This is a genomic window from Micromonospora sp. NPDC049049 (assembly GCF_040649115.1).
In the GTDB taxonomy this organism is placed as follows: Bacteria; Actinomycetota; Actinomycetes; order Mycobacteriales; family Micromonosporaceae; genus Micromonospora.
Window position 1 is genome coordinate 1 of record NZ_JBEZEX010000018.1, and the last position, 114877, is coordinate 114877.

A 114877-nucleotide genomic window follows, 5' to 3' on the forward strand; every position below is an offset into this window, starting at 1 on the left:
GCGCGGGGTGGTCCGGGAATCGGACGGGTCCCTGCTGGTGCCCGGTGACATCCCGCTGCACGACCTGCCCGACCTGGCCCGATCGATCGGGCCGCCCACCGCTGTCACCACTGCGCCGGAGGCGGGGGCGGCGACACGGGCGGCCGGTCGTCGCAGGTGATGGTGTTGGGCAGCAGCCACGGCGCGAGCCACCCGCCGTCGTTACCGCCGAGGTCGGTCAGTGTGAACTCCGAACCGGCCGGGGTGAAGTGGAACGATCCGCAGTTGTTGACGCCGACCGCGCCCACGTTGCGAGCGTCCACGTTGGCGAACGAGGCGGACCCGGCAGCGCGGGCGCTGAGCACCGAGGTGCCGGTGCCGTCGACCCGGACGTCCCGGAACCGGGCGTCGGAGATCGAGTAGAGGTCCTTCACCGGCCAGTCGCTGACCAGCATGATCGCGTTGTACGTGTTGTCCAGGTACGCGTCGCCGGTCACCTCGATGGGCGCCTCGATGCTGCGATCCAGGGCGAAGACCCAGATCGCGCCCAGCCCGATGTTCCAGTTCAGCTCGTACGTGCCGGCGCGGGCCGTGGTGTTGTTCGTGAAGCGCAGGTGCCCGGTGAACGGCTCCGCGCCGAAGCGGGCCCCGGCGTGCAGGCCGCTGCCCTCGCGTACCGGGTCGGCGACCAGGTTGTGCGAGACGGTGGTGTCGGTGCCGCCGTAGATGGCGATGCCGTTGGCAAGGGTCGGTGACTGCACGGTGTTGTGGTCGAACGTGTTCCGTGCGTTGGCCGTCTTCTCCGACCACATCGCCAGGCCGTCGTCGCCGGTGTTGCGGACGAAGTTGTGCGACACGAGGGAGTCGGTCACGCCGGTGTGGAAGTTGAGCGCGTCGGCGATCTGGTCGACGATGATGTTGTTGGTGACGCGGACGTTGCGCATCGGGCCGTCGAACCACAGACCTGCCTTGGTGTGGTGCAGGTAGAGCCCGTCGATCGTGGAGTCGCTCATCGCACCACCGATCGCGTTGACCTGGTCGGTGTCGATGCGTTCCCGCACGTCGCCCTCGATGGCGAAGCCGGAGAGGTGCACGTTGCGGCTGCCGCCGTCGGCGGCGTCCCGCCCATAGAACCCGACCCCGGTGTGCACGGAGCCGTCCGGCGCGGGAGTCGGCAGGGCGACCTCGCGGCCCTTGATCGTGGTGTACCAGTTGCCGGCGCCCTCGATGGTCACGTCGTCGACGATGATGTGCCGGTTGACCTGGTAGGTGCCCGGCGGGATGTAGACCTTGAGGTGGGCGCGCCGAGCGAAGGCGATGGCCCGGTCCAGCGCGTCGGCGGAGTCCCGCCGGCCGGTGGGGTCGGCGCCGAAGGCGAGCACGTTCGCCGCGAGCAGTCGGACGTGCGGCGGTGCCACCAACTCGGAGTCGAGCAGGTCGATGACCGTCCAGGCGGCGGCGCTGCCGGGCGGCGCGGTGAGCCGGACCTTGTCGCCGGCCCGGTAGGTACGCCCGAGCAGCAGCCGTTGCTCGTCGTAGAAGTGGGTGGGCCGGAACGGCTTGGTGATGCTCGGGTACGGCGTGGTGGCCGACGGCACGCACTGGCACTCGGTGATCCACCAGTCCGGGTGCAGCAGCCCGGCCTGCGGGTCGTTGGTGAACGGGTACTGGTTGTAGAGCCACGAGTACTGCGATGTGAGCGTCATGGTGCGCAGGTGCTTGCCGTTGACGGCGACCCGCAGCGGCGCGGTGATCCCGCCACCCTGCGGCGCGTCCGGGATGCTGTACCGCACGGTGATCCCGTTCGCCGCGCTGGGCAGGACGAATTCCACGTACTCCCCGGGGGTGAGCCGGACCGCCCGGCGGCCGGAAGCCTCCGCGGGCAGCGTGTAGGCGGTGCGGTCGGGCCCGATGATCTCGCCGTTGGTGCGGGCGTTCTCCGCTTCCTGCTCAAGGAAGTCGACGTCCGCGCCGCGTCCGGCGACCAGTGCCGGATCGAGGGCGGCCCGGGTGACCACCGGCTGCGCGCCGGCGGACGCGGGTGGACTGGCGACGGCCGCGGTGGGTCCGGCGACCAGCACGGCGAGACCGGCCGCGAGCGCGACGGCGGTGCCGCTGGGCCGGCCGGGGCGTCCCCGCGCCGGCGTGAGGCTGCGAAACATCGGTGACCCTCCTGGGTGGGTGGTGGTGGAGGTCCGCCCGGCGTCCCCCCGACGCCCGACATTGATCGTCATGATGCAGCACCAGACAGGGCGCTGCAAGACAACTATCGAACAACGAAAATAAACGACTATCAGGCCGCAAGAAATGGACGGTTGACGAGTTGAGGTGCCGCGCGTCGCCTGCCCCCACCAGCTCACGCCCGGCGTAGGCTGATCCGCGTGGATCAAGAAGACCGGATTGCCCTCTTCCTCGACTACGAGAACCTCGCGTTGGGCGCGCGCGACCATCGTGGCGGCGCGGCCTTCGACTTCCGGCCCATCGCCGACGCGCTGGCCGAACGAGGTCGGGTGGTCGTCCGACGGGCGTACGCCGACTGGTCCTACTTCGACGAGGACCGCCGGATGCTCACCCGGTCCCACGTCGAGCTGATCGAGATCCCGCAGCGGATGGGCGCGTCCCGTAAGAACGCCGCGGACATCAAGATGGCCGTCGACGCGATCGAGTTGGCGTTCGAACGCGACTACATCTCCACCTTCGTGATCTGCAGTGGTGACAGCGACTTCACCCCGCTGGTGCACAAGCTGCGCGAGCTGAACAAGCGGGTCATCGGCGTCGGGGTTGAGGGGTCCACCTCGGGGCTGCTTCCCCCGGCGTGCGACGAGTTCCTGTACTACGACCGCTTGGAGGGCGTGGACATCCCGCCGGCCCGTGGTCGGCGCGCTCGTCCCGCCACCCGGCAGGCCGGCGCGGACCAGCGCCCACCCGAGCCGGAGCAGGAGCAGGAGCGTCGTACACAGGACGCGGAGCCCGATCGGGATGTGGACGCCCTCGCGGTGCTCGTCGCCCAGTCGGTCGCCGGGTTGCAGGGCAGCGCCAACGGTGAGGTCACCGCCTCCCGGCTCAAGCGGACCCTGTTGCGCAAGGACCCCACCTTCAGCGAGTCCGACTACGGCTTCCGCACCTTCGGCGAACTGCTGCGCCACCTCGCCGAGCGCAACGTGATCGAGCTGGCCGAGGGGCCGGCGAAGGGTGACCCCGAGGTCTCACTGCCCGAGCACGGCGACCGGGAGGTGGCGTTCGGTCTGCTCCGGGGCGTCGTGGCGGACCTCGGTAGTGGCGGCAACCCGGTGGCGTTGTCCGGGTTGAAGAACCAGGTGCGCCGGGCCCGCCCCGACTTCAGCGAGAAGAAGCTCGGCTACCGCAGCTTCCTACAGTTCTGCAAGGCCGCCGCCACCGCCGGCGTACTGGACCTGCGCTGGAGCCCCGAAGCCGACGACTACCTCCTGACAACCCAAACCTGACCGCCCCGCCGACCCGCGCCCCGCCGACCCGCGCCCCGCCGACCCGCGCCCCGCCGCGCCCCGCCCGCCTGAGCTGATCAAGAGGTTTCCGTCAGTGGGAACGCGATCCCTGACGCGAACTTCTTGATCAACAGGGTTGGGGATTGCCGGCGGGCTGCACGGTAGAGCTTCCTGATTCGCAACTCAGGAGCGGGAGAACCGCCCGTTATGGTTTCGAACCGCCAACGGTTGGCCCGAAATGCGCCTGGATTGTCGCCCTTGCCCCGGTCCGGGCATACCTGCGCCGTACCCTCCGCGCGGGAATTGCTATACGGTCGGCGAATGAAGGTGGAGGAGCACTGGTGGAACGGAGACACGACCCCGCGCGGGCGCCGGGACGTGTACATCCGTACTGACGGGCAGGGTTGGGAGGTCCGCGCCCAGATCGGTGGGGCGTCGGGTCGTGAGCGGGTGCAGCAGTGCCCAAGCCGGGCCTCGGCGGCCATCCTCGCCGACGCCTGGCGCGGCACCCACCCATCCTGGCGCGAGCTAAAGCAGCGCTGATCCGGCACCGGGCCGGGTCGGCAACGCTCCTGGGCTACAGCCCGGCGCGCCCGCCGACCGGGCCCGGCGCTCGGTTACCACTCCACAACTCGGCTGGCCGGCTCAACTACTCCTCATCACGTGATGAAAAGTAGGTCCCGGGGCGCGGATTGAGCTACCTGATCAAGGGATGGCGGCGGATCTCCGTGTCCCCGCCCTCAGGTCGGGTACCCGGAGGGCTGCCGGTCGCGCCCGATGGAGGTCGCCCATGTCGCAGGGTCCCGATGAGGAGAACGCCAGGATCGACGAGGAGGTCCGAGAGGCCGAGCGTCGGCTCGCCAACCTCGGCGCCTCGTCGGACGACGCGCTGACCGACGACGACGCCCGCGCGCCGGACGGTGCTCCCACCGAGGAGAACGCCGATTAGGGCCTGCCCGGCGTCCTGCCGGACAGGCCCCATGATCGGCTCAGCGCTTCAGCGTGAAGGTGAAGTCGCCGGAGAGCTTGCCGCTCAACCGGAACGCCGAAACGACCTTGCCCTCCATGATCAGTCGGTCGATCTCGCCGCGCGACAGACGGCAACCCTCAGCGATCAGTCGGGTCGGCCGGACCGGGACCCGTGCCGCGTTGCGGACCGCGACGTCGATCACGTCGAGGTCCAGATGCTCCGATCCGCCGGTGTCGAGACGCCAGGCGTCGGTCCAGTCCAGGGCGAATCGATTCCGGTGCTGGACGGCCGGATCCTGGAGCAGCTCGGCGACCAGGCCGCCATTGTTGGCATGGAGCCGGTCCAGCAGTTCGGGTGGGATGGTGCGCACTGTCATCCGTTCCAGGACGGTGAGTTTCGCCGTCTCCCCACACTCGGTGCAGAGCACGAGAAGCCAGACGTCGAGGAGCTTGTGGTTGGCGTTGACACGGAACTTGCCGCTCGCCCGAAGGCGTTGGGACGGGCACGCGTGGCAACGGCGGTTGACGATCGGCAGGCAGGTGGGCACGACGGCCCAGTGAATGAGCACAGAGGTACACCGGTTTCAGTGAGAAGTCCGCAGCAAAAAGGAGCGCGGCGCACAGGCGCGACGCGCGACAGATCAGCTCTCGGGAGGTCTCACAGGGTGTACAACGGCACGTCCTTACCTAGACGACCTGGTTGCGCAGCACGGTAACGGCGCACGGCGGCGCCGCTCCACTGGTTTTACGCGTCAGGAGCCCGGGTGGCGGGACGAACGAACCGGTCAGGCCTTCGGGACCGGCAGGACCACGCCCTCGGCCGCCGACCGGTGGGCCAGCTCGATCAACTCGACAGTGTGGACGGAGTCCCGTGGGTCCACCGGCATCGGCGTGCCATCGCGCAGCGCAGCCGCCACCTGGGCGTAGAAGCTCTGGTACGCGCCGGGTTCGGTCGGCACCGGCCGCAGGTCACCGTCGACGCCGAGCAGGCCGTAGCGGTCCGGCGGAACCTCACCCCAGCCCGGCTGGTCCGGGCGGCCACCGTCGTGCAGCGCCGCCTCCTGCACGTCCAGCCCGTAGCTGGTGTAGCCGGCCCGGTCGCCCAGCACCCGCAGGCGCGGCCCGAGCTGAGCGGTCACCGCACCCATCCACAGGTGCGAGTGGACCCCGTTGGCGTGGGTCAACGCCACGAAGGCGTCGTCGTCGACGGCCGCGCCCGCGCGGCGACGGTCCACCTCCGCGTACACCCGCTCGACCTGGCCGAACAGCTGCACCGCCTGGTCGACGAGGTGGGCGCCGAGGTCGAAGAGTGCGCCGCCGGCTTCCTCCGGACCGGCAAGCTCCCGCCAGCCCGGCTTGATCGTCGGACGGAACCGCTCGAACCGGGACTCGAAGCGCAGCACCTGCCCCAACTCGCCCTGCTCGACCAGGCGGCGGACGGTCAGGAAGTCGCCGTCCCAGCGCCGGTTCTGGAAGACCGTCAGCGGCACCCCACGCTCGGTCGCCTCGTCGATCAGCGCGCGGCCCTCCGCGGCGGTCGGGGAGAGGGGCTTGTCGACGACGACCGGCAGGCCGGCGGCGAGCGCCGCGCGCGCCATCGGCACGTGCTGCCGGTTCGGCGTCGCCACCACGACCAGGTCCAGGGCGTCCGGGGTACGCCACACCTCGTCGGCGTCGTCGACCAGGCGGGCGTCCGGGAAGTGCTGCCGCGCCTGTTCGCGTCGCTGCGGATCACGGGTCACGATGGCGTCGAGCCGCAGCCCGGGGGTCGCGGCGATCAGCGGCGCGTGGAACACCCGGCCCGCCAGCCCGTACCCCAGCAGACCAACCCGCAGCGCCTTCGCCATGCCGTGCCCCCGTCTCCCTGGTCCGCGCCCTGACCTGGCGCCGGTACCGCTGAGAAGAATCTACGCCGGGCCCGATCTCGGCCCGGTGCCGGTCAGGTAACCGGGTCGGCGCGCAGGTAGGTGAGGACCGCGAGCACCCGCCGGTTGGTGTCGTCGCTGGGGGGCAGGTCGAGCTTCAGCAGGATGTTGCCGACGTGCTTGCCGACCGCCGCCTCGCTGACGTGCAACCGGCCGGCGATGGAGGCGTTGGACCGCCCTTCGGCGAGCAGCGCCAACACCTCGCGTTCCCGGGCGGACAGCGCGGCGAGCGGGTCGCGGGGGCGGTGCAGCAGTTGCCGGACCACGTCCGGGTCGATGGCGGTGCCGCCGTCGGCGACCCGGCGCAGCGTGTCGACGAACTCGGTGACCTCGGCGACCCGGTCCTTGAGCAGGTAGCCGACGCGTTGGCCGTCGCCGCTGTCCAGCAGCGCCGCCGCGTACCCGGTCTGCACGTACTGGCTGAGCACCACGACCGGGAGGTCAGGTCGCTCGGTGCGCAGCGTGACGGCCGCGCGCAGCCCGTCGTCGCGGCGGCCCGGCGGCATCCGGATATCGGTCAGCACCAGGTCCGGTTGGTGGTCGCGGGCCGCCGCCAGCAGGTCCGGTGCGGAGCCGACGGCCGCGCACACGGTGAAGTCGAAGCGGGTCAGCAGCGCGACCAGACCCTCCCGCAGCAGCACCTCGTCCTCGGCGAGCACCACCCGGGTCACCGACGACATGGCAGCTCCACCCGGACCACTGTAGGGCCGCCGGGCGGGCTGGACAGGAGCAGCCGGCCGTCCACCGCGGCGACCCGGTCGGCGAGCCCGGTCAGGCCGGTGCCCTGGGCCGGGTCGGCGCCGCCGTGGCCGTCGTCGGTCACCTCGACGACGAGGTCACCGCCGATCCGGGTGAGGCGTACGTCGGCGCGGGTCGCCTGCGCGTGCCGGGCCACGTTGCCCAGCGCCTCGGAGACCACGAAGTAGGCGGTGGTGTCCACGATCTCCGGCAGTTCGTCGTGCAGGTCGGCGTGCACGGCGACCGGGATGGTGGCGGCGTCGGCCAGCTCGCGCACGGCGCCGGCCAGGCCGAGGTCGGTGAGGCTCTGCGGGCGGATGCCGTGCACCAACTGCCGCAGCATCACCATCAGTCCCCGGGCCTGGTCGTGCGCCACGGCGAGGGGGCGGGACGCGGGGGAGTCCTCGGGTACGTCCAGCCGGGCCAGCCCGAGCTGAAGGGTGAGGCTGGTCAGCCGGGGCTGGGCGCCGTCGTGCAGGTCGCGCTCGATCCGACGGCGTTCGGCCTCGTACGCGCCGACCAGTCGGGTGCGGGAGCGGGTGACCTCGCGCAACGCCGCCGCGTCCACCGGGTGGGCCAGTAACCACCGGGCCACGGCTGCCTGGGCGGAGGCGAGCAGACCGACGGCGTACCAGAGAACCGGGACCAGCAGCACCCCCACGATGGCGTACGGAATGGCTTCGCCGGTGCTGTCGATCGGCTGCCAGATCACCACCGGCTGGTTGGCGTCTCCGGCCAGCCAGGGGCTGGAGATCATTCCGAGGTCGAGCAGCACCAGCACCAGGAACACCCAGTAGGCGACCGGAGTGAACCCGCCCAGCCAGAACAGGTAGGCCACCTCCCGCCAGGTCGCGGCGTTGCGGTAGCGGGCGACCAGGCCCGGCCACGGCGACGAGGGCAGCGGGCGACCGTCGACGAGCCCGACCCGCCACCGCTCGACGACGGCCACCGGGAAGCTCACGAGCGGGGCCAACGCCAAAAGGGTGAGGCTGCCGGTCGCCAGGAACAGCATCAGCGCGATGCTCGGTGGTCGGCCGTGCAGGCGGAGCCCGTTGGCGGCGGCCAGCAGGGGCGCGCCGATGACGAGCAGCCCGACGCCGAGCACGCCGGCGATCGGCACCGTGGTCACCAGGTAGGCCAGCGCGCGCCAAGGCCACGCGGAGATCAGCCAGCGGCGGCGGCGCAGCGCCTCGGCCAGGTGCGAAGGGTGTTCCGTGGTCATGCAGCAGACGCTAATCGGGGGCGACCGGGTGCCCCAGCCGTCCAGATCCCCTCTTCGGGGTATGCCCAGCACTACCAGCGAACGGGTGTGCGGAGCCCGGAAACGGGAAGAACGCGAGGTCACGCGACCCGCGTGACCTTTGCTGGCGGCGGCTGGAGAGACATGGGTGCCAGAACCTTCGTGGTGGTCGGCGGGACCAGCGGTCTCGGCCTCGCGGTGGCCCGACTGCTCGTCGACGAGCATCAGGTGGTGGTGTTCGGCAACGTGCCGGCCGAGGTCGCCGCCGCTACCGACGAGCTGGGTTGCGACGGCGCCGTCTGCGACATCTCCTCCTACGAGCAGGTCCGTGACGGGTTCGCCGAGGTGGTCGAGCGCTACGGCACGATCGACGGGGTGGCGGCCTGCGCCTCCATGTGGGCGGGCGGCGACCTGGGGGACCTGTCGGTGGAGCACATCCGCCGGGCCGTGGAGATCAACGTTCTGGGCATCACGTACCTGCTGCGGGAGGCGGTGCAGCACCTGCACCGGCAGGGCCACGGCAACGTCGTCTACATCGGCGCGCTGGCGCTGTCGGCCCCCCGGCCCGGCATCCCCGTCTACAGGGCCACCAAGAGCTACGGCAACAGCCTTGTCGATTCGCTGGCCGAGGCCCAGCACAGCAACCGGGTCAAGGTGATGCAGCTGCACCCCGGGCCGATGCCGACCCGGCTACAGGAACGGGTGGGTGCCGAGTTCCTGGACGAGGTGTACGCCATGCCCGAACAGGTCGCCACCGAGGTCGTCCGGTTGCTGTTGCTCGAACCCGACGACCTCTACGTCTCCGGTGAGCGCGTGCTGCGCGCGGACGGGCGGTGGTGACGGCAGCAGCCGGACCCGCCGACCGTCCGGTCTCGGCCTGGGCGCCGCTGCGGACGGCGGTCTATCGCAACCTGTGGCTGGCCCTGCTCGCCGCCAACATCGGTACCTGGATGCAGACCGTCGGCGCGCAGTGGCTGCTGATCAACCACTCCAACGCCTCCACCCTCGTCGCGTTGGTGCAGACCGCCAGCCTGCTGCCGGTGCTGCTGCTGGCGTTGCCCGCCGGGGTGCTGGCCGACAGCTTCGACCGCCGGCACCTGCTGATCGCCGTGCAGCTGTTCCTGGTGGCGGTGGCGGTCGTGTTGACGCTGCTCACCCTGACCGACCGGATGCCGCCCGCGCTGCTGCTCACCCTCACCTTCGCGTTCGGTGTCGGGCAGGCGCTGACCCTGCCGGCCTGGGCGGCGGTGATCCCGGAGCTGGTGCCGCAGGAACAACTCCGGTCGGCGTCCGCGCTCGGGTCGATAAGCGTGAACGTGGCGAGGGCGGTCGGACCCGCGGTGGCCGGCGTGCTGATCGCCCGTACCGGCGTCGCCCCGGTCTTCGGCATCAACGCGGTCGCCTTCGCGATCTTCGCGTACGCGCTGTGGCGCTGGCGGCCCGGCAACGCCCGCGCGGTCGAGGTGCCGGAGCGGTTCACCGCCGCGTTGCGCGCCGGCAGCCGCTACGTACGCCACTCGCCGATCGTCCGCCGGCTGTTGCGCCGTGCGTTGGTCTTCGTGGTCCCGGCCAGCGCGCTGTGGGCGTTGCTGCCGTTGGTGGCGAGTCGGCGGCTGGGGCTGGGCTCCGGCGGGTACGGGGTGCTGTTGGCGGCCCTCGGCGTGGGCGCCATCGCGGGTGGCGTGCTGCTGGCCGTGATCCGCACCCGGCTGACGGCCAACCAGCTCCTGCTGATCGCCGGGGCGCTGTTCACAGTGGCGCTGACCGTCGTCGGCACCGTCCGGGCGGTGCCGCTGGTGCTGCTCGCCCTGCTGCCCGCCGGGATGGCCTGGGTGACGGTGCTGGCCAACGTCAACGCGGAGATGCAGCTCTTCCTGCCCAGTTGGGTACGGGCCCGGGGCCTGGCCGTCTACCAGGTGTGCTTCGCCGGTGGGCAGGCCGCCGGCGCGCTGCTGTGGGGTCTGGTGGCCGAGATGGCCGGGCTGCTCCCCGCGTACCTGGCGGCGGCGTCCCTGATGCTTCTCGGCACCCTGACGAGTCGGATCTGGCCGTTGCCGGACCTGCGCTCGGTCAACCGGGAACCGGCTGCCTACTGGCCGCAACTGCACCTGGCGCGGGAGCCGGACCCGGGGGTGGGGCCGGTGCTGGTGACGGTGCAGTACACGGTCCGGCCGGAGCGGACCCAACAATTCCTGGCGGCGATGGACCTGGTGCGTGGCGCGCGGCAGCGGACCGGCGCGATGCGGTGGGGGCTGTTCCGCCCGGCCGAGACGGTGGACCGGTTCGTCGAGGTGTACCTGGTGCCGTCCTGGGACGAGCACCTGCGCCAGCACGGCGGCCGGTTGACAGGTGAGGACCGCGCGGCCGAGCAGCGGGCCCGGGAGTTGACCGACGGCGAACCGGAGGTCCGACACCTGGTGCCCGCCGCGGCCGGCCCGACGCTCTCCGACGACCGCGAGGCGCTCTGACACCGCGCGGCACCCCTGAGCAGGGGCCGGCGCGGCCGCGTACGACGTACGGTCTCGTTGTTAGGATGGCCGCACCATGGCGAGTGAGCGCAAGGCGACCGCGGACCCGGCCCGCAGCCTGGCCCTTCTCTGGCGCACCCGGGAGCCGACCAGCCGCAGCGCCGGTCCGGCGCTCAGCGTCGATCGGATCGTCCGGGTCGCGATCGACATCGCCGACGCCGAGGGTCTCGACGCGCTGACCATGCGCCGGGTCGGTGAGGCGCTGGGGGTCGGCACGATGTCGGTCTACACCTACGTGCCGGGCAAGGCCGAACTCGTCGCCGTCATGATCGACACCGCGTACGGCGAGATGCCACGCCCCGCCGTCGAGGGCGACTGGCGTACGCGGTTGGAGCGGATCGCCCGTGACAATCTTGCGCTCTACCAGCGGCATCCCTGGATGCTGCGGGCCGAGACGACCCGACCGGTGCTCGGTCCGCACCTGATGGCCAAGTACGACTACGAGCTGAGCGCCATCGTCGACATCGGGCTCACCGACGTCGAGGTCGACGCCGTGCTCACCCTCGTGCTGGGCCACGTGAAGAGCGCCGCCCGGGCCGCCTCCGAAGTGGTCGACCTGGAGCGCGAGACCGGCATGACCGATGGCCAATGGTGGCAGTCGCACGCGCCCTGGCTGGAGACATTCCTGAAGCCCGACGCCTACCCGACCGCGTCCCGGGTCGGCACCGCGGCCGGCCAGCAGCACGGTGCCGCGTACGGCCCGGAGTACGCGTTCGAGTTCGGTCTGCAACGCGTCCTCGACGGGATCTCGGTGGTGGTCACCGAGCGGGCGGCCAACCGGTAGCCGCTAGCGCGGTGCTGCCCGTCGAGCCAGCCGGGCCAGCGAGCGCGCCGACGGGCTGCCCGGCTCGGCGTGATAGACCACCAGCGACTGGGTGGTGCCGCTGATCGTGAACTTCTCGTAGCGCAGCGCCAACTCGCCCACCTCCGGGTGCTGGAACACCCGCACCCCACCGCCGGCGCGGGCCGTGACGTCGTGCCGGGCCCACAACCGCCGAAACCGCTCGCTGCCGGCCGTCAGCTCCCGCACCAGCTCGACGAGGTGGGGGTCGTCCACCTCGGGGCCGACCTGTGCGCGCAGGCCGGCCACCGCGTTGGCCGCGACAGCCGTCAGACCCGGGTAGAGCGCCGGCACGCTCGGGTCCAGGAAGACCGCGCGCAGGAGATTCACCCCGGCGGTGAAGATCGGCGCCAGCGCGGTCGCGGCGGGGTTGGCGAAGAGCACGTCCAGGTGTCGACCGTGCACGAAGGCCGGCGTCTCGGCCCACGAACCGACCAACTGCCGGATGCCCACCGGCACCCGCTCCGAGGGTCGCGCCGCCCGGCGGGCCGGCACCGGCCGGGCCAGGGCGTGCAGGTGTGCCGCCGCGTCCGCGTCCAGCCTCAACGCGCGGGCCAGCGCCTCGACCACCTGCGTCGACGGGTGCCTGTCACGCCCCTGCTCCAACCGCAGGTAGTAGTCGGCGCTGATGCCGGCGAGCAGGGCGGCCTCCTCGCGCCGCAGGCCGGGGACCCGCCGACGGCCGTGCGCGGGCAAGCCGACGTCACCCGGCCCGATCAGCTCACGCCGGGCACGCAGGTATTCGCCCAGCGGGCCGGCCACGCTCACCCGCCCATCGTAGGAGCCGCCACCGACCGCCCATCCTGGTCCTGCCACTACCAGGAAAAACAGGGAACCGGCTAACGCCTGCCGCCCGGGTGACAGTGTCGGAGTAAGCGTGATCGAGAGACGGGACAGCAATGACAGAGCGCATCACGACCCCCTTCGGTTTCGCCTCCACCGCCGACGAGGTCATCGCCGGGGTGGACCTCAGCGGCAAGCGGGCCATCATCACCGGCGGTGCCGCCGGCATCGGCATCGAGACGGCCCGTTCGCTCGCCGCTGCCGGCGCCGAGGTCGTGCTCGGGGTCCGCCGGGTCGCGGCGGGTGAGCAGGCCGCCGCGGACATCGCGGCCAGCATCGGCGCGGAGCGGGTCACCGTCCGCGCGCTGGACCTGGCCGACCAGGATTCGGTACGCCAGTTCGTCGCCGGCTGGGACCAGCCGCTGCACATCCTGGTCAACAACGCCGGGATCATGGCGCTGCCCGAGTTGGAGCGCACCGCCGAGGGCTGGGAGATGCAGTTCGCCACCAACTTCATGGGGCACTTCGCGTTGACCGTCGGCCTGCACGACGCCCTCGCCGCGGCCGGCGGCGCCCGAGTCGTGTCGGTCAGCTCCAGCGGCAACCTCTTCTCCCCGGTGATCTTCGACGACCTGCACTTCGCGTTCCGGCCGTACGACCCGCTGCTGGCCTACGGGCAGTCCAAGAGCGCCGAGGCCCTGCTCGTCGTGGAAGCCACCCGCCGCTGGTCCGGCGAGGGCATTTACGCCAACGCGCTGAACCCGGGCGCCATCGCCACCGGTTTGCAGAAGCACACCGGTGGGCTGAAGTCGCCCAGGGAGATGCACAAGACCCCGCAGCAGGGCGCGGCGACCTCCGTGCTGCTCGCGGCGTCCCCCCTGCTGGACGGTGTCGGCGGTCGCTACTTCGAGGACTGCGCAGAGGCCCCGGTCGTCACCGAGCGGCCCGCCGACTACAGCGGCGTGGCCGCGTACGCGGTCGACCCGGGCAACGCCGCTCGGCTCTGGGACGTGGCGTCGGACCTGATGTCGTAGCGCGGCGTCGCCGCTGGCCGGCCCGGCTCGGCGGAACCACGCCGGGCCTGGCAGTCCGGGTGGTACGACTGGGGCGGCGGTGGCAGCTGCGGGCCGGGGAAGGATGGCGATGGCGGGCGGGCTTCCGGGACGGCTGCTGCTCCGGCGGGAGAACCCGGGCAGGGCGTCGTTCCTGGCCCTGGGCGTCATCGGCCCCGCGCTGTTCCTGACCGCCCAGCTGCTGCTCATCGTCCTGGTCGACGGGATGCCCGGCCTGCGGGGATACGCGCGACAGATCAGCGGACGGGACGGGTCCGACCAGCGGCGGCACGGGGAGCGGCCCGATGCCTGAGAGAGAGCCGGACCACGGCGACCAACCGCGCAGACCCGACGTGGTGGAGTTGCGGGTGCACGGCGTGTCCGGGGGCGACCCCACTGTCATCCTCGACCGCCCGGGAGTCCGGCAGGTCGCCGGCGACGACCGCGGCGGCTTCCACCGCCCCGACCGGTCGGAGGGCACCGACCCGGGCGGGGTGACGCTGGAGGCGTACCGCTGGGGGGACCTGCCCGCGGGCACCGTGGCCCGGACCCTCTCCATGGTCTTCCTGCTGCCGTTCATGTTCAGCAACGTGGCCGTGTGGATGCGACCCACCGGCCGCCGCCGTGCCGTCGGGGTCACCATGCTGTGCCGGCTCCTCGCGCTCAACCTCACGGTGCTGTACGTGGTGTCCATCGCCGGGGTCGCGCTCGACCTGTTCGCCTGGCGGTGTCTCGGTGCGGTCCGCTGCCGTGGGCCCTTCGACACGATGGCCGGGCTCGACGGCCGGCACGTCGGGCAGCGGTTGGCCGTGCTGGCGCTCCTGCCGATCGCCGCCATCGCGTTCCTCATGCTCATCGGCACACGTCGGTCCCCTCCGGTCGGCAACGGGGTGTGGGCCGTGGAACCGCTGGTGCAGCGGCTGCGAGCGATCCACGTCGCCGCCGCGCTCGCCGTACTCGATCTCATGTTGCTGGTGGCCCGTCACACCGGTGGCGCGACGCTCGGGACGACGTTGCTGCTGACGCTCAGCGTGGTGGTGCTGCTGGTCTGCGTCGGTCTGCTCGCCGCCCCCGGGCTGGCCGACCGGGCCGCGATGGCGCGAACCGCGGAATGGACCGCCCGCACCACAGGCGTCCTGGCCGTCGGTCTGAGCGTGGCGACCCTCGTCCTCGTCGTGCGCGACGACCATGGCTGGCCGTCGTCGACCGGGATGCCCGGCTACGGCGGGATCGCGGCCGGGGCCCTGTTCGGTCAGATGACCCTGCTGGTGGTGCTCAGCGGGCTGGTGCTGTGGCACCGTGGCCGTGCGGGCGGACGGTCCACGCTGCGGCGTGGCCTGGGCGCGGCGGTCGTCGCCGCCTTCGCGGTCGGCCTGGCCGGCGGGCTCTCCGCCGGCCTCGTCTACCAGATCGGGCAGTTGCTCGGCGGTTACTCCGGCGACGGCGGGCCGCCGTTGCCGTACCGCTGGACGCTCCTGGCCTTCTTCCTGCACGTGGTCGCGGCGGTGCTGGTGTGCGGCGCCCTGACCGTCCTGTCGCGGCGACGACGACGCGTTGCGGCAACGGCGATCACCCGTCTCGACTTCCCGGTGGTTCCGCCGGAGGCGGCGGGGCGGCTGCGGCTGACGATGACGACCATCGCCCGGGCGAGGTTCACCGAGTGGCTGGGTCTGATCGCGACCACGTACGCGGTGCTCGCGCTGATCGGACTGATCACGAGCCTGCTGGGGCGTACCGGGCGTGAGCCGGAGGAGTTGGCGCGACAGGCGTTCGGGCTGCCGCCACGAGTCGTCGAGATGGGGCTCACCGGAAGCACCTACCTCCTCGCGGGACTGCTCCTCACACTGTTGGCCGGGGGTGTGTTCGCCTATCGGACCGCGTGGTTCCGCCGGCACGTCGGCATTCTGTGGGACCTGGGCACCTTCTGGCCCCGGGCCGCGCACCCGTTCGCCCCGCCGAGCTACGCCGACCGGGCCGTGCCGGAGCTGGCCGACCGGATCAGCCAACTGGCCGAGCGGCACGCCGGGGTGTTGCTCTGCGGGCACAGCCACGGGTCCGCGCTGCTGGCGCTGGCGGTGCTGCGGCTGCCTCCGCGCGTACGCCGACGGGTCGCGCTGCTCACCTACGGTTCACCGCTGGACCGCCTGTACGCCCGGCTCTTTCCGGCCTACCTCAACGAGCAGGTGCTGCGGGAGGTGGGGGAGCGGGTCGAGTGGCGGTGGCTCAACCTCTGGCGGGAGACCGACCCGGTCGGCGGCTGGGTGTTCGCCGCACACCGACCCGGTGATCCAGCTCCGGACCCGGCCGATCCGGCGGGCCAGGTCGACAGGCGGTTGCGGGACCCTGCACACCTGCTGCCGGCACCGGGAGAGCGGTCCGCGCCGCCGCTGCGGGGGCATCATCCGGGCGAGACCGACCCCGAGTTCCGGGCTGCGGTGCGCGAACTCACCGAGCGCCTTCGCGACGCCAATTGAGGGTTACCGGCCACAGGGGGCAGCGACGCCGGTCAACGATCCATCTCAGGAATCCGGTCGGACTCCGCCACCGTCGCGCGGACCTTGCGCAGGGTGGCGTCGGGGGCCCGGATCGCGGCCCGCCAACGGTCCAACGTCCGGGTGAGCACCCGGACGACGAACTGCAACTGGTTGACCTGCTCGCGGAGCGTGCCCAGCTCGGACCGGGCGCTGAACGCCTCGACCTCCAACTGGGTGATCCGTGTCTGCAACGGCTGAACCAGCGTGAGGGCGGCCTCGGTGAGCGTGTCGGCGGCATCGGCCTTGAACTTGCCCCGCTGCACCACGACTGTGGCGATCGCGGCAAGGCCGGTGCCCCCGCCGAGGATGCCGAGCACGCTGAGCGCCACCTGCACCCAGTGCGGTGCAGCTGGCGCGGGTGCGGTAATCACGTGACACCTGCCTGCAACTGTTCGTAGGTCACAAATTCGCATGCTCGCGCCAGGCGACGTAGGTCGATCGCTATCTGCGCGGCCCGCCAGAGCGACCCCACCGTCACCGCCATCACGAACGACGTCGCGACGATGGAGTTTCGGCCCGACATGACCAACAGGGCCACCGCGTACATGCCGGTGATCGTGCCGAGTACCAGCACCGAGGCGAGTTCGAGACCGAGCCCTGTGGAGAGTCGGCCGGGCCACAGGATGCCCAGTAGTCCGCCCACGCCCACCGCGACCAGACCCAGCTCCCAGGCGACCTGGATGGGCTCCGGCATCGACGTCTGAACGGACGTCGGCCGGACGTTGAGGGTCATCATCAGAACGCCGCAGAGAGGTGCTGCGGCCAGGACAGCGATCTCGTACGGCTGGTGGCGGGATCGGATACGAAGGTTTCCCACGGCAACTCCTTGGTCGAGGACCGGCGTCCGGCAGCGCCCGGCGGGTCGGTGCCGTTCGGTGGGTCGCGGCCGTGGAGCCGCGAACCGTGCGGCGGAGCCCGGTGGTGCGTTGCCTGTGGACGGTCGGTGAGCGAGAAGATGGAGCGACTCGACGTCGTTGGCTGCCGGTATCTGCCTGTGTATCACCGATGACCGGTTGGCGTCCACCTGTGTAACGTCGCATTCCCGCAGGTCAAGGGGCATTGCATGATGGTTTTTGGGCGGTGGGAAGGGTGAAGCGCGGCGACCCGGCCGCACTGTCACCCGGTGACAGGGAGTGTCAGATATCTTCCCCAGGGTGACGATCGTGGGCCGGGTCGCCTGTCGATCAACGAGCGAGCAGGGCGCGCAGCGCCCGGAGCACCTCGGCCGGGGCCTCCTCCGCCATGAAGTGCCCGCAGCTGACCGTCTGGTGGTCCAGATCCGGCGCCCAGGCCCGCCACACCGCCGCCGCGTCGTAGCCCAGTGCCGCACCCCAGTCCTGCTGGAGCACCGCCACCGGCATCCGCAACTGGTTGCCGGCCGTCCGGTCGACGGCGTCGTGGGCCACGTCGATCCCGGCCGACGCCCGGTAGTCGGCGACGATCGAGGGGACGGCGTCGCGGGACGCGCGCAGGTACGCGGCACGCACCTCAGTCGGCAGAGCCTCCGGATCACGGGTCCAGACGTCCAGGAAGTGACCGAAGAAGGCGTCCGGGCTGCCGGCGATCAGCTCTTCGGGCAGGCCGGGCGGCTGCGCCATCAGATAGAGGTGAAACGCCACAGCCGCGCTGGCGCCGTGCAACACGTCCCACATGTCCAGCGTGGGTAGCACGTCGAGCAGGGCCAGGTGACTGATCGCCGCCGGATGGTCGAGGCCGGCCCGGAACGCGACCAGGGCGCCCCGGTCGTGCCCGGCCAAGGCGAACCGCTCGTGACCGAGCGCGCCGGCCAGCGCCACGATGTCGGCGGCCATGGTGCGCTTGGCGTACCTGGTGCCATCGGTGTCGAGGGGCTTGTCGCTGTCGCCGTAGCCGCGCAGGTCCGGACAGATGACCGTGTGGTCGGCGGCCAGGTCGGCGGCGACGTGCCGCCACATGAGGTGAGTCTGCGGAAAGCCGTGCAGCAGCACGATCGCCGGCCCGGAACCGCCCACGGCGGCGTTGAGCGTCACACCGTCGGCGACGGTGACGCGTCGGTAGTCGAATCCGTTGATCTTCGGGTCCACGGGGAACCTTCCTGGTGAGCAGTCCCGGCGGGGGCGGTGGCCCGTCGCCGTCGTACCTCACCGAGCCTGCCCGGCGGTGATCAGCAGCCGGTCAGCGTCGGATCAGTGCCGGCCGGGCCACGGGCCTAGATTGGTGCCATGACCAGGCAGCTGACGGCGCCCGTCGCGGTGACCTTCGGTGTACTCGGGCCGGTGATCGCCGCGACCGAGCGCGGCCCGGTCGCCCTGCGGGGACACCGGCAGCGCCTGGTGCTGGGCCGGCTGTTGATCGCCCACGGTCGGGTGGTGCCGGTGGATCGTCTCGTCGACGACCTGTGGGAGGTCGCACCGGACGGCGCTGTGGGCGCGATCCGGACCTTCGTCGCCGACCTGCGCCGGGCCCTGGAGCCCGATCGGCCACCCCGGCAGCCGCCCCGGATCCTGGTCACCGAGCCACCCGGGTACGCGCTGAAGGCCGCCCCGGACGCGGTGGACGCCGGACAGTTCGAGGCGGCCGTGGGTGAGGCGGCCCGGCTGCTGGCGGCCGGGCGTCCCGCGCCGGCCCTGGCCGCGCTGGAGTCGGCGCTCGGGCTCTGGCGCGGGCCCGCGTACGCCGACTGCGCCAACGAGTCCTGGGCGGTCGCGGAGATCAACCGGCTGGACGAGCTGCGGATGCTCGCCGTCGAGCGGCGGGCTGAGGCGCTCCTGGCGCTGGGCCGACCGGACGAGGCCGCCGCTGACCTGCCGGCACACCTGGCCAGCCATCCGCTGCGCGAGGACGCGTGGCGGCTGCTCGCGACGGCCCGGTACCGCGCCGGCCGGCAGGGCGACGCGCTGGCCGCACTGCGGGAGGCCCGCCACGTCCTGGTGACCGAGCTGGGGGTGGACCCGGGGCCCGAGCTGCGACGGCTGGAAACCGACATCCTCGCCCAGGCGCCGCACCTCGCCCCGCCGCTCGACCGGGCCGCCACCCCCGGCCCCGGGGAACCCGCGCGACCCGTCGAGACGGAGCAGCGCCCGTTCGTCGGCCGCGACGCGGAGCTGGAGCGGCTGCGGCACGCCGCCGAGGCCGCGTCCCGCCGCCGCCAGCCCACGCTCGCCCTGCTCAGCGGCGACCCGGGTGCCGGCAAGACAGCGCTCGCCGAGGCCCTGACCCGGCAACTCGCCGCCGAGGGCTGGACCACGGCGTGGGGACGCAGCCCGGAGTACGAGGGTGCCCCACCGGCGTGGCCGTGGACCCAGATCACCGACACGCTCGCCGGGACCGCCACCGGGCCGGCCGCCGTCGCTGCCGACCCGGAAGGTGGCTCGGCTGACGGTTCGGCCGACCCCGCCACCGTGCGGTTCCGTCGACACCGCGCGGTGGCCTCGTTGATCGCGGCGGCCGCCGACCGGGAGCCGGTCCTGCTGGTCCTCGACGACCTGCACCGCGCCGACGGCGACACCCTGGACCTGCTGACCGCACTGCTCACCGGCCCGCAGCCGGCCAGCGGGCCGGTGCTGATCCTCGGCACCTACCGGGCCACCGAGATCAGCACGGCGCTGACCGCCACGCTGGCCCGCGCCGCGGGGCTGGAGCCGGTCCGGGAGTACCTTGCCGGCCTGCCCGCGTCGGCGACCGGCGAGCTGGCCGGCGCCATCGTCGGGGCGGAACTTGACCAGGCCACCGCCCGGTCGATCCACCGGCGCAGTGGCGGTAACCCGTTCTTCGTCCGCGAGCTGGCCCAGCTGTACGCGAGCACGGGGCAGGCAGGGCTGGCAGCCGTGCCGCCCGGGGTACGTGACGTGATCCGGCACCGGTTGGCGCAGCTACCCGCCTCGACCCGTACCGTGCTGCGGCAGGCGGCCGTGCTCGGTCGGGACCTCGACCCGGACGTGCTGGGCGCGTTGGCCGGTGACCCCACGGCAGCGCTGGACGCCGTGGACCGCGCCCTGGCGGCCGGGTTCCTCAGCGAGCGGGAGTCCGACGGGCGGCTGCGCTTCACCCACATCCTGGTCCGCGACACGCTCTACGCCGACCTGTCAGCGCCGCGCCGCGCCGCCTGGCACGCGGCCGTCGCCGAGGTGCTGCGACAGCGGGAACCCGCCGAGCCGGCGGCCCTCGCATACCACCTGCTGCGCGCCGGCGGGCCGGTCCACGCCGCCGAGGCGTCGACGTACGCCCAGGTGGCGGCCGAGCGGGCCGAGCGGGGCGGCAACCCGCACGAGGCGGCCCGCCTGTGGGGCCAGGCGATCGACGCGTACGACAGTGCCGGCGGGGCCGAGCCGCGTGGGCGGGTGACCGCGCTGCTCGGCCTGGGGCGGGCGCTGGCCGTGACGGGCCGGCTGGCCGAGGCGCGGCTACGGCGTGCCGAGGCGATCACCGTCGCCGAGTCCACCGGCGACCCCCTGCTGATCCAGGAGGCGCTGGCGGGCTTCGACGTGCCCGCCAGTTGGACGCGCAACGACGACGACCTGCTCTCCGGGCACATCGTCCGGGCAGCCGAACACGCCCTGACCGCGCTCGGCCCGATCGGCTCGGCGCAGCGCAGCCGGCTGCTGAGCACCCTCGCGCTGGAGCTGCGCGGCACCACCACCGATCGTGGCCGCCGCGCCGCCGCCGAGGCCGAGACGATCGCCCGCGACATCGGCGATCCCGCTCTGGTGGCGTTCGCGCTCAACGCCCGCTTCATGCACGCCTTCCACAGCGTTGGCCTGGCTGACGCACGGGCGCGGATCGGCGTGGAACTGGTCGAGCTGGCCGCCCGGCACCATCTGGTGACCTTCGAGGTGCTCGGCCACCTCGTCCTGGTCCAGGCCAACTGCGCGCTGGCCGACCGGCCCGCCGCCGACGCGCACGCCCGCGCCGCCGACCGCCTCGCCGAGGCGTACGAGCTGCCGTTGGTCGGTGTCTTCACCCGCTGGTACGCCGCGCTGCGGCTGGCGTTGGGCGGCGATCGGGACGCCGCGGCAACCGCGTACCGTGCCGCCGCCGAACAGCTGCCCGCCGACGGTATGCCGGGCCTGGCCCAGGGGTTGCTGCCGCTCGCCCTGCTCGGCCTGCGTCTGGCCGACGCCGTCAGCGACGCCCCGCCGGCAGGTGACCCTCGGCTGGCCGCTGTACTGCGGCCGATTCCCGGGCCGGACGACGAGGACTGGGAGCGGCTGGACTGGGGCCCGCATGAGCAGTGGGTGCGTCCCCTGCTGCTCGCCGCCGCCGACGACCCCGGTGCTGCCACAGCGGCGTTGCGGGCCCTGCCGGACGGGCCGCACGACCTGCTTCGGGAGGTGCGGCTGTGCCTCACCGCGCGGGCGGCGCTGGCCGTCGGCGATCGTCCCACGATGGAACGCGTCGCCCGCGCGCTCCGCCCGGCCGCCACCGAACTGGCTGCCGGCAGCGGGGTGGTCACCGTCGGCCCGGTGGCCGCGCACCTCGCCGATCTGGCCGCTGCGCTGGGCCGCGACGAGGAAGCCGCCGAGCATCGCCGTACCGCCCGGGTGCTCCTGGCGCGCGTCCGCGCCGACGACCCATCCTGAGCGCCGAGGCGGGTGTGCCTGGCCAACGCGTTCTGGCTCCCCGGTGACTTGCCGGTTTCGGCCGGAACCAGCCGTGGGGTGCGGTCAGATGGAACCACCGGCGCGTCCACCGTCGGCCATGATCGGAGGGGGTACGCGTGGAGGCGCTCATCCTGATCGTGGCACTCGGCGCCACCGTCCTCGTCGGCACCACCCTCGGCGGCCGGTACCGGGTCGCCCCGCCGGTCCTGCTCATCGCGTTGGGTGTGCTGCTCGGGCTCACGCCGCCGCTGTCCGAGGTCACCCTGGAACCCGACCTGGTCCTGCTGATCTTCCTGCCGGCGATCCTGTACCGGGAGAGCCTCACCATCAGCCTTCGGGAGATCCGGGCCAACCTGCCGGTGATCGGGCTGCTCGCCGTGGTGCTGGTGGTGCTCACCATGGTCACCGTGTCGTTCGCCGCGCAGGCGTTCGGGGTGAACCCCGCAGCCGCCTGGGTGCTCGGCGCGGTCCTCGCGCCGACCGACGCGGCTGCGGTCACCGGCCTGGCCAAGCGGCTGCCCCGGAAGCTGCTCACCACACTGCACGCGGAGAGCCTGATCAACGACGGCACGGCGCTGGTGATCTTCGCTGTGGCCGTGGGGCTGCTCAGCCACAGCGCCGAACCCGGTGTGCTGGGCATAGGCGAGGAGTTCGTCGGCGCCAGCGTCGGCGGTGTGGTCGCCGGCCTGCTGGTGGGGGCCGCAGTGGTGCTGATCCGCAAACGGCTCGACGATCCGTTGCGGGAGGGCGCGCTCAGCGTGCTGACCCCGTTCGGTGCCTTCCTGCTCGCCGACTCGGTGCACGCCAGCGGTGTGCTGGCGGTGGTGGTCGCCGGCCTGGTGCTTGCCTACGCCGGCCCACGGGTGATCCGCGCCCGGTCCCGGGTCCTGGCGTACGCGTTCTGGGACCTGTCCACCTTCCTGATCAACGGCGGGTTGTTCGTCCTGCTCGGCACGCAGATTCCCCGCGCGGTCCGGGGGATCACCAGCACCTCGCCCCAACGGGCTCTGGTGATCGTGCTGGTGGTCACCCTGGTCGTGATCGGCACCCGGCTGCTCTTCGTCTACCTCACCGCACAGATCGCGAGGCTGCGGCGTCGCCGCATCATGGACCCGAGCCAGGGGCCGTCGAGCTGGCTGGTCGGAACCGTCGCGGGCTGGTCCGGCTTCCGGGGCGCGGTGTCGCTCGCCGCAGCCCTGGCCGTCCCGACGGTGATGGTCGACGGTCGACCGGTGGTCGAACGCGACCTGATCATCTTCGTCACCGCGCTGGTGATCGTGCTGATCATGCTGCTTCAGGGCACCACCCTGCCGTTGGTGGTGCGCTGGGCCGGGCTCACCAGCGACCCGGAACGCGTCGACGAGGCCCGCAACGCCCGGCGGCGGGCCACCGAGGTGGGCCTGGCCGCCCTACCGCAGGTCGCCGCGGAGGTCGGTGCCCAGGACGACTCGGTGCGCCGGCTGGAGGCCGAGTACCGGCGGCATCTGGAGGACCTCAACGAGAGCGGCGGGAGCACCGCCGAGGAGCGCCGGTTGGAACACCGACTGCGCCTCGGCGTCCTCGCCCACAAGAGGCGGGAGGTCACCCGACTGCGCGACAGCCGGGAGATCGACGACCTGGTGCTCCAGGAACTCCAGTCCGCGCTGGACAACGAGGAGATCCGGCTGTTGGGCCGCGGACCCACCGAGTGACCGAGTGCTCAGAGCACCTGGTCGAGGAACCGGCGCAGCCGCGGGTGCTCGGCCCGTTCGAAGATCGCCTCGGGTGGGCCGGCCTCCAGCACCACGCCCCGGTCCATGAAGGCGACGGTGTCGGCGACCTGCCGGGCGAAGCCCATCTCGTGGGTCACGACCACCATGGTCATGCCGGCGGCGGACAGGTCGGCCATCACCCCGAGGACGCCCTTGACCAGCTCCGGGTCGAGCGCCGACGTCGCCTCGTCGAAGAGCATCACCTCGGGGCGCAGTGCCAGCGCGCGGGCGATCGCCACCCGCTGCTGTTGACCACCGGAGAGCTGCGCCGGCCGGGAATCCGCCTTGCCGGCCAGCCCCACCAGCTCCAACTGGGCCCGGGCCACGGCCTCCGCCTCGTCAGTGTCGAGCTTGCGCAGCCGGCGCAGCGCCAGCGTGACGTTGCGCAGCACGCTCATGTGCGGGAAGAGGTTGAACTGCTGGAACACCATGCCGACCCGCTGCCGCAGCGCGTCCGGGTCGTCGCCCAGCACGCTGCGCCCGTCCAGCAGCACGTCGCCCCGGTCCGGTTCGATCAGCCGGTTGATGGTGCGCAGCAGCGTGGACTTGCCCGACCCGGACGGGCCGATGACGCAGGCCGTCGCGCCCCGCGGCACCGAGAGGTCGACGCCGCGCAGCACCCGGTTCGGCCCGAAGGCGAGGTGCACGTCGCGTACGTCGAGGCTGACCGAGGTGGTCGTTTCGGTGGTGGTCATCGCCGGTCTCCCTGGGTGGCGGTGGGCAACAGGGGCTCGTCGTCCTCGTCGTCAGGTGCGGTGGCCGGCCGGCCGTTGCGCAGCCGCCGGTCGATCCAGTTGACGACGTGTGTCAGCGGGACTGTCAACGCCAGGTAGAAGAGCCCCGCCAGCAGCAGCGCCGACTCGTTGCCGGTGGTGGCCGCGTAGTCCTGCCCGATCCGGAACAGCTCCCGCTGGCTGGCCACCAGGCCGAGGAAGTAGACCAGGCTGGAGTCCTTGATCAGCGCGATGAGCTGGTTGACCCAGGCCGGCAGCACCCGCCGGATGCCCTGCGGAATGATCACCAGCCGCATCGCGTCGGCCCAGGAGAAGCCGAGCGCCCGGGCGCCCTCCAACTGGGCGGCCTCCACCGACTGGATGCCCGAGCGGAAGATCTCCCCGATGTACGCGGCGGCGATGAGCGACAGCGCCAGAATGCCCAACGGGTAGGGATCCGGCCCCCAGACCTGCATGCCCAGCGGGGCCAGCCCGACCCCGATCAGCAGGATCGTCGCCGCGGCCGGAAGCCCCCGGAACACGTCGGTGTAGACCCGCGCCGGCCAGCGCAGCCAGCGGCTGCGGGAAATCCCGGCGACGGCCAGCAACAGGCCCAGCACCGAGCCGAGCAGGGCGGCGGAGACCGCCAGGATCAGCGTGTTGGGCAACCCGACGGTCAGCATCTCGGGCAGCGCCTCGCGCATCGCGTCCCAGTCGAAGAAGGTCTCCCACAGGGTGCTCAACGGATCCATCGGTTGCTCCTCCTACCGCCCCGCTCGCTCGTCACCGGCTCAGGACGCGGCCGACGCGGACGCCGACGGCGCGACCTTGACCGCGCCGCTGCCCGGGGCGAAGTCCGCCGGGATCGGACGGCCCGGGTAGTACTGGGCCTGCAACCGGGTCCAGGTGCCGTCGGCGATGACCTCGTCGAGGGCCTTGTTCAGCGCCTCGCGCAGGTTGTCGTTCCCCTTGGCCACCGCGTACGCGGTTGGTGCCGGGCTGAGCTGCTTGGCCGCCACGGTGATCTTGCCCTTGCTGTCGGCGGCCGACTTCTCACCGATCTCCGCCGGGGCGATCCAGGCGTCGGCGGTGCCCGCCTTGAGCTGGTTGATCGCGCCGTTGTAGTCCGGCACCCGCACCGGGTTGAGCTGCTTGCCGGTGGCGTAGTCGTCCTGGACGGTGCCCTGCACCACCACGACCCGCTTGCCAGCGAGCTGGTCGAAGCTGGTGATCGGCGAGCCGGTCGGGACGTCCAGGCCGAAGTAGCCGAAGTCGTAGCCGTTGCCGAAGTCCACAGTCTTCTTGCGGGCCTCGGTGATGGTGATCGAGGAGCTGCCGACGTCGAACTTGCGGTTGTTGACCTGGCTGAGCAGCGCGGAGAAGTCGGTGCCGACGAACTCGACAGTGAGGGAGAGCTTGCCGGCCACGGCGGTCAGCAGGTCGTTGTCGAAGCCGGTGAACTTGCCGTCCTCGAGGTACACGTTCGGCGGGGCGTCGGTCAGCGTTCCGGCGCGCAGCACTCCCGACTTGGCCAGGCCGTACGGGTTGGCGTCGGCGTCGGAGGAGCTGTCGTCTCCGCAGGCGGTGAGGGCGGTGGCGGCAAGGATCGTGACAGCGCCCAGGGCGGCGGCGCGGGTCAGGGCAGGAAGGAATCGCACTGGTGTCTCCGAAGGGTGGTGTCTCGGCGCGCACGGACGTGCGCCACCGACGGCGCGCCCGATGGGCGTACCGGTGGGAAAGGAGCTCGGGAAGGGGGTGCTAGAGCGCGGTGCCGCGACGACAGGCGGCGCTGCACATTCGCATCATGTCCACGTGCCGTCGCCGGATCAGTGCGGGCGAGGGTCGACCGGTGCGGGAGTCCGCGACGTCGGTCGGTGGGGTGGTGCTGAGGATGATGCGCATGGTTCTCCCGGGTCTGTGCTGACCTGGGTGCCAGGCCACGCTTGCACCGACGTCCTGCCGGTGCCTGGTCTTCACCCGGGGCACCCCACCGCGGAGGAGGGTTGCCGGCCAGCGAGCCGGGGCTTCGCGCTGGCGCTCATGACCTGCGCCGAGGCTAGCAGCAGGAAGGGGTGGATCGTCCAGTCGGTATGACCACGCTCACTGTGCGCGACGGACTGCCGGCTCGCAGGTCAGCCGGCATGCACGTGCGGTCGACGGTGTGGGTCGGGCTCCTGGCGGCGCAGGATCTCCCGGGTCACCGAGGCGATGGCACCCTGTCCGAACGCCAGGTAGCGCAGGAAGTTGCGGGTCGGGCCACCCTCGGACCACTCGAAGTAGATGTGAGGGCGTCGACGGCTGCGGTCGCGGATTTCCAGCAACAGGGCGGCGAGCGCGGTGGGCACCGACGAGCTGGCCAGGCTGAGCACCGGGAAGCGGCCGTCGACCACCCCGCCGCTGACCAGCAGCTCGGTCTCGAAGTCGGACGGGTCGGTGACAGTGACCTCGACGAAGATGACGTCGCTGTCGTCGGGAAATTCGTTGTCCGCCATGGTCTGCGCCAGCTTGGCGCGGTACTCCGCCTCGTCGCGCCGGTCGGGTTCGTGCGCGATGAGGCGGATCCGTCGTCCGGCGCGTTCGTCGATCATCCGAGCGGCGGTGTCGTCCAGCTCGATGTGGTCGACGCGCAGCTCGTAGGCCCGCATCAGCCGGGACAGCACCGACACCAGGATGATCCCGCCGATGAAACAGCCCGCGATCTTGACGCCGTCCGGGCGTTCCACCACGTTCGCCGACGTGGTGTAGACGAAGATCACCGCGATGACGCCGAACGCGATGGTACGGCCGCGTTGACGCTGCCGGCGCGCCGCGAGCGTCACCGCCGTCGCGGCCGAGGTGATCAACACCAGGACCCCGGTGGCGTACGCGCCGCCCTGCGCGTCCACGCTGGCCTCGAAGACGATCGTGATCAGAAACGCCACGGCGGTGAAGACCAGCACCAGCGGCCGGACGGCTCGCGCCCAGGTCGGCGCCATGCCGTAACGGGGCAGGTAGCGCGGCACGAGGTTGAGCAGACCAGCCATCGCCGATGCACCGGCGAACCAGAGGATTCCGATCGTGGACAGGTCGTAGATGGTGCCGAACACCTCGCCGAGGTGGGCGTGCGCCAGGTAGGCCAACGCGCGCCCGTTCGCCGGTCCACCCGGCCGGAAGGCCTCCGGTGGGATGAGCACCGTGGTCGTCACGCTGCTGGTGATCAGGAAGACGCTCATGATCACCGCTGCGGTGGTGAGCAGCCGGCGCGCGCCACGGATCCGGCCCAGCGGTCGTGCCTCCGAGTCCTGCGGGTCACCCCGTACGCTCGGCATGACCGCCACCCCGGTCTCGAAGCCGGACAGACCCAACGCCAGCTTCGGAAAGACCAACAGCGACAGCCCGACCACCAGCCACGGGTCGCCGTGCCCGGTGGTCAGCATCGTGGTCCAGTCGCCGACCGCGCTCGGATGCGTCGCCACCCGCCACAGCGCGTCGGCCACCACCACCGCGTTCAACGTCAGGTAGACCGCGACCAGGACGACGGCGATCCCGATGGCCTCGGTGAATCCCTTGAGGAACACCGCGCCCAACAGCGACACCAGCAGCAGCGTGACCAGTACCTCGTGACCCTTGAGCCCGCTCGGCCAGAACGGGTTCTCGTCGATGTGCGCCGTCGCGTCGGCGGCCGAGAGGGTGATGGTGATGATGAAGTCGGTGGCCACGAAACCAAGCAGCACCAGCACCAGCAACTTGCCCGGCCAGTAGCTCAGCAGGCGTACCAGCATCGCGATCGAGCCCTCACCGTGTGGGCTCTCCACCGCCACCCGCCGGTAGACCGGCAGCGCCCCCAGCAGGGTCACCAGCACCAGCACCAGGGTCGCCACCGGTGAGAGCGCCCCGGCGGCCAGCGCCGCGATGCCCGGCTGGTAACCCAGCGTGGAGAAGTAGTCGACCCCGGTCAGGCACATCACCTTCCACCACGGGTGGTGCCGGCGCTCCGGCGGGCGCCCGTGCGGCCCCGGGTGCTGCACGGCCTGGTCCGAGCCGGCTTTGAGCAGCCACCCCCGCAACCGGCCGGTGCGTCTGTCGACCTTCACCGGCGCGTCCCCCGTCATCCCGCCCACGGTCACCGTGAGTATCCGCCCGGCGGGCCGGCCCCGTCCGCTGGTGCGCGGAACCCAACCGACGCCACTGCGGGTTTCAGAGCCCAGGACAGAGGGGAAGCAGCGCCCCGGGCTGGTCGGGACGGCACCGGGGGAGGGGACAGGGCATGGTCGGCGGCCGTCGCTTCCGCCCGGGTGAGGGCTTCGGCCGCCAACTCGACGAGTACGAGACGAGGGTCGGTGTGCCGCCGCCCACGGAGTCACCCGCCGCCGCGTCCCACGGCGGCCTGGTGGACAGCGCGGTCTACATCCGGGGGCACCGGTTCGCCTCGCCGTCCGGCCTCGCCGAGACGTACCGCTGCCTCCAGGAGCAGGACGGCGCAATGGCCTGGATCGGGTTGTACCGCCCCGACATCGAGCAGATCACCTCGCTGGCCCGGGAGTTTCGGCTGCACGACCTGGCGGTCGAGGACGCGATCAACGCCCACCAGCGGCCCAAGCTGGAGCGCTACGGGCACACCCTGTTCGTGGTGCTGCGTGCCGCCCGCTACGACGACCTCCGGGAGGAGGTCGAGTTCTCCGAGCTGCACCTGTTCATCGGCCCGGGGTTCGTCGTCACCGTCCGACACGGTGAGGCGCCCGACCTGGCCGCGGTGCGGCGGCGGCTGGAGACCGAGGCGCAGATGCTCGCCCGGGGGCCGGAGGCGGTCCTGTACGCGATCCTCGACCAGGTCGTCGACGGGTACGCGCCGGTGGTGGCCGGACTGGAGAACGACATCGACGAGATCGAGACCCAGGTGTTCGGTGGCGACCCGAACGCCAGCCGCCGCATCTACGGGCTCAGCCGCGAGGTCATCCAGTTCCAGCGGGCTGCCCGCCCGCTGCTGAGCGTGCTCGACGCGTTGGCCGACGGCGCCGGCAGCGCCAGCGCCGACGAGGAGCTGCGCCGCTACCTGCGCGACGTGACCGACCACCTGACCCAGGTGGTGGAGCGGGTGGACGGTTTCCGGCACCTGTTGCAGAACATCCTCACCGTCAACGCCACCCTCGTCTCGCAGCAGCAGAACGAGGAGATGCGCAGCCTCACCGCGGCCAGCTACAGCCAGAACGAGGAGCTGAAGAAGGTCTCCTCCTGGGCGGCGATCCTCTTTGCTCCCACGCTCATCGGCACCGTGTACGGCATGAACTTCGTCCACATGCCAGAGCTGAACTGGCGCTTCGGTTACCTCTTCGCGCTGCTGTTGATGCTGCTGGTCTGCGGCACCCTCTATGTGATCTTCAAGCGGCGCGGCTGGCTCTGACCCGCGCGGGCGGGTTCACTCGATGCCGCGCAGGATGTGCCGTTCGTCCTCGACGTCGTCGTCGCCGGCACTGATCCGGCCGAGCAGTACGGCGGCTGCCCAGATCGTCAGTGGCGTGGCCGCTCCGGTCATTCCCCCGCCGGTCCGGTCTTCCCGGGTCTGGCTCCGCTCCGTGCGCGGTGGCCTGCGCTGAGCCTGCATGGGCCCTGCCTCTCCTCGTCGAGCCGCCGTGGGTGGCGCGGGGTGACCCCGCGCCACACCGGCCGGGCGGACCACCTGTGAGCAGCCCACCACCGGTACGACAGCCACTCGAACCTTCCCACGCCCGGCCGCATCCGCACCGCTTGTTTTCGGGTTTCCGACTGCCGCCCGCCAAACCGGACATTACGCCTCGATGGTCGAGGTGCGGTCACGGCAGCGGGTGGGCGATTCCTCGCGCGTGGTCGGTGAGCGCCGCGCCGACCACTGTCGCGCTCAGCGGCAACACCTCCAGACAGCGGCGCACCGCGGCGGCCATCAGCGTGTTCGGCACCCGCATGGAGAGCGTGCAGTGCGGCACCCACCGCCCCGGCCGGTAGTGCTCGGCGAGGGCGATGCCGGCGGCGGCGAGCCGGTCGTGCACCAGCCGGTGATGAGCGAGCAACTCCGGGGTGGGCGCCGGCCCGAGCCAGAGCACCCGACCGACGAACTGGCCGGCATGCTGGAAGTCGAGCCGCAGCGGGGCGGCCACCACAGTCCCCTGTAGCGCCTCGGCGACCTGCTCCCTGTCGAAACGGGGCGCCACCATGAGCGAGACGTGCGGACGGTGGCGCTGCTCCAGCAGCGAGCGCATGCTCTGCACCCCCTCGGCCTCCAGCGCGTCCCAGAGCACCCGGATCCGGCGGGTGGCGTCCGGGTCCAGGTACAACTCCACCGCGGCGACCATTCGATCACCGTAGCGGCCGAGGTTTGCGCGCCATGGGTTGGCGGTACCTGTTCGGAAACCGACCTGGAAGGCGTACCCGTGAACGTGAGTGACCTGCTGACCGAGGCGTACGACAGGCTGCCCGACCTCGTCCGCGCGGCGGTCGACGGCCTCAGCCCCGAGCAACTGCGCCACCAGCCCGGGCCGGGCGCCAACTCGGTCGGCTGGCTGGTCTGGCACCTCACCCGGGTGCAGGACCACCACGTCGCCGACCTGCTCGACGCCGAGCAGATCTGGGTGAGCGGCGACTGGGCGGGTCGGTTCGGGCTCGCCGCCGACCCCGACAACACCGGCTACGGGCACTCGCCCGCTCAGGTCGCCGCCGTGCGGCCGGAGAGCGCGCAGGCGCTGATCGACTACTACGAGGCGGTCGCGGCGCGTACCGGAAGCCTGCTGGCCGGCCTGGGCCCGGCGGACCTGGACCGCGTGGTCGACGAGGCGTGGGACCCGCCGGTCACCCTCGGCGTCCGGTTGGTCAGCATCGTCGACGACGACCTGCAACACGTGGGCCAGGCCGCCTACGTGCGCGGCCTCATCCAGGCCGACTGACCACCGGGCTCACGGCACGATCACCGCCCGGCCCTCAAGGGTCCCGTCGCGCAACTGGCGGTACGCGTCCAGCGCGTCGTCCAGCGCGAAGGTGGTGGTCTTCGGACGGACCAGGCCCCGGGCACCCAGGTCGAGCACCTCCACCAGCTCGGGGCGGCTGCCCCAGTACGTGGTCGCGATACTCACCTCGTAGGGCACGGAGAAGAACGACACCCCCACGGTGCCGCCGCCGATCCCCACGATGGTCAGGTCGCCCACGGTGCGGGCCGCCGCCACGCCGAGCGCCAGGGTGGTGTCCGTGCCGACGAAGTCCAGCACCACGTCGGCGCCCCGCCCGCCGGTGGCGTCCCGGATCTCCTCGGCGGCGGTCGGGCCGGAGGTCACGGTGCGCTCGGCGCCGCACTCCTCGGCCAGCCGCAGCGCCTCGGCCCGGGTGTCCACGGCGATCACTCGGGCGGCTGTGGTGGCTTTGAGGATCTGCACACCCACATGCCCCAGCCCGCCGACCCCGATCACCACGGCCGTGCTGCCCGGTGGCAGCTTCGGCCAGGAGCGCCGGACGGCGTGGTACGGGGTGAGCCCTGCGTCGGTGAGCGGTGCGGCCTGTGCCGGGTCCAGACCCTCCGGAAGAGGCACGACGTGCCGCGCGTCCGGGACCAGCTCGAACTCGGCCATGCCGCCGTCCAGTCCAAGGCCGCCGCCCCCGCTCGGTACGGGCGCAGCGGACTGGTTCTCGCAGTACGGGTCGATCCCGACCCGGCATCGGGCGCAGGTGCCGCAGCCCCACGCGCCGAAGACGGCGACCGGTTGGCCGACCGACAGCCCGGTCACCCCGGCACCGAGGGCGTGCACCCAGCCGGCGTTCTCGTGCCCGAGAGTGAAAGGTGGGTTCCAGGGCATCGTGCCGGGCTCGAACTCGTCCATCAGGTGCAGGTCGGAATGGCAGGCGCCGGCACCGCCGATCCGGACCACCACCTGACCCGGCCCCGGCGTCGGATCGGGAACCTCGACCAACTCCGGTTCCGACTTCCACTCCCGCAATCGCAGCGCGCGCATAACCGGTGCTCCCGTCCGCTCGGCTGAACCACTGGGCTGCCCACCTCGTCCCGGAGCAAACGGGCCGACGCCGCAGCAGATCTGGCACCTCACCTGTTTCGGGTGAACCGGGCTCACCCCGACGCGGGTGATCCTGCGGGGAACCGTGGGGAGGGGAGCCGATGGGCGCGACGGCGGAGCAGTACCTGCGACAGCTGGACACCGGTCGGCGGCCCGACCTGCCGGAGACCACAGCGGGAACGCTGCGGCTGGACGTGCGCGACGACGGCAGCACCGATCACTGGTACCTCACAGTCGCCGACCAGCAGGTTCAGGTGGCACGGTCGGCCGACGACGCCGACCTGGTCGTCAGCGCGGACCGTCGGGTGTTCGACCGGATGGTCAACGGGCAGCTGCACCCCGGCGCGGCTCTGCTGCGCAACGACCTCGCCCTTCACGGCGACATGCGACTGCTGATGCTGCTGCGGCGGATCTTCGCGGGGCCGAGCGGCGCCCGGCATCCCCGGGAGCTCGGCCGCGCTGCCCTTGCCGCTCGGCCCTCGGACCGGAGCGCGGCGGGTGCCCAGGCCTCAGACCGTCGCCCGGTGCACGCTTGGGAGGGACGGTCGTGAGGCAGGAACTGCTCCACGTGATCGCCGGTAACGTGTTCGCGATCTCCGACGCTCAGGGCGACATCGAGGCCGACCCGCGGTCACCCGTCGGGCTCTTCGCGTACGACACCCGTTTCCTGTCCCACTGGGTGCTCAGGATCGACGGCGAACGGATCAACGCGCTCTCCCGCGACGACCTGACGTACTTCGAGACGCGGTTCGTCCTGGTCCCCGGCGCGGCCAGCCACTACGTCGACGCCGACGTGTCGATCATCCGCCACCGCTCGATCCACGACTGTCTGCACGAGAGCATCACGGTGCTCAACCACTCGTCGGAGCCGGCCGACTTCACGATACGAGTGGAGATGGGCAGCGACTTCACCGACATCGCCGAGATCGGGCACCTCCGCCAGCGGGCCGTCGAGGTCGCTGCGGACTCGACGAACCAGCAGCTCGTGCTGCGGTACCAACGGCAGCGCTTCGTCCGCCAGACCACAGTGCGGAGCACCGAACCGGTCGAGGTGGACGAGGGAGGAATGACGTTCCGGGTCCGGATCGCCCCGGAGGGGCAGTGGGAGACCGACCTGCACATCTCCATGACCATGGGCGGTGCGGAGGGGCAGGACGTCCGCGACTCCCTGGAGTCCCACCAGCGGGCCGTGCGTACCGGGATGCGCGAGAGCCTGGCGAACTGGATGGACCAGGCGCCGCAACTGGTGGCCGAACGCGCCGGACTGGAGGAGATGTACCGGGGCAGCCTGGCCGACCTGGCGGCACTGCGGTACCAGCCGCTGTCGTACGACGCCCGTGTGCCGATCGCCGGTCTGCCGTGGGCGATGTGGTTGTGCGGACGGCACAGCATCATCACGTGCCTGGAGACGCTGGCGTTCACCCCGCAACTGACCCCCGCGACGCTGCGGATGCTGGCCTTCATGCAGGGCGGCCATCTCGACGACGAACTGGACGAGGAACCAGGCAAGATCCTGGCCCACCTCCGGTACGGCGAGTCCGGCGCGTTCGGCGACCGGGCTAACGCGCTGTACTACGGATCGGCGGACACCAGCCCGCTCTTCGTCGTCCTGCTCGACGAGTACGAGCGGTGGTCCGGTGACGGGGACCTGGTACGCGAGTTGCGCCACCCGGCCCGGATGGCGCTGGACTGGATCGACGAGTACGGCGACATGACCGGAGACGGCTATGTGCGCTACCAGCGTCGAAACGAGCGCCACGGCGCCGTCAACCAGTGCTGGAAGGACTCCCCGGACGCAATCACCAGCGCCGACGACAGGCAACCCGCATTCCCCCGCGCCACCTGCGAGTTGCAGGGCTACGCGTACGACGCGAAGAGGCGGGGCGCCCGGCTGGCCCGGGAGTTCTGGGACGACCCCGCGTACGCCGACCGGCTGGAGCGGGAAGCCGCGGCGCTGAAGGACCGCTTCAACCGGGATTGGTGGCTGCCCCACCGGGACTACTACGCGTTGGCACTCGACCCGTACGGTGAGCCGGTCGACGCGTTGGCCTCCAACATGGGGCATCTGCTCTGGAGCGGGATAGTCCCGGACGACCGCGCGGAGACGGTCGCCGAGCACCTGGTCGGACCGCGCTTGTTCAGTGGTTGGGGGGTGCGCACCTTCGCCACCGGGCAGCGCCCGTACAACCCGGTGGGCGCCCACCTGGGGGCGGTGTGGCCGGGCGACAACGCTCTGATCGCCGCTGGTCTGCGCCGTTACGGCTGCGACACGCACGCGGCCACGATCGCGGGCGGCATCTTCGACCTGGCGCAGACTCTCGGCGGCGCGGTGCCGGAGGCGATCGCCGGGCACGAGCGCAGCCTGACGAAGTATCCGGTGCAGTTGCCAGGGGCCGCGCGCCCGCAGTCGTGGTCGTCCGGGGCACTGCTGATGCTGTTGAGCACCACCCTGGGGTTGCGACCCACCGGCGACAACCTGCTGGTGAACCCGGCCGTGCCCGAGGGGTTCGGTCGGCTGGAGCTGCTGGACATCCCGGGCCGCTGGGGCCACTCCGACGCCTACGCCAGGGACCGCACCACCGAGGTTCGGGCACGCACCCGACTCCGCTGAGGCTTGTCGGCGACCACCGCGCGACCCGCCCGCGCGGTGGTCGGGTCAGCCCATCGTCTTGGCGCCGTCGATCGACTCCCGCAGGATGTCGGCGTGCCCGGCGTGCTGGGCCGTCTCGGCGATCAGGTGCAGCAGCACCCGCCGGACCGTCCAACTCGCTCCCGGCTCGAACCAGGGCGCCTGCGGCAGCGGGTGCGCCGCGTCCAGGTCGAGGGTGGCGGTCAACTCGTCGGTCCGGGCGGCCACCTCCTGGAAGCGCTCGACCAGCCCGGCGAGGGTCTCGCCCGGCAACATCTGGAACTGACCGACCCAGTCGATCTCCTCGCGGTTCATCGCCTCCGCACCACCGGCGGCGAAGAGCATCCACCGGTGCTCGACGCCGGACACGTGCTTGATGAGGCCGCCGAGGCAGAGCCCGCTGACGGTGGGGTGGCTGGCCGCCTGCTCGTCGGTGAGCCCGTCGACCGTCTGCAGGAGGAAACCGCGGTGCCTGCGGAGTGTCTGCAGGAGATCGGCGCGCTCGCCGGTGAGCCGCTCAGTGCTGGTCATGCCGCCACCCTTCGTTGATGTCCACCCGGTGCCACCGTAGGGCGAGGCACCGACACTTCCCGGGCACGACACCTCCTCGACCGAAGACCCGCCAGCGGTTGCCGATCCGCGCCGATGGCGGTCCACTGAATGACATGGGTGTGATTAAGGTGGGCACGTCGTCCTGGGCGGACCAGTCCCTGCTGCGTTCCGGGTGGTACCCACGCTCGGCCAGCACGCCGGCCCGTCGACTGGGCTTCTACGCCAGCCAGTTCCCGATGGTCGAGGTGGACACGTCCTACTACGCCATCCCGGTGCCGGAGACGACCCAGGGCTGGGTGGACGCCACACCGGACGACTTCACCTTCGACGTCAAGGCGTTCAGCCTCTTCACCGGTCACCCGACACCGGTCGCCGTGCTGCCACGGGACCTGCGACCGGCCGGCGGCCCGAGCCGGATCCGCCGCCGGGACCTGCCGGAGCCGGCGTACGACGAGCTGTGGGCCCGGTTCCGCGCGGCCCTCGACCCGATCGCGGCGGCCGGCAAGCTCGGTGTGGTGATGTTGCAGTTCCCGCCGTGGCTGGTGCGTAGCCCCGCTGCCGAACGCCGGATCGTCGAGCTGGCGCAGCGCTGCCGCCCGTGGCGGGTCGGTGTGGAGCTGCGGCACGGCTCCTGGTTGGACGACGACGCGGCCGCGGACACTCTGGACCTGCTACGCGCCCACGACCTGTCCCTGGTCTGCGTCGACATGCCACAGGGGCACCCGTCGTCGGTGCCGCCGATCCTGACCATGACGGCGGAGCCGGCGATCGTCCGGTTCCACGGTCACAGCGACGCCTGGCGTGAAGGCGACAAGCAGGACAAGTTCCGGTACGCCTACGCCGAGGACGAGCTCCGACACTGGGCCGGGCTGCTGGCCGAGTTCGCCGACCTCTCCGACGAGCTGCACGTGCTGTTCAACAACTGCTGCGCCGGGCAGGCCCAGCGCGACGCCACCCGACTGGCGCAACTGCTCGCCGAGACGATGCTCGTCGAACAGGCCGTTCCGGCGACCGGCTGATCTCCGCACCGGTCACCTGGCCCGACGCCGGTCCGCTCAGGACCGGCGTCCCCGGCTGCGCAGGGCGTCCTGGGTCGACTCGCCGATGTCCGCGTCGTCGGGGAAGCTCCTGCCGCTGGGGGCGGGATCGGGTGGGGCACCGGGTCCGGCCATCGTCGTACGGGTCGGCTCGACCGAGCCGAAGCCGTGTCGTCCCGCCGGGTCCGACCGGCCCACCGGGGCACCCGCGCGTCGCTCTCCGCGCCGTCCCGCGGGCACCGCGGTCTCCTCGCTGCCCTCGTCCATCGGTGAGTCGTCGCCGGTGCCCCAGGGCGCGTCGGCGTCGAAGTCGTCGCCGGTGCCCCACGGCTTGGTCGCCTCCGGCTCGAGCCGGTCGTTGTTCCCGCTGCGTCCCTCGTGCGCCGTCATGGCCACCCCGCTCGTCGGTCCGCCGCTACGGCGGACGATGTGCCGTCCTCGGGCCGGGACCGCCCGCCCGAGCGCGGCGTACGACATCTCGCCGGCACGCCCGCCGCCCGCGCGGGACCGGTCATCGCTCCGGTGCGCGAGCAGGCCGGTCAGCGCCCCGCCGTCGAGGTGGCGGCGGGACGCCGACCGGCCTGCCGTTCAGCGTCCGGCCATCGCCATCGGCCGCTTGCCGTTGCTCATTCCCGCCATCTTGATCATGCCCTTCGAGGCGCCCTTCATCCCACCGGCGCGACCGAGCATCCCGCGGAACACCTGGCCGGGCTTCTGCTGCTCACCCATGTACGCGGTGACCACGACCAGGGTCCCGGTCAGCGCCGGAATGGCCCACTGGAGCAGCTTCATCTGCCGCTGCGACGAGGCCACACTGGCCGGTGTCTGGTGGTTCGGCTCGGTGGCGCCGCTCACCGACGGACCGCCCGCCTTTTCCAGCCGCATGCCGACCAACCGGCTGTAACCGGTGACCGCCAGCGCGCCGATGGTCAACGCGGTCTTGATGGCGCTGGCCCGGCCCACGCCGGCCTGGGCCGCCACCCGTGGGCTCTCGGTCACCAGCTCGCCGACGGCGCCGGCCAGGTGGGCGCCGATCGCGGCCGCGTTGACTGGTGTCCACTTGGACCATCCGGCCGAGGCGACCGGGAGCCGCTGGGTCGAGTCGCTGATTTTCGCCGCTGCGCCGTTGACACCGAAGGCACCCATGAGGGAGCCGCCAAACCAGGCCGCCAGGCCCAGATCGTGCATCGAGCGCAGTGCGGTATGCCGTTCGGACATGTGATCCCCTTCCGCCGTGTCGGGCGGTGCGGCTTACCCGCCGGTCGAGCGGCTAACCCCGCCCCGGGCGGGCCGATCACCGCCGTGGCGGGCCGCTACCGGACATCAGCGGTGTCGGCGGTTCTACCTGCCCAGGGCAGGAGTCGTTCGCCCGGCGGCGGGTAGATCCCGAGCGACGCCGACGAGAGGGGAACGCGATGTCGCAGCCGGACGAGAGCCGGGAGAAGACCCCCAAAACAGACGCGGTGCTCATGCACCCCGACAACGACCCACACCGGAACACCGCAGAGGTCCCACCCCGCAAGGAGCATGCCGAGATCCAGGTGGAACGGGACGGGAAACTCGTGCCGCTGGACCAGGACGAGTGAGCCGACCGGCCGGTACGGCTCAGCGGGGCGGCAGGTCGCCGACGAAACCGGCGATCCGCCGCGCCAGCGGGGCGCTCGCGCGGACCCAGGTGAAGTGGTCCAGTGTCGCCCCGGCCTGCGCCACTGTGTAACGCTCCCGGGTCACCGGCGCGTCGACGAGCTTCGCGCAGAGGTGGTCCATTGTCTCGTGCGGGGTGAACTGGTCGTCGTCCACACTGACCGCCAGCACCGGGGTCCGCACCGCGCGGACCGCCGCCTCGCTGTCCGTACCGTCGAGCCGGGGGAAACGGCCGGTCCGCGCCGTGTACGCCCAGTCACGGACCACGCCGCGCGCCTGCCGGCCGCCGAAGCCCCAGCCGGGCCAGACCCCGAGCAGCGCCGCCGTCGCGGCGATCCCCTGGGTGAGAGGCAGCACGCCGAGGCCGCGCCGGCCCGGGTAGGTCCGCCAGTACGGGATGCCGACGGCGATGAGCGCCAGGCCGTCCACCTCGTTGGTCCCGTGCAGGGCGAGATGCAGCAGGCTGGCCTGCCCGCCGATTGAGTGCCCGAGGAGCAGTCGGGTGCGCCCGTCCAGTCGCGGCTTGAGAGCGGCCAGGACGGCGCCGACGTCGTTGGCCAGCTCGGCGTAACCGTGCCGGTCCGCCCGACTCGGCGTGGGCGTGCTCGCCCCGGTGCCGCGCAGGTCGGCCACGACCACGGCGAGCCCGGCGGCGCGCAGCTCGGCGGCGAAGGGCCGGTAGTACCGGGCCCGGACCCCCATCGCCGGCCAGATCACCACCACCGGCGCGCCGGTCACCCCGGGCGGCTCGGGATAGACCTGCACACCCAGCCGGCCACCGTCGACGTCGACGAACTCCTGCGCGTATTCCGGGTCCCCGTTCACCGACCCAGCCTACGGCCTGACGTTACCGGCGGGTAGTAGCCGGCCGTGCGGCCCCACGACAGCGACGGGCAGACGTGCCGCGCGCTCGCTGGACGCGACGGAGGGCCCCGCCGATCGGCGGAGCCCTCCGAAGGGCGCTGTGGTCAGGAGAGCGAGATCGCCCCGTTGCTGGCCCGGACGCAGGCCACCGCTCGGGCGCTGGTGGACGCCGCGCCGCTCAGGCACTGGCCGAGCACCTGGTGCCCGGTGGCGTTCGGGTGCCACGACTCCTGGCAGGTCTGGAAGTAGCTGACGCAGGTGTTGGCGATGCGCTGGATGGCGATCTTGTCCTTGCCGGCGAGGCTGGTGACGAAGGTGCCGGTCGCGCCGTCCTGGAGCCGGATCGGGGTGGCCAACGCGCCACTCGGGCTGCTGGTCTGCTCGCAGAGCCGGGCACCGTTGAAGGCCTGCTGCACGTTGAGGTACACCAGGTCGTCGGCGGGGAACTCGGCGGCCAGAGTGTCCCGGGTGGACTTCACGATGCCGCCCAGACCCTGGGAGAAGCGGTGCCCCGGCGCCAGGCTGGCCCGGTGGATCGGGCAACCGGCCGCGTACCGCTCGGCACCCAGGTCACGGAACTTGTCCCGGGTGTCGTCCCGGCTGTCCTCCTCGTGGAACTGCTGGTTCAGGTCCAGCGGCAGTGGGTTCGTGTAGTCCTGGAACACCACCCGGTGCTGCCCGTCCGCGTCCACCTGGTCGAGGGTGGTCAGGATCTGGCGTACGGCTGCGGTGGTCTCTGCGGTCGCGGCGCTGAGCTGCGCGGCGGTGGCCAGGTCGGCGTCGCTGCACGGCTTCTGCTCCACCGGCCCGTTCAGGTACGCCCAGAACTCCCACCAGCCGGTCCAGGCGTCGGCGATGAACCGGTTGGCGCACTTCTCAGCGACGCTGCCGAAGGTGAACGAGCTGTTGTTGGAGCCGAGGCCGATCAGCACCAGGTCGATGTCCTGGGTCTGCGCGACGGCGCGCAACTGGCTCAGCTGCGAGGCCACGGTACGACCGTTGGTCCGGGCCTGGGAGGCGTTGGCGATGTCGTGTGGCTGGCCACCGGAGCAGGCCAGGTTGAACCGGTTCTGGATGCCCGGCAGGTTGGCCTGGTTGAGCGAGGCGTTCGCCGAACGGTGGCAGAAGAACGCGTTGTTGTTCGCCGCCGTCCAGCCGGGGAAGCCCTGGCTGACTCCGTTGACGTCGACGACCGGGGTGTACGCCCCGGCGCCCTCGCCACTGATGAAGCTGTCCCCGAGTGCCACCGCGGCGGTGGGCAGCGCGGCAGCCGCGGGTGCGGGCAGCGCGACGGCGGTCGACAACGCGGCCATGGCGATCGTTAGTCCCGCGGCGAGCGCGGTACGCCGGAACCTGGGCATGGGGCCCCCAACCATCGAAAGATGAAAGATTCTCTGAGAGCGCGATCAGATCACCCCGGCGCGACAGGCGTCAATGGCCCGTAACAGATTCGTTCGATGAAAGACACGGGCGCGTAGGCATGACCCGCTACCGCGTTGAGTTGGCCCCGCGTGCCGGTAGGCGGTGTCTCTGCGTGGTTTCATGATCACCCGAACGCTGTTCGTTGGCTCACGTCCGGACGGCCACGCGCGGCGGGTCGCGTAGGTCCTCCGGTAGTTGTCCTAGCCTCGGGCTAGGCTCGCTGCGGCGCGCCACGCCGGCTGATGTCGCCGGTGACCGGCAGCACACCGCCGAGACCGGGGAGTACGACCAGTTGACCGCAGAGCCAGACACCCTGTACGGGGCCGATGACCTCACCCACCTTGAGGGGCTGGACGCTGTCCGCAAGCGGCCCGGCATGTACATCGGTTCCACCGACAGCCGTGGCGTGGGTCACCTCGTCAACGAGATCCTCGACAACTCCACCGACGAGGGTGTCGCCGGTCACGCCAGCCACGTCGAGGTGATCCTGCACGCCGACGGCTCGGTGCAGGTCGACGACGACGGCCGGGGCATCCCCACCGACGTGCACGCCAAGTCCGGCATCTCCGGCGTCGAGCTGGTGCTGACCCGGTTGCACGCCGGCGGCAAGTTCGGCGGCTCCGGCTACAAGACCTCCGGGGGCCTGCACGGCGTCGGCGCGTCGGCCGTCAACGCGCTGTCCCGTCGCTTCGACGTGACCGTCCGCCGGGCCGGCAAGATCCACGCGATGTCGTTCCGACACGGCGTCCCGGGCATCTTCGACGGCGACGGGCCGGAGGCCCCCTTCACCGCCGGCCCCGGGCTCCAGGTGACCGGGGCCATGAAGCGCGGCCAGCGCACCGGCACCTCGATCCGCTGGTGGCACGACGCCCGCTACTTCGAGACCGGCGCCGCGCTCGACGTCGACGCCGTCCGGATGAAGCTGCGCAACACCGCCTTCCTGGTCCCCGGCGTGACCTACCTGCTTCGCGACCTGACCGGTGAGGCGCCCGCGGAGGAGCGGTTCCACTACCCCAACGGGCTCAGCGACATGGTGGAGTTCCTCGCCCCGGCCGGCGACCGGCCGGTCTCCGGCACACTGCTGGTCAACGGCGAGGGCACCTACCGGGAGAACGCCGCCGACGCCAACGGCGTCATGCAGTCCAACGTGCAGCGGCGCGCCGAGGTCGAGGTGGCGTTCCGGTGGGGCACCGGTTACGAGCGCACCGTCGAGTGCTTCACCAACACCATCCGTAACGCGCACGGCGGCACCCACCGCAAGGGTTTCGAGCGGGCCCTCGTCCGCGCGCTCGCCGACGCGATCCGCAACACCCGCGGTCTGCTCAAGGCCAAGGAGGAGCCCCCCACCCTGGACGACGTCCTGGAGGGGATGACGGCGGTGGTGCACGTGCGGATCCCCGAGCCGCAGTTCACCTCGCAGACCAAGGACGAGCTCTCCACCACCGGCATCACCAAGGTTCTCCAGTCCCTGGTCGACGCGCACATCAAGGCATGGCTGGAGGACCGGCGCACCAAGGCCGAGGCGCGCACCGTCCTACAGAAGATCGTCGACGCCGCCCGGGTGCGGCTCACCCAGAAGCAACAGAAGGACGCCGCTCGGCGCAAGACCGCCCTGGAGGGCGCGTCCATGCCGCCGAAGCTCGTCGACTGCCGGGCCACCGGCATCGATCGCAGCGAGCTGTTCATCGTCGAGGGTGACAGCGCCCTGGGCACGAGCCGGATGGCCCGTTCCTCGGAATACCAGGCGCTGCTGCCGATCCGCGGCAAGATCCTCAACGTGCAGAAGGCCAACCTCCAGCAGGTTCTGGACAATGCCGAGTGCGCGGCCATCGTGCAGGTCCTCGGCGCCGGCTCGGGGCGCACCTTCGACCTCTCCGCGCTGCGCTACGGTCGTGTGCTGATCATGGCCGACGCCGACGTGGACGGCGCCCACATCCGTACGCTGCTGATCACTCTGTTCGCCCGGTACATGCGACCGCTGATCGAGGCCGGTCGGCTCTACGCGGCGATGCCACCCCTGCACAAGATCACCACCAAGGGGCGCAGTCCGCAGACCGTCTACACCTACACCCAGGCCGAGATGGAGACGACGGTCCGCAAGCTGGAGAAGGCCGGCAAGCAGATCGTCACGCCCATCCCACGGTTCAAGGGTCTCGGTGAGATGGACGCCGACGAGTTGTGGGACACCACGATGAACCCGGCCACCCGGGCCGTCCGCCGGATCACCCTCGACGACGTCGACGCCGCCGAACGCATCCTCGAACTGCTGATGGGCGAGAAGGTCGAGCCGCGCCGCAACTGGCTCATCGACTCCGCCGACCGCGTCGACCGGGATGCGATCGACGCATGAGCGCCCGTTCCGTTCCAGTTCCAGTTCCAGTGGAGAGCTGAGTCATGGCACGCCGTAAGGAAAACAAGGTCGATCTCTCCTCGTTCGACCAGGCCGGCGCGCGGGTGTTCGACAACCCGCTGGTCACCGAGGTCTCCGACTCCTACCTGGAGTACGCGTTCTCGGTCATCCACTCCCGCGCCCTGCCCGACGCCCGCGACGGCCTCAAGCCCGTGCACCGGCGCATCCTCTGGTCGATGTACGAGCAGGGCTACCGTCCGGATCGCGGGCACGTGAAATCTGCCCGAATTGTCGGCGATACAATGGGAAAGTATCATCCACACGGTGATACGGCGATTTACGACGCTATGGTCCGCCTCGCGCAGGACTTCTCGCTCAACGTGCCCCTCATCGACGGGCATGGAAATTTTGGATCTCCAGACGACGGCCCGGCTGCCAGCCGTTACACCGAAGCCCGAATGTCCCGCGAGGCCATGCTGCTCGTCGGTGAGCTGGGCGAGGACACCGTCGATGTCGAACCCAACTACGACGGGTCGCTGACCCAGCCGACAGTGCTGCCGGCGGCCTTCCCCAACCTGCTGGTCAACGGCGCGTCCGGGATCGCGGTCGGGATGGCCACCAACATGATCCCGCACAACCTGGCAGAGGTCGTCTCCGCGGCCCGCTGGCTGATCAACCACCCGGACGCCACTCTGGACAAACTCATGGAGTTCGTCCCCGGCCCCGACCTGCCCACCGGTGGGGTGCTGCTCGGCCTGGACGAGGTGCGCCGGGCGTACGAGACCGGCCGCGGCGTGGTGCGGATGCGCGGCAAGGTGGAGATCGGCCCGATCGAGGGCAGCCGGGGCCGTCAGGCGATCACCGTTGTCGAGCTGCCCTACGGCGTCGGCGCGGAGAAGGTCATCGCCGCGATCACGAACGAGGTCACCAAGACCAAGCGGCTGACCGGCATCGCGGACGTCAAGGACCTCACCGACCGGGAGAGCGGCACCCGGCTCGTCGTGGAGTGCAAGGTCGGAGTCAACCCACAGGCGCTGCTCGCCGACCTCTACCGGTTGACCCCGCTGGAGCAGTCGTTCGGCGTCAACAACCTGGTCCTGGTCGACGGGCAGCCGCGCACGCTGGGCCTCAAGGCGCTGCTGGAGGTCTTCCTGGCCCACCGGTACGAGGTGGTCACCCGGCGCACCTCGTACCGTCGGCGTAAGCGTCAGGAACGGCTGCACCTGGTCGACGGCCTGCTGATCGCGCTGCTGGACATCGACGAGGTGGTCCGGCTGATCCGGGGCAGCGACGACGCGCAGGCTGCGAAGGACGGGCTGATGAGCCGGTTCGGCCTCTCCGACATCCAGGCCACGTACATCCTGGACACTCCGTTGCGCCGGCTGACCAAGTTCGACCGGATCGAGCTGGAGGCCGAGCAGGAGCGGCTGCGCTCCGAGATCGCCGAGCTGAGCAAGATCCTCGACGACGAGCGGGTGCTCAGAAAGGTCGTCTCCGACGAGCTGGCGGCCGTGGTCAAGCAGTTCAGCACCGAACGTCGCACGACGCTTGTCGACGGTGACCTCAAGGAGGTGTTGGCCGCGTCCGCGCCGGCCGGCCCGCTGGAGGTCGCCGACGACCCGTGCCAGGTGATCCTCTCCGCGACCGGGCTGGTCGCCCGGACCGCGGCCGAGTCGGAGGAGAGCTCCGAAGGGCGCCGACGCAACGGCCGGGTCAAGCACGACACGGTACGCGCCACAGTGCACTCCACCGCCCGTGGTCGGGTGCTGCTGTTGACCAGCGCCGGTCGGGCGTTCAAGGTCGACGTCCTGCCGCTGCCGGTGCTGCCCGAGCAGGCGGGCACCGTGTCACTGCGTGGCGGTATGTCCGCGGCCGAGCTGGTGCCGTTGGCGGCGGGGGAGACCGTCGTCGGCCTGGCCCCGCTCGGCGGGCAGGCGGAGGGCTCACCGGGGCTGGCGTTGGGCACCCGGCAGGGCGCGGTGAAGATCTGCTCGCCGGAGTGGCCGGTGCGCTCGGACGAGTTCGAGGTGATCGGTCTGCGCGACGGTGACGAGGTGGTCGGGGCGACCTGGCTGACCGACGGCACCGAAACGCTGACCTTCGTCACCTCGGAGGCGTCGCTGTTGCGCTTCCCCGCCGGGCTGGTGCGGCCGCAGGGCCTCAAGGGCGGCGGTATGGCCGGCATCAATCTGCCGGTCGGGGCGCGGGTCGCGTTCTTCGGCGCGGTGCGCACCGACGACCCGGGGCACGGCGAGCCGATGGTGGTCACCTCCACCGGCGCGACGGTCAAGGTGACGCCGTTCAAGGCGTACCCGGCAAAGGGCCGGGCGACCGGCGGCGTGCGCGCGCACCGCTTCCTCAAGGGTGAGACGGACGTGGCCGTCGCCTGGGTGGGCCCGCGACCGGTCGGCGCGACCGGCACCGGCGAGCCGGTCGAGTTGCCCGCTGCGGACCCACGCCGCGACGGAAGCGGCTTCGCGGTGATGCTCGGCCCAACGGTGGTAGGCCACCTGATCGAACGCGACTGACCCCTCACCCGTTGTCGTGCCGCCCTCGGGGGCACGCCTGGGCGTGTCCGGCCCCATGATCCGCACAACGTGGGGGAAGTTGCTGCTTCCGGGATGCCGCAGGCAGCAGTTTCCCTGAAGCTGCGCGGATCTTGACGGTCGAGCCGCAGAAGATCGTGCTCGATCCAGGAAGTAGTGGTTTCACCGACGCGGTGATGCCACTCGATCCTGGATCCAGCACGATCATGCGGAGTGGGGCGTCCGCTGGCGCGGTATGGTGGTGCCCTCTGTTGTCGGTGAGGGTCCGGGTGCACCGCGAAGCACCCCTCAACATGATTTCTTCTTTGTCCGGCGGAGTCGCCGGCGCGGCGTGAGCGCCGCCATCCGGGTCCGGCCGAGGCGTGAGTTACGTGCCGCCCGCCGTCCCCGGCCACACCGCTGTTGGGGTCACCTGATCGCCGCGCCGCTCTGGCCGCTGCACGGCGCGAACCTGGGCACCCTGTTGCGTACGTGCGACGCGGTCGGCGCCTGCCTCGCCGTGCCGCCGTTCCCTTGGGTGGACGAGGCCGTCGCCCGGGGCAACACGCTGCGCCAGCCGGGCTGCGTTCACCGGGTCGGCAGTCCGCTGCGCTGGCTGGCCGCCGAACGGGCCGCCGGTGCCCGGGTCCTCGGGGTGGAGTTGGCCGACGAGGCCGTCCGGCTCGGTGATCTGCCCGCCGCTCGGAGCCGTACCGTGGTGCTGTTGGGCCACGAGGCGACGGGCATCCCACCCGAGGCGCTCGACCAGCTGGACGCGGCGGTGGAGATTCCCATGGTCGGCCACGGCCACAGCCTGAACGTCGCGGTCGCCGGCTCTCTGGTCCTCTACAAACTAGCCGGCCTCCTCTAGGGCAGCCGCCAGTCGAGATGTGGCCGGGACGGACCGGGCTGCCCGATGCCAAGAACCGTGAGGTAGGTCCGGACAACCGGACCGGCCGCGTCCGGACCTACCTCGCGAGTCGCTGGTCGCTCGTGGCGGTCGGGCCACTCGCGATGCCTGTGCTGGGCGAGGTCAGCAGGTGCGGGAGTTGTAGGCGGCCCAGTAGGGGCCGCCGCCCTGAGGCGGGTAGAACCGGTAGTTTCCGTCGGGCGAACGCTGCAGGACGAACTGGTGCGAGCCGTACGGGCTCCGGGAACCCGTCGCCCCGCGGTACACCACGTACACCCATCCGTTCTGGCTGTCGTCCTGCACCAGCTTGTCGCCGGCCTTGGTCCAGCTGTTCCGGCCTGCGGAGCCATCCGCTGAGAGGCCCTTGTCGCGCTGGAAGTTCCTCGTCGCGGCATCGGTCTGGTCGCCGAAGACGCCGTCGATCCCGGACGAGGGCAGGTAGCCATTCGCCCAGAGGACCGTCTGCCACAGACAGGCGACGTTCGAGTTGCGGTGCGTGGTGACGTTTGTGACGCCTTCGTCATCGAAGTCGTCAGACACCGCGCCGGTGCCATGGACGTACGCCCTGCCCGTGTAGGAGCCGCTGGCTGCGGCCGGCGTGGCGATGGTGACGTTGACGCCGATGGCCAACGCTGCGCCGATGGCGGGTACCGCAGCTCTCTTGAGGACGCGGCGGATGGAGCGGTGCGACGACATGCATCTCCTTCGGTCGGGGATCATGGGGGGCAACCGACGCGCCAGCCGGCGGTGTCACGCCTGGCGCGACGAGGCGAGGCGCCTCGCGCCAGGCGTGGATGGATGGGGCGGTGAGGACGGTAGAACCGTCCTCACCGCTCCGGGGCCCCCCGTGGAGAAGGTACGGTGGGGCCGGTACACCCGCCGCACAACTAACGCATAGATCATTACTCGCCCGCGTTGTCCGGGTGTTGTGCGCATTGCGGTACATGGCTGTGCCCACATGTGAGGTGCCTGGTTGCGTTTCGAACTCCTTGGCCCGTTCCGGGTGTACCGCGACGACCGGTCGGTTCCACTGGGCTCGGTGAAGCAGCGTCTCCTGCTGGCGACCCTGCTGCTGCGCCCGAATGAGGTCGTCGGCGCCAACGAGTTGGCCGCGATGCTGTGGGGCGACGACGAGCCGGCGTCGGCGGCCGCGAATCTGCGCACCTATGTGCGCGGGTTGCGGCGGTCGCTGGGTGGTGGAGCGACCTGGGATGGGATAACCGCTGCGGCAGGCGGCTACCTGCTGCGGGTGGGCCCAGGCGAACGGGACCTGGACCTGTTCGACGCCGCGGCGGCGCGGGGCCGCGAGGCGCTCGCCGCATCCGATCTGGACCGGGCTGAGGGCGAACTCTCCGCCGCAATGCGCCTGTGGCGTGGTGTTCCGCTGTCTGACCTGCCGCTGCGCTCGGCGCTGGCTCGGCGGGTGGCGCAGTTGGAGGAGCGTCGGCTGCTCGTCGAGGAGGACTACGCCGAGGCGATGCTGGCCCGCGGCGCGTCGGCCGACGTCGTGCACCGGTTGCGCGGCCTGCTCGACCGGCATCCGTTGCGGCAGCGGGCGTGGGGCCAGCTGATGGTGGGCCTGTACCGCATCGGAGACGTAGCCGGCGCACTTGATGCTTTCCGGCAGGCCCGACAGAGGCTCGCGGAGGAGACCGGCCTCGATCCCGCGCCCGAGCTCGTCACGCTGTACGACGACATCCTGCATCACCGCCCGAGCCTGTTGGCGCAACCGTCAACGGGGCCGGACCGGCCGGCGCCGGAGACGACAGAGGGCCCGCTCATTCAGCGCCCCGAGCAACTGCCGCGTGCGGTGCCGGAGTTCGTCGGACGCAGCGTCGAGTTGGCAGGCCTCGACGGGCTTCTGCACGGCAGGGCTGACGGGCCGACGAGCGTGGCCATCTCCGTGGTGTCCGGCATGGCCGGAGTCGGCAAGACGGCCCTGGCGTTGCACTGGGCGCACCGGGTTGCCGACCGCTTTCCGGACGGTCAGCTCTATGTGAACCTTCGCGGCTACGACGAAGCCGGCGTGGTGTCCCCGTCCGACGCCCTGTCCGGCTTCCTCGAAGCGCTCGGCGTGCCGCACGCCCGGATACCCTCCGACACGGAGGCTCGGACTGGTCTCTACCGCAGCCTTTTGGCTTCGCGTCGGATGCTCCTGGTGCTGGACAACGCTCGCGACTCGGCCCAGGTGCACGCCCTGCTGCCCGGTGCGGGCAGCTGCATGGTTGTGGTCACCAGCCGTGATCGTCTCGGCGGCCTGATCGCCGCCGAGTGTGCCACTCCGCTGACACTGGACGTGCTCACGGCGGAGGAGTCGAGGAGCCTGCTCGCCAGACGTCTCGGGGTCAGCCGGCTCGCCTCCGAGTCGGTGGCCGTGGCCGACATCATCGAGGCCGCAGGCCGGCTTCCGCTGGCACTGTCGATAGTGGCGGCGCGTGTCGCGACCCATCCCACGTTCCCGCTCGGTGCGATCGCCGCCGAACTGCACTCGGCCGAGGCGAGGCTTGACGCGTTGGCCGACGGTGACGTCCGGCGCGTCTTCTCGTGGTCGTTCCTGGCCCTGGGGGCGGACGCGGCCCGGCTGTTCACCCTGCTGGGGCTGCATCCGGGCCCGGACCTGACCACCGCCGCGGCCGCGGCGCTCGCCGGTGTGTCGGCTGCTGCGGTCACGCCGATCCTGCGGGAACTGACTCGGCTCCATCTGCTGGCTGAGCACGTGCCCGGCCGGTTCGCCTTCCATGATCTTCTGCGCGCCTATGCGGCCGAGCTTGCACAGTCGTCGGAGCGCGGCCACGAACACGTCGCGGCCCGACGGCGCCTGTACGACCACTACCTGCATGCCGCCTATCCGGCCGCCCGGCTGCTCCAGCCGCAGTGGCCCCCGATCGAGCCGGTGCCGCCACTGTCCGTACCCGCCAGGTCGCCGGTGACCGATCACGACGGCGCGCTCGCCTGGTTCACGGCGGAGCATCGGGTGCTGGTCCGGGTGGTCCGACAGGCCGCCGAGAACGGCTTCGAGACGTACGCCTGGCAGATCGCCTGGGCGCTTACCACCTTCGTGGCGCCGCGCGGTCTCTGGCAGGACCAGCTCGCCATCCAAGAGGTCGCGTTGGGTGCCGCGGAAAAGATCGACGACCTCAGCGGTCAGGCCGTCGCCAACCGGCTGGTCTCCCGCGCGCTGACCCGACTGGGCGACCGCACCACGGCCGAGTCCCGGCTCAAGCGTGCGCTCGAGCTGCACGAACGTCTCGGCGATCCGATCGGCCAGGCCCAGACGCTGCACAACTACTGCGAACTCTGCTATCTGGACGGCCGGCTCGACGAGGCGCTCGCACACGGTCGCGAGGCGCTGCGGCTCTACCGGCTGGTCGGCAATCACGCGGGCGAAGCCCGGACGCTCAACGCGATCGGTTGGCTGCTCGCCAGCACAGGCGATTACGTCCAGGCCATCGCCAGCTGCACCGAGGCCCTCGACCAGCAACGACGGACCGACGACCGCAATGGTCAGGCTGCGACGCTTGACAGCCTCGGCTTCGCTTACGACCGCCTGGGTGAACGCGACCGCGCGGCCAACTGCTACGAGCAGGCGATCGAACTCTTTCGCGACTCCGCGGACCGGTATCACGAGGCGGAGACCCTCATCCGGCTCGGGGACACCCGGGAAGGGATGGGCGACCGCGACGCGGCCTCTGCCGCTTGGCGGCTGGCCGCGCGGATCTACGAGGACGTGGGCGACCCCGCAGCCGAGGAAATCCGCAGCCGCCTTGAACGTCTGGTGCCGTCCTAGTGCACCGCGGGGTCAGGCGACGTTGTGGGGGCGGAACTGGACGCTCACCCGGGGGCCCACCGGGCGGGTGGTCTTGGGGATGGCGTGTTCCCAGGTGCGTTGGCAGGAGCCACCCATGACGATCAGGTCGCCGTGGCCCACCGGGAAGCGCAGGCTCTCCCCGCCGCCGCGTGGGCGTAGGAGCAGCGGTCGGGGTGACCCGAAGGAGACGATCGCGACGATGGTGTCGGTGTGCGCCGAGCGACCGATGGTGTCGCCGTGCCAGGCCACGCTGTCGCGCCCGGACCGGTAGAGGCACAGGCCGGCGGTGACGAAGGGCTCGCCCAGCTCGGGCGCGTAGTGCTCGGTGAGTGCCGCCCGTGCGGAGGTGAGGACGCGGTGGGGGAGCTGCCTCGCCCCGTCGTACCAGCTGAGCAGGCGGGGCACGTCGACCTCGGCGTCATACATGGTGCGCCGTTCGGCACGCCAGGGCACCTCAGTGAGCAGGGTGTCGAGGACGGTGTCGGAGCCGCGCACCCAACCGGGGAGGTGGTCGACCCAGGCACCCCGGCTGAGCTGGTGCCGGCGGATCTGGCCGGGCAGTGGCCCCAGGGTCGGCCCGGCGTCGGCCAGGTCGAGCATCGACGGCTGGTAGGCGGCCTGCGTCATACAGCCACCCTAGCAGCACTTTCGTACACCCGTGCTAGTAGCGTCTGGCGTCGACGCGTACGGCGTCGAACACCGCGTCCACCACCCGCGCCCGGCCTTGGCCGTCAACGGTGGACCAGGCGCGCGCGGCGAGCGTCGCGCGCCGCTGCGGCGAGCTGAGCAGCCCGTGCAGGGTCCGCGCCGCCGTCGCGCGGGCGGCTCGTCCGGCGACGCCGCTCGCGGTCAGTTCCGGCAGCTCGCCGAGGCCGGCGGCCAGGCCGTGACGAACCACCCGGGTGTACGACTCACGTTGGTTGTCGACCACGCAGACCAGTGCGCTGGGTGCGCCGAGGCAGCAGAGTTCCCAGGTGGACGTGCCGGCGGCGCTCACCACCAGGTCGGATTCGGTGATCAGCGCCGGCAGCGAGGTGGTGGGCGGGACCGCTCGGATGGTCTGCCTCCGGCCGGGGGCGACATCGTCGACCTCCGCCTCGATCTCGGGTCGGCCGACGATGACCGTGAGGTCCATCGGGTGACCGGTGGCCGCCAGCACCCGGGTCAGGACCGGGGCTGCGCCGACCGCGTCGGTGCCGCCGAAGAAGGCCAGCACCCGGGGGCGGCTGACCGCTCTGGCGGACGGGGCGACCGGCGGCCGGGCGCTGATCACGGTGTCCCGCAGCAGGGCGTACCCGCTCCCGGCGAGCAGCCGGCCGGGCAGCGCCGCGGCGGACCCCAGCTCGGGCAGGTCCGCCCCGGTGGCCCCCGGCACGGGCAGTTCCGCCCCGGAACTCAAGCTGGGCAGCTCCGCTCCGAAGTTCTGGTCGAGGTAGAGGTCCGCGACCTGGCCCCGGCTGTCGCCGTCGATGATGGCGAGGGTGTGGACGCCGGCGGCGCGCACCGCGCCGGCTCCGGCCGGGTCCAGTTCGTACGAGTCGAGGACCAGCACGTCCAGGTGGTGTCGGCGGGCCGCCTCGACCAGGTCGGCCGCCGACTCCGGGCCGGGGAGTAGCGGGATGCCCCGCGCGGCCAGCTCCGCGGTTGCCCAGTCGAGCCGTTCGACGGTGCCGAACACTGTGACGTCGGCGCCCCGGGCGAGGAACTCCTCGGCGAGCGCCAGGCAGCGGACGAGGTGGCCGACGCCGCGCCGCGGCCCGGCGTCACAGCGCAACCCGACCCTCAGGGTGCTCAGGATTCCTCCAGGTGCTTCTGTCGTACGTCGGCGTTGAGCGCGCGCAGCCGGGGCTGGCCGTCGAGCCAGTCGGCGAGCTTGGCCAGCGGCACGCTGACGTCACCGAAGTGGTCGATGATCGCGCTGACCAGCGTCCAGTCCTGCTCGGTGTCGAGGGTGAGCCGCAGCGCGGCGCGGTCCGGGGTGAGCGTCACCCCGAGCACCCGGAACAGCTCCGGATGGGTGTACGCGTACGAGGTGACGTGCACCCGGTGGTGGTCGGTGGCGAGCCGGCCCAGGGTGCGCAGCGTCTCCGCTCGGATGATCTCGACGTCGAGCCCTCGGGGCAGGGTCCGGGCGATGGACGTGCTGGCGTAGTCCAGCCCGGGGACCGCCCGGTACACCGATGCGACCACTGTGATGATCTCCGGGTCGAGCAGGGGGCAGTCGGCGGTGAACCGCATGACGGCGTCTCCCGGGTGCGCCGCGAGGGCGCCCACGAACCGGTCGAGCACGTCGTCGACCGGCCCGCGGTGGCACGGCACGTCGAGCCGCGCGCACTCGGCGGCCACCGCGTCGTCGACCGCGTCGGTGCTGGTGGCAACGACCAGGTCGGCCAGGACGCCGCTGTCCCGGGCGGCGCGTACGACCCGGCCCAGCACCGAGCGTCCGGCGAGCGGGCGGAGCACCTTGCCGGGCAGCCGGGACGAACCCATCCGAGCCTGCACGATGCCGACGATCCGCAGCCCCGCGTCGCCCGTGGAGGCCTCGGGCACCGGTAGGCCGGTCACTGCTGCTCCTCCTGCTTGGGGGCGAGCACCGCGGTGGCCCGGCGTTTGGCGGCGCGGGCACCCCGTTTGGCCAGCCGGGCCGGGGTGATGGCGAGCCGGCCCACCCGGTAGCTGAGCGACCCGCTGAGCAGGCTGATCGTCGTCTCGGCCCGGCGCAGCGCCCGTTCCCGCGAGGTGAGCAACTCCTCGGTCCACGCGGTCAGCGCCGCCAACCGGGTGAGTTCCTCGCGCTGGCGCAGCCACGCCTCGCGTAGCTGCTGGTAGCTGTGCCCGCCGACCGGCGGGTCGGTCGGCGTGACGGCGTGCAGTTCGGTGGCGAGGCCGACGGTGCCGTCGGCGTCCAGCCCGTGCAGCGCGGCGGCGATGGCCGCCTCGGCCTCGATCGCCTCGCTGACTGTCGCGCGGTCGAGGTCGTGGCCGGCGAGACCGCCGAGCACCACGGTCAGGCCCGCGACGTCGAGAGTGGACGACCATGGGTGGGCGTACCCGCCGGTCAGTAGGCCCGCGGCGAAGCGCCACAGCCCGCGGGCGAGCACCACGTCGGCGGGCAACGCGGCGGTGGCCCGCCAGCTGGGGTCGAGCACCGCGTACCGCTCGCCGTCGACCACCACGTTGTCGGTGCCGGCCAGCGCCGCCGCTCCGGCGATCCGGCCGTCGGCATCGGCCTGGCCGGCGAGCCAGCTCGCGTACCCGTGCAGCAGCGTGCGCAGGGTGGCCAGGTCGCGGCGCAGCGAGGCGTCGAGCAGCAGGGTACGCAGCAGCCGGCCGGACGGCACCGGTCCGGACAACGCGTCGGCGTCGCGGTAGGCGGCCTCGCGGCTGGCGAACGGCGCGGCGGCCGGCGTCGTCGCGTCGGTGGCCGGGATGAGGCCCCAGCGCCAACCGGACGGGCCGTGCAGCACCTCCAGCACGCCGATGCCGGGGCTACCGGTCTGCACGAGAGCCACCGGCAGGTCCGCCTCGACGACCGGGGTGGCCGGGTCCGTGGGTTCGGCGGGCCGGTGGGCGAGGGTCAGCCAGCTCGGTGCGAGGTCGGCGGCACGCCCGGCGTGCAGGGCGTCCACCGCCAGCCGGGCCGGGTCCTGAAGCACTGTGGCGCTGGTGAAACCCCCGGCGCAGGCGCCGTGCAGCACCGCGTCGAACAGGCCGGAGCCCGCGTCCCGGTCGAGGTGGTCGGCGTCCAGCAGCGCCGTCGGGGTGCTGACATCGGGGTACGCGGCCCAGCACGCGACCGGCCGCAGCCCCGCCGCGCCGAGCCGCTCGCGCAGTTGGTCCCGGTTGGCCGGGTGGGCGCGGTCCAGCACGCCACCGATGGTCCAGGCGGAGTCGTCGCGGCGGGCGTACCAGGGGCTGGTGTCGACGAGCCGATGCAGGCCCAGCGGGTTGTCCAGGCGCAGCAGCAACGCGCCGCCCGGCCGGACCGCGGCGACGAGTCGTGCCAGCACGGCGTCCCAGCCGAGGCGGGTGCCCTCCACCGACTCCACCGGGTCCAGCCCGGCAGCCGCGATCACCACGTCGTACGTCTCGTCGTCGGGTAGCCCGGCCGGGCCACCCACCACCACCCGGGCGGCCCGGTCCGCCAGCGCCACCGCGTCCGGGTGGCTGCGCAGCAGGCAGGTGACCTCGGCGTGGGTGAGCTGGTCGAGCAGTGCCGGGTCGTGTGGACCGGCCACCAGGACCCGGGCGCCGGGCGGCACCAGCAGTGCGGCCAGCGCGGCGAGCGGCCCGCCGTTGGCCAACCGTTCCTGCGGCAGATCCGACCAGGCCAGCATCTCGCCGCCCGGCAGGGTGATCCGGTCGGCGGGTGCCGCTTCAGTCGTCACTGTCTTCCTCTTCCTCCTGGAGGTTCGCCCAACCGAGCAGCTCGCGAAGCTCGGCGGGCGTGCATCGGTGGTCGGTGCCCAGCTCGGCGCGGGCGGTCTCGACGGCGGTGGGCAGGTCGACAGTGGTGCCGTGCAGCTGCGGCCACTGCCGTCGGATTCGAGCGGTGCCGCCGAAGGTGGGGTCCTCGTTGGACAGGATCATCGGGTCGCCGTAGACCGCCGGCTCGCATCCGGCCGCGATGCCGTAGAAGATCGCGCTGGTCAGCCGGTTGGATGCTACCCGGCGGTGGCGGCGCAGTTCAGTGAGCTGTCGGTCGAGGAACTCCGGATCGGTGTCCTTCCACCAGTGTCCCCGGTAGCCGTGGCAGATCACCCGGAACCCGGCGCGCTCGTAGAGCCGGCGTACGTTGCGCATCCGGTACTCGTGCCAGTACAGGCAGACCGTGACCGGGCCGGGCTCGGTGTCCTGGATGAGGGCGATCAGTTTGCGGTGGTCGCCCTTGACGTGTTGACCCTCCCAGCCGTGGAACGGGTACCAGATCGTGCCCTCCCGCTCCTCGGCCGGTGGGTCCTCGGGTCGCATGGCCAACAGGTAGCTGAACGGCGCGCCGATGACCACCACGTTGCGTCGCCCCACCGACCAGGCCCGGCGGCGGGTCTGCTCCGACCAGAGCAGGCTGGGGGTGCGTTCGGCGTACGGGTGGCCGGGGGCCAGGCCGTCACCGATGTTCCAGCCGTGCTGCACGTACCCGTTGATCCGGGGTGGGTGCCGGTCGCCGAGACCGGCGTAGCGGGCCAGCACGTGCGCGTGGCCGTAGAAGTGGTTGGCGTGGTGCATCAGGTTCCCATCAGACGGCGAGACGCACCGGGCCGCCGCGCACCGCTGCGGTCAGCGCGTCGATGACGCGGTCCTGGTCGGCGTCGCTGAGCCCCGGGTACAGCGGCAGCGACAGCTGCTGGGAGTAGAACGACTCGGCCACCGGGCAGGATCCGCGCCGGTAACCCAGGTCGGCGAAGGCCGGGTGCCAGTGCACCGGGATGTAGTTGACCTGGACGCCGATGCCGGCGGCGCGCATCCGGTCGTACACCTCGCGGCGACGTCCGTCGAGCACCCGGATCGGGTAGAGGTGCCAGGCCGGGTCGGCCCACGACCTGCGGCTTGGCGGCAGCACGCCGTCCAGGTCGGCCAGCGCCTCGTCGTAGCGGGCGACCAGGGCGCTGCGGCGGGCCGTGAACTCGCCGAGCCGACGTAGTTGGCTGCGGCCCAGGGCGCAGAGCACGTCCGGCAGCCGGTAGTTCAGCCCGAACTCGTGCACCTCCTGGTGCCAGCCGCCCTCGTCCGGGAACCGCAGGTCGTCGCGGTCGCGGACCACGCCGACACCACGGAACCGCCGGGCCCGCTTCAGGATCTCCGGGTCCAGCGCCGCGACGGCGCCACCCTCGGCGGTGGTCAGGTTCTTCGTGGGAAAGAACGAGAACGTGGTGAGGTCGGCGAGCGAACCGACCGGCCGACCGTGGTACGTCCCGCCGATGGAGTGCGCCGCGTCGGCGAGCAGCAGCGCGTCGCCGCCCCCGATCGACGTGCGCAGCGCGTCGTAGTCGGCGGGGTGTCCGGCGTAGTCGACGGCGGCGACGACCTTCGTGTGCGAGGTTACCGCGGCGGCGGCCGCCGCCGGGTCGAGGCAGAACGTCTCATCGTCGACGTCCGCGAACACGATCTTCGCGCCGAGGGCGACCGCGCTGCTGGCGGTCGCCACGAACGTCATCGGCGGGACGACCACCTCGTCGCCCGGCCCCACCCCGGCCGCCGCGTACGCCACGTGCAGCGCCGCGGTGCCGTTGGAGACGGCGGCGACGCCGACTCCGCCGGTCCACCGGGCGAGGTCGGCCTCGAAGGCGTCGACCTGCGGACCGGTGGTGAGCCAGTCGCCGCGCAGCACGTCGGCGACGGCTGCGACGTCGTCCTCGCTGATCGACTGTCGGCCGTACGGGAGCATCCCCGTCATCCGTTGATGCCGAGCATGTCGCGCAACTGCTCGACGCTGAGCCACTCGTCGTTGGTGTCCGACTGGTAGGCGAAGCCGTCCGGCACCGGGTCGCAGTCGATCGGCGCCTGGTAGCCCCACGTGGCGATGGTCGGTTGGACGATGAACCGGCCGTCGGCGCGCAGCGTCCGCCGGCTGTCGTCGGGCGCGATCATCTCCTCGTGCAGCTTCTCGCCCGGCCGGATCCCGATCTCGTGGGTGGTGGCGTCCGGGGCCACGGCCTCGACCAGGTCGAGGATGCGCATGCTCGGGATGCGCGGTACGAACAGCTCGCCGCCCTGCATCTGGTCGAACGAGTCCATGACGAACTGCACGGCCTGGTCCAGGGTGATCCAGAAGCGGGTCATCCGCTTGTCGGTGATCGGCAGGCTCTTGCCCTCGGCGGCCAGCCGACGGAACAGCGGGACCACCGAGCCGCGGCTGCCCACCACGTTGCCGTAGCGCACCACCGAGAACCGGGTGGGGTGCTGGGCGGCGTAGTGGTTGGCCGAGACGAACAGCTTGTCGCCGACCAGCTTCGTCGCGCCGTACAGGTTGATCGGGCTGGACGCCTTGTCGGTGGAGAGCGCGATGACCTTCTTGACGCCGGCCTCGATCGCCGCGTCGACGACGTGCTGCGAGCCGGTGATGTTGGTGGCGATGTACTCCGACGGGTTGTACTCCGCGGTGTCGACCTGCTTCAGGGCGGCGGCGTGCACCACGTGGTCGACGCCGTGCATGGCCCGGGTGAGGCGGTGCCGGTCCCGGATGTCGCCGATGAACCAGCGCAGCCGCGGGTCGTCACCGAGCTGCTGGCGCAGCTCGTACTGCTTGAGCTCGTCGCGGGAGAACACCACCACGCGGGCGGGGTCGGCCTCGTTGAGGATGTGCCGGAGGAACGTCCTGCCGAAGGAACCAGTTCCCCCGGTGATCAGAATGGACGATCCATTCAACTCACTCAATGTGGTGCTCCCGTGTTCGTGGATGAACGAGCGGCAGTGGGCCGGCCGACCGGGGTGACACGCTAGCCATGGCGGGTTAACTCCCCGGCGCTCGCGGATGAACCGCAACCTCTGCTCCCGTGAATGCCGAACACCGCGCAGGCGAACACTTCCGACCGCCCGGAATGCGGGCTGACCTGGCCCGACCGGGCCGTTACAGTGACCGCGCGAACGACCCGGCAGCCCGGCGCGCAGCCGGGTCCGGCGTTCACCCGACATCCACACCGGCTCGGTGCGAGCGGGCCACCCCGAGCGTCTCCGACGCCGGGCGGCGGGCCCGTCGAATCCGCGCGGGGCCGGTACGGCCGGCAATTCTGGAGGCGTTCATGGCACCCGGTAGTGACGTGATCGAGCGGCCGGTGGTGGCGGCCGGGACGCCGAGCGGCCCGCCCGCCCGACGGTGGCTGGTGCCGCTGCTGCTGGTCGTCGGTTGGGTGCTCAGCGTGGCCTGGCGCATGTGGTGGTCCCGGCACACAGTGCTGCCCATCGCGCACACCGACGAGGACAGCTACCTGAACACCGCCCGCGCGTTGGCCGGCGGCCCGGGGGGCTTCAGCAGCGAGAACGACCTGCTGCGCCGGGTCGGCTACCCGATGCTTATCTCGCCGGCGTTCCTCGGGGACCGGGACTTCACCGACAGCTACCGGATCGTCCAGCTGATCAATGCGATGGTGAACTCGACGCTGCTGCCGCTGGCGTACCTCTTCGGTCGTCGTCTGTTTCAGCTGCGCCGCTCGTACGCGCTGCTCGGCGCGGTCGCGGCGGCGACCCTGCCGGCCACCGCCTTCTACGCGGGCGTCGCCATGATCGACGCGGTGATGGCGCCGCTCGTGGTCGCCTGGCTGCTCGCCGTGCACCGCTGGATCACCCGGCCCGGCCCCCTCGCAGCCGCCGCAGTGGGCCTGCTCGTCGGCGGGTTCCACCTGCTGCACTCCCGCGGCCTGGTGATCGTGGCCGTGCACGCCGGGCTGGTCCTGCTGCTGTTCGTCCGCCGCCGGATCAGCCCGCCCGTCGTGCTCGCGGCGCTGCTGCCGGTGCTCGCCATGGCGCTCGTCAACGAGGCCGCCATCCGCTACCTCGGCGGCAAGGTCTACCTGCTCGGCAGCACTCCCGGCGGCAGCACGCTCGACGCGATCGCCTCCGCCCAGGGCGTGGTCCGGGTGAGCGCAGCGGTCACCACCCAGCTCTGGTACCTCGTGGTGATCACGTTCGGACTGGCCGGGGTGGCCTGGGCCGGGGCGGTCCGAGAGCTGTGGCGTCCCCGGCACGGCGACGCGGCCCGCTGGACGATGGGCGTGGCACTGGTGGTGACCGTCGGGGTGGCCGGCGGCGCGTCGGTGATCCTGTCCGGCATCACCGGCAAGCCACTGGACGCGATCTACGGCCGGTACGTGCAGATGCTCGCGCCGTTCTGGCTGCTGGTCGGCGTGGGGGTGCTGTTCACCGCCGGCTGGCGGGTGGTGCTGCGCCGGGTGGCGGTCGCGGTGGCGTTGCTGGTTGGTGGCGGCGCGCTGATCGCGGCCCGACTCGCGTACGTGGCCAGCCAGGGCCACCGGCTGCGCTACGGCGGTTTCAGCGCGCCGGACCTGGTGGCGTTGACCGCTGGCTGGCGGGAGTTGCGACCGGTGGTCGGGTCGCTGGTCGGCATCGCCGGCTGTGTGCTGCTCGTCGCCGCAGCCCGGGTGCCCCGCCTGCGGCTGCCGATCCTCGGCGCCCTCGTGGTGGTCAACCTCGTCACGATGCAGGTGATCGACCAACGGATCGTCCGACCGGTCGCCGAGAGCACCGCCCCGACGCCCCGGGTGGCCGACGTCGGCGTACGCCCCGGCGAGCGGGTGTGGGCCTCGACCGGCGTGCACTACGTCCTGCGGTTCAACCTCAGCCACCAGGTGACCTGGACCGACGTCCGGTGGTTCGGTGTCGGGCAGCCGCCGGCGGCGGCCCAGGTCGTGTTCGCCCGCTGGGCACCCGGACAGGCCGACGACTGGGACGGGGCGGCCTACGGCTTCGTTCGACTCGGCGGTAACCCGGCGCAGCACTGGGCCGCCTGGCGGCGCGTCTGACCCACCGCGCCCGGTGGACACCGCTATTCGTGAACGGCGGATGTCCACCGGGAACACTGCCGGTTAATGGTTCCCGTCCATTTCGGAAAATGGTCCGCCAATCAGCGCTGGCGGCGGTCAGCCCGAGCGAGGGAAATCGGGACGACGGTGATTTCCCGGCCGTCGGACAGTTCCTGTCGCGGCGTGCCCTCGACGAATCGGAAACGCCGGTTCATCTGTCGTACGACGGTATTGTGGCCGAGGACCTCGCCGTCGAGTCGATCCAGGTGCAGCCCGTCGAAGGCGTACTCGACGGCCTCCCGCATGACCCCCAGCCAGGCCGGCAGCGTCTCGCCCCTGGCGTCCAGGCCGTCGGCGTCGAGATAGAAGCCCCACGCGCCGGTCCGAGGGCCGTCCAACCGCAGGTCGAAGAAGGTGACCACACCGCAGGGCCGGTCGTCGCGGACGTACACCAGCACCCGCCGGGACGGGTCGTCGCGGACCGCCGACCACCAGCGGGCGTGCTCTGCGGCGGTGATCTCGTGGCTGGTCTTGCTGACCTGTCGATTGGTTTCCTGATTACGCCAGGACAACATCAGATGAACGTCGTCCGCCGTCGCTTCGCGCAGCACGTGCGTCTCGCTTTCCTAGCCGTTCACGTCGGGTCCCGGCACCTTACCCGGGCCTACCGGGAAATCAGATATGCATTCGTTGGGTTGTAGACTGCGGCGCATGAACGAATTGAGTCGCGCGCAGATCCGCGACCTCATGGCTCAGGTGCTGAAGAATCAGGACAAGGAGCTGCCCGCTGACGACGCGGCGCAGTTGCGGGAGATCGGCTTCCGGTCGCTCGACTTCTCCGAGCTGGCCCTGCGGGTGGAGGACGAGACGGGGGAGGAGCTCAACTTCGACGCCCCCGGGCTGCGTCGCATCGCCACCGTCGGGGATGTCCTCGACTTCCTCGTCGAGCTTCAACACCAGTGACCGTCACGACGTCGCGCCACCTGACCCCCGCCAGCCCGGAGCCAGCCGGTGTCGACAACCGGCTCGTCGTCGGTGGCGTCCCGCTGGCCTGGCGTTCGCTGCCGACGCCCACACTGCCCGACCCGGCGGCGGTGCTCGCCCGCTCGGCCGTGCACGCGCTCACCGCGGCGCGGCAGCACGCCGTGCACGGCACCGAGTTGCTGCTCAGCACCGCGAGTCGGGTCGACGCGACGATGCGCGCCGAGCTGCTGGAGGCCGGGTTCACCGTCGGCGTCCTCGACGACGACGGCGTGCACCCGAGCGCACCGGCCCGGCCGCGAGCCGCCGAGCCGGGCCGACTCTGGCTGCTGACCTCGGGCTCCACCGGGCGTCCGAAGCGGGTCGGGCACACCCTCGACACGCTGACCACAGTGCGAGCCGACCAGCCCGACCGGACCTGGCTCTGCCCGTACGCCCCGGGCACGTACGCCTGGTGGCAGGTCGTCACCCTGTCGCTGACCCAGCCCGGCCAGCACCTGGTGGTGGTCGAGCCCGACGAGTTGGACGACTGGCCCACTGTCGCGGCCACCCACGGGGTGGACGCGGCCTCCGGCACCCCGACCTTCTGGCGGCGCACCCTCTACCGCGACGCCGAGGCCCTCGCCCGGGTGCCGCTGCGCCAGATCACCCTCGGCGGGGAACCGGTGGACCAGGCGATCCTGGACCAGCTGCGGGAGGTCTTCCCGACGGCCCGGATCTCCTGGATCTACGCGTCCTCCGAGGTGGGGGCGTCCATTGTGGTGCACGACGGGCGGGCCGGGTTCCCGGTCGACTGGCTGGGCCGGGAAACCCCGGGCCGGCCGACGCTCTCCGTCCACCACGACGAACTGGTGGTCACCTCCCCATACCACGGGGCCGGTCTCGCCGGCCCGATCCGCACCGGGGACCGCGTGCAGGTGCTCGACGGCCGGGTGCTGATCACCGGGCGACTCGACTCCGACGAGATCAACGTCGGTGGTAGCAAGGTCTCCGCCGGTGTGGTCCGCGGTGTGCTCGCCGCTCATCCGGCGGTGGCCTGGGCCCGGGTGACCGGCCGCCGCGCCCCGGTGCTCGGGCGGATGGTGGTCGCCGAGGTGGTCCTCGGACCGTCCTGTGTGGACATCGACGAGGCCGCGCTGGTCCGCTGGTGCGCCGACCGGCTCCCCGAGCACGCGGTGCCGCGCCGCATTCGCGTCCTGACCGACATTCCCGTCAAGGAGACCCTGAAGAGCGATGTCTGAGCCAGCCGACAACCAGCTCGTACCGCCCAGCTCCGTGGTCCTCGTCTCCGGCGGTTCCCGTGGCCTGGGACTGGCCATCGTCACCGACCTGCTCGACGCGGGCGTACGCGTGGCCGCGTTCGCCCGCACCATCACCCCGGAGTTGGAGAAGCTCGCCGCCGAGCACCCCGACCGGGTGCACGTGGGTTCGGTGGACGTCACCGACCTGCGCGCCGCGCAGAGCTTCGTCCGCGAGGTGGAGCAGCACCTCGGCCCGATCGACGGCATCGTCAACAACGCCGCCATGGGGCAGGACTCGCTGCACGCGCACACCGCCACCGACGACATCGCCCGGATCATCGAGACCAACCTGACGGCCCCGCTGCAGCTGACCCGACTGGTGATCCGCCGGATGCTCGCCAAGGGGTTGCGCGGGCGGATCGTCAACATCACCTCGATCTGCGGGCAGCGCGGGTTCCCGGGTCTCGTCGCGTACTCGGCCACCAAGGGCGGCATGGACGCCGCCACCCGCTCGCTCGCCCGCGAACTCGGCGGCCGGATGCTGGTCAACTCGGTCGCGCCCGGCTTCTTCGCCTCGGAGATGTCCGCCGTGCTCGGTCCGACCCAGCTCGACCAGATCGTGCGCCGCACCCCGACCGGTCACCTGACCGAGCCGGTGGAGGTCACCCCGGTCGTGCGGATGCTGCTCCGGGAGCACACCAACATCAACGGCCAGGTCATCGTGGTGGACGGTGCCGCCGCCATCTGACCTGCGGTCGGTTCCCCTGCCGGTGCAACCGGCGCGGCGGATCGGCCGTACCGGGCCGGCCCAGTCGTCGGGGGCGGGCGGCGGGGCCACGCCGCGTCCAGTGCCTGGGCTGCTCGCCGCCGCCGAGCAGCATCTGCGCATCGGCGCCCCCGCCGACCTGGCCGACGCGGTGACCCGTAGCCACCTCGACGACGGCCGTTGCGTCGGCTGGCACGGCCCGCCGACGCCCGGTTGGCGGGTGGCCATCGACGCGGAGCGCACCGACGCCCCGGTGCCGCCGGCGCTGGCCCGCCGGTTCGGCGCCGGTGACTTCTGGGCCCGGTGGACCCGCGCCGAATGCTGCTGCAAGCTGGCCGACGTGCCGGTGGCGGCCTGGTGGCGGCGTCACGGCCTGGGTGCGCCGGCCGACGGCTCGGCGGTCTGGCGGACCCTCCGGCTGGCCGACCTGGTGGTCACCGTCGGCTTCGCCGCCAACGGCCGAGGTGCCGCCCCCCCAACGGCCCACCCCGCCAAACCCAACCCGCCCCCTAACACCCCACCCCACCCCACCCCACCCCACCCCGTCGATCATGGAGTTGTGGTGCCTCACAAAGCAGGCACCGGGGGTCTTAACGACCACCACAAGTCCATGATCGACACGGGCAGGCCGGGCCGGGCCGGGCAGGCCCGGGCCGGGCCGGGCCGCGTACGGGTGCGGTGGGGTTGGGGGTTAGATCTGGTTCCAGCTCAGGGGGGTGCCGCGGGGGATGTCGGTGGTGAAGGTGCGGCCCAGGACCCGGTCGATCTCCACGGGGGCCAGCCCACCGGCCGGTCGGATCGAGCGGACGTTGTGCGCCGTCACCGGATCGCCGGCCCGGACGTCCTCGACCACGAAGAGCGACCGGCGGAACCGGAGCCCCTCCCGCTCCGCGGGGGTCGGTCCGATCGCGGTGCCACCCAGCGCCTCGAACGCGCGGCCGGACTCGGCGACCAGGGCCGTGAGCTCCGCGGGGTTCAGAGAGAAGTCCGAGTCCACACCGCCGTCGGCCCGGTCCAACGTCACGTGCTTCTCGATGAAGCAGGCACCGAGCGCCACCGAGGCGACCGCCACTCCGATGCCGGGGGTGTGGTCGGAGAGCCCGACCGGCACGTCGAACGCGCCGGCCAGCACCGGCAACCGGCGCAGGTTGCTGTCGGCCGGCGGGGCCGGGTAGGACGCGGTGCAGGCCAGCAGGACGATGCCCGCCGCGCCGCCGGCCCGGGCGGTGCGCACGGCGGCGTCGATCTCGGCGACCGTCGCCATTCCGGTGGAGATCACCATCGGTTTGCCGGTGCTGGCCACCAGCCGGATCAGCGGCAGGTCGACAAGCTCCGACGAGGCGATCTTGTACGCGGGAGCGTCCAGCGACTCCAACAGCTCCACGGCGGTCGCGTCGAACGGCGACGAGAAGACGGTCAGGCCACGCTCGCGGGCCCGTTCGAAGATCGGGGCGTGCCACTCGTACGGGGTGTGCGCGCGTTCGTAGAGGCGGTACAGGTTTTCCCCGCCCCACAGCTCGTGCCCGCTGGAGATTCGAAAGGCCGGGGTGTCGACGTCGATGGTGATGGTGTCCGGCCGGTACGTCTGGAGCTTGAGCGCGTGCGCCCCGCTCGCTGCCACCGCGTCGACGATGGCCAGCGCCCGGTTCAGATCGCCGTTGTGGTTGCCGGACATCTCGGCGACCACGAACGGTCGCTCCCCGGCACCGACCGCGTGCGGTCCGATCTTGATTGTCGCTGTCATTCCGACCTCTGCTCAGGTACGCCCGCACCGGGGTGCGGTGGTGCTGTCGTCGTCCACCCGGCGGGCGGACGACCTGGAAAATCAGGACGCCGGGAGCAACCCCGGCTCCCGGCGTGCTCAGCGGTGGCGGCGATCACGGCAGCCGGCCGCCGGCCAGCGCGTCGCGCCGCTCCGGCGCGAGCCCACCGTCGCGCGTCGACCCCGCGCTCGCCCCTCGCCCCGGGTCCTCGTCGGCGGCGAGCGAACCGCCCCCGGCGCCGCCCACCGGTCCGGATCGACGCAGGCGACCAGCGACCCGGTGGGCCTGGCGCAGCGCCGAGTACGCCACCCAGTCACCCCGCCCGACGAGGCGGTGCTTGAGCCCGGTCACGCCCGGGGGCAGCGGATAGCCGCCGGTGGGCAGGTAGCGACGGTAGTGCGCCGCGGCCCGGTGGAAGAAGCCGCGCCGCAGGTGTGGGTGCAGCCGGCCATCGTTGCCCACCACCACCAGGTAGTGGCTGATCATCAGCTCGAACAGCTCGGCCTGCAACCGCTCGTCCGGGTGCTTCCGGGCGACCCAGTCCATCAGCCGCTCGTACTGGGCGAAGGCGTCGAAGTGCCGGCCGCTGCGGGTGGAGGTGATCGCGCCCTGGCGGCCCTGGCGGTACAGGTAGCAGACCCGGTCCAGCACGGAGATCTTCTCGGCCCCGATCAGCAGGGGGTGGCTGAACGGGATGTCCTCGTACCAGCCGGGAAAGAAGCGCAGCTCCAGCTCGTCCATGAAGTCCCGGCGGACCACCTTGTTCCAGGCGGTGTGCTGCACCCGCAGCAGTTGCGGCTGGTCGGCCAACCGGGTCACGCCGGTGATCCCGCGCAGCAGCGGGCTGCTGGCGTCGACCTCCCGCCGGCCGTCCTCGTGCACCCGCAGGTGGTCGAGCATCAGCACGTCGGGCTGGTGCTGGCGCAGTCGGTCCAGCACCGCGGCGATCGTGCCCGGTGGCAACCAGTCGTCGCTGTCGACGAACCAGACGTACCGGCCGTTGGCCACGTCGAGCCCGGCGTTGCGGGCCAGCCCCAGACCCACGTTGCTGCTCAGGTGCACGACCCGCACGCCGTCGCGGCTGACCGCGTACGAGCGGAGCATGTCGCCGCAGCCGTCCGGGGAGGCGTCGTCGACGGCGATCAGCTCGACCGCGTCCGACTCGCTCGCCGGGATGTCGGCCCGGATCGACTCGAGGCACTGGTACAGGTACGCCTCGACGCCGTACACGGGCACGACGATGCTCAGCAGCGGTGCGTGCGTCGGCTCATTGACCACGTCCGCCACCTTCGACGACCCGGGTGGCCGGGCCCGGAACCTGACGTTGCCGCCGATGGTGGACTCTCTGAACTCCCGCCCAGCGGGAGGTTAACGCCGAGCCGGTGGGCGGTTTCCGGCCCGGGGAGCGCGGGCTCGTGGGGCGGGTGGGATGCGTCCGGTTCACCCGGGAGTGACCCGGTAGGGTGCCTCGGTGCGGCCCTGCCGGGTCGTCGTGGGCGTCGCCGTCGCGCCGTCCGACGCCGCGCCGAGGAGGCTACGACAGTGCTGGTGACCCTGCCGAGCGCCGGGATCCCGGCATGACGAGCGTCGCCGCGGCGTCGGCCGCCCGGCCCGCACCGGCCCCGCCCCGGCTGCCCTCGCTGACCGGGCTGCGGTGGATCGCCGCTCTGCTGGTCTTCGGCTTCCACGCCGGCACCATGCGGATCATCGCCGAGCCGGACTACAAGGCAGTCATCGACGCGCTGTTCACCCTCGGTCTCTCCGGGGTGCAGTTCTTCTTCATCCTCAGCGGTTTCGTGCTGGTCTGGTCGGCCCGCGAGGGCGACTCGCGGCGTACGTTCTGGCGGCGACGGATCGCCAAGATCTACCCGAACCACCTGGTGCTGTTCGTGGCGACGCTGGTGGTCGCCTGGTGGTTCGCCGACCCGGTCCTGCCGGCGGCGGCGTTGGAGAACCTGCTGCTGTTGCAGGCGTGGGATCCCCGGCCGGGCTGGTTCTACAGCATCAACACCGTCAGCTGGTCGCTGTCCTGCGAGTTCTTCTTCTACCTCTGCCTGCCGCTGGCGCTGCCGCTGCTGCGCCGGGCCCGGCCGAAGCTGCTCTGGGCGCTGATCGTCGCGCTGCCCCTGCTGATCCTCGCGCTCTGGCCGGCACAGGAGTTGGTGCCGGAGGTGAGCCGCTGGTGGTTCACCCAGATCTTCCCGCCGGTGCGGTCGCTGGAGTTCTGGTTGGGCGCGGTGGCGGCCGAGTTGATGCGCCGAGGGCTCTGGCGCGGTCCCAAACTGACAGTGGCAAGCGGAATCTTCCTGGTCACCTGGGTGGTGGCCGCGCAGTGGATCCGCGCCGAGCTGTGGACCACGCTGCTCGCGGTCGCGTACCTGTTGGTGATCACCGCTGCCGCGGACGCGGACGTGCGGGGTCGGCGCTCGCCGTGGCGGTCCCGGCCGCTGGTCTGGCTCGGTGAGGTCTCGTTCGCCTTCTACCTGGTGCACGTGCTGGTGATGACGAGCGTGCTGCGGTGGAGCGGAACCTGGGGGATCGGCTTCGGAGGCTGGCGTGGCCCGGCCGTGGTGCTCGGTTTCCTGGCGGCGAACCTGATCCTCGCCGGGTTGCTGCACCGCTTCGTCGAAACCCCGATGATGCGCCGGCTCGCGCCGCGCCGCGCGGCCCGTCCAGCGCCCGTCCCGCGACAACGCGCGGCCGGCGACGACGACGCGCGAGACTCCGCGAGCATCGCCCGCGGCGAGGTCGACGGACCCGCTGGCGAGGTCGGTCAGGCCGGCGGTCGATCACCGTACGCCGACCTGCGCTGACGGCGTCCACCCTGGTCAAAGGGGTCGGCGCGGCGTGATCCGACACGCCCGTGGTCGATGCGCCCGGGTCGGCGCGAGGCGTAGCGTGGGGACGTGCTTCCGGTCGCGTTCACCTGTCCGCTGTGGTGGGTGGCGCGCTGGGCGACTCGGGTGCTGACCAGCCTCGCCGTCGTCGCGGCCCTGGCGCTCGGCGCAGGCCCGGCCACGGCCGCCACGTCGACGCCCGGCTCGGGGCCCACGTCGAGCGTGGTGCCGACCACTGTCGCCGGTGCCGACGCCATCGGGTCGGGGGCACACGACGCGGCCCGTCCGGCCCCGGCGAAGGCCGCCGAGGAGTCGGTCCCGACCTGGTCGGTCGACTCGCCGGTGGCGCTCCCCGGCGATCAGAACACCATCGCGGCCGGCGTGCTGCCGGCCAGGGCGGCCGAATCTGACCGGCTGCCCCTCGTCGACAGTGCGAGCGGTCGGGCTTCCCGGGCCCCACCCGGGCGCTGAGCCACCGGGACGACCGTCCCGCCGCCGCGCCCTGTCGACCCACCCGCTCCCTGACCCGCCGACCCGTGGCCCGCCGTGGCCCGCTGGTCGGCGCGGCTTTCCATCGCACTGCTCTCTCCCCGAGGTGCCGACCATGGAGACCGTCGTCTTCTACCAGTTCGTGACCGAGGTGCCGCGGGCCGCCGCCATCTGGTCGACGCTGTTCCTGCTGACCCTGGGCCTGCTCACCGTGCTGGCCGCCCGCCCCGAACGGGCCCGGCCGACCGGCGACCCGGTCCCGGCCGGGCCCACCGCCCAGGAGTTGGCCGCCGCCGAGGCCGTCGACAGGCGCCGCTACGCCGAGGAGGTGGCCGTTGCCGCGGCCCGCGCGGCCACCACCGCCAAGCGGCGGCGTGCCGCCTGGCTGACCGCTCAGGAACAGCTGGAGCAGGCCTGGATCGGGTACGACGAGGCGGACGCCGCCGCGCGTCGCTTCGCTGGCGCGGGGGCACTGCCCACCCCGCAGACCCCGCACACCCCCGCCGAGTACGCCGCCCGGGAACGCTATCTGCACCGGGCGGCGATGGCGGCGTACTGGCGGGGCGACCTGACCATGGCGCAGCTCGGCGACGTGTTCGGGCACCGGCGCGGCTGGGATCCCCGGCGACACCCGGTCGAGCAGGAGGTGCTGATCAGCCGGGTGATCCGGGATGCGCGGTCGACCGATTACCAGGTGGCCGCCGACCGTGAGCGGGTCGCCTGGCGCGACGCGGAATTGGCCGCCGAGTCGGCTCGTGCCCTCGCCGAGGAGGCGTACGCGGCGGCGGCCCGGCTCCGCCCGACCCTGGTCCCCGCGCGCCGCACGGTCGCCGGGGCGTTGCGTCCCGCCGTCGTGGCACTGTGGCGCCCGGCCCGGGTGGGTTGAGCCCAATCCGTTATGTGAGGCCGGTCACCCGATCGAGAAATCGGACGTCCGACGCGATCGACGGGATTGTTCCCGCGATTATGGCCGCGTTCTTTGCGGCCTGTCCGGTTGTCGCCCGTAGGCGTCGCCGTAACTGGTTGTCCCATCGAGTCACATCATCGGCATTACGCGCAGAAATTGTGGCGCCAATTGGGGTTTACGCAGGTGAACCTGGCTTGGCAGGGCGTTGAGACGCCAGTAGTGTCGTCCCGTCCGGTGCGGTAACCGATCGCAAGACGCGACGCCGCATCGACCCGCTTAATCGTGATCAACGAACCGGGGACCCACCAGTAAGTCCGGGGTGAATCCGCGAGCCACGGCCCGCGGTAGGGCGTCTTCCCGCCCGAATCCGTCAGCTAACCCGGTAGGCGGTGTCGGAAGGAGTCCCATCCTCGTGCAGCACCTTTCCACCCCTCGGTTGTTCCCTCGCCTCCACGGCGCGGCGGTGCACCCGCTCATTCGTCGCGTGACGGTGAGCTGACCCCCGGGTCATCGCCTTTCCCGCCCGGCCGATCCGGGCGTTCCCCTGAGCGGTTCACACCCGCGGACCACTGTCCGCGCGCTGGCGCCTGCCCGGATACCGGTCCGGCCCCGGTGTGCCGCTCTCCCCCCGATCCGTGGAGGACCCCGTGAAGCACACCCTGCAGCGCCAGCTCCGTCGCCTCGCCACCGAGCGCCCGTACCAGATCGTCGCCGCCTCCGCCGCAGCCCTCGCTATCGCCACCACCACCGGCGCCCTGCTCACCACTGCCGACGACGCCCCGGCCGGCCAGCGCACCGCGACCACCGTCGCCGAGATGCGCAGCGACGTCGCCGCCTCCCGCAGTGAGGCCCGGGACGCGTCCCCCTCGGCCAGCGCCGCGCCGACCACGGCCGCCCCGGCCACCAGCGCCGCGTCACCCGCCGCCAAGGCCAAGAGCAACCCCGACCTCACCCGTAAGCCGACGCCGCCGAAGCCCCCCGCGACGAAGGTGCTCGACTACGACTACGAGGCGCAGAACACCTACTACAACTGCGGCCCGGCGGCCACCCGGAACGCGCTCAGCGCCGCCGGCATCGACCGCACCCAGGAGGAGCTCGGCGCCGAACTGGGCACCACCGAGATGGGCACCAACTCGGCCGAGGACACCACCCGGGTGCTCAACGCCGAGGTGAAGGGCTCCCCGTACCGGACCCGGATGTTCCCCGGCGCGCCCAGCCCGGCCCAGATGGACCGGCTCCAGGCCGACGTGGTGAAGGCCGTCACCGACGGCCGGGGCGTGGTGGCCAACGTCGTCGGGGACGCCGTCGACACCGACGGCGGGTGGCACTCCTACGGCGGTGGGCACTACATCGCCGTGGTGGGCTACAAGGACAACGGTCGCACCGTGCGGATCGCCGACTCGGCGAACCCGGCCGACCCGTCTTACTGGATCACCACGATCGACCTGGCCAACTGGATCACCAGCCGGGGCTACTCCGCCTGACCCGGGCACCCTGACCGCCGCGGACGCCGTCTCCCACAAGGAGCCGGCGCCCGCGGCGTTTGTCCGCCCGGCCCGCCATCGACGGCCCTCGTACCCGACCGTGAACCATGGGAGACTGCGGCCGTGGTGGATGAAACGGGTGGTCACACCGGCCGCGGGCCGGTCCTGCTGCTGCTGCACGGGATGGGAACGACCGGGGACGTGTGGTTGCCCTGGGCCCCGTACCTTGAGCAGCACTGGCCCGGGCGGTGGCTGGCACCGGACCTCGCCGGCCACGGCTGGGCGTCGCCGCTGCCGTCGTACTCCTTCGCGGGCTTCGCTCAGCAGATCGCGCGGGCCCTCGTCCCCGACGACCGGCTGGTCGTGCTCGGGCACTCGCTGGGTGGGGTGGTCGGCCTGGCGCTGGCCGCCCGCGACGCCGGAACGCCGGTGGACGCCGTGGTCGGGCTGGGCATCAAGGCACTCTGGTCACCCGCCGAGCTGACCCGCGCCGCCGAGCTTGCCGCCCGGCCGGTGAGCTGGTTCGCCACCCGCACCGAGGCGGCTCGCCGCTACCTGCGGGTCGCCGGGCTCAGCGGTCTGGTCCCGCCGGACCACCCGGTGGTGGAAGCCGGGCTGCGCCAGGTCGACGGCCGGTGGCGCCTCGCCATGGACCCGGCCGCCTTCGCCGTCGGCGAGCCCGACCTGGCCGCGCTGCTGGCGGCGACCGACGTGCCGGTGGTGCTGGCGCGCGGGGAGAACGACCCGATGGTCACCGACGAACAGCTCAAGGAGTACGGCGTACCGGTCGCGACGCTGCCCGGTCTCGGACACAACGCGCACGTGGAGGACCCGGCGGCGGTGCTGGCGCTGCTGGATCCTTACCGCTGAGCGGCTATGCCGGTGCGGTCGCGGTGAGCGCCTCGGCCGGTGCCAGCTCCCGGCGGGCGGCGGCCAGGAACGCCTCGGCGTACGCCTCGGCCGGGAAGTCACCCAGGTAGCGGCGGCGGGTGGCCCAGCGGGCCTCGGCCAGCGGGTCGGTGTCCAGCAGTGCGGTCAGCACGTCGTCCACGTTGGACATGTCCCGGCGCAGCACGTAACCCGACCCGGCCAGCGGGAACCGCTCCACGAACCGGTCGCCCTCGTCGCCCATGTCGGTGACCGCGTACGGCTTGCCGGAGTAGAGGAAGTCCGAGATCACTCCGGACACGTCGGAGACCAGCGCGTCGGCGGAGTTGACGCACTCGGTCAGGCTCAGCTCCCGAGCCGCCGCGCCGACCACGTGCTGGCGGCCGGTGCGGGCCCGGTCGGCGACGAGCAGTTCGGTCAGGCGGCCCAGTTGCCGGGCTGAGGCCGGATTCTGCGTCGTGTACGGGTGGGCTCGCAGGATCACCGTCGCGCCGCGTTCCAACAGTCGGCGCAGCAGGCTTTCGGCCACCGGCAGCGAGCAGTAGTCGGCGTCGGCGTGGTGCCCGGTCCAGGTCGGTGTGTAGAGCACCGTCGGGTGCGCCAACCCTCGTGCCGGCTCCGGGCGCACCTCGATCGACTCGACCTGTGGACGACCCACCACCACGAACTTGTCCGCCGGGATCTGCACTCCGGCGCGGGCGTACCTGTCGATCGCCGCCTGCCCGGCCACGAAGATCCGGTCGAAGATCCCCGACACCGGGTTGGCGCTCGGCGCCTTGTCGCTGTCGCCGTGGTGCAGCTGAATGTGGGTGAGCTGGGTGAAGCGGACGCAGTGGCTGTTCTTCGCACCGTGGTTGACGTAGAACGCCGCCCGTAGGCTCGGCACCAACGCCTGGTCCATCGCCCCCAGGGTGGGGCAGTAGACCACCGGCGCGTCGGTGGCCGCCGCGATCGGGGCCAGGAACTCCGGCTCACGCAGCACGACCAGGAACGGTCGGCCGATCCGTTCCAGGTACGGCAGCCACATGGTGACCTGGTATTCCGAGCCGGGAGGCGCGGAGAAGTAGAGCAGGAACTCCGGCTGGTGCCGGCGCAGCGCGGCGGCCACCGACCCGCCACCGGCGCGTGGCCTGAACCGTCGCCGGGCCAGGTCCAGCGCGACCGCACCGGCGCCCGCCCCGACCAGCAGGCTGGCGGCCAGGGCCACACCGGCCGGCAGGGCGAGCGCGGCGGCGAGCGCCAGGGCGGCGAGCAGCCCGAGCAGGGCCGTGCCGAGCCGGTCGGCGATCAGCGGCGTCCAGGCGCGTACCGGCAGATTGGCCGTCCGGATCTCCAGACCGCCGGCGGTGCGCAGCGGCCCCACCAGCAGCACCAGACCCAGCAGGACCACCCCGGTGGCGACCAGCGCGAGGTTGAGCCCGTCGTCCAGCCGCCGGGAGTAACCGACCAGGATCGCCGCGGCGATCAACGCGGTCTCCGCCACCAGGTCGGCGCCGGGCCGGATCCGCTGCTCGGCGGCCGCGGCGGCCAGCGCGGCGACTGCCAACGCCAGCCCCCAGCCGGTGGCGCCCGTCAAGGCCAGCACGACGAAGGCCAGCACGGCCAACCCGGTGGTCAGGCACCGGGCGGCCAGCTTTCGGACCAGGTCGCCGCGCATGTCGCTCCGTTCGTGGTTCCGCAGCCGTCGGCGTCAGTTGGCGGACGTCGCGCCGGCCGGTGCCTCGACCCGACCCGGCCCGGACTGCGCCGGCACGTTCGGCGTGGGCCCGTCACCGGGTGCCCGGCGTACGTCGATCACCTGACCGGTCAGGTCGGAGATCAGCACGTCCAGCGACGACTGGGCGACGGCCTCAGCGGCGAGCAGGGTGTGCTCCGGCTCCTCGCCGAAGGCCCGCGTCCGCATCGGGGTGGCGGTGCGCTCCGGGTTGATGCAGTTGACGCGGACGCCCATGTCGGCCCACTCGTCGGCGAGCGCCTGGGTGAGGTTGACCAGGGCGGCCTTGGTGGCCGAGTAGAGCGCGTAGCGGGCCCGGCCGCGGGTGTAGGAGCTGGAGGTGTAGAGCAGCAACTGGCCCTTGGTCTGCTGGAGGTACGGGAGGGCCTGGCGGGCGATGGTCACCGGGCCGACGAAGTTGACCTGGAGCAGCCGGTCCATGGTCTCCTCGTCCATCTCGGCGAGGGCGCCCTTCTCCAGGATGCCGGCGGTGACCACCACGTGGTCGATCCGGCCGGTGGCCTGGAAGGCGGTCGTCAGCGCGGCCTCGACGTCCTCGGCCCGCTCCACGTGGGTGCCCGTGCTGGAACGGCTGAACGGGAAGACCTGGGCGCCGTAGCGACGGGCCAGCTCGGTCAACTCGTGGCCGATGCCGTAGCTGCCGCCGAACACCACGATGGTCCGACCGGTCAGCTCCTCGCTGTAGCTGCGGTGGTCGGTCAGCCGGGGGGCCTGCGCGGCGGCGAGCTGGAAGAGCTTGTCCGCGAGGTGCACGTCGACCGGGTGGGTGACCTTGATGTTCTCGTCCGAACCGTCGATCACCTTGATCGGGGTGCCGGGAAGGTAGCGCAGCACCACGCCGCAGTCGTCGGTGGCGGCGAAGTTCGGGTCGTCCTCGGCGATCCGGTACGCCGCCCGGATCGTGGGGGAGCGGAACGCCTGCGGGGTCTGACCACGGCGCAGCCGGGAGCGCACCGGGATGTCGGTGATGCAGTCGTTCTCGTCGACCTGGATGATCGTGTCCGCGGAGGGGATGGCCACGTCCACGGCGTCGTAGCTCCAGAGCGCGTTGACGCACTCGCGCACGATCCGGCCGCTGAGCAGCGGGCGTACCGCGTCGTGGAAGAGGATGTTGCAGTCTTCCGGGCCGACCGCGTCCAGGGCGATCCGGGTGGTGGCGTTGCGGGTGTCACCGCCCTCGATCACCTTGGTGACCTTGCGCAGGCCGGCCTTCTCGACGATCTGCTGGGCGTCCTCGACGTGGCCGGTGGCCATCAGCACGATGATCTCGTCGATCTCCGGTGCCGCCTCGAAGACCGTCAGGGTGTGCTCGATGATCGGCTTACCGGCGATCTTCAGCAGCTGCTTCGGGATGCCGAGGCCCAGCCGGGTCCCGGTGCCGCCGGCCAGAACCACCGCCACTGTCCGCGAGGGCCGCCACGGCGTCGGGGTTCCCGCTTCGGCGTCCGGGCCAGGGGTCTGGTCCTGCGTCATTGCCGGATCCTCACTCTCAGGGATGCGTTAACGGAAGGTTCCGCCCGAGCGGCGACGGAATGAACCTTAACGCGCGGACCGCGTCGCCCCAACGCGGGCGACGCGGTCCTCAGGTGCCGTGTCGATGCCGGACGTTCGCCGGAACTCTACTTGCTGTTCGCGTACGCCTCGTACGCCCGGATGACCTCGTCGGTGGGGCCGTCCATCCGGATGACACCCGATTCCAACCAGATCGTCCGTTCGCAGGTGTCCCGGACGGAGGAGAGCTGGTGGCTGACCAGGAACACCGTCCCCGCGCCCTCCCGCAGCTCCCGCACCCGCTGCTCGCTGCGCTTGCGGAAGCCCTTGTCGCCGGTGGCGAGCGCCTCGTCGATGAGCAGCACGTCGTGCTTCTTGGCGGCGGCGATGGAGAACCGCAGCCGTGCCGCCATGCCCGACGAGTACGTCCGCATCGGCAGGCTGGCGAAGTCACCCCGCTCGTTGATCCCGGAGAAGTCGATGATCCCCGCGGCCTGCTTGGCCACGTCGTCGGGGTGCATGCCCATGGCCAGGCACCCGAGGACGACGTTGCGCTCCCCGGAGAGGTCGTTGAGCAGGGCGGCGTTGACGCCCAGCAGCGACGGCTGACCCTGGGTGTGGATGGCGCCCCGGTTCACCGGCAGCAGGCCGGCGATGGCCCGCAGGATGGTGGACTTGCCGGAGCCGTTGCTGCCGATCAGCCCGATCGCCTCACCCCGGTACGCGGTGAACGAGATGCCCTTGACCGCGTGCACCTCCCGGACGTTCGGCGCGTGGGTGCGCTTGACCAGCCGGCGCAGCGCGGCGACCGGCGTGGTGCCACCGGCGGCGCCCTGGTGCACCCGGTAGATGATGTGCGCGTCGTCCACGACCACTGTCGGGATGCGCTCCTGGGTCCGGGTCATCGTCGCGCTCGCCTCGATCGGGGCGTCGAAGTGCTCAACCACGGCCGTACTCCTGTTCGCCGCGCCAGAAGTAGATGAAACCGCCGATGCCGGCCACCAGCGCCCAACCGGCGCCGACCAGCCAGAGCTGGGTCAGCGACTCGTTGAGCAGCGGTGCCTCCTCGAGCAGCGCGTAGCGCGCCAGCTCGATGTAGACGAGCAGCGGGTTGTACTGCACGAGGGTCGTCGCCCAGCCGGGCAGCCGGTCGAAGAGGGTGACGCTGTAGAGAACGCCGGAGCCGTACATCCAGGTCCGCATGATGAACGGCATGACCTGCTTCAGGTCGCTCGACTTGGAGCCCAGCCGGGCCACCAGCAGCACGACGCCGGCGTTGAACACCGCCTGCAGCAGCAGGGCCGGCACCAGCAGCAACCACTCCCAGGTGAGCGGTTCGCCGGTGGCGAGCACGATGCCGACCAGGACCACCATCGAGGCCAGCAGTTGCTGGAACTGGGTGATCGTGGTGGACAGCGGCAGGCTGGCCCGGGGGAAGTGCAGCGCCCGGATCAGCCCCAGGTTGCTGCTGATCGACTGGGTGCCGGCCAGGACCGCGCTCTGGGTGAAGTTGAAGATGAACAACCCGGTGGTCAGGTAGGCGATGAAGTTCGGGATGCTGTTTTGTGCGAGCACCACCCCGAAGATCAGGTAGTAGACCGCCGCGTTGGTCAGCGGGGTGAGCACCTGCCAGAGCTGACCCAGCTTGGCGTTGCTGTACGAGGCGACGAGCTTGGCATTGGCGTACGCGGCGATGAAGTGCCGGTAGGCCCAGAGTCGGCGGCTGTACTCGACGAGGCTGGGACGCTCACCGGCGACCCGTAGCCCGTGCCGAGCGGCCAGCTGCGCCTGGGTCAGGCCCGTGTCGGGGTCGACCAGCGCGGTGGTGGCCATGGAAATGGCGCTCCGATCTTTCGTGCAGACGGGGGTTGCTCGCGACGATCGAATCCTAGTGGGAAATGTGCGCGGGGCGCCGCCTCGTCGCTGCGTGGACAGTAGTCCGAAACACGTCGGGACGCAACCGTACCGTCGTTGCGCTACGCTGTCCGGCGTGACCTGCGATAAGAGCCCTCGATGACCACCGAGAAGAGGCGGGCGCCGGCCGGCGCGGCGGTGCTGCGCGACGAGATCACCACGGCGATCCGGCGGGCGCTGATGCAGGAGCTCGCCGCGGTCGGCTACGGCCGGCTCTCCATCGAGGCGGTGGCCCGGCGGGCCGGCGTCAGCAAGACGGCAATCTACCGACGGTGGAGCTCGAAGCTCGACCTGGTGCTGGAGGTCGTCGCCGCCGCGGCGCATGGCAAGCTCCCCGCACTCGACACCGGCACGCTGCGCGGTGACCTCGCGCTGCTGTTCCAGGTGGTGGCGCATGCGCTGCGCCACCCACTGGCGTCGCAGATCATTCCGGATCTCCTGGCGGAGGCCGCCCGCAACCCCAGCATCGACGCGACCCTGCGTCAGGTGCTGCACGCCCGGCAGCAGGAGATCGGCGGTCAGCTGGTCACCCGTGCCGTGCAGCGTGGCGAGCTGCCCGCCGGCACCGAGTTGGACGCCGCGATCGACCTCATCGTCGGGCCGCTCTACTGGCGGCTCGCCATCGCCCGCCTCCCACTCACCGACGACTACCTCGACAACCTCGTCGAATCCGTGGCGGCCGGGCTCGGCGCCGACAGCGTGCTGCCCCGCCCCCGGGCGGCCCCGATGGCGGGTTGACCGCCCTCCGACACCCGGTCGCCGGCAGCACCGGTCTCCCTGCCCGATTCCGCTACGCTGCCCCCTTGACACCCGGCCGTCACCGTGCCGATGCCCCTCATCCGCCTGACGAGTAAGGACGCCCGTGGCCAACGTCGACAGCATCGCCGTAGCGCCCGCCGAACCGGATCCGACGCCGCGGCCCGGGCAGGCATCCCGGCCCGCCGCCGCCCAAGGCGGGCTGTCCCGGGTACGCGCGCTGGTGGCCGTCGCCCCGGCGGTGCTCACCGACGGCGCGGTGATCGCGTTCGCGCTCTTCACCGTGCTCTATCACCTGGCTTTCCTGGGTGACCTGCGTCCGTCGGTCACCTTCCGGATCTGGCTGGTGGCCTGTGTCGTGCTCGCGGTCGTGGCCGTGCTGCGCGCCCGCCGCCGTGCCCCGGCCGGCAGCACGCCGGCCGACAGCGCCCCGGCCGACAGCGCGCCGGCGGCACAGGAAGAGCCCGCAAGCGCGCGGCCCGCCGCCGACCGTCGCCTGCTCGTCGGTGTGCTGGTCGTCGCCGCCGTGGCCGCCGTCTCCGCCGGTCTGGCCAACACCAGCGTCAACGTCTCCTGGTGGATCCCGGCCGTGTCCGGCCTGCTCGCTGCCGTCGGCGGGCTGCTGCTGGTGCGCCAGGCCTGGCTGAACGGCCCGACGCCCACCCCTGCCGCCCCGGCACCCACCCCGGCGCAGTCGGCGTACGCGCTGGTCGTCTCGGTCCTGGTCGGCATCTCGTCGTTCTTCATGGCTCGCAACACCCCGGACGACGTCTACTACGTCGGCAAGTCGGTGTGGATCGCCGAGCGTGACCTGATCCCGCTCAACGACTTCCTGTTCTCCGAGAACGTGCTGCCGTCGATGGGCTCGCAGCCGCCCATCCCGTCGATCGAGGTGTTCGACGGCGCGTTCGCCAACGTCATCGGCATCCACGCCAGCTCGGCTCTCTGGTTCGTGCTGCTGCCGATCATGGCGGTGCTCGCGGTGCTGGCGCTGTGGCGGCTGACGCACCGGTGGGCCCCGCGCCGTCCGGTGCTCGCCTTCACCGTGGCGATCGCGTACCTCTACCTCGTCGCGGGCGGGGACGCCGCACTGGGCACGTTCCACCTTCCCCGGCTGCACGAGGGCAAGGGCATGTTCGTCTCGGCGGTCATCCCGCTGATGTGGCTCTACCTGACCGAGTGGTTCGACAACCGGTCGCGGCGCAGCCTGCTGCTCATCGTGGCGCTCTCGATCACCGCGATCGGGCTCACCAACACCGCGGCGATCATCCTGCCGATGCTGGTCGGCGCCGCCGGGTTCGCCATGCTGCTGGTCGGTCGGTGGAAGGCGGCCGTGGTCGCGGCGGTCGCCGCCCTCGCGTACCCGATCGGCTCGCTGGTGGTCTCCCGCCTGGTGCTCGGCGGGATGAGCGCGACCGGCGCGGACGACGCCTTCTTCGACGCGGCGTACACCTACCGGCGAACCCTGCTGTTCGGCGTGGTCGGGGTCATCAGCGGTCTGGCGCTGTGGTGCGGCGCGTTGCTCGCCCGTCGGCGTACGCCGGCCCTGCTCGCCGCCGGCGCTGCCCTCGCGCTGAGCGTGTTGTTCGTGCCCGGTGTGCTGGAGTTGCTGAGCGCGTTGAGCGGCATCTCGGTGGTGCTCTGGCGCGTGCCGTGGCTGCTCGCTCTGCCGACGCTGATCGGTCTGCTCTGTACCGTGCGCGTGCCGGCACCGACTCCGGCGCTGCGCCGGGCGGCGTCCGGGGGGATCGCGGTGCTGCTGGTCGCCTCGTTCGCGTTGTTCGCCACCCCGATGTGGTCGCCGAAGAGTTGGGTCGACGTGCACGACCGCCCCACCTGGAAGCTTCCGCAGCAGCGTCAGGCGATCGCATTCTGGATCAAGGGCCTGGACCGTCCGCAGGGCCTGCTGCTCGCCCCGAAGACGATCATGCGCACCACGCCGATCGTCACCAGCGAGGTCCGGGTTGTCCTGCCCCGTGACTTCTACCTCGTCGAGTACGACCTCAACTCCCAGTTCGCGAAGGACCGACTGCTGCTCGCCGGCTTCGCGGACGGCGCCGACAGCCCGACGGCGGCCGAGTTGACGCCGGCACTGGACCGCCTCGACGTGGGCACCATCTGCGTCTACAACGGCAACCGGTACGCCCGCGAAACCGTGCCGCAGCTGGGCTACCAGGAGTTCGCCAAGCGCAAGGCGCCCGGTGCGATGACCTGCTTCCGGCGGATCGGCTGAGCGCTTCACCCGCGCCGAGCGCCCGACCCCGTCAGGGGGTCGGGCGCGCCCCGGTGCGGAACTTTGCCCGAAATGGTGCCGGATACCCGAGCGACACCGAGCTGTCCCCTCGCGTTAAGGTCGCAGTCACACGCAGCCGGCCGCGACTGAGCCGCTGCGCGACGGGGGAGTGACGTCGGTCCATCACGGGCACCGCCCGCAACGAAATCTCGTAGGGAGCGAACTCGTTTGTTCGGCACGTTGACAGCACGCCTCGGGGTGGCCGCCCAGAGTGCGCTACTGGTACTGGCCTACCTGGTCATGCTCGTCGGTGGCGTATTCGGTTGGATCGGCCTGTTCGCCGTCGCCGGATTGGCCGCCATCATCGGCGAGTTCGCCGTCGCCCGCTGGTCACCGCCCTCGCAACTGCTGTTGGAGAAGGTGGGCCTGCACTGGTCGTACCGGCAGCTGACCCGCGACCTCGCCGCCGTGTTGCTGGTCGTCGCCGAGGTGCGGCTCAGCGGCGGCGAGCTGACCCTTCTGCTGGTGCTGCCGGCCGCGGTGTGGGTCGTGTCGGTCTTCGCGGGTGCGCTCTCCACCATGATCGAGCGGCGTAACCCGCTCTCCGCCATGGTGCGCAACATCGAGCTGGGTCCACTGTCCAGCGCCCCCCAGCCGCCCGCCTGGGCGGCGGCGGTCGCCGGTGATCGGATGCCCCTGCTCAACCTGCTGCTGGTGCCGGCCGGCGTGGCCGCCGCGGTGCAGCACGATCCCACGCCGTTCTTCGCGGCCGGCGCGGTGGCGGTCGTGGCGACGGGTCTGGTGGGCGCCATCATCGCGCTGACCTGGCTGCGGGGTCGGGGCAGCGGGCAGGGTCCGTTGCTGCCGGCGGTCCAGCGCTGGATGGACAACTACAAGCCGGAGGTGGCGCTCTACTTCGCCGGCCCCGCCAAGGACGTCTACCAGGCGAACATGTGGCTCGCCCCGACCGAGGCGCTCCAGCAGCGCGCGGTGGTGCTGATGCGCAGCCGGGAAGCGTTCCTCGAGCTGGCCGACACCCGGCTGCCGGTGATCTGCGTACCGGCCGGCGTCGACTTCATGAACCTCGACCTCGGCGGCATCCGCGCGGCGCTCTACGCCGCGAACGTCGGCGCGAACATCCACATGCTCCGCGAGCCGGGTACGAAGCACGTCTTCGTCGGGCACGGCGACAGCGACAAGCAGGCCAGCGTCAACCCCTACAGCAAGGTGTACGACGAGGTCTGGGTCGCCGGCCTGGCCGGCCGGGAGCGCTACGCGCGGGCCGGCGTGGGGGTGCTCGACTCGGACATCGTCGAGATCGGCCGGCCGCAGCTCGCCGGGGTGCACACCTTCGGCGCCGAGTCGGTGGACCGGCCGTTCACAGTGCTCTACGCGCCCACCTGGGAGGGGTGGCTCGACGACGACCCGTACCACACCTCACTGGTGCTGATGGGTGAGCGGATCGTCAAGGGGCTGCTCGCCACGAATCCCCGACTGCGCCTGATCTACAAGCCGCACCCGCTCACCGGGTCGCGGTCCAAGGCGGCGAAGGCCGTGCACGAGCGGATCGTCACGGCGATCCGCACGGCCGGCGGCAACGCGGACGCGTCCTCCCTGGACGGCACCGAGCACCTGGTGGTCACCGGCCGCACGCCGGCGTTGTTCGACTGCTTCAACCAGACCGACCTGCTGATCAGCGACGTGTCCAGTGTGGTGTCCGACTTCGTGCAGAGCCAGCGGCCGTACGTGGTGGCCAACCCGGCCGGCCTGTCCGAGGACGATTTCCGCCGCGAGTACCCGACGGCGCGGGCCGCGTACCTGCTCTCCAAGGACTGCGGCGAGCTGGAGAAGATCGTGTCGGTCACCCGGGCCGGTGACGACCCGATGACCGAGGCCCGCCGGGAGCTGAAGACCTACCTGCTCGGCCCGGCCGAGGCGAACCCGATGGACCGCTTCCAGCAGGAGATCGAGCGGCTCTGCCGCTGATCCCCGCCGCTACGACATCGCGCCCGACCCGACACTGTCGGGTCGGGCGCGTCCGTGTCAGCCGGTGGGACGGCCACCGGGTCGGCCGCGTCCGTGTCGGCCGGTGGGGCGGGCACCGGGTCAGCGCAACAGGGCGGCCACCGCGTCGGCGACCGGAACGTCCGCCGGCAACGCCCGCGCCGCCACCACCGCCGCGACCGGCAGCGGGCCGTACACGTGCGGGAAGAGCTGCCCGCCGCGCGACGGCTCCCAGCGCAGCGCGTCGCCCAGCCGCTCCTCCTCGACGCTGAGCATTGTCAACCCGGTCGCCCCGGTGAAATACCGTCGCGCCGTCTCGACCACCTGGTCGGCGCCGGAGAGATGGATGAACCCGTCCTGCCGGTCCACCGCGGAGCCGGTGAAGGCGCCGGCGGCGAGGGCGTCGTCCCATTCGGCGCTCGACAGCAGTTTGTAGATCACCACAGCAGCGTACGGGGCGGTGGTCGGCGCGCCCGCCCGGTTTTCGCCGGTACCGCCGCGCCCGTCGCCTCCCGCCGGGCATGCTCAGGTCAAGGGCCGCGGAGGGATGGGCGATGCAGAGCTACGACGACGACTGGACCGACAGCCAGCGCGCGCTGTACGACGAGTGTTACCGGGCCGGCGGTGAGTGGGCCGAGGACCCGGACACCCCGTCCGAGGACGTGCAGTACGTGATCAACCTGGCGGAGGCGGACGACGACGCCTTCCAGGACGCCGAGATCGACTACCCGCCCCTGGTCGACGCGGTCACCCAGGCCGGCGGGGTCAGCGTCACCAGCGTGCCGGCCAGCCACGAGGATCCGGGTTTCCGCGGCTTCACCGACGGCGTCCGGGACGCCACCGCCGACGACACCTTCGGCCTTTAGGGCGGGTGGGCGGCCTCCCGGTCCGCGCGCACTTCTGCCACCATTCGCAGAACAGCGCTGCGAGGGACGGGGGCACGGGTGCGGATCCTGCTGGTGGAGGACGACCGCCGGGTGGCCGCCGCGCTGTCGTCCGCCCTCACCCGCCGGGGGTACGAGGTCGAGCACGCCGCGACCGTCGCCGCCGCGCTCTCCGCCGCACCCTGTGACCTGGTGCTGCTCGACCTGACCCTGCCCGACGGGGACGGCACGGACCTGTGCCGGGAGCTGCGCCGGCGCAGCAGCCAGCTCGGCATCATCGCGGTGACCGCCCGGGGTGAGGAACGTGACCGGGTGCTGGGTCTGCGCCTGGGCGCCGACGACTACGTGGTCAAGCCGTTCTCGATGGTGGAGTTGCAGGCCCGGATCGAGGCGGTGTTGCGCCGCGCCGCGAACGCCGCGCCCGAGCGGCACCTCATCGAGGCTGGACCGGTCCGCATCGACGTGGCCGCGCGGACGGTGACCGTCGAGGGCCGTGCGGTCACGTTGACGCGCAAGGAGTTCGACGTGCTGCTCTCGCTGGCCCGCCAGCCCGGGGTGGCGGTGCCCCGCGATCGGATCCTGCTCGACGCCTGGGGCACCACCTGGGCCGACCGGCACACCGTCGAGGTGCATGTCGGGTCGCTGCGCGGCAAGCTCGGCGACGCCCGCCTGGTGGAGACCGTACGCGGCGTCGGCTACCGGCTGCGCGACTCGTGAGGAGCTGACGTGCGCCGTCGCCTGGTGATCAGCTATCTGCTGCTGATGGTCCTCGTCCTCATCGCGTTGGAGACACCACTGGCCGCCACCATGGCCAGCCGCGAGACCGAACGGGTCCGCGCCGACCGGCTCGCCGACGCGACCCGGTTCGCCTCGCTGGCCGGACCGGCGTTGCGTGATGGCGGGCCCGGCCCGATCGAGTCGGAGCTGACCAGCTACGACGACCTGTACGCGATCAGCGCCGCGATCGTCGACCGGGACCGGAACATCCCGGTCTCGTCGCCGGGTTGGCAGGCCAGCCCGGGGACCGCGACGGTGCTGGACGTCGCCCTGTCCGGGCAGCAGACCAGCGCCCCCGAGTCGGTCTGGCCCTGGACGACCGACCCCGTGGTGGTGGCCGTACCGATCAACGACGGCGGTGAGGTGCTCGGGGCGGTGGTGATAGTGACCCCTGCCGGCTCGATCCGCCGAGCCGTCGTCTCGTGGTGGCTGCTGCTCGCCCTGGCCGGTCTGCTCGCCGTGCTGGCCTGCGTGCTCACCGCGTTCGGGCTGGCCGGTTGGGTGCTGCGCCCGGTCACCGAACTGGACGCGGTCACCCATGAGATCGCCGAGGGCGACCGGGGCGCCCGGGTGCAGCACCGGCTGGGCCCGCCGGAGCTGCGCCGCCTGGCGGCCAGCTTCAACCACATGGCCGACGTGGTCTCCGACGTGATGGACCGGCAGCGTGCCTTCGTCGCCCACGCCAGCCACCAGCTGCGCAACCCGCTCACCGCGCTGCGGCTGCGGGTGGAGGAGTTGGGACCCAGTCTCACCGACCCCGACGGTCGGTCCGAGCACCGGCTGGCCCTGGTGGAGACCGACCGGCTCGCGCTGGTGCTCGACGCGTTGCTGACCCTCGCTCGGGCGGAACGGGAGGAGAACGAGCGCGTCACGGTGGACGCCGCCGCGGTGGCCGCCTCCCGGGTGGCCGCGTGGGCGCCGCTGGCCCGGCACCGGTCGGTCGCGTTGCGGCTGGCCACTACCGACGCCCCGGCGTACGCGCAGACCGTGCCGACCGCCGTCGACCAGGCGCTGGACGCCCTCATCGACAACGCGGTGAAGTTCAGCGGGGCGGGCGGGGCGGTGACGGTGACGGTGGCCCGTCGCGACGGCGGGGTGGCGCTGGAGGTCCGCGACTCGGGCCCCGGCATGACCGAGAGTCAGCTCGGCCAGGCGACCGAGCGGTTCTGGCGGGCCCCGGACGCGCAGAATGTGGACGGCGCGGGGCTCGGTCTGACCATCGCCGCCGTGCTGGTGGACGCCTCGGACGGGCGGCTCACCATGCGCCCGGGGGAGTCGCGGGGGCTGATCGCCGCCCTGTGGTTCCCGACGCCGGCCCTTCCCGTGGAGTCGGCGGTGGAGGAACCGACCGCCGACCTGCGACCCTCCCCGGCGCGGTGAGGCTCGGCCGTCACGGTTTGGTGGCGCGGTACCAGGATGCGGCGCCGGGGTGCAGCGACAGCGGCGCGGTGACGATCGCCGAGCGGGGGCTCATCCGTCCCGCCGCCGGATGGGCGGCGGCCAGCTCGGCCCGGCGTTCCATCAGCAGCCGGGTCACCTCACGGACCAACGGCTCCGGCAGGTCGGCCCGGACGATCAGGTAGTTCGGGTCGGCCACGGTGGTCACCGCATCCACCCCGTACACCGAGCGGGGGATGTCGCGGGAGACGTAGACCTGGCCGTACCGTGAGCGCAGCGGCTCGGTCCACTCGCTGAGGTCAACGATCCGAATGGCGCTGGCCTCGGCCAACTCCTCGATGCCCCGGACCGGCAACCCGCCGGAGAAGAAGAACGCGTCGATCCGCCCGGAGCGCAGCGCCGCCACCGAGTCGTCCAGTCCGAGCCGTTCCCGGCGCACCTCGTCACCACCGAGGCGGGCCACCTCCAGCAGCCGGGTCGCGGTGATCTCGGTGCCCGAGCCGGCCGCGCCGACGGAGACTCGCCGGCCGCGTAGGTCGGCGACGGTGCGGACCGGGCCGCCGCTCGTGGTGACCAGGTGCAGTTGGTCGTCGTACACCCGGGCGACCGCGTCGACAGCGGGGCTTCCCGCCGTGCTGGTGGGCAGCACATCGGCCTGGGTGAAGCCCAGCTCGGCCCCGCCGGAGCCGACGAGTTGGACGTTCTCCGCCGAGGCGGCGGTGATCACCACGCTGGCCCGTACGTCGGGGAGTTCCCGGTTGAGGATGGCTGCCAGGGACCGCCCGAACGCGTAGTAGACAGCGGTGGGGCTGCCGGTGGCGATCCGGATCGACGTCGGCTCGGTCGGGGCGTCCCGGCAGCTGGCGATGGCCAGGTTCGCGATCAGCAGCACCGTCGACAGGGCGGCCAGGCCGGCGCGGCGGGACGAGGTACGACTCACGCGGTGCACTGTGCGCCGTCGGGCGGGTGCGCGCAAGCCCGCGTCGGCGATGCGCCGGACGGTCGGGACCCGATCAGCAGGCCGCGCGACCTGCCGGCGCCACGCCCACGCCCCGTGCCGACGCCGGGGTCGTCCCGCGCTCCGTCGCCGTCCCGGGTTCCGCCATCGGGCCGCGCGCCGGCTCCAACGCCGCGCTGCGCAGGATCCGCTGCCGGTCCGGGCCGTCGGCCACGCTGACCAGGAAGCAACCGGTGCCGGGGCGGAGCCGGGCCGGTACGTCGAGCACGGCCGCTCCCCGGATCAGCACCGCGGCCAGTTCCCGGTCGGTGAGCCGGACACCGAGGATGTGCCGCCGGACGTGCCGCCCGGCGGCCAGCAACGCCGAGCGCCAGGCTGCCTCCGCCAGGCGGGTCACCAACCGCCTGCGGGCCGGTGAGGCGCCGGGCAGCGGCCCGCCGAGCAGCTCGCGTCGCCCCTGCCACCAGCCCGCGTCCAACATCCGGGTGTACGCGCCCTGGTGCTCCCGGGGCACCCACAGTCGGTGCAGCTCATAGCGGCGACGCAGGCCGCCGACGGCCACCTCGTGGGTGACCGGGATGTCCAGCCGGTTGAGCAGTTGCCGCATCCGCTGCGCGGCGTCCTCCCGGTTGAACTCCACCCCGGCGGTGTGCTCGGCCCGGACCGTGCTGGGCCGGGCGGCCGTCGGTGGTGGTGTGCAGCGCAGCAGGCAGGCAGCCTCGAACGCGTCGCCCAGGGTCAGCCAGCCCAACGGGGACGGGGTGGTCGGGGTGTGCGGCCGGTCGAGCAGGGCGGGTTCGTGGGTCAACGAAGGCTCCCTTGTCGGAGTCTGGGTTGCCCTACCCTGGCCCCTGCCACGTCGTTACGGAACTCCTCCGGCCCAGCCTTGAGCAAATCTTGCGGCTGCGGTGCCGCTAGAGGTCGGTGACCACCAGATCCACCTGCCGCATCCGCCCGGGAACGGCGGGCTGCTCCACCACTGTGTGCTTCAGCTCCCGCAGCGTGCCAATCAGCTCCGCGGCGGTGCGCGGCCGGGCGCCGGCGACGAGCAGGTCCCGGACCAGCCGCCCCTTGGTCGCCTTGTTGAAGTGGCTGACCACCGAGCGGACCGGCACGCCGTCGACCTCCCGCTCGTGCAGCACCCGCACGGTGACAGTGCGCTCGGCCAGCTCACCGCGCGGCGTCCAGGTGGCCGCGTACGCGCCGGAGCGCAGGTCCAGTACCGGGCCGCGCCCGGCGGCGCCGTCCACCGTCGGCGTCAGCTCCCTGCGCCAGTACGTCGACAGCGCCCCGACGTCGGGCAGGCGGGCGCCGATCGGGCAGCGGTACGGCGGAATCCGGTCGGCCAACCGGACCGCGCCCCACAGCCCGGAGCTGATCAGGATCGACCGGCGGGCCGCCCGCAGCGCCGTGGCCGGCAACGAGGCCAGGTCCAACGCCTCGTAGAGCACCCCGGTGTAGAGCCGCTCGGCCGGTGCGGTGGCCGCCTCCCGCAGCCGGGCGTTGCGCCGCAGTTCGCTCCGCTGGCCCTCGCTGAGGCCGAGCGCCGCCCGCGCGGCCTCCTCGTCCGGCCCGGCGCTCAGCGCCACCAGGGCGTCCAGCACCCGCTCGCGGGCCGGGTTCAGCTCGGGCAGCGAGAGCCGCTCCGGGGTCCAACGCCGTCCGGTGCCGGCGTCGGCCTTCCCCTCCGAGGGCGGCAACAGGATGAGCATGGGTCTCCTCGACGGGCGAAACGGCGGCGCCCCACGCGCCGGCCCGGCCAGCGTACGACCAGCCCCTACCGCCAGGGCCGCACCGGGGTGTCGGGGTGGTACACGCGATAGCCGCCGACCTCCCGCACCGGCGCGGCGTCGGCCCGGTCGGCGAGTAGCCTCCGCAACCGCCGGTCCATCGGCGAGTCGATCTCCACCACGTAGCCCGGCCGCTCGGCCCGCCCCACCTGCCGCCAGTACGGTCGGTAGCGGTTCTGCCCCGGTGACAGGTTCCCGTCGAGCACCCCGCAGACCACCGACTCGTCCGTGTTGAAGATCAACCGGTTGCAGGTCCAGTAGTCCCCGTACACCTCATGGGGTCCGTCGGCGCGCAGCGCGGCGGCCAGCTCCCGGGCCTGGCGTTCCTCGGTCCGCGACGCCGCGGTGCCGGTGGCCGCGAACAGCACGGTGATCACCAGGGTGGTCACTGTCAGCGCGGCCAGCACCGCGGCGGACAGCGCGCCGGTGAATCGCCCCAGCACGCTGCTGGTGCCCCGCCAGGCGGTCAACGCCGCCACCCAGAGCGGCCAGAGCACCGCCGGCAACGACAGTTGCAGCACCGACAGGTAGCGGGCGTTGTCCAGCGGGCTGGTCGCGGCGAGCGGACTGCGCACGTACGACAGCAGTGTCAACGCCGCGCCGACGACCAGCGCGAGCTGCACGACCGGCCCGACCCGAGCCCCACGTAGCCCGCCGGCCCCGCGTCCGACCCGCTCCGCACGCGGGGCCCCGGCGGCGCGCCGGTACGCGAGCACAGCGAGTGCCGCGGCGGCCAGCAGCAGCACCGGGTACAACAGACCGAACCACTGCTGCCAGCGTCCGCAACCGTCCACCGGGCAGAGCCCGTGCGCCAACGGCACGCCCTCCAGCAAGCCGCCCCGGATCCGGTCGGACCACGGCGGCTGCGGGCCGACCTTGGTGCTGACCTGCCGGAACACCGACAGCGAGTCGTCACCGGGTCCGGCCCGCAGGTTGTCGATGATCATCGGGGCGACGCCGACGACCACCCCCGCCACCAGCAGCAGACCGGACCAGCCGAGCAGCTCCCGCCGTACCGCCCAGACCAGGGCCAACCCGGCGACAGCGAGGTACGGCAGGATCAGCCAGTCCGACCAGACGGCCAGCCCGACGAGCAGCCCGAACAGGCCGACCGCCAACCGACGGCGGTGGACCGTGCCGGCGGCCAGCCCCACGGTGATCAGCAGCATCAGCAGCACCGCCGGCTTCACCTCCGGCCGCCCGCCGACGACGGTGAGCTGGTCGCGCACCACCCGCTCCGGCCCGAGCGCGAGCAGACCCACAACGAAGGCGGCGAACCACGGGGTGCAGAGGCGGCGGGTCAACCGGTGGATCAGGTAGAGGAAGACCGCGTACAGCGCGAGCATCGGCAGGCGCAGCACCGGCCAGCTCGGCCCGGCCACCGCCACCAGGGGAGCGGCCAGGTATGACTCCAACATCCCCATGTAGTGCTGGCCGTAGAGGAAGACCGGGCGTTCCCTGCCCTGCCCGATGTGCAGCGCGGCGAGACCGAACGTCGCCTCGTCGCTGTTCGACACCGGCACCGTGAACAGCGTCAGGACCAGCCGGTAGACGACACCGGCGAGCCCGAACAGCAGCGCGGCGAGCGCCGGTCGATCGAGTCGCGGGCGCCATCGCCCACGGTGCTGCTCTGGATGCGACACGACCAACGCCCCCGTCGTCGTCCCGACCGGAGTGTTTCACGTTCGGTCGGGCCGCCGAGGCCGATCGGCGCAGCCCGGTGGGGCTGGGTCGGCCACACGGTGACCGGGCCGGATCGGCGCGGCCCGGGTTGGCTCGCGTGGCCGTGGCTGTCGACGTGTGGCAGGGTTGGCGCGTGCCACCCACTCCCGCCGGCCAACTGGCCGTTCCGAACCTGCACCGGGCCGCGCGGATCGAGGACGCCGTGCACCAGCTCGTCGAGCGCCGGCTGCGGCGCACCGGCTGGCGGGTCAACATCGTCGCGTACACCGGCTATGGCGCGCCGGGTTGGGTGCGGGTGATGTGTCGGGTGCTGCTGGGCCGTCCGGACACCCGTCAGCGGGGTCGGCTCGACAAGGTTCGCGGCTGGCGCAGCTTCACGACGTTGCCCAACAAGCACGTCACGGTGACCATCGAGGCCGGCGGGGTGCGACACGAGACGCGGGCCGACCGCAGCGGCTTCGTCGACACGCTGGTCGAGGCGGACCTGCCGCCCGGTTGGGGTACGGTCCGGCTCAGCGTCCCGGACGCCGAGCCGGTCGACGCCCCGGTGCGCATCCTCGACCCGGAGGTCAAGTTCGGCATCATCTCCGACATCGACGACACGGTGATGGTGACCGCGCTGCCCCGGCCGCTGCTCGCCGCATGGAACACGTTCGTGCTCGACGAGCACGCCCGCAACGCGGTGCCCGGCATGGCGGTGCTCTACGAGCGGCTGGTCACCGCGCACCCCGGCGCACCGGTCTTCTACCTCTCCACCGGCGCCTGGAACGTGGCCCCGACCCTGACCCGCTTCCTGTCCCGCCACCTCTACCCGGCCGGGCCGCTGCTGCTCACCGACTGGGGCCCGACCGCCGACCGCTGGTTCCGCAGCGGCATGGAACACAAGCGGTCCACCCTGGCCCGGCTGGCCAAGGAGTTTCCCGACGTGCGCTGGCTGCTCGTCGGCGACGACGGCCAGCACGACCAGGAGATCTACCGTGAGTTCGCCGCCGCCCACCCGGAGAACGTCGCCGGGGTGGCGATCCGCCGCCTCTCTCCGACCCAGTCCGTGCTGGCCGGCACCCTGCCCGCCCCCGCCGGCCGACCGTCGTCGGGGCCGGTGGGGCAGAAGTGGCTGTCCGCCCCGGACGGCGCCGGCCTCTGGCAACTGCTCCGCGACGCCGGCCTGGTCTGATCCTCTGACGCCGACGGCCCCAACGGCGCCTCGCGCCAGGACCGGCCCCGTGGGCGTCCCGTCCTGAACGGTCAGCGGCTGACTTCGCAGAGTGAAAGCTGTGAAGAATACTTGCGTGGCAGTCCTGTAGCACTGAACATACTTTCGTGCGTGTCGACTTTCATCGATCCCTTCCCGGGCTGGCGCTGGTAGCGGCGCTGACGCTCGGCGCGGCCCACCCCACTGCCGCATCTCCCTCCCCAACCACGCCGCCGGGCACCGTGCCGGTGGCCGCCCAGGCAGCCTGCGTGACAGATCCGGCCACCCCGAAACGGCAGTTCCGGGGCATGTGGATCGCCAGCGTGGCCAACATCGACTGGCCCAGCCGCACCGGCCTCACCGCCGCCGCCCAACAGGCGGAGTACCGGGGTTGGCTCGACCTGGCCAAGCAGCGTCGGATGAACGCCGTCGTCGTGCAGGTCCGTCCCGCCGCCGACGCCTTCTGGCCGTCGACGTACGAGCCGTGGTCGCAGTGGCTCACCGGAACCCAGGGAGGCAATCCCGGCTACGACCCGATGGCCTTCATGGTGGCCGAGGCGCACGCCCGCGACCTGGAGTTCCACGCCTGGTTCAACCCGTACCGGGTCGCGACCCACACCGACCTGACCAAGCTGGCCGCCAGCCACCCGGCCCGCACGAACCCGGGCTGGGCGGTCGCCTACAACGGCCAGCTCTACTACAACCCCGGCATCCCCGCCGTCCGGGCCTTCGTGCAGACCGCGATGATGGACGCCGTCAGCCGCTACGACATCGACGCGGTGCACTGGGACGACTACTTCTACCCGTACCCGGGCAGCGGTGGGGGCTTCCCCGACCAGGCCACGTACGCCCAGTACGGCGCCGGCTTCAGCACCATCGCCGACTGGCGGCGCAACAACGTCAACCTGCTGGTGCAGGAGATGAGTGCCAAGATCCGGGCGGCGAAACCGTGGGTGAAGCTCGGCGTGAGCCCGTTCGGCATCTGGCGCAACGCCGGCACCGACCCGCTCGGCTCGCGCACCACCGGCCTCCAGTCGTACGACGCGATCTACGCCGACACCCGACGGTGGGTGAAGCAGGGTTGGATCGACTACATCGCCCCGCAGATCTACTGGCAGATCGGCCACCCCGCGGCCGACTACGCGGAATTGGTCCGCTGGTGGTCGGAGACCGTCAACGGGACCACAGTGCAGTTGCTCGTCGGGCAGGCCACCTACCGCGCCGGGGCCTCCGGGCAGGATGCCGCCTGGCAGGACCCGGCCGAACTCACCGACCATCTGACCCTCAACCGCGCCTACCCCCGGATCCTCGGCGACATCCACTTCAGCGCCAAGGACGTACGCGCCGACCGCATCGGTGCCGTCTCCCGGCTGACGACCGACCACTACCGCCGGCCCGCCCTGGCACCGGCCGGGGTGGGCGGTGCCGCGCCCGCCGCGCCGAACCTCACCTCGGCGGTACGCGGCACCGGCGGCGTGACGCTGAACTGGCAGCGTGGCACCGCCGGCAGCACGGCCTCGTACGCCGTGTACCGACTGCCCGGCGACGGCTCGGTCGACCCCTGCGACCTGGCCGATGCCCGCAACCTGCTCGGCACGGCGCGTGCCGCAGGCAGCACCGGGACGTTCACCGACGCCACCGCCGCAGCCGGCTCGACCTACCGGTACCTGGTGACTGCCCTGGACCGGCTGCACCACGAGAGCCCGGCCAGCAACGCGCGGGTGGTCACCGGCACCGGCGGCACGTTCAGCGTGATCGTGGACAACACCACCACTGGTGGCTTCACCGCCGCCGCCACCTGGGGCACCTCGTCGTACCTCACCACGCGGTACGGCACGAACTACCGGTTCGCCGAGCCGCAGGCGGTCAGTGACCCGGCCTGGTTCAGCGCGACGCTGCCCGCCGCCGGCTCGTACCGGGTCGAGGTCTGGTACCCGGCCGATCCCGGCTACAACAGCGCCACGCCGCACCTGGTGGCCACCGCGAACGGGACCGTGACGGCCTCCGTCGACCAGCGCAGCGGCGGCGGCCAGTGGCGGGTGCTGGGCACCTACGACTTCGCCGCGGGGACGCGCCAGGTCGTCGGGGTCAGCCGCTGGACCAGCACGACCGGGTACGTCGTCGCCGACGCCGTCCGGATCACCCGGCTCTGAGCCCGCGCCGTTCCCCCGAGGCGTCTCGACGTCTCGGGGGAACGGTCCCGCTCACCCGTCAGTCGCGGCGGAGCCAGACGGCACCCAGCGGGGGAACCTGGAGGGCGGCCGAGGCGACCATCCCGTGCCACGGCACGTCCTCGGCCCGTACCTCACCCAGGTTGCCCACCCCGGAGCCGCCGTAGTGGTGCGCGTCGGTGTTGAGCACCTCGGTCCACGTCCCGCCGGCCGGCAGGCCGACCCGGTAGTCGTGCAGCGGCTGGGCGGAGAAGTTCGCCACGCACACCAGCGTCGAGCCGTCCGGGGCGATCCGGACGAACGACACGGTGTTGTTGGCGACGTCGTCGCCGGCGATCCAGCGGAAGCCCGCCGGCTCGGTGTCCTGTGCCCAGAGCGCAGGAGTCTCCCGGTACACCCGGTTGAGGTCACCGACGAGTCGTTGCACACCGGCGCGGGCCGGGTCGTGGAGCAGGTACCAGTCGAGGCCGCGCTCCTCGCTCCACTCCCGGTCGTCGGCCATCTCGGAGCCCATGAAGAGCAGTTGCTTGCCGGGGTGCGCCCACATGTACGCCAGCAGCGCGCGCACGTTCGCCAGCCGCTGCCAGGTGTCGCCGGGCATCTTGCCGGCCAGTGAGCCCTTGCCGTGCACCACCTCGTCGTGGCTGATCGGCAGCACGTAGTTCTCGCTCCAGGCGTACGCCAGGGAGAAGGTGAGCTGGTGGTGGTGGTGCTGGCGGTAGATCGGGTCCTTCGAGGTGTAGAGCAGGGTGTCGTGCATCCAGCCCATGTTCCACTTGAACCCGAAGCCCAGCCCGCCCTCGGCGGTGGGGCGGGTGACCCCCGGCCAGGCGGTGGACTCTTCGGCGATCATGACGACGCCGGCGTGGTGCTTGTAGACCGTCGCGTTCACCTCCTGCATGAACGCGATGGCCTCCAGGTTCTCCCGGCCGCCGTACTTGTTGGGGGCCCACTCGCCGTGGTTACGGGAGTAGTCCAGGTAGAGCATGGAGGCGACCGCGTCGACCCGCAGCCCGTCGACGTGGAACTGGTCGCACCAGTAGAGCGCGTTGGCGACGAGGAAGTTGCGGACCTCGTTGCGGCCGAAGTCGAAGACGTACGTGCCCCAGTCGGGGTGCTCGCCGCGCCGCGGGTCGGGGTGCTCGTAGAGCGGGGTGCCGTCGAACCGCGCGAGGGCCCACTCGTCCTTCGGGAAGTGCGCGGGCACCCAGTCCAGGAGTACGCCGATGCCGGCCTCGTGCAGCCGGTCCACCAGGTACCGGAACTCGTCCGGGTCACCGAACCGGGAGGTCGGCGCGTAGTAGCCGGTCACCTGGTAGCCCCAGGAGCCGCCGAACGGGTGCTCCATCACGGGCAGGAACTCCACGTGCGTGAAGCCCAGCTCGGTGACGTACGCGGTGAGCTGCTCGGCCAACTCGCGGTAGCCCAGGCCGGGCCGCCACGAGCCGAGGTGCACCTCGTAGACGCTCATCGGTTCCTGGTGCGGCTGCCGCTCGGCCCGCCGGGCCAGCCAGTCCGCGTCGTTCCACCGGTACGTCGAGTGGTGCACCACCGAGGCGGTGGCCGGCGGCACCTCGGCGTACGCCGCGAGCGGGTCGGCCTTGTCCCGCCACTGCCCGTCGGCGCCCAACACCCGGTACTTGTAGCGGGCGCCGACCCGGGCGTTGGGGACGAACAGCTCCCACACCCCGCTGGACCCGAGCGACCGCATCGGCCAGCCGTCGTCGGGGCCCCAGCCGGTGAAGTCGCCGATCACCCGCACCCCATGGGCATTGGGTGCCCAGACGCTGAACGCCACGCCCTCGTCGAAGACCCGGGCGCCGAGCGCCTCCCACAGTCGCTCGTGCCGGCCCTCGCGGATCAGGTGCAGGTCCAGCTCACCGAGGGTCGGCGGGTAGCGGTACGGGTCGTCGTGGGCGGTCCCGTCGACCTCCACCCGGTAGTCGAGCACCGTGCCGTCGACCTGTGCCTCGAAGACGCCCACGTCGTGCACCCGCTTCATCGGGTGCCGCTCGTCGCCGACGAGCAGCGCGACGTCGCCAGCGCCTCGGCGCATCGTGCGGATCGTCGTCGAGCCGTCGGCGGGGTGCGCGCCGAGCAGCGCGTGCGGGTCGTGCGTCGCGCCGGAGATCAGCTGGTCCATCGGTCGTCCTTCGGGGCGGCGTCGGTCGGTGCGGAGGCGGGCGGGCGGGGCTTCGCCGAGCGGGCAGCGGACGAGCGGGTCGCAGCCGAGCGGGGGTCGGACGGGCGAGGGGCGGACGGGCGGGCCGTTGTCGGGCTCGCGCTGTCCGTCGGCGCCGGGGTCGTCGGCGCGGTGCCGCCGGACAGCTCCGCCGGGACGTCGGCGACGGCGAGTTTCGCCGGTTCGACGCCGGCGGGATCCGGCGCGGCGGGTGCGACCGGGCGGCGCACTGTCAGCACGTGCGCGGGTTGCAGGTACGGGTCGAGGCGCACCGCGTTGCGCTGACCCCAGTCGTAACTCGTGCCGGTCACCTCGTCGTACACGGTGAACCGCTCATGCCAGTCGAAACCGAGCGCCGGCATGTCGAGCGTCGTGTTGCCCCACTGCACGGCGCGCGGGTCGAACGAGCAGATCACGATGACCGTGTTGCCGGTCTCCGGGTCGTGCTTCGACCAGCAGAGCAGCGCCGGGTTGTCGATCTCGTGGAAGCGCAGGTTGCGGAGCTGGTGCAGGGCCGGGTTGTCCCGGCGTACCCGGTTGAGGGTGGTCAGGAACGGTGCCAGCGAACGGCCCTGCGCCTCCGCTGCGGCCCAGTCCCGGGGTCGCAGCTCGTACTTCTCGTTGTCCAGGTACTCCTCGGCGCCCGGCCGGGCCACGTGCTCGAACAGCTCGTAGCCCGCGTACAGGCCCCAGGAGGGGGAGAGCAGCGCGGCCAGCACCGCCCGGATCTTGAACATCGGCGGGCCGCCGTGCTGCAACGACTCGTGCAGGATGTCCGGGGTGTTCGGCCAGAAGTTCGGCCGCATGTAGTCGGCCGCCTCGATCAACTCCTCGCAGTACGCCCGCATCTCGGCTGCCGTCGTGCGCCAGGTGAAATAGGTGTACGACTGAGTGAAGCCGACCTTGCCGAGGCCGTGCATGATCGCCGGCCGGGTGAACGCCTCGGCCAGGAACAGCACGTCCTCATCGACCGCCTTGACCTCGGCGATCAGCCAGTGCCAGAAGTCGAACGGCTTGGTGTGCGGGTTGTCCACCCGGAAGATCCGGATGCCCTCGCCGACCCAGTGCAGCACCACCCGCAGCACCTCGGCCCGGATGCCCTCCGGGTCGTTGTCGAAGTTGACCGGGTAGATGTCCTGGTACTTCTTCGGCGGGTTCTCCGCGTACGCGATGCTGCCGTCCGCGCGGGTGGTGAACCACTCCGGGTGTTCGGTGACCCACGGGTGGTCCGGCGCGCACTGCAACGCCAGGTCCATCGCCACTTCCAGGCCCTGTGCCGCCGCCGCCTGGATGAAGGCCCGGAAGTCCGCCGGCGTACCCAGGTCGGGGTGGATCGTGTCGTGGCCGCCCTCGGCGGCGCCGATCGCCCACGGTGAGCCCACGTCGGTCGGCCCGGCGGTGAGCGCGTTGTTCGGGCCCTTGCGGTTGACCCGGCCGATCGGGTGGATCGGCGGCAGGTAGAGCACGTCGAAGCCCATCGCGGCCACCCCTGGCAGCCGCTCGGTGGCGGTCGCGAAGGTGCCGGACCGCCCGCCCACCGCTCCTTCGGAGCGGGGGAAGAACTCGTACCAGGCCGAGTAGAGCGCCCGCTTGCGGTCAACCCAGATCGAGTACGTGTCACCGGCGGTGACCAGCTCCCGCACCGGGTGCTCCCAGAGCAGGTCGGCCAGGGCCAGCGCCGGGCCGACCCGCTGGGCCAGCGGCAGGTCGGTGTCGACCAGCGCGGTGAGCGCATCGGCGACCCGGGGCCGGTCGGCGGCCGGCACGAGGCCCCGGGCGGCGGCGAGGACCCGAGCGCCCTCGGCCAGGTCGTTGGCCAGGTCCTCCGGCCCCTGCCCGGCGGCGATCTTCTTGGTCACTGCGTTCTGCCAGGTCAGGTACGGGTCCTGGAACGCCTCGACGGAGAAGGTCCACGAGCCGACGGCGTCCGGTGCGATGGTGGCGTGCCAGCGGTCCTGGCCGGGCTCGCCGGGGCGCATCCGGGTGAACGGCCGGCTCGCGCCGTCCGGCCCAGCCCACACCACGTTGCAGCCCAGCGCGTCGTGCCCCTCCCGGTAGGCGCGCGCCGACACCGGAACCGGCTCGTCGACCACCGCCTTGGCCGGGTATCGCCCGCACGAGACGACGGGGGAGACGTCTTCGATCGGGAACCGTCCAGTCACCCCGCCAACCTACTGCGCGAGATCCGTTCGCGCGCGGCCAAGCCGTCGTCGCCGAGTAAGGAGCCGACAAGTGCGTCCAGTCCCGCGTGCCACCGAGCTTCGGGCCAGTCGCGCAGGTGTTCGACCAGGTCGCTGCGGACGGCGGCGAGCAGGGCGTGGGCCAGGTAGTCCGCCGACTGCGGGCCGCGTGCCTCCGCGACGAGGACGGCGAGCAGGGCGTGCCAGTGGTCGTACGCCTCATTGCGGTACGGACTGCCGCCCCCGGCGCTCTCCAGCGCCAGCGTGAGCACCCGGTTGTCGAGCTTGAAGCGCAGCATGGCCCGCAGCAGGTCGACGGCCTGTCCCGGACGACGAAAGGACGATCATGTCGAACAACCAGCTGCGCTACATCGCCGTCCTGACCATCCGCGACGGGCGGCTCGTGCACTATCGCGACTACTGGGATCCGATCGCCGCACAGGAACTGCTCGGTGGCGGCCTGGTGCGCTCATGATCCTGGTCATCGGTGGCACCGGAACCACCGGCCGCGTCGTCGCCGCCACACTCGCCGAGCGTGGTCACCCCACCCGGATCGCCAGCCGACGCCCCTCCCCGGGAGGCTTCCGCTTCGACTGGTACGACCCGACCACCCACCCGGACGCTCTGAGTGGTGTGCGCGCGATCTACGCCATCCCGCCGGTCGGCGAGGTCGACCCGGCACCGATCATGCTGCCCTTCCTTGACCGGGCACGCAGCGCCGGTGTCCACCGGGTGGTTCTGCTCAGCTCCTCGGCCATCGGGCCCGCCGACCACGGACTGGGCCTGGTGCACGCACGGTTGGGTGAGCTGTTCCCGGAATGGGCGGTTCTGCGGCCGTCCTGGTTCATGGAGAACTTCGTCAGTGAGCAGCCGCACGCCGTGACCGCCCGCGATCATGGCGAGATCGTCAGCGCCACCGGCGTCGGCAGGGTCGGCTTCGTCGACCCTGCCGACATCGCCGAGGTGGCGGTGCGGGCTCTCACTGACCCCACCCCGCACAACACCGACCACATCATCACGGGACCAGCGGCGCTGAGCTACGACGAGATCGCCGCCGTCCTCACCGAGGTTGGTGGCCGGCCGGTCAGACACCGTCCGATCGACGCGGCGGAACTCGCCGCACGCCACAGCGCGAACGGCATACCGCCGGACTTCGCCCGCTTCCTCGCGAGCCTGGACACGGCGATCGCGGCAGGCGCGGAGGACCGGACGACGTCGACCGTCGCGGACGTGACGGGTCGCACGCCACGATCCTTCCGGGACTTCTGCCGGGACCGCCTGAGCGGCGGCGGCCCGACACGAGTGGCTGGTGGCCGGTGAGGAATGGCGGTCGGACTCTCAGCGAACCGGGCCCGTTGCTCGCCTCGGCGGGTCGAGGCCTGGGGACGGACGTTGCGGTGAGCGTGATGACACAGGGGCATATTGATGACTCAGGGACATCACGCTCGCCGGGGTGTTTCCTCGCGCGGAGGTCACTCTCCGTTGCGCACCGGCGCAATGCGCGGAGGTGACGTAGCCTCCCGCCATGATCGAACGGGTGAGGGTCGCGGTTGTCGGGGTCGGTAACAACACGTCGGCACTGGTGCAGGGGCTGGCTCTCTACCGTCAGAGCGGCAGCCTGGTCGGAATCCGCAGGCCGACGATCGACGGGATCGGGGTGGGGGACATCGACATCGTGGCGGCCTTCGCCACCTCCGAGGAGAAGGTCGGTCGGGACCTGACCGAGGCGATCTTCCTGGCACCCAACAACTTCCCCCGGCTGGACTGCGGCCTGCCCACAGCGGGCGTGCCTGTCACGAAAGGCCTCGTCGCCGCGACCGAGGGGCCGCGGGTGGCGGCGGCACTGGCCGGCGCGGAGGTGCTGCTCTACTCGGCGCCCAGCGGCCGGCCGGAGATCGCCCAGGCGTACGCCGAGGCGGCCCACACGGCGGGCGTCGCATTCATCAACACCACCGCCGACCCGGTCGCCCGCGATCCACGCCGGATGGAGAGGTTCGAGGCGGCCGGTCTGCCGCTGCTCGGCGACGACCTGGCCAGCCAGTTCGGCACCTCGGTGCTGCACAAGGCGCTGCTGCGGCTGCTTGAGGAACGCGGCCTCACCCTGGTCAGCTCCTACCAGGTCAACCTGGGCGGCACCGAGGACTTCCGCAACCTGGTCGAGAACCCCGACACCAAGATGCGGTCCAAGCTCAACGCCTTGTCGGGGGCTGGCAGCGTTGAGGTGGCTCCGCTCGGCTACCTGCCGCATCTCGCGTCGCAGAAGGTGGCGCACCTCAACCTTGAGGCGCAGGGTTGGGGTGCGACAGCGGTGAGCCTCGACGTGAAGCTGAAGGTGCACGATCCGAGCGGGGCCGCCGGCGTCAACATCGACCTGATCCGCATCGCCGCGAGCGCGCTACGGGACGGGCGTGGTGGTCACTCTGCCGAGGCGACCTCGTTGTTCAAGTCGCCGCCCGGAACGGCGATCTGACGTCCGTCTCCCTCAGGCCGCGCCAACGGAGCGGTAGACCTCCAGGGTCTGCCGGGCGATCGCGTCCCAGGAGAAGTGCTCCACCGCGCGCCGCCGGCCGGCCAGGCCGAACCGCTCGGTGCGTGCCGGGTCGGCGAGCAGCGTGTTGATCGCGGCCGCCAGGTCGGCCACGAAGCGTTCCGGGTCCAGTGGGGTGCCGGAGCCGTCGGTGGCCTGCGCGATCGGCACCAGCAGGCCGGTCTCGTCGTCGGCCACGACCTCGGGGATGCCGCCGGTCGCGGTCGCCACCACGGCCGTCTCGCAGGCCATCGCCTCCAGGTTGACGATGCCCATCGGTTCGTAGATCGACGGGCAGACGAACACGGTGGCGTGCGTCAGCACCTGGATCACCTCGGGCTTCGGCAGCATCTCGGCCACCCAGACCACGCCGGAACGGTTGGCCCGCAGCTCGGCGACCAACTCCTCCACCTCGGTGGCGATCTCGGCGGTGTCCGGCGCGCCCGCGAGCAGGACGAGCTGGGTGTCCGCCGGCAACTCCCGGGCGGCCCGCAGCAGGTACGGCAGCCCTTTCTGCCGGGTGATCCTGCCCACGTAGACCACGCTGGGGCGGGACGGGTCGACACCGAGCCGGTCGAGCACGTCGGTGCCCTGATCTGGGGCGTACTGGACGGTGTCGATGCCGTTGTAGACCACCCGGACCCGGTCGGGGTCGATCTGCGGGTACGCGGTGAGCACGTCGTTGCGCATCCCGCCACTGACCGCGATCACCGCGTCGGCGGCCTCCATCGCGGTGCGCTCGATCCAGGAGGAGAGCGCGTAACCGCCGCCGAGCTGCTCGGCCTTCCACGGCCGCAGCGGCTCCAGGCTGTGCGCGGTCACCACGTGCGGCACCCCGTGCAGCAGCTTCGCGGTGTGGCCGGCCAGGTTCGCGTACCACGTGTGGCTGTGCACCACGTCGGTGCCGGCCGCGCCGGCGGCCATCTCCAGGTCCACGCCCATCGTGCGCAGCGCGGCGTTCGCGACGGTCAGACCCGGCGGCTCGGCGTACGCGGTGACGCCCGGCTCGGTGCGCGGCAGGCCGAAGCAGTGCACCCGTACGTCGGCGAGGCCGCGCAGCTCCCGAGCCAGGTACTCGACGTGCACGCCCGCGCCGCCGTAGACCTCCGGCGGGTACTCGCGGGTGAGCAGATCGACGCGCAGGGAACCGGTGGCCGGGGAGGAGTCGGTCATGTGCGCACCCTAGTGCAGAAGACTCCCCGTACGAGTGGTGAAGTGGGACGCGGGTGGATAGCGTCGTGGCATGGCTGCCAAGGTGCTCGCGATCGTCCTGGCGGGTGGGGAGGGCAAGCGCCTGATGCCACTCACCACGGATCGGGCCAAGCCGGCCGTCCCGTTCGGCGGGATGTACCGCATGGTCGACTTCGTCCTCTCCAACCTGGCCAACGCCGGCTATCTCAAGATCGTCGTGCTGACCCAGTACAAGTCCCACTCTCTCGACCGACACATCACCAAGACCTGGCGGATGTCCACGCTGCTCGGCAACTACGTCACCCCGGTGCCCGCGCAGCAGCGTCGTGGCCCGTGGTGGTTCGCCGGCTCGGCCGACGCCATTTACCAGAGCTTCAACCTCATCAACGACGAGCAGCCCGACTACGTGATCGTCTTCGGCGCCGACCACATCTACCGGATGGACCCGCGGCAGATGGTGGAGGACCACATCGCGTCCGGCGCGGCGGTGACCGTCGCCGGCATCCGCCAGCCGCTGTCGATGGCCGACCAGTTCGGCGTCATCGAGGTCGGCGAGGACGGCAAGCGGATCCGGGCGTTCCGCGAGAAGCCCACCGACGCTGTCGGCCTGCCCGACGCGCCGGACGAGATCTACGCCTCGATGGGCAACTACGTCTTCACCACCCGGGCGCTCTGTGAGGCGGTCGAACGCGACGCGGAAGACAAGACCAGCAAGCACGACATGGGCGGCAGCATCATCCCGATGCTCGTCGAACGGGGCGAGGCGAACGTCTACGACTTCCGCGACAACGAGGTGCCGGGCAGCACCGACCGTGATCGCGGCTACTGGCGCGACGTGGGGACGCTCGACTCGTTCTACGACGCGCACATGGATCTGATCAACGTGCACCCCGTCTTCAACATGTACAACTTCGACTGGCCGATCTACACCGAGCAGCTGCCGTGGCCGCCGGCGAAGTTCGTCCACCAGTGGGGTGAGCGGGTCGGCCGCGCGGTCGGCTCGATGGTCTCCCCGGGCGTGGTGATCTCCGGCTCGTTGGTGGAGAACTCGATCGTCTCGCCGAAGGTGCGGGTGCACTCCTGGGCGCACGTCGAGGGCTCGGTGCTGATGGAGGGTGTGGAGATCGGCCGGCACGCGGTGGTCCGGCGGGCCATCCTGGACAAGAACGTGTTCGTCCCGGAGGGCGTCGAGATCGGCGTCGACCTGGAGAAGGACCGGCAGCGTTACACAGTTTCCGACAACGGCATCGTGGTGATCGGCAAGGGCCAGAAGGTCGAGCCGTGACCGACAGGCACTCCCCGAGGAGGATCCCGCAGTGACCCACCCCCGTGCCGGCCAGCCCGCCGAGCCCGCCGACCTGGTCGACGTGCCGCGCCTGGTGACCGCCTACTACGCCGAGCATCCGGATCCTGCGGACCCGGCCCAGCAGGTCTCCTTCGGCACCTCCGGCCACCGCGGCTCCAGCCTGCGCAACGCGTTCAACTCCGACCACATCCTGGCGGTCACCCAGGCGCTCTGCGACTACCGGCGCGAGCAGGGGCTCGACGGGCCGCTCTTCCTCGCCCGGGATACCCACGCGCTCTCCGCGCCGGCCGCTGTGGACGCCCTGGAGGTGCTCGCCGCCAACGGGGTCACCGTGCTGGTGGACAGCCGCGACGGTTACACCCCGACCCCGGCGCTGTCGCACGCGATCCTCACGCACAACCGTGGGCGGACCAGCGGGCTCGCTGACGGCATCGTCATCACCCCGTCGCACAACCCGCCCGACGACGGCGGTTTCAAGTACAACCCCACAAACGGTGGGCCGGCCGACACCGACGTGACCAGGTGGATCCAGGACCGGGCCAACGCCATCCTGGCCGCCGGGCTCAAGGAGGTCCGCCGGATCACCTACGCGCGGGCCCGGGCCGCGGACACCACCGGGGAGTACGACTTCCTCGCCAACTACGTCGACGACCTGCCGGCGGCGATCGACATCGACGCGATCCGCGATGCGGGGATCCGCATCGGCGCGGACCCGTTGGGCGGGGCGAGCGTGGCGTACTGGGGTGAGATCGCCGAGCGGCACCGGCTGGACCTGACAGTAGTCAACCCGACTGTCGACCCGACCTGGCGGTTCATGACCCTGGACGGCGACGGCAAGATCCGGATGGACTGCTCCTCGCCGAATGCGATGGCGTCGCTGATCGCCGCGCGGGCCGACTACCAGATTTCCACGGGCAACGACGCCGACGCCGACCGGCACGGCATCGTCACCCCGGACGCCGGGCTGATGAACCCGAACCACTACCTGGCGGTGGCGATCGGTCACCTGTTCCGTACCCGCACCGAGTGGGGGCCGGACGCCGCGGTGGGCAAGACCCTGGTCTCCTCGTCGATGATCGACCGGGTCGCCGCCGACCTGGGTCGTCCGCTGCTGGAGGTGCCGGTCGGCTTCAAGTGGTTCGTGCCCGGCCTGCTCGACGGCGCTGTCGGTTTCGGTGGCGAGGAGAGCGCCGGGGCGTCGTTCCTGCGGCGTGACGGCTCGACCTGGACCACCGACAAGGACGGCCTGCTGCTCTGCCTGCTCGCCGCCGAGATCCAGGCCACCACCGGCCGGAGCCCGAGCGAGCACTGGGCGGAGTTGGCCGAGCGTTTCGGCGCGCCCTCGTACGCCCGGATCGACGCTCCGGCCACCCGGGAGCAGAAGGCAGTGCTCGGCAAGCTCTCTCCGGAGCAGGTCACCGCCACCGAGCTCGCTGGTGAGCCGATCACCGCCACGCTGACCACCGCCCCCGGTAACGGCGCGGCGATCGGCGGCCTCAAGGTCAGCACCGAGTCCGGCTGGTTCGCCGCCCGCCCGTCCGGCACCGAGGACGTCTACAAGATCTACGCCGAGTCCTTCCAGGGCCCCGACCACCTCAGGCAGATCCAGGAAGAAGCCAAGAACCTGGTAGACCAAGCCCTAACCCAGTCCTGACCCCCTACCCCCACCTCCCACCCCCGGCTCTCCTGGGGTGGGGTGGGTTAGCAGGGTGGGGGGTCGGCGGGTGGGGGTAGCTCCTGGCCGCGTCGGCGTAGCTCTTCGGGGAGCAGTTCGCGGAGCTGCTCGGGGAGGAACGGCAGGTCGAGCAGCGTCATCTTCAACTGGTTGCGCTCCTGGTAGCGCAGCGGGTCGAAGCGGACCACCAGACCGGCGTCGCGCCGGTACGAGATGTCCACCGTGCCGTCCGTCGCGGCGTCGCGGAACACCAACCCGTCCATCTCCACGACGACCGGCGACGAGTTGGGCTGCAACTCCAACCGGATCTTCTCGTCCGGGGAGAGCACCACCGCCCGGGAGATGCCGGCCATCGGCGCCGCCGGCGTGATCACCACCGAGTCCGCCGCCGGGGAGATCAGTGGACCACCGGCCGCGTAGCTGTACGCCGTCGAGCCGGTCGGAGTGGCGACCACAACGGCGTCGCTGCGGTAGTAGCCGTACTGCTGGCCGTCGATGGCGAGCGTGACGCTGACGAAACCGGCGCCCGGCTGACGGACCAACGCGATGTCGTTGAACGCCACGACGTCGTCGCCGCATACGTCACAGGCGAGGCAGGCGTGCGACTCGATCGTGAAGTCCTTCGACAGCAGCCGGCTCAGCGCCTCGGGCAGCTCCGGCGGTTCGATCTCGACGAGAAACCCCAACCGACCCAGGTGTACGCCGAGCACCGGTTTCGGGTCGAGGACGGCGGATCGCAGCGCACCCAGCATGGTGCCGTCGCCGCCGATGCTGATCAGGGCGTCGGCACGGGACGCCACCTGGTCCGCCGGCACCGGTTCGACAGAGGACGGGACGCGGTGCTGGTCCTCCTCGCGCACGTACAACGTCTTGCGGTGACGCGTCGCCCACCGTTCGATGATCCCGACCACCTCGGTGACATCCCGGGTGGGGTGCAGCACAAGTCCCAGCCCCGACACCCGTACAGCTCACCACATCGGCGGCGACCGTACCCGGCGTACACCGAAGGTGCGCCGACGGCCCGCGGACCGTCGGCGCACCTCGCCGCCGTCAGGGGCGGGGCTGCCCGGTGAGGTGAGTCAGCGAGCGGGCGACCAGGTCGTCGCGGGCCGCCGGGGGGAGGCCCTCCAACCCGAAGCCCAGATACACGGTGTCCCCGGTGACCACCACCGAACCCTCCTCGAACGCCTGCTGGCTGCGCGACCAGTCGTTGGCGTTACCACCGGAGCCGGCCGGTGGCCCGGCCACCGTCCAACCTCCCAGGTCGGCGGACTCGAACGAGGTTTCCGCCACCGTCGACCCGTCGACCACCACCCGGGCGTCGTCCAGGAAGACGCCAAGACCCTGGGTGCCCCAGTCCGAGGCGTACGTGATCGACACCTCGACCTGTTTGCCGGCGTACGCGGTCAGGTCGACAACGAACTCCTTCCAGCCGCTCGACGTCCCGGTCGCCGCGTTCCAGCTGCCGGTGCTGCCGGTGGGGGAGCAGCCCGCGCCCTGGTAGTGGGCGAGGAACGGGTGCAGCTGGTCCCAACCCGAGGCGCAGCTCTCCCCGGTGACCGTGCTGGTCTTGCCGTTGACGTCCGGCAGGGTCGTCCACTCGTCGCTGCCCACCTCGTGCGCCTCGACGAAGAGGAAGTCCCAGTCCTGCTCGATCTCGTACGAGGTGAAGAAGCGCAGTTCTCCGCTGCTCGCCCCGCTGAGGTCCACGGTGCGGGTGAGCCGCTTGTACGACTCGTCGGCCTGCCCGCTGTGCAGGTACCACTCACCCGTACGCGGGTCGAACGGCGCACCACCCGGTCGGGTCCAGCCCACCGGCGCGGAGCTGGCGAACTGCGGGAACTCGTCCGGCGGCAGGAAACTCGACGTGGTCAGGAACGACGCGGTGTGTCCCTGGTTCTCCGCCGAACCGGAGCCGTTGAGCTGGCCGGTGAAACCGGTGAACGCGCCGTCGCTTCCGGCGACCGGGAACGGCTCTCCCTCCGGCGCGGTGCCGCCGTCGCTGACGTAGGTGTGCGCCCCCAACCAGTACTGCTGGAAGTCGTTCAGCAGCGGCAGGCAGGCGGGATCGTCGGCGTTCGTGCACTCCGGCGGTGCGTCCGGGTGGTAGACGTACGAACCGTTGGCACCCTGGGCGAACAACGCGTACTGGCCGCTGACCAGGAGCTTCCCGCCCTCGTTCAGGTAGTCCCGAACGGCCAGTTCGGTGTCCAACGCAGCCCTGGCCGCGGTGCCGGCGACCTGGCCGGGGGAGCGCATGATCACGTCGTCACCGGTCTCCCACACCACGGCCCTGTAGTGCGACAGGACACCGAGCGGGTGCGGGGCCTTGCGGCCCATCGCGTCGAAGTCGTACACGTCGCTCGTCCGCCCGGCGGCGCTGAGCGACGCCGCGACCTCGTCGGCGTACTTCGCTGTGGTGCCGGTCTGCGCCGGGCTGAGGCCGGTGACGTCCTCTGCGGCGAGGACCAGCACGTCCCCTCCGATGTCGGTGTGCACCCGGTAGGTGAAGTGAACGCTTGCGACCACCCCGGACCGGGGTTTGTTGCCGGTGAACCAGACCTCCACCCGGTCGCCCGGCTTCGTGCCGCCGACAGTGCCGCGAAGCTCGGCGTAGTAGTCGTCGTGCGTGCCGCCGTACCGCTCACCGCCGCGCCACTCGCGGACCGCTACGGTCTTCGGCCGCCCACCGTTGACCGTGTAGTGCATCTTCACGTTCTTCAGCGCCCGCCGGGTGATCGCGGCGACCTGCTGGGTGCGCCCGTACGAGGTGTCGAAGGCGTCCACCACGAAGTCCGGGGTGCTCCGTCCGACGACCGAGACCGGCTCGTCCGGGTCCGCCGCCGACTTGGCCACGGCCAGCGCGAAGGGCAGGTTCTTGCTCACCTCCCCAGCGATCAACTCCTCGTCGTCGGGGAAGATGAAGCCGCTGACGCAGTCCTCCGGGCGCCACTCGTCGTCGGGGTCGACCGCCGAAGCGGCCTCGCACGTGGACATCTCCGGGGTGAAGCCCAGCGTGCCGTACCGAACGGTGGCGTGGCTGTCGGTGTCACCGTTCGTGGTGTAGAGCTCGGCGGAGATGTCCGGGTCGTAGCCGGGCACCGCCGGGTGCGCGTCGTCACCGGCCATCGCCTTGTAGATCTCGTCGTCCGGGGTGGGAGTGCTCACCTGCCAACCGAGGCCGTAGAGCAGCAGTTCGGCCGCCGAGTGGTAGTTGACGAAGAACTCGAACCCGACCCGCTTGAAGAGCCGGTCCAGTGCCTTGGTCTCCGGCTCCGAGTTGGGGCCCGAGCCCCGGTAGGTCTCGCTGTTCGGGTCCGGCGACGAACCCTCGTTGTCGTACCCCCACTTGTAGCTGAAGTTGCGGTTGAGGTCGACGCCGTCGCCCGAGCCGATCTGGCCGTCGCCGTTGTTGTCCCGCAGGTTCTTGCGCCACAGGCGGTTGCCCGAGGTGAAGGTGTGGTCGTAGCCGTCCGGGTTGGCCACCGGCAGGAACCACAGCTCGGTCGTGTCCAGGAGTCTGGTGATCTCCCGGTCGGTGCCGTAGCTGTCCAGGACGTGGTGCATCAGTCGGCGGGTCATCTCCGGCGTGATCCACTCGCGGGCGTGCTGCGCGCCGGCGTAGAGCACGGCGGGCCGCTTCCCGTCCTCGACGGTCCGCGCGTTCTTGGTGACCTTCACGGCGACGATCGGTTGGCCCTGCTGCGTGCGGCCGATCGTCTCCACCTTGGTCAGCTTGGGATATCGAGCCGCTGTGGCGTTCAGCTCGTCCCGCAGGCCGCCCGGCTCCCCATAGGGCCGGAACGCCGTCCAACCCGCCGCCGCCTGCTCCCGCAGCGCCTGCGACGCGTCCTTGCCGCGTACCTTCTTCACCGCCAACGGGACGCCCTGGTCGGTCAGCCGTTTCGCCTGCCGGCGGCTGAGCACCGTCTCGACAGTCGTCTTGCCGGTCGCGTCCGTCTTCGCGTCGTGGCCGAGGTCGACCCCCGCCGCGCGTAGCTGATCCCGCTGTTTCGCGTCGACAGTGCCGACGTAGACCTCCAGGCCGTCGCGGGCGCCCGGTTCGGATGGTGGCCGCGCGCTGGCGGGTGGGGTCAGTGCCAGTGCGCCGAGCAGGGTGACCACGCTGGCGATCGCCAGTCGTCTCGGTCTCATCGCGCCTCCTTGGGTGAAGGACCTGTAGGCGCGAGCCTTCGGTGTGGACTGATCGCTGTCAATCGGTCGATGGGTGGGCCGTTGCTGCCCGTGTCGATGCCGGAGCCGGCTGTGACAGGTGGCGGGTCGTGTGGGGAGGCTCCGTCAGCTCGCGCCGGGGCCGACGCGGGGAGTGCGCCGGCCCCGGTTGCGACGGCGTCAGCGTGCCAGCGGAATCCCGGCGCGTCGCTCGGGAAGCGGACCGGGCAGGATGCCGCAGAGCCGGGCGAGCTGGTCGGTAACCTTGGCGGGTTCGTCGAACGGGTCCAGTCCACTCACCTCGAAGGGATCCAGGACCGGTACCGTCACGTGCGAGATCAGCGGGTGCAGCGGTCGGTGGTCGGCCTCGCCCTGACCGAGCAGGTCCTCGTGCAGCTTCTCCCCGGGGCGTAGCCCGGTGTAGACGATCGGGACCGGGCTGGACGCCTGCTCGACCATGCGGCGGGCCAGGTCGTCGATCCGGACCGGCTCGCCCATGTCGAGCACCAGTGCCTCTCCGTCGCGGCCGATGGCGGCTGCCTGGAGGACCAGGTGCACCGCCTCCTGCACCGTCATCAGGTAACGGGTGACGTTGGGGTCGGTGACGGTCAGCGGCTGCCTTGCCTCGATCTGCCGTTGGAAGGCGGTCACCACCGATCCACGACTGCTCAGGACGTTGCCGAACCGGACGCTCAGGAAGGTGCCCGGGTAGGTCGCCGCCGCGTGCGCGGTCAGCATCTCGGTGATGCGCTTCGAGTAGCCGAGGACGCTGATCGGGTCGGCGGCCTTGTCGGTGGAGATGTTGACGAAACGGGCGACGTCCCGGCACGCGTCCAGCACGGAGAGCGTTCCCCAGACGTTCGTCTTGACCGCCTCGCCCGGGTGCCGTTCCAGCAGGGTCAGGTGCTTGAGCGCGGCGGCGTGGAAGACGATCTCGGGGCGGCGTTGCCGCATGATGCGCCGGACTCCCTCATCGTCCCGCAGGTCGGCGAGGATGAGTTCGGGTCCGTCCAGCAGCGCCCGCCCGGTGAGCGACATCTGAAGGCTGTGCAGGGCCGACTCGTCCCGGTCCAGCATCATCAGCTCACCGGGGTTGGCGCGCATGATCTGCCGGCACAGCTCCGAGCCGATCGAGCCCCCGGCGCCGGTGACCAGAACGCGTCGACCGGTGAGCCCGTTGTCGTCCAGGGTCAGGTCGCCGACCACCTGGCGTCGGCCGAGCAGGTCACTGATCTGGACGTCCCGCACGTCGCTGACCGTGATCCGGTGATCCACCAGCTCCCGGACCGGTGGCAGGACCTTGAACGCCGTGCCGGTGCGCAGGGTCGCCTCCCGCACCTCGCGGATCAGCGTGGCGTCGGCGTTGGCCACCGCGAAGATCACCGTGGTGGCGCCGGTGCGGCGGATCACGTCGACGAGGTGCTGCCGGCCGCCCAGCACCGGGACACCGGCGATGCGCAGGTCGTGTTTGCCCGGGTCGTCGTCGAGCGCGCCGACGGGTAGGTAGCGGCCCTTCGGGTCGCTGAGCATCGCGCGTACCAGGCCCTGCCCGGCCTCGCCGAGACCGAAGAGGAGCACCGGGGTCGCCGAGCGGGCGTCCGGGCGCATCGCACGGTCCCGCCGGTGGCGGTGCAGGAGACGGCAGCTGAGCATCAACAGCAGCGCCAGCGCGGCACCGATCACCGGGGTGCTGGCCGGCACCGGACGTTCGCCCAGCGCGAGAAGGGCGACGAGGACGATAGCCGCCGTGGTGGCGGTGGTGCCGGCGAGCCCCCGAACCTCCTCGACGGTGCCGAGGGGCTGACGACCGGACCGAATGCGACGCAGTGCGCTGACGCCGACGTGCAGCACGGCGGCTCCGCCGCCGAGCAGTATCGCGTTGACCGCCTGATCGATGGTGAGAGCTAGCTCGTACCTCGCCCAGCCTGCGACCGTGAACCCGCCGACCCAGCCGAGGGCGTCGGCGGCGAGGAAGATGGCGGTCCGACGACTCACCCTGGCCCGGCCGGTGGCTGTCGACGCCGTTTGCTCAACCCGTTGTATCTCCGGCGGCATCTATGACTCCCTGTCCTGTCCGTGGCCGAAGATGACCCAGGGCAGGTCAGGGGCCACGAACGTCCCCCAACTGCTTAGCGGAATATGCGCCGCCAAATCCGGTTTTCACATTTCTATGACCGGTTGTCTGATTCGACGTCGGGAATCCCGGCAGGCGTGCCGTTGCCGGTGAGGCTCCTCGCGGCGGCCCAGCATCGTGCCGTCACCCCCCGAGCGATCAACATGTGCGACGCGTACGCAGGGGCGTTTCGCTCGGTCGGTTGGCTCGTTGGGTCAGGAGCGACCATCCACATCCCAAAGGGGGCCCGCGCGCGATGACCTGGCCCGGGGCTGCCCTCGACCCCGGCGGGGCGACCGGTGCGACCGAGGCGCGGATGGATCGGCCAACCGGAGACCGGGCGTCTGGCGCCCGGCGGGATCTCGTCGGTCGGGTGCTCCGCTGCTATCCGGTGACCGTCGTCGTGCTCGCCCCGTACGCGCTGCTCATCCTGCCGATGGCGGCCTTCTACCGGAACCCGGAGATCGGTTTCATCGTCTCCCTGGTCGGGTTCGCGTTGCTGGGCAGCGTCGCCGTGGAGACGATCGGCTGGCTGTCCGCACGCCCCGATCCGCGCTGGCGAGAGGGTTTCCGACGCGCCCACGCCCGGTATCCGTGGCTCTATCCGGTCGCTATCGTGGTCACGCTGATCAGTGTCACAGCGAACGTGCTCGGGGCCCACCTCGGCAGGGGAACCATCGTCAACCAGGTCTCCGGTGACCTGTCCGGCGGGCCGCTCGCCATGGTGAGCACGCTCTTCTCGGGGTGGACGGCCCTGGGCTTCGCGTTGCTGGTGGCCAGCCACCTGAGTGGTCGGCTGTCACGGGCGAAGCTGTACGGCTGGCTGGCCGTCCTCGTCGGCGCGGAGGCCTACATCGCCGTGTTGACAGCCAGATCGGCACCCCTGGTCGCGCTGCTGTTCTTCGTGGCCTCCACCGGGGCGCTCTGCGGCGTCTTCCGACTGCGCCACCTGGTGTTCTGTGCGGTGGTGCTCTTCCTCGCGTGGCCGGCCGTGTTCGAGCATCGCAACGCCATCCGGGAGGATCGCGGCGTCGCGGTGGACACCAAGGTCACCGCCACCGACCGACTGCGGCTGGATAGTCAGCTCAGCGTGGTGGCGGGCTTCGACGTCCCGGTCGACCTGGGTCAACCCGGGGTCAGCGACTACCTGCGGTACGGGTTGGTGCCCCGGGTGTTGGATCCGGACCGGCCGCCGATCTCCACCGGGCAGCGGATCAACCAGTACATCGGCGGCGGGCCGACATCGGCGTACACCTTTCTGCTGCTGGGCAACATCTGGTTCTTCGACGGCGCCGTCGGCGTGGTCGCCGTGCATGCCTTCTGGGCCGCCGTGGCGGCGGTGCTGCTGCGCTGGCGGGGGCCCCCCGGCCCGATCCGGCTGAGCCTCTTCTGCCTGGTGCTCTTCGATCCGCTGCTCTGGTCCAACACCTATCCGGACTCCACCATCAGTTTTCTGCAACACGTGGTGGCGGCGATGCCGGTCTTCGTCCTGCTGGGGCTCAGCCGTCGACCCCTGCACGGGGCCCGCAAACCGGACCATGGTCGGTTGCCCACGGTCCCGGGCGCGCTCCGGTGACCGTACGGGTAGGCCGGCACGCGGTCGGCCGGGCCGACGCGCCAGCCGGTCGACGCACCGGTCGTCGGGCGCTGCTCGCGTTGGTCGTCGGCGGGCTCTCCAGCGGCGGCAACCTGCTGCTGGCGATCACCGTGACCCGACTGGAGTCGGTCGGCGGGCTGGGTCAGTTCGCCCTCGCCTTCTCGTTCTACATCGTCGGCTCCGGGTTGGTGCGGAGCACCGTCACCGACACCGTGCTGGCCACCGGGGACGGGGTCGCGTCGGCCGCCCGGCGGGCGATCCTGCTCGGCCTCGTCGGTGGCACCCCGGTCTGCGCCGCCGGCGCGGCGTACGGATCGCCCTACCTGCTGTTCGCGGGCCTCGCCCTGCCCGGGTTGGTCCTCTACGACTACACCAAGGCGGTCGCCGTCGGCATCGGCGCTCCCTCGGCGGCGATGGCCCAGGAGATCGCCTGGGCGGCGCTCACCGGGTGTGCCGCGCTGGCCGGTCTGCTCCGGGTGATCGACACGCCGTACGTCTTCGCCCTGTGGGCCGTCGGTGGTGCTCTCATCGGTGTGGTCGTCGCGGCCCGGCGCCGGTACGCGCTGGTGCCCGGCTGGCGGGTCAGCCGAGCCGAGACCCGCGTCGCGGCGGGGTTCGGTGCGCAGTTCCTGCTGACCACCGGGTCGGCGCAGCTGGCGCTGACCGCGGTGGCGCTGGTCGTCGGCACGGCGGTGGTCGGCGCGTTGAGCGCCGGGCGCACGCTGCTGGGCCCGGTCAACCTGGTGTTGTCGACGGCGGCCACGCTGATCCTGCCGCAGTTGGCCCGCACCCGTGCCGAGTCCCCCTCGGTGCGGACGCGGGCGGCTGTCCGGCTGGCACTACTGGTGGCCGCCGCCGTCCTGCCGTTGACCGTCGCGGTCGCCCTGCTGCCGGACTCGGTCGGCAAGGAACTGCTCGGCGCCAACTGGACCGTCGCCCGGAGCCTGCTGGTGCTGCTCGCGCTGGAGAGCCTGCTCGCCGTGCCGGCCGCGATCGGCTTCGCCGGGCTGCGGGTCGAGCGGGCGAGCCGGCGGGCGATCGTGCTCGGCATCCTGCTCGGCGGGCTCCGCGTACCGGCGGTCGTCGCTGGGGCGGTTCTGTTCGGCGCGCCCGGCGCGGCGGGTGCGCTGGTCCTGCTGGCCCTGTTCAGCGCGGTCGCCTGGGGCGGCAGTTACCTCCTGCTGCTGCGAGACCGCGCGGCGGACCGCGCACCAGCGGTCCAACCAGTCTGACCGCCGGACCCGCGCCGACGCCGTCGGCACGGGTCCGGCGGCGGGTCAGGCGATGGTCGCCAGGGCGGCGCGGACCCGCTCCACCACGGCCTTGACCGCCGGTTCGGTCAGATCGACGTACGTGGGCAGGTTGATGCCACGTCGACTCAGGTCCTCGGTCACCGGACAGTCCGCGTCGGGATCACGATGCGCCGGTAGGTCCGGGATCGGCACGAAGAACGGTCTGGTCTCCACGCCGAGCCGGGCGAGTGCCCGCGCCAGGGCGTCCCGGGACGTCGCGTCCCCCTCGGCCCCGACGAGGAAGGCCGCCATCCACGGCGCGCGGCGAACTCCGGCGGCCACCGGCTGCGCCGACAGCGCCGGCTCGTCGGCCAACTGCTCCTCGTAACCGGCGATCACCCGGTCCCGGTGGGCGATGATCTCGTCGGCCCGCTCCAGTTGGGCGCAGAGCACCGCGGCGCACAGGTTCGTCATCCGGTAGTTGTAGCCCAGCACCGGGAAGTAGTACCGCCGTTGCGGGTCCATGCCCTGGTTACGCAGCAGACGCATCCGCTCGGCCAGGGCCGCGTCGGAGGTGGTCACGCAGCCGCCCTCGCCGGAGGTGAGCACCTTGTTGCCGAAGAACGAGAAGGTGGTGACGTCGGCGAGCGAGCCGGTGGGTCGCCCGTCGACGGTGGCGCCGAACGACTCCGCCGCGTCGGCGACCAGGAGCAGGCCGTGCCGGTCGCAGAGATGGCGCAGGGCGGTGTAGTCGGCCGGGTGCCCGTACAGGTCGACGGCGATGACCGCCCGGGTACGCGGCCCGATCGCGCCGCGTACCGCTGCCGGGTCGACACACCAACTCTCCGGCAGGACGTCCACGCAGACGGCACGCGCGCCGCAGTACGCGACAGCGTTGGCCGTCGCCACGTAGGTCAACGCGGGGACGATCACCTCGTCCCCCGGCCCGATGCCGGCCGCCGCGAGGACCAGGTGCAGCGCGACGGTGCCGTTGCTGGTTGTCAGGGCGGTGTCGGCGGCGCACCGTCGGGCGAAACGTTCCTCGAAGTTGCGCAGGTACGGGCCCTGTGAGGAGATCCACCCGCTCCGCAGCGCGTCGACCACGTACCGCTCCTCCAAGGTGGAGAGGCTCGGTCGGGCCACCGGATAGGTGTCGTCCGCGATGCTCATGTTCCGTCCCCTCCGCCGGCCGCGGTGTCGTTCGCGGCGGCCGTGACGAAGGGAGACCGTGGCACCGGGCCCGATCCACCCCGCGCCGCCCAGCCCAGGACGTCCAGGTAGTCGCGGCCGGTGGCCGCCCAGGTGCGACCGGCCAGCCGGCCGTTCGCCCGTCGGGAGGCGGCGGCGTAGCGCTCCCGGTCGTCGAGCAGGTGCCGCACCCCCTCGGCCAGGGATCGCGGATCCCGCGCCTCGAAGACCGCGGCCTCGGCGCGGTTGAACTCCAGTTGGTCGCGCAACGGCTCGACGTCGGCGCAGGCGACCGGGAGACCCCAGGTGAACGCTTCCAGCATCGCGCCGCTGGCGGCCTCCCAGAGTGAGGGTACGACCACCGCGTCGGCTCGGGCGTAGATGGCGTTCAGCTCGTCCAGGCTGACGAAGCCGGGGAAGGAGACCCGGCCGCGCAGGTCGGGTTGCGCGGCGCGGGCCAGCAGCCGGCTCGCCTCGGGCTCGACCAGCGGCCCCGGGCAGATGAGGCGGCAGTCCGGCAGCAGCGCCATCGCCTCCAGCAGGGTCGCGTGGTTCTTGTGTTCCGCGGTGGACGACGGGTAGACCAGCAGCCCCGGTTCGGGCCGCGCGTGCGCGCGCTCCGGTGCGGGTTGGAACGCCGGGGTCGGGATGAGCACGGTCCGCTCCGCGGCCTCCGGGAAGAGGCGCAGGGTCTCCCGGTACGGATGGGGCCAGGTGACCACGATCGCCGCCGCGCGGGCCACGTTCTCCCGGATCACCGCCGCGAAGCCGGGGGCGTGGAACTCGGCCCCCAGGTGGCGTGTGTCGTGCAGGACGACGACCGATCTGGCCGATCCGATCGGTGCAGAGTGGACCGGGGACAGGGTGACGTCGGTGTCGGCGTGCCGTACGACGGACCGTTGCCGGACCGCGTTGACGGCCGTGCGAACCGTGCGGGAGTTACGCATCACCCTCGGCGTCCACCGGCGCAGCAGTTGGCCGGTGGGGTTGTCGGAGCGGAGCGGCTGCGCCACCTCGGTCCAGCCGATCCGCGCGTCGGGCACCTGCTGCCGCCACTGGGGCAGCGTGCCCCGCAGGACGTTCACCCGCAGCTCGCAGGAGTCGTCGGTGGCCATGCCGGTCAACAGGCCGTAGGTGAAGGCTTCGAGCCCCGCGGCGTGACCGGGACGGATGGCTGCGGCGTCGACCGCGACCCTCACCGGTCCACCCGGATCAGTCGACCCATCCGCTCGTCCTCGAGGAGCTGCCGGTCAGCGTCGACCATGACCCGGACCAGGTCGCTGAAGAGCGTCTTCGGCGCCCACCCCAGGGTGCGTCGGGCTTTCGAGTAGTCGCCGATGAGGGCGTCGACCTCCGCCGGGCGGAAGTAGGCCGGGTCCAGCTCCACGTACTGCTGCCACTCCAACCCGACCCGGTCGAACGCGGCTTCGACGAACTCGCGCACGGTGTGACCCTCGCCGGTGGCGATCACGTAGTCGTCCGGGGTGTCCTGCTGGAGAGCGAGCCACATCGCCTCGACGTACTCCGGCGCGTAGCCCCAGTCCCGAACGGCGTCGAGGTTGCCCAGGTATAGCTTGTCCTGGATGCCGGCCTCGATCCTGGCCACCGCACGGGTGATCTTGCGGGTCACGAAGTTCTCACCCCGGCGCGGGCTCTCGTGGTTGAACAGGATGCCGTTGGCGCAGAACATGTTCCAGGACTCGCGGTAGTTCACCGCCGACCAGAAGGCGTACACCTTGGCGCACGCGTACGGGCTGCGCGGGTGGAACGGGGTCTCCTCGCGTTGCGGGGGTGGGGTCGAGCCGAACATCTCCGACGAGGACGCCTGGTAGAACCGGCAGCCGACGTC

Annotated in this window: 96 protein-coding genes, 1 pseudogene and 2 riboswitches (1 of these 99 cut by a window edge); of the genes and pseudogenes, 45 read left to right on the top strand and 52 right to left on the bottom strand. The window is 71.7% G+C overall.

Annotated features, from left to right (window positions below):
* Positions 1-104: 104 nt before the first annotated feature.
* On the bottom strand, positions 105-2141 hold the full coding sequence (locus AB0B68_RS19260; RefSeq protein ID WP_357261471.1) for a glycosyl hydrolase family 28-related protein: 2037 nt from the start codon (positions 2139-2141) through the stop codon (positions 105-107).
* Between the two features lie 219 nt (positions 2142-2360).
* Between AB0B68_RS19260 and AB0B68_RS19265 the strand changes: the two genes are divergently transcribed.
* The 3 genes from AB0B68_RS19265 to AB0B68_RS19275 all read left to right on the top strand — a co-directional run bounded on the left by AB0B68_RS19265 (position 2361) and on the right by AB0B68_RS19275 (position 4392).
* A complete protein-coding gene (locus AB0B68_RS19265) occupies positions 2361-3443 on the top strand; it encodes a PIN domain-containing protein (RefSeq protein WP_357261474.1) in 1083 nt (360 codons plus the stop codon).
* Between the two features lie 321 nt (positions 3444-3764).
* Positions 3765-3986, top strand: a complete 222-nt coding sequence (locus AB0B68_RS19270) for a hypothetical protein (RefSeq protein ID WP_030335934.1) — start codon at positions 3765-3767, stop codon at positions 3984-3986.
* A 247-nt stretch (positions 3987-4233) separates the two neighbouring features.
* Positions 4234-4392, top strand: coding sequence for a hypothetical protein (locus tag AB0B68_RS19275; RefSeq protein WP_357261477.1), 159 nt, complete (start codon positions 4234-4236; stop codon positions 4390-4392).
* Between the two features lie 40 nt (positions 4393-4432).
* Here the strand turns inward: AB0B68_RS19275 and AB0B68_RS19280 are convergent, their stop codons facing one another.
* The 4 genes from AB0B68_RS19280 to AB0B68_RS19295 all read right to left on the bottom strand — a co-directional run bounded on the left by AB0B68_RS19280 (position 4433) and on the right by AB0B68_RS19295 (position 8297).
* Positions 4433-4981 carry a DUF1062 domain-containing protein gene (locus AB0B68_RS19280; protein ID WP_357196918.1) on the bottom strand — a complete coding sequence of 183 codons (549 nt, stop codon included), beginning with the start codon at positions 4979-4981 and terminating at the stop codon, positions 4433-4435.
* 216 nt (positions 4982-5197) lie between these two features.
* A complete protein-coding gene (locus AB0B68_RS19285; RefSeq protein WP_357196915.1) occupies positions 5198-6259 on the bottom strand; it encodes a Gfo/Idh/MocA family oxidoreductase in 1062 nt (353 codons plus the stop codon).
* 92 nt (positions 6260-6351) lie between these two features.
* Positions 6352-7017, bottom strand: a complete 666-nt coding sequence (locus tag AB0B68_RS19290) for a response regulator transcription factor (RefSeq protein ID WP_355006826.1) — start codon at positions 7015-7017, stop codon at positions 6352-6354.
* On the bottom strand, positions 7005-8297 hold the full coding sequence (locus tag AB0B68_RS19295) for a sensor domain-containing protein (RefSeq protein ID WP_357261480.1): 1293 nt from the start codon (positions 8295-8297) through the stop codon (positions 7005-7007). The genes AB0B68_RS19290 and AB0B68_RS19295 overlap by 13 nt, the downstream gene beginning before the upstream one ends.
* A 162-nt stretch (positions 8298-8459) precedes the next feature.
* Between AB0B68_RS19295 and AB0B68_RS19300 the strand changes: the two genes are divergently transcribed.
* The 3 genes from AB0B68_RS19300 to AB0B68_RS19310 all read left to right on the top strand — a co-directional run bounded on the left by AB0B68_RS19300 (position 8460) and on the right by AB0B68_RS19310 (position 11627).
* Positions 8460-9155: an SDR family oxidoreductase gene (locus AB0B68_RS19300; protein ID WP_357196908.1), complete on the top strand. Its 696-nt coding sequence runs from the start codon at positions 8460-8462 to the stop codon at positions 9153-9155.
* Complete coding sequence (locus AB0B68_RS19305; RefSeq protein WP_357196905.1) at positions 9149-10783, top strand: MFS transporter; 1635 nt, start codon at positions 9149-9151, stop codon at positions 10781-10783. The genes AB0B68_RS19300 and AB0B68_RS19305 overlap by 7 nt, the downstream gene beginning before the upstream one ends.
* Positions 10784-10859: 76 nt before the next feature.
* Positions 10860-11627, top strand: coding sequence for a TetR/AcrR family transcriptional regulator (locus AB0B68_RS19310; protein ID WP_355006822.1), 768 nt, complete (start codon positions 10860-10862; stop codon positions 11625-11627).
* Positions 11628-11630: 3 nt separating this feature from the next.
* Here AB0B68_RS19310 and AB0B68_RS19315 read toward each other — a convergent pair whose 3' ends face one another.
* On the bottom strand, positions 11631-12452 hold the full coding sequence (locus AB0B68_RS19315; RefSeq protein WP_357261483.1) for a helix-turn-helix transcriptional regulator: 822 nt from the start codon (positions 12450-12452) through the stop codon (positions 11631-11633).
* A 131-nt stretch (positions 12453-12583) separates the two neighbouring features.
* Between AB0B68_RS19315 and AB0B68_RS19320 the strand changes: the two genes are divergently transcribed.
* The 3 genes from AB0B68_RS19320 (at position 12584) to AB0B68_RS19330 (ending at position 15993) form a co-directional block, all read left to right on the top strand.
* Positions 12584-13501: an SDR family NAD(P)-dependent oxidoreductase gene (locus tag AB0B68_RS19320; RefSeq protein WP_357261486.1), complete on the top strand. Its 918-nt coding sequence runs from the start codon at positions 12584-12586 to the stop codon at positions 13499-13501.
* 109 nt (positions 13502-13610) lie between these two features.
* Positions 13611-13832 (top strand): hypothetical protein, encoded by a 222-nt coding sequence (locus tag AB0B68_RS19325; RefSeq protein WP_357196895.1) that lies wholly within the window; start codon positions 13611-13613, stop codon positions 13830-13832.
* Complete coding sequence (locus AB0B68_RS19330) at positions 13825-15993, top strand: hypothetical protein (protein WP_357196891.1); 2169 nt, start codon at positions 13825-13827, stop codon at positions 15991-15993. Before AB0B68_RS19325 ends, AB0B68_RS19330 begins: the two co-directional genes overlap by 8 nt.
* A 32-nt stretch (positions 15994-16025) precedes the next feature.
* Here the strand turns inward: AB0B68_RS19330 and AB0B68_RS19335 are convergent, their stop codons facing one another.
* From AB0B68_RS19335 to AB0B68_RS19345, 3 genes are all read right to left on the bottom strand, one after another.
* Positions 16026-16424, bottom strand: coding sequence for a hypothetical protein (locus AB0B68_RS19335; protein WP_355006817.1), 399 nt, complete (start codon positions 16422-16424; stop codon positions 16026-16028).
* Positions 16421-16870, bottom strand: coding sequence for a hypothetical protein (locus AB0B68_RS19340; protein WP_357196887.1), 450 nt, complete (start codon positions 16868-16870; stop codon positions 16421-16423). The genes AB0B68_RS19335 and AB0B68_RS19340 overlap by 4 nt, the downstream gene beginning before the upstream one ends.
* A 367-nt stretch (positions 16871-17237) precedes the next feature.
* On the bottom strand, positions 17238-18116 hold the full coding sequence (locus AB0B68_RS19345) for an alpha/beta hydrolase (RefSeq protein ID WP_357196884.1): 879 nt from the start codon (positions 18114-18116) through the stop codon (positions 17238-17240).
* Positions 18117-18254: 138 nt separating this feature from the next.
* On the opposite strand from AB0B68_RS19345, the gene AB0B68_RS19350 reads away from it, so the two are divergent.
* Positions 18255-21611: a BTAD domain-containing putative transcriptional regulator gene (locus AB0B68_RS19350; RefSeq protein ID WP_357261489.1), complete on the top strand. Its 3357-nt coding sequence runs from the start codon at positions 18255-18257 to the stop codon at positions 21609-21611.
* Positions 21612-21748: 137 nt separating this feature from the next.
* Positions 21749-23323, top strand: a complete 1575-nt coding sequence (locus AB0B68_RS19355) for a Na+/H+ antiporter (protein WP_357261492.1) — start codon at positions 21749-21751, stop codon at positions 23321-23323.
* Between the two features lie 8 nt (positions 23324-23331).
* Here AB0B68_RS19355 and AB0B68_RS19360 read toward each other — a convergent pair whose 3' ends face one another.
* The 5 genes from AB0B68_RS19360 to AB0B68_RS19380 form a co-directional block, all read right to left on the bottom strand.
* Entirely contained in the window at positions 23332-24078 is a 747-nt protein-coding gene (locus tag AB0B68_RS19360) for an amino acid ABC transporter ATP-binding protein (protein WP_355006812.1), read from the bottom strand.
* Complete coding sequence (locus tag AB0B68_RS19365) at positions 24075-24848, bottom strand: amino acid ABC transporter permease (RefSeq protein ID WP_357196873.1); 774 nt, start codon at positions 24846-24848, stop codon at positions 24075-24077. The genes AB0B68_RS19360 and AB0B68_RS19365 overlap by 4 nt, the downstream gene beginning before the upstream one ends.
* A 39-nt stretch (positions 24849-24887) precedes the next feature.
* Positions 24888-25754, bottom strand: coding sequence for an ABC transporter substrate-binding protein (locus AB0B68_RS19370; protein WP_357261495.1), 867 nt, complete (start codon positions 25752-25754; stop codon positions 24888-24890).
* A gap of 100 nt (positions 25755-25854) precedes the next feature.
* Positions 25855-25998, bottom strand: coding sequence for a hypothetical protein (locus tag AB0B68_RS19375; RefSeq protein WP_355006809.1), 144 nt, complete (start codon positions 25996-25998; stop codon positions 25855-25857).
* A gap of 32 nt (positions 25999-26030) precedes the next feature.
* Positions 26031-26142: riboswitch (SAM riboswitch) on the bottom strand.
* 86 nt (positions 26143-26228) lie between these two features.
* Positions 26229-28187, bottom strand: coding sequence for an amino acid transporter (locus AB0B68_RS19380; protein ID WP_357196866.1), 1959 nt, complete (start codon positions 28185-28187; stop codon positions 26229-26231).
* 155 nt (positions 28188-28342) lie between these two features.
* Here AB0B68_RS19380 and corA point away from each other — a divergent pair, with 155 nt between their 5' ends.
* Entirely contained in the window at positions 28343-29476 is a 1134-nt protein-coding gene (corA, locus tag AB0B68_RS19385) for a magnesium/cobalt transporter CorA (protein WP_357261497.1), read from the top strand.
* A gap of 15 nt (positions 29477-29491) precedes the next feature.
* Here corA and AB0B68_RS19390 read toward each other — a convergent pair whose 3' ends face one another.
* Together AB0B68_RS19390 and AB0B68_RS19395 are read right to left on the bottom strand one after the other, a co-directional pair.
* Positions 29492-29677, bottom strand: coding sequence for a hypothetical protein (locus AB0B68_RS19390; protein WP_357196860.1), 186 nt, complete (start codon positions 29675-29677; stop codon positions 29492-29494).
* A 208-nt stretch (positions 29678-29885) separates the two neighbouring features.
* A complete protein-coding gene (locus AB0B68_RS19395) occupies positions 29886-30401 on the bottom strand; it encodes a 2'-5' RNA ligase family protein (RefSeq protein WP_355006805.1) in 516 nt (171 codons plus the stop codon).
* Positions 30402-30479: 78 nt separating this feature from the next.
* Here AB0B68_RS19395 and AB0B68_RS19400 point away from each other — a divergent pair, with 78 nt between their 5' ends.
* Positions 30480-30989 (top strand): DUF664 domain-containing protein, encoded by a 510-nt coding sequence (locus AB0B68_RS19400; RefSeq protein ID WP_357196854.1) that lies wholly within the window; start codon positions 30480-30482, stop codon positions 30987-30989.
* Positions 30990-30998: 9 nt separating this feature from the next.
* Here AB0B68_RS19400 and AB0B68_RS19405 read toward each other — a convergent pair whose 3' ends face one another.
* Positions 30999-32045, bottom strand: a complete 1047-nt coding sequence (locus tag AB0B68_RS19405) for an NAD(P)-dependent alcohol dehydrogenase (protein ID WP_357261501.1) — start codon at positions 32043-32045, stop codon at positions 30999-31001.
* A gap of 161 nt (positions 32046-32206) precedes the next feature.
* Here AB0B68_RS19405 and AB0B68_RS19410 point away from each other — a divergent pair, with 161 nt between their 5' ends.
* Together AB0B68_RS19410 and AB0B68_RS19415 are read left to right on the top strand one after the other, a co-directional pair.
* A complete protein-coding gene (locus AB0B68_RS19410) occupies positions 32207-32656 on the top strand; it encodes an SCP2 sterol-binding domain-containing protein (protein WP_357261504.1) in 450 nt (149 codons plus the stop codon).
* On the top strand, positions 32653-34716 hold the full coding sequence (locus AB0B68_RS19415; protein WP_357261507.1) for a glycogen debranching N-terminal domain-containing protein: 2064 nt from the start codon (positions 32653-32655) through the stop codon (positions 34714-34716). The genes AB0B68_RS19410 and AB0B68_RS19415 overlap by 4 nt, the downstream gene beginning before the upstream one ends.
* 45 nt (positions 34717-34761) lie before the next feature.
* On the opposite strand, the gene AB0B68_RS19420 is transcribed toward AB0B68_RS19415, so the two are convergent.
* Positions 34762-35265 (bottom strand): DinB family protein, encoded by a 504-nt coding sequence (locus AB0B68_RS19420; protein ID WP_357196842.1) that lies wholly within the window; start codon positions 35263-35265, stop codon positions 34762-34764.
* 134 nt (positions 35266-35399) lie between these two features.
* On the opposite strand from AB0B68_RS19420, the gene AB0B68_RS19425 reads away from it, so the two are divergent.
* On the top strand, positions 35400-36305 hold the full coding sequence (locus AB0B68_RS19425; RefSeq protein ID WP_357196839.1) for a DUF72 domain-containing protein: 906 nt from the start codon (positions 35400-35402) through the stop codon (positions 36303-36305).
* Between the two features lie 36 nt (positions 36306-36341).
* Here AB0B68_RS19425 and AB0B68_RS19430 read toward each other — a convergent pair whose 3' ends face one another.
* Together AB0B68_RS19430 and AB0B68_RS19435 are read right to left on the bottom strand one after the other, a co-directional pair.
* On the bottom strand, positions 36342-36713 hold the full coding sequence (locus AB0B68_RS19430; protein WP_357196836.1) for a hypothetical protein: 372 nt from the start codon (positions 36711-36713) through the stop codon (positions 36342-36344).
* A 198-nt stretch (positions 36714-36911) separates the two neighbouring features.
* Positions 36912-37541, bottom strand: a complete 630-nt coding sequence (locus AB0B68_RS19435) for a hypothetical protein (RefSeq protein ID WP_357196833.1) — start codon at positions 37539-37541, stop codon at positions 36912-36914.
* A gap of 197 nt (positions 37542-37738) precedes the next feature.
* On the opposite strand from AB0B68_RS19435, the gene AB0B68_RS19440 reads away from it, so the two are divergent.
* Positions 37739-37909, top strand: coding sequence for a hypothetical protein (locus AB0B68_RS19440; RefSeq protein WP_355006797.1), 171 nt, complete (start codon positions 37739-37741; stop codon positions 37907-37909).
* A gap of 19 nt (positions 37910-37928) precedes the next feature.
* Here AB0B68_RS19440 and AB0B68_RS19445 read toward each other — a convergent pair whose 3' ends face one another.
* Both AB0B68_RS19445 and AB0B68_RS19450 read right to left on the bottom strand, forming a co-directional pair.
* Positions 37929-38792 carry an alpha/beta fold hydrolase gene (locus AB0B68_RS19445; RefSeq protein WP_357261510.1) on the bottom strand — a complete coding sequence of 288 codons (864 nt, stop codon included), beginning with the start codon at positions 38790-38792 and terminating at the stop codon, positions 37929-37931.
* Between the two features lie 143 nt (positions 38793-38935).
* The gene (locus AB0B68_RS19450; protein ID WP_357196825.1) at positions 38936-40192 is read right to left on the bottom strand and encodes a hypothetical protein; all 1257 of its coding nucleotides are present in this window, start codon (positions 40190-40192) and stop codon (positions 38936-38938) included.
* Between the two features lie 281 nt (positions 40193-40473).
* On the opposite strand from AB0B68_RS19450, the gene AB0B68_RS19455 reads away from it, so the two are divergent.
* The 3 genes from AB0B68_RS19455 (at position 40474) to AB0B68_RS19465 (ending at position 45999) form a co-directional block, all read left to right on the top strand.
* On the top strand, positions 40474-42603 hold the full coding sequence (locus AB0B68_RS19455) for a DNA topoisomerase IV subunit B (RefSeq protein ID WP_357261637.1): 2130 nt from the start codon (positions 40474-40476) through the stop codon (positions 42601-42603).
* A gap of 44 nt (positions 42604-42647) precedes the next feature.
* Positions 42648-45131, top strand: a complete 2484-nt coding sequence (locus AB0B68_RS19460; RefSeq protein WP_357196822.1) for a DNA topoisomerase IV subunit A — start codon at positions 42648-42650, stop codon at positions 45129-45131.
* Between the two features lie 349 nt (positions 45132-45480).
* Entirely contained in the window at positions 45481-45999 is a 519-nt protein-coding gene (locus tag AB0B68_RS19465) for a TrmH family RNA methyltransferase (protein WP_357196819.1), read from the top strand.
* Between the two features lie 162 nt (positions 46000-46161).
* On the opposite strand, the gene AB0B68_RS19470 is transcribed toward AB0B68_RS19465, so the two are convergent.
* On the bottom strand, positions 46162-46734 hold the full coding sequence (locus AB0B68_RS19470) for a peptidoglycan-binding domain-containing protein (protein WP_357196816.1): 573 nt from the start codon (positions 46732-46734) through the stop codon (positions 46162-46164).
* Positions 46735-47011: 277 nt separating this feature from the next.
* Between AB0B68_RS19470 and AB0B68_RS19475 the strand changes: the two genes are divergently transcribed.
* Positions 47012-49825, top strand: a complete 2814-nt coding sequence (locus AB0B68_RS19475; RefSeq protein WP_357200119.1) for a BTAD domain-containing putative transcriptional regulator — start codon at positions 47012-47014, stop codon at positions 49823-49825.
* Positions 49826-49837: 12 nt separating this feature from the next.
* On the opposite strand, the gene AB0B68_RS19480 is transcribed toward AB0B68_RS19475, so the two are convergent.
* Genes AB0B68_RS19480 through pseB form a run of 7 tightly spaced genes read right to left on the bottom strand, consistent with a single transcriptional unit; the run spans position 49838 to position 57220 of the window.
* Positions 49838-50473, bottom strand: a complete 636-nt coding sequence (locus tag AB0B68_RS19480; protein WP_357261513.1) for an alpha-ketoglutarate-dependent dioxygenase AlkB — start codon at positions 50471-50473, stop codon at positions 49838-49840.
* A gap of 34 nt (positions 50474-50507) precedes the next feature.
* Positions 50508-51641, bottom strand: a complete 1134-nt coding sequence (locus AB0B68_RS19485) for a spore coat protein (RefSeq protein ID WP_357261640.1) — start codon at positions 51639-51641, stop codon at positions 50508-50510.
* Entirely contained in the window at positions 51638-52366 is a 729-nt protein-coding gene (locus AB0B68_RS19490; RefSeq protein WP_357261643.1) for a glycosyltransferase family protein, read from the bottom strand. The genes AB0B68_RS19485 and AB0B68_RS19490 overlap by 4 nt, the downstream gene beginning before the upstream one ends.
* Before the next feature lie 41 nt (positions 52367-52407).
* Positions 52408-54234, bottom strand: a complete 1827-nt coding sequence (locus tag AB0B68_RS19495; RefSeq protein ID WP_357261516.1) for a class I SAM-dependent methyltransferase — start codon at positions 54232-54234, stop codon at positions 52408-52410.
* The gene (locus AB0B68_RS19500) at positions 54224-55072 is read right to left on the bottom strand and encodes a hypothetical protein (RefSeq protein WP_357261518.1); all 849 of its coding nucleotides are present in this window, start codon (positions 55070-55072) and stop codon (positions 54224-54226) included. The genes AB0B68_RS19495 and AB0B68_RS19500 overlap by 11 nt, the downstream gene beginning before the upstream one ends.
* Positions 55073-55082: 10 nt before the next feature.
* Entirely contained in the window at positions 55083-56240 is a 1158-nt protein-coding gene (locus tag AB0B68_RS19505; protein WP_357261523.1) for an aminotransferase class I/II-fold pyridoxal phosphate-dependent enzyme, read from the bottom strand.
* A complete protein-coding gene (gene pseB, locus AB0B68_RS19510) occupies positions 56237-57220 on the bottom strand; it encodes a UDP-N-acetylglucosamine 4,6-dehydratase (inverting) (RefSeq protein ID WP_357200104.1) in 984 nt (327 codons plus the stop codon). Before pseB ends, AB0B68_RS19505 begins: the two co-directional genes overlap by 4 nt.
* Positions 57221-57585: 365 nt before the next feature.
* On the opposite strand from pseB, the gene AB0B68_RS19515 reads away from it, so the two are divergent.
* Positions 57586-59322 (top strand): hypothetical protein, encoded by a 1737-nt coding sequence (locus AB0B68_RS19515; protein ID WP_357261526.1) that lies wholly within the window; start codon positions 57586-57588, stop codon positions 59320-59322.
* A gap of 101 nt (positions 59323-59423) precedes the next feature.
* On the opposite strand, the gene AB0B68_RS19520 is transcribed toward AB0B68_RS19515, so the two are convergent.
* Positions 59424-59933, bottom strand: a complete 510-nt coding sequence (locus tag AB0B68_RS19520; protein ID WP_355007096.1) for a GNAT family N-acetyltransferase — start codon at positions 59931-59933, stop codon at positions 59424-59426.
* A 100-nt stretch (positions 59934-60033) separates the two neighbouring features.
* On the opposite strand from AB0B68_RS19520, the gene AB0B68_RS19525 reads away from it, so the two are divergent.
* Genes AB0B68_RS19525 through AB0B68_RS19535 form a run of 3 tightly spaced genes read left to right on the top strand, consistent with a single transcriptional unit; the run spans position 60034 to position 62292 of the window.
* Positions 60034-60285, top strand: coding sequence for an acyl carrier protein (locus AB0B68_RS19525; RefSeq protein ID WP_091401397.1), 252 nt, complete (start codon positions 60034-60036; stop codon positions 60283-60285).
* On the top strand, positions 60282-61544 hold the full coding sequence (locus AB0B68_RS19530; RefSeq protein ID WP_357261530.1) for an AMP-binding protein: 1263 nt from the start codon (positions 60282-60284) through the stop codon (positions 61542-61544). Before AB0B68_RS19525 ends, AB0B68_RS19530 begins: the two co-directional genes overlap by 4 nt.
* Positions 61537-62292, top strand: coding sequence for an SDR family NAD(P)-dependent oxidoreductase (locus tag AB0B68_RS19535; protein WP_355007098.1), 756 nt, complete (start codon positions 61537-61539; stop codon positions 62290-62292). Before AB0B68_RS19530 ends, AB0B68_RS19535 begins: the two co-directional genes overlap by 8 nt.
* A 709-nt stretch (positions 62293-63001) precedes the next feature.
* Here AB0B68_RS19535 and pseI read toward each other — a convergent pair.
* Positions 63002-64054, bottom strand: coding sequence for a pseudaminic acid synthase (pseI, locus tag AB0B68_RS19540; RefSeq protein ID WP_357261533.1), 1053 nt, complete (start codon positions 64052-64054; stop codon positions 63002-63004).
* A gap of 133 nt (positions 64055-64187) precedes the next feature.
* Positions 64188-65351, bottom strand: coding sequence for a glycosyltransferase (locus tag AB0B68_RS19545; RefSeq protein WP_357261536.1), 1164 nt, complete (start codon positions 65349-65351; stop codon positions 64188-64190).
* Positions 65352-65650: 299 nt separating this feature from the next.
* Here AB0B68_RS19545 and AB0B68_RS19550 point away from each other — a divergent pair, with 299 nt between their 5' ends.
* The 5 genes from AB0B68_RS19550 to AB0B68_RS19570 all read left to right on the top strand — a co-directional run bounded on the left by AB0B68_RS19550 (position 65651) and on the right by AB0B68_RS19570 (position 70660).
* Complete coding sequence (locus AB0B68_RS19550; RefSeq protein ID WP_357261539.1) at positions 65651-66886, top strand: acyltransferase; 1236 nt, start codon at positions 65651-65653, stop codon at positions 66884-66886.
* Between the two features lie 93 nt (positions 66887-66979).
* Positions 66980-67381 (top strand): hypothetical protein, encoded by a 402-nt coding sequence (locus AB0B68_RS19555; RefSeq protein WP_357200077.1) that lies wholly within the window; start codon positions 66980-66982, stop codon positions 67379-67381.
* Between the two features lie 133 nt (positions 67382-67514).
* Positions 67515-68285, top strand: coding sequence for a hypothetical protein (locus tag AB0B68_RS19560; protein WP_357200074.1), 771 nt, complete (start codon positions 67515-67517; stop codon positions 68283-68285).
* A 284-nt stretch (positions 68286-68569) separates the two neighbouring features.
* A riboswitch (cyclic di-AMP (ydaO/yuaA leader) is annotated at positions 68570-68710 on the top strand.
* 231 nt (positions 68711-68941) lie between these two features.
* Complete coding sequence (locus AB0B68_RS19565) at positions 68942-69790, top strand: C39 family peptidase (RefSeq protein ID WP_357261542.1); 849 nt, start codon at positions 68942-68944, stop codon at positions 69788-69790.
* A gap of 123 nt (positions 69791-69913) precedes the next feature.
* Positions 69914-70660, top strand: a complete 747-nt coding sequence (locus AB0B68_RS19570) for an alpha/beta fold hydrolase (protein ID WP_357261546.1) — start codon at positions 69914-69916, stop codon at positions 70658-70660.
* Between the two features lie 4 nt (positions 70661-70664).
* Here AB0B68_RS19570 and AB0B68_RS19575 read toward each other — a convergent pair whose 3' ends face one another.
* The 4 genes from AB0B68_RS19575 to AB0B68_RS19590 all read right to left on the bottom strand — a co-directional run bounded on the left by AB0B68_RS19575 (position 70665) and on the right by AB0B68_RS19590 (position 75737).
* A complete protein-coding gene (locus AB0B68_RS19575) occupies positions 70665-72335 on the bottom strand; it encodes a CDP-glycerol glycerophosphotransferase family protein (RefSeq protein ID WP_357261549.1) in 1671 nt (556 codons plus the stop codon).
* Positions 72336-72368: 33 nt separating this feature from the next.
* Entirely contained in the window at positions 72369-73886 is a 1518-nt protein-coding gene (locus tag AB0B68_RS19580) for a bifunctional cytidylyltransferase/SDR family oxidoreductase (RefSeq protein WP_357261552.1), read from the bottom strand.
* Positions 73887-74032: 146 nt separating this feature from the next.
* A complete protein-coding gene (locus AB0B68_RS19585; RefSeq protein WP_036412239.1) occupies positions 74033-74809 on the bottom strand; it encodes an ABC transporter ATP-binding protein in 777 nt (258 codons plus the stop codon).
* A 34-nt stretch (positions 74810-74843) separates the two neighbouring features.
* Positions 74844-75737 (bottom strand): ABC transporter permease, encoded by an 894-nt coding sequence (locus AB0B68_RS19590; RefSeq protein ID WP_355007110.1) that lies wholly within the window; start codon positions 75735-75737, stop codon positions 74844-74846.
* A 180-nt stretch (positions 75738-75917) separates the two neighbouring features.
* Between AB0B68_RS19590 and AB0B68_RS19595 the strand changes: the two genes are divergently transcribed.
* The 3 genes from AB0B68_RS19595 to AB0B68_RS19605 all read left to right on the top strand — a co-directional run bounded on the left by AB0B68_RS19595 (position 75918) and on the right by AB0B68_RS19605 (position 80793).
* Positions 75918-76556, top strand: a complete 639-nt coding sequence (locus AB0B68_RS19595; RefSeq protein ID WP_357200059.1) for a TetR/AcrR family transcriptional regulator — start codon at positions 75918-75920, stop codon at positions 76554-76556.
* A 124-nt stretch (positions 76557-76680) separates the two neighbouring features.
* Complete coding sequence (locus AB0B68_RS19600) at positions 76681-78807, top strand: DUF6077 domain-containing protein (protein WP_357261555.1); 2127 nt, start codon at positions 76681-76683, stop codon at positions 78805-78807.
* Between the two features lie 228 nt (positions 78808-79035).
* Positions 79036-80793, top strand: coding sequence for a CDP-glycerol glycerophosphotransferase family protein (locus AB0B68_RS19605; RefSeq protein ID WP_357261558.1), 1758 nt, complete (start codon positions 79036-79038; stop codon positions 80791-80793).
* A gap of 120 nt (positions 80794-80913) precedes the next feature.
* On the opposite strand, the gene AB0B68_RS19610 is transcribed toward AB0B68_RS19605, so the two are convergent.
* Complete coding sequence (locus AB0B68_RS19610; RefSeq protein ID WP_357261561.1) at positions 80914-81252, bottom strand: DUF952 domain-containing protein; 339 nt, start codon at positions 81250-81252, stop codon at positions 80914-80916.
* Between the two features lie 113 nt (positions 81253-81365).
* Here AB0B68_RS19610 and AB0B68_RS19615 point away from each other — a divergent pair, with 113 nt between their 5' ends.
* The 3 genes from AB0B68_RS19615 (at position 81366) to AB0B68_RS19625 (ending at position 83852) form a co-directional block, all read left to right on the top strand.
* Positions 81366-81677: a hypothetical protein gene (locus AB0B68_RS19615; RefSeq protein WP_355007115.1), complete on the top strand. Its 312-nt coding sequence runs from the start codon at positions 81366-81368 to the stop codon at positions 81675-81677.
* A 78-nt stretch (positions 81678-81755) separates the two neighbouring features.
* Positions 81756-82412 (top strand): response regulator transcription factor, encoded by a 657-nt coding sequence (locus AB0B68_RS19620; protein ID WP_357200340.1) that lies wholly within the window; start codon positions 81756-81758, stop codon positions 82410-82412.
* A 9-nt stretch (positions 82413-82421) separates the two neighbouring features.
* Positions 82422-83852 (top strand): HAMP domain-containing sensor histidine kinase, encoded by a 1431-nt coding sequence (locus AB0B68_RS19625; protein WP_357261564.1) that lies wholly within the window; start codon positions 82422-82424, stop codon positions 83850-83852.
* Positions 83853-83862: 10 nt separating this feature from the next.
* Here AB0B68_RS19625 and AB0B68_RS19630 read toward each other — a convergent pair whose 3' ends face one another.
* The 4 genes and pseudogenes from AB0B68_RS19630 to AB0B68_RS19645 all read right to left on the bottom strand — a co-directional run bounded on the left by AB0B68_RS19630 (position 83863) and on the right by AB0B68_RS19645 (position 88261).
* Positions 83863-84819, bottom strand: coding sequence for a TAXI family TRAP transporter solute-binding subunit (locus tag AB0B68_RS19630; protein ID WP_357200346.1), 957 nt, complete (start codon positions 84817-84819; stop codon positions 83863-83865).
* Between the two features lie 187 nt (positions 84820-85006).
* Positions 85007-85636: pseudogene (locus AB0B68_RS19635) on the bottom strand (hypothetical protein); the annotation flags it as partial.
* A gap of 106 nt (positions 85637-85742) precedes the next feature.
* Positions 85743-86540 carry a peroxide stress protein YaaA gene (gene yaaA, locus AB0B68_RS19640; RefSeq protein WP_357261568.1) on the bottom strand — a complete coding sequence of 266 codons (798 nt, stop codon included), beginning with the start codon at positions 86538-86540 and terminating at the stop codon, positions 85743-85745.
* 65 nt (positions 86541-86605) lie between these two features.
* Positions 86606-88261, bottom strand: a complete 1656-nt coding sequence (locus tag AB0B68_RS19645) for a hypothetical protein (RefSeq protein ID WP_357261571.1) — start codon at positions 88259-88261, stop codon at positions 86606-86608.
* Positions 88262-88434: 173 nt separating this feature from the next.
* Here AB0B68_RS19645 and AB0B68_RS19650 point away from each other — a divergent pair, with 173 nt between their 5' ends.
* The gene (locus tag AB0B68_RS19650) at positions 88435-89475 is read left to right on the top strand and encodes a phosphatase domain-containing protein (RefSeq protein ID WP_357200355.1); all 1041 of its coding nucleotides are present in this window, start codon (positions 88435-88437) and stop codon (positions 89473-89475) included.
* A gap of 146 nt (positions 89476-89621) precedes the next feature.
* Positions 89622-91646, top strand: coding sequence for a family 10 glycosylhydrolase (locus AB0B68_RS19655; protein WP_357261574.1), 2025 nt, complete (start codon positions 89622-89624; stop codon positions 91644-91646).
* 58 nt (positions 91647-91704) lie between these two features.
* Here the strand turns inward: AB0B68_RS19655 and glgB are convergent, their stop codons facing one another.
* The 3 genes from glgB to AB0B68_RS19670 are packed head-to-tail and all read right to left on the bottom strand — an operon-like array spanning position 91705 to position 96325.
* Positions 91705-93807, bottom strand: coding sequence for a 1,4-alpha-glucan branching protein GlgB (glgB, locus tag AB0B68_RS19660; protein WP_357200361.1), 2103 nt, complete (start codon positions 93805-93807; stop codon positions 91705-91707).
* A complete protein-coding gene (locus tag AB0B68_RS19665) occupies positions 93795-96008 on the bottom strand; it encodes a maltotransferase domain-containing protein (RefSeq protein WP_357200364.1) in 2214 nt (737 codons plus the stop codon). The genes glgB and AB0B68_RS19665 overlap by 13 nt, the downstream gene beginning before the upstream one ends.
* Positions 96005-96325, bottom strand: a complete 321-nt coding sequence (locus AB0B68_RS19670; RefSeq protein WP_357200367.1) for a hypothetical protein — start codon at positions 96323-96325, stop codon at positions 96005-96007. Before AB0B68_RS19670 ends, AB0B68_RS19665 begins: the two co-directional genes overlap by 4 nt.
* 47 nt (positions 96326-96372) lie before the next feature.
* On the opposite strand from AB0B68_RS19670, the gene AB0B68_RS19675 reads away from it, so the two are divergent.
* The 3 genes from AB0B68_RS19675 to AB0B68_RS19685 all read left to right on the top strand — a co-directional run bounded on the left by AB0B68_RS19675 (position 96373) and on the right by AB0B68_RS19685 (position 98496).
* Positions 96373-96501, top strand: a complete 129-nt coding sequence (locus tag AB0B68_RS19675; protein WP_357200370.1) for a hypothetical protein — start codon at positions 96373-96375, stop codon at positions 96499-96501.
* The gene (locus tag AB0B68_RS19680) at positions 96498-97346 is read left to right on the top strand and encodes an ergot alkaloid biosynthesis protein (RefSeq protein ID WP_357261577.1); all 849 of its coding nucleotides are present in this window, start codon (positions 96498-96500) and stop codon (positions 97344-97346) included. Before AB0B68_RS19675 ends, AB0B68_RS19680 begins: the two co-directional genes overlap by 4 nt.
* A 205-nt stretch (positions 97347-97551) precedes the next feature.
* Positions 97552-98496 carry an inositol-3-phosphate synthase gene (locus AB0B68_RS19685; protein ID WP_357261580.1) on the top strand — a complete coding sequence of 315 codons (945 nt, stop codon included), beginning with the start codon at positions 97552-97554 and terminating at the stop codon, positions 98494-98496.
* 12 nt (positions 98497-98508) lie between these two features.
* On the opposite strand, the gene glgA is transcribed toward AB0B68_RS19685, so the two are convergent.
* Positions 98509-99726, bottom strand: a complete 1218-nt coding sequence (glgA, locus tag AB0B68_RS19690) for a glycogen synthase (protein WP_357261582.1) — start codon at positions 99724-99726, stop codon at positions 98509-98511.
* Between the two features lie 70 nt (positions 99727-99796).
* Here glgA and glgC point away from each other — a divergent pair, with 70 nt between their 5' ends.
* A complete protein-coding gene (glgC, locus tag AB0B68_RS19695) occupies positions 99797-101029 on the top strand; it encodes a glucose-1-phosphate adenylyltransferase (protein ID WP_088990519.1) in 1233 nt (410 codons plus the stop codon).
* A 31-nt stretch (positions 101030-101060) separates the two neighbouring features.
* Positions 101061-102704, top strand: coding sequence for a phosphoglucomutase (alpha-D-glucose-1,6-bisphosphate-dependent) (pgm, locus tag AB0B68_RS19700; protein ID WP_357261585.1), 1644 nt, complete (start codon positions 101061-101063; stop codon positions 102702-102704).
* A 47-nt stretch (positions 102705-102751) separates the two neighbouring features.
* On the opposite strand, the gene AB0B68_RS19705 is transcribed toward pgm, so the two are convergent.
* The 3 genes from AB0B68_RS19705 to AB0B68_RS19715 all read right to left on the bottom strand — a co-directional run bounded on the left by AB0B68_RS19705 (position 102752) and on the right by AB0B68_RS19715 (position 108953).
* The gene (locus AB0B68_RS19705; protein WP_357200385.1) at positions 102752-103684 is read right to left on the bottom strand and encodes an NAD(+)/NADH kinase; all 933 of its coding nucleotides are present in this window, start codon (positions 103682-103684) and stop codon (positions 102752-102754) included.
* Positions 103685-103775: 91 nt separating this feature from the next.
* Positions 103776-106880 (bottom strand): M14 family zinc carboxypeptidase, encoded by a 3105-nt coding sequence (locus AB0B68_RS19710; protein WP_357261588.1) that lies wholly within the window; start codon positions 106878-106880, stop codon positions 103776-103778.
* A 198-nt stretch (positions 106881-107078) separates the two neighbouring features.
* On the bottom strand, positions 107079-108953 hold the full coding sequence (locus AB0B68_RS19715) for a nucleoside-diphosphate sugar epimerase/dehydratase (protein ID WP_357200391.1): 1875 nt from the start codon (positions 108951-108953) through the stop codon (positions 107079-107081).
* 314 nt (positions 108954-109267) lie between these two features.
* Here AB0B68_RS19715 and AB0B68_RS19720 point away from each other — a divergent pair, with 314 nt between their 5' ends.
* Positions 109268-110587: a hypothetical protein gene (locus tag AB0B68_RS19720; protein ID WP_357261591.1), complete on the top strand. Its 1320-nt coding sequence runs from the start codon at positions 109268-109270 to the stop codon at positions 110585-110587.
* Entirely contained in the window at positions 110584-111840 is a 1257-nt protein-coding gene (locus AB0B68_RS19725) for a hypothetical protein (protein ID WP_357261594.1), read from the top strand. Before AB0B68_RS19720 ends, AB0B68_RS19725 begins: the two co-directional genes overlap by 4 nt.
* A 45-nt stretch (positions 111841-111885) precedes the next feature.
* Here AB0B68_RS19725 and AB0B68_RS19730 read toward each other — a convergent pair whose 3' ends face one another.
* The 3 genes in view from AB0B68_RS19730 to gmd are tightly spaced (each overlapping or abutting the next) and all read right to left on the bottom strand, a layout consistent with a single transcriptional unit that may run on beyond the window.
* Positions 111886-113010 carry a DegT/DnrJ/EryC1/StrS family aminotransferase gene (locus AB0B68_RS19730; RefSeq protein WP_357261597.1) on the bottom strand — a complete coding sequence of 375 codons (1125 nt, stop codon included), beginning with the start codon at positions 113008-113010 and terminating at the stop codon, positions 111886-111888.
* Positions 113007-114227, bottom strand: a complete 1221-nt coding sequence (locus tag AB0B68_RS19735) for a glycosyltransferase (RefSeq protein ID WP_357261600.1) — start codon at positions 114225-114227, stop codon at positions 113007-113009. Before AB0B68_RS19735 ends, AB0B68_RS19730 begins: the two co-directional genes overlap by 4 nt.
* Positions 114224-114877, bottom strand: partial view of a GDP-mannose 4,6-dehydratase gene (gene gmd, locus AB0B68_RS19740; protein WP_355007140.1) — the 3' portion only. It continues 360 nt past the right edge of the window; 654 of the gene's 1014 nt are visible here — the last part of the coding sequence; its start codon lies beyond the right edge, outside the window — the gene reads right to left on this strand; it ends in the stop codon at positions 114224-114226. Before gmd ends, AB0B68_RS19735 begins: the two co-directional genes overlap by 4 nt.

What these genes read in the sequence shown, in the direction of transcription:
- AB0B68_RS19615 (WP_355007115.1), top strand. Translation starts at nt 81,366, where the DNA reads ATGCAGAGCTACGACGACGACTGGACCGACAGCCAGCGCGCGCTGTAC.
- AB0B68_RS19275 (WP_357261477.1), top strand. Translation starts at nt 4,234, where the DNA reads ATGTCGCAGGGTCCCGATGAGGAGAACGCCAGGATCGACGAGGAGGTC.
- AB0B68_RS19325 (WP_357196895.1), top strand. Translation starts at nt 13,611, where the DNA reads ATGGCGGGCGGGCTTCCGGGACGGCTGCTGCTCCGGCGGGAGAACCCG.
- AB0B68_RS19595 (WP_357200059.1), top strand. Translation starts at nt 75,918, where the DNA reads ATGACCACCGAGAAGAGGCGGGCGCCGGCCGGCGCGGCGGTGCTGCGC.
- yaaA (WP_357261568.1), bottom strand. Translation starts at nt 86,540, where the DNA reads ATGCTCATCCTGTTGCCGCCCTCGGAGGGGAAGGCCGACGCCGGCACC.
- AB0B68_RS19500 (WP_357261518.1), bottom strand. Translation starts at nt 55,072, where the DNA reads ATGCACCACGCCAACCACTTCTACGGCCACGCGCACGTGCTGGCCCGC.
- AB0B68_RS19360 (WP_355006812.1), bottom strand. Translation starts at nt 24,078, where the DNA reads ATGACCACCACCGAAACGACCACCTCGGTCAGCCTCGACGTACGCGAC.
- AB0B68_RS19560 (WP_357200074.1), top strand. Translation starts at nt 67,515, where the DNA reads ATGGAGACCGTCGTCTTCTACCAGTTCGTGACCGAGGTGCCGCGGGCC.
- AB0B68_RS19425 (WP_357196839.1), top strand. Translation starts at nt 35,400, where the DNA reads ATGGGTGTGATTAAGGTGGGCACGTCGTCCTGGGCGGACCAGTCCCTG.
- AB0B68_RS19350 (WP_357261489.1), top strand. Translation starts at nt 18,255, where the DNA reads ATGACCAGGCAGCTGACGGCGCCCGTCGCGGTGACCTTCGGTGTACTC.
- AB0B68_RS19505 (WP_357261523.1), bottom strand. Translation starts at nt 56,240, where the DNA reads ATGACGGGGATGCTCCCGTACGGCCGACAGTCGATCAGCGAGGACGAC.
- glgA (WP_357261582.1), bottom strand. Translation starts at nt 99,726, where the DNA reads ATGACCGACTCCTCCCCGGCCACCGGTTCCCTGCGCGTCGATCTGCTC.
- AB0B68_RS19420 (WP_357196842.1), bottom strand. Translation starts at nt 35,265, where the DNA reads ATGACCAGCACTGAGCGGCTCACCGGCGAGCGCGCCGATCTCCTGCAG.
- AB0B68_RS19440 (WP_355006797.1), top strand. Translation starts at nt 37,739, where the DNA reads ATGTCGCAGCCGGACGAGAGCCGGGAGAAGACCCCCAAAACAGACGCG.
- AB0B68_RS19375 (WP_355006809.1), bottom strand. Translation starts at nt 25,998, where the DNA reads ATGCGCATCATCCTCAGCACCACCCCACCGACCGACGTCGCGGACTCC.
- AB0B68_RS19435 (WP_357196833.1), bottom strand. Translation starts at nt 37,541, where the DNA reads ATGTCCGAACGGCATACCGCACTGCGCTCGATGCACGATCTGGGCCTG.
- AB0B68_RS19585 (WP_036412239.1), bottom strand. Translation starts at nt 74,809, where the DNA reads ATGACCCGGACCCAGGAGCGCATCCCGACAGTGGTCGTGGACGACGCG.
- AB0B68_RS19260 (WP_357261471.1), bottom strand. Translation starts at nt 2,141, where the DNA reads ATGTTTCGCAGCCTCACGCCGGCGCGGGGACGCCCCGGCCGGCCCAGC.
- AB0B68_RS19470 (WP_357196816.1), bottom strand. Translation starts at nt 46,734, where the DNA reads ATGTCGTCGCACCGCTCCATCCGCCGCGTCCTCAAGAGAGCTGCGGTA.
- AB0B68_RS19680 (WP_357261577.1), top strand. Translation starts at nt 96,498, where the DNA reads ATGATCCTGGTCATCGGTGGCACCGGAACCACCGGCCGCGTCGTCGCC.
- AB0B68_RS19450 (WP_357196825.1), bottom strand. Translation starts at nt 40,192, where the DNA reads ATGCCCAGGTTCCGGCGTACCGCGCTCGCCGCGGGACTAACGATCGCC.
- AB0B68_RS19675 (WP_357200370.1), top strand. Translation starts at nt 96,373, where the DNA reads ATGTCGAACAACCAGCTGCGCTACATCGCCGTCCTGACCATCCGCGAC.
- AB0B68_RS19460 (WP_357196822.1), top strand. Translation starts at nt 42,648, where the DNA reads ATGGCACGCCGTAAGGAAAACAAGGTCGATCTCTCCTCGTTCGACCAG.
- corA (WP_357261497.1), top strand. Translation starts at nt 28,343, where the DNA reads ATGGTCGGCGGCCGTCGCTTCCGCCCGGGTGAGGGCTTCGGCCGCCAA.
- AB0B68_RS19430 (WP_357196836.1), bottom strand. Translation starts at nt 36,713, where the DNA reads ATGACGGCGCACGAGGGACGCAGCGGGAACAACGACCGGCTCGAGCCG.
- AB0B68_RS19290 (WP_355006826.1), bottom strand. Translation starts at nt 7,017, where the DNA reads ATGTCGTCGGTGACCCGGGTGGTGCTCGCCGAGGACGAGGTGCTGCTG.
- pseI (WP_357261533.1), bottom strand. Translation starts at nt 64,054, where the DNA reads ATGACAGCGACAATCAAGATCGGACCGCACGCGGTCGGTGCCGGGGAG.
- AB0B68_RS19395 (WP_355006805.1), bottom strand. Translation starts at nt 30,401, where the DNA reads ATGGTCGCCGCGGTGGAGTTGTACCTGGACCCGGACGCCACCCGCCGG.
- AB0B68_RS19580 (WP_357261552.1), bottom strand. Translation starts at nt 73,886, where the DNA reads ATGACGCAGGACCAGACCCCTGGCCCGGACGCCGAAGCGGGAACCCCG.
- AB0B68_RS19295 (WP_357261480.1), bottom strand. Translation starts at nt 8,297, where the DNA reads ATGACCACGGAACACCCTTCGCACCTGGCCGAGGCGCTGCGCCGCCGC.
- AB0B68_RS19330 (WP_357196891.1), top strand. Translation starts at nt 13,825, where the DNA reads ATGCCTGAGAGAGAGCCGGACCACGGCGACCAACCGCGCAGACCCGAC.
- AB0B68_RS19535 (WP_355007098.1), top strand. Translation starts at nt 61,537, where the DNA reads ATGTCTGAGCCAGCCGACAACCAGCTCGTACCGCCCAGCTCCGTGGTC.
- glgB (WP_357200361.1), bottom strand. Translation starts at nt 93,807, where the DNA reads ATGGACCAGCTGATCTCCGGCGCGACGCACGACCCGCACGCGCTGCTC.
- AB0B68_RS19390 (WP_357196860.1), bottom strand. Translation starts at nt 29,677, where the DNA reads ATGCAGGCTCAGCGCAGGCCACCGCGCACGGAGCGGAGCCAGACCCGG.
- AB0B68_RS19365 (WP_357196873.1), bottom strand. Translation starts at nt 24,848, where the DNA reads ATGGATCCGTTGAGCACCCTGTGGGAGACCTTCTTCGACTGGGACGCG.
- AB0B68_RS19285 (WP_357196915.1), bottom strand. Translation starts at nt 6,259, where the DNA reads ATGGCGAAGGCGCTGCGGGTTGGTCTGCTGGGGTACGGGCTGGCGGGC.
- AB0B68_RS19380 (WP_357196866.1), bottom strand. Translation starts at nt 28,187, where the DNA reads ATGACGGGGGACGCGCCGGTGAAGGTCGACAGACGCACCGGCCGGTTG.
- glgC (WP_088990519.1), top strand. Translation starts at nt 99,797, where the DNA reads ATGGCTGCCAAGGTGCTCGCGATCGTCCTGGCGGGTGGGGAGGGCAAG.
- AB0B68_RS19515 (WP_357261526.1), top strand. Translation starts at nt 57,586, where the DNA reads ATGGCACCCGGTAGTGACGTGATCGAGCGGCCGGTGGTGGCGGCCGGG.
- AB0B68_RS19720 (WP_357261591.1), top strand. Translation starts at nt 109,268, where the DNA reads ATGACCTGGCCCGGGGCTGCCCTCGACCCCGGCGGGGCGACCGGTGCG.
- AB0B68_RS19685 (WP_357261580.1), top strand. Translation starts at nt 97,552, where the DNA reads ATGATCGAACGGGTGAGGGTCGCGGTTGTCGGGGTCGGTAACAACACG.
- AB0B68_RS19300 (WP_357196908.1), top strand. Translation starts at nt 8,460, where the DNA reads ATGGGTGCCAGAACCTTCGTGGTGGTCGGCGGGACCAGCGGTCTCGGC.
- AB0B68_RS19730 (WP_357261597.1), bottom strand. Translation starts at nt 113,010, where the DNA reads ATGAGCATCGCGGACGACACCTATCCGGTGGCCCGACCGAGCCTCTCC.
- AB0B68_RS19670 (WP_357200367.1), bottom strand. Translation starts at nt 96,325, where the DNA reads ATGCTGCGCTTCAAGCTCGACAACCGGGTGCTCACGCTGGCGCTGGAG.
- AB0B68_RS19550 (WP_357261539.1), top strand. Translation starts at nt 65,651, where the DNA reads ATGACGAGCGTCGCCGCGGCGTCGGCCGCCCGGCCCGCACCGGCCCCG.
- AB0B68_RS19590 (WP_355007110.1), bottom strand. Translation starts at nt 75,737, where the DNA reads ATGGCCACCACCGCGCTGGTCGACCCCGACACGGGCCTGACCCAGGCG.
- AB0B68_RS19525 (WP_091401397.1), top strand. Translation starts at nt 60,034, where the DNA reads ATGAACGAATTGAGTCGCGCGCAGATCCGCGACCTCATGGCTCAGGTG.
- AB0B68_RS19715 (WP_357200391.1), bottom strand. Translation starts at nt 108,953, where the DNA reads ATGCCGCCGGAGATACAACGGGTTGAGCAAACGGCGTCGACAGCCACC.
- AB0B68_RS19710 (WP_357261588.1), bottom strand. Translation starts at nt 106,880, where the DNA reads ATGAGACCGAGACGACTGGCGATCGCCAGCGTGGTCACCCTGCTCGGC.
- AB0B68_RS19310 (WP_355006822.1), top strand. Translation starts at nt 10,860, where the DNA reads ATGGCGAGTGAGCGCAAGGCGACCGCGGACCCGGCCCGCAGCCTGGCC.
- AB0B68_RS19270 (WP_030335934.1), top strand. Translation starts at nt 3,765, where the DNA reads ATGAAGGTGGAGGAGCACTGGTGGAACGGAGACACGACCCCGCGCGGG.
- AB0B68_RS19575 (WP_357261549.1), bottom strand. Translation starts at nt 72,335, where the DNA reads ATGCGCGGCGACCTGGTCCGAAAGCTGGCCGCCCGGTGCCTGACCACC.
- AB0B68_RS19320 (WP_357261486.1), top strand. Translation starts at nt 12,584, where the DNA reads ATGACAGAGCGCATCACGACCCCCTTCGGTTTCGCCTCCACCGCCGAC.
- AB0B68_RS19410 (WP_357261504.1), top strand. Translation starts at nt 32,207, where the DNA reads ATGGGCGCGACGGCGGAGCAGTACCTGCGACAGCTGGACACCGGTCGG.
- AB0B68_RS19405 (WP_357261501.1), bottom strand. Translation starts at nt 32,045, where the DNA reads ATGCGCGCGCTGCGATTGCGGGAGTGGAAGTCGGAACCGGAGTTGGTC.
- AB0B68_RS19480 (WP_357261513.1), bottom strand. Translation starts at nt 50,473, where the DNA reads ATGACGCAGGCCGCCTACCAGCCGTCGATGCTCGACCTGGCCGACGCC.